Source organism: Colwellia sp. BRX8-7 (assembly GCF_014077275.1).
Lineage (GTDB): Bacteria > Pseudomonadota > Gammaproteobacteria > Enterobacterales > Alteromonadaceae > Colwellia_A.
On the sequence record NZ_JACGVP010000007.1, the window covers coordinates 1 to 115,343 of the forward strand.

General features: G+C 37.5%; 99 protein-coding genes, 5 tRNA genes and 1 pseudogene. 43 read left to right on the forward strand and 62 right to left on the reverse strand.

The window, feature by feature from the left end; all coding sequences use genetic code 11:
* Positions 1–123: pseudogene (locus H4J57_RS20020) on the reverse strand (transposase); the annotation flags it as partial.
* Between the two features lie 280 nt (positions 124–403).
* Here H4J57_RS20020 and H4J57_RS08285 point away from each other — a divergent pair.
* Positions 404–1,180 (forward strand): hypothetical protein, encoded by a 777-nt coding sequence (locus tag H4J57_RS08285; RefSeq protein ID WP_182242493.1) that lies wholly within the window; start codon positions 404–406, stop codon positions 1,178–1,180.
* 459 nt (positions 1,181–1,639) lie between these two features.
* Here the strand turns inward: H4J57_RS08285 and H4J57_RS08290 are convergent, their stop codons facing one another.
* A complete protein-coding gene (locus tag H4J57_RS08290; protein ID WP_182242494.1) occupies positions 1,640–2,806 on the reverse strand; it encodes a methyl-accepting chemotaxis protein in 1,167 nt (388 codons plus the stop codon).
* A 662-nt stretch (positions 2,807–3,468) separates the two neighbouring features.
* Between H4J57_RS08290 and can the strand changes: the two genes are divergently transcribed.
* The 5 genes from can (at position 3,469) to H4J57_RS08315 (ending at position 7,817) form a co-directional block, all read left to right on the forward strand.
* A complete protein-coding gene (gene can / locus H4J57_RS08295) occupies positions 3,469–4,068 on the forward strand; it encodes a carbonate dehydratase (protein ID WP_070376043.1) in 600 nt (199 codons plus the stop codon).
* A gap of 3 nt (positions 4,069–4,071) precedes the next feature.
* Complete coding sequence (cobA, locus tag H4J57_RS08300) at positions 4,072–4,878, forward strand: uroporphyrinogen-III C-methyltransferase (RefSeq protein WP_182242495.1); 807 nt, start codon at positions 4,072–4,074, stop codon at positions 4,876–4,878.
* 126 nt (positions 4,879–5,004) lie between these two features.
* Positions 5,005–5,568, forward strand: a complete 564-nt coding sequence (locus H4J57_RS08305; RefSeq protein ID WP_182242496.1) for a PH domain-containing protein — start codon at positions 5,005–5,007, stop codon at positions 5,566–5,568.
* A complete protein-coding gene (locus tag H4J57_RS08310; RefSeq protein ID WP_259366824.1) occupies positions 5,561–7,159 on the forward strand; it encodes a PH domain-containing protein in 1,599 nt (532 codons plus the stop codon). Before H4J57_RS08305 ends, H4J57_RS08310 begins: the two co-directional genes overlap by 8 nt.
* Before the next feature lie 7 nt (positions 7,160–7,166).
* Positions 7,167–7,817, forward strand: coding sequence for a sulfotransferase (locus tag H4J57_RS08315; RefSeq protein WP_182242498.1), 651 nt, complete (start codon positions 7,167–7,169; stop codon positions 7,815–7,817).
* Positions 7,818–7,869: 52 nt separating this feature from the next.
* Here H4J57_RS08315 and H4J57_RS08320 read toward each other — a convergent pair whose 3' ends face one another.
* On the reverse strand, positions 7,870–8,241 hold the full coding sequence (locus H4J57_RS08320) for a DUF2750 domain-containing protein (protein ID WP_070376038.1): 372 nt from the start codon (positions 8,239–8,241) through the stop codon (positions 7,870–7,872).
* Between the two features lie 157 nt (positions 8,242–8,398).
* Here H4J57_RS08320 and H4J57_RS08325 point away from each other — a divergent pair, with 157 nt between their 5' ends.
* Entirely contained in the window at positions 8,399–9,580 is a 1,182-nt protein-coding gene (locus H4J57_RS08325) for an HD-GYP domain-containing protein (RefSeq protein ID WP_182231392.1), read from the forward strand.
* A 321-nt stretch (positions 9,581–9,901) separates the two neighbouring features.
* Here H4J57_RS08325 and secF read toward each other — a convergent pair whose 3' ends face one another.
* The 5 genes from secF to queA form a co-directional block, all read right to left on the reverse strand.
* Positions 9,902–10,849: a protein translocase subunit SecF gene (gene secF, locus H4J57_RS08330; protein ID WP_070376037.1), complete on the reverse strand. Its 948-nt coding sequence runs from the start codon at positions 10,847–10,849 to the stop codon at positions 9,902–9,904.
* A gap of 13 nt (positions 10,850–10,862) precedes the next feature.
* Complete coding sequence (gene secD, locus H4J57_RS08335) at positions 10,863–12,710, reverse strand: protein translocase subunit SecD (protein WP_182218315.1); 1,848 nt, start codon at positions 12,708–12,710, stop codon at positions 10,863–10,865.
* Positions 12,711–12,812: 102 nt separating this feature from the next.
* Complete coding sequence (gene yajC, locus H4J57_RS08340) at positions 12,813–13,148, reverse strand: preprotein translocase subunit YajC (RefSeq protein WP_182171028.1); 336 nt, start codon at positions 13,146–13,148, stop codon at positions 12,813–12,815.
* Between the two features lie 58 nt (positions 13,149–13,206).
* Positions 13,207–14,322 (reverse strand): tRNA guanosine(34) transglycosylase Tgt, encoded by a 1,116-nt coding sequence (gene tgt, locus H4J57_RS08345; protein WP_182171367.1) that lies wholly within the window; start codon positions 14,320–14,322, stop codon positions 13,207–13,209.
* 126 nt (positions 14,323–14,448) lie between these two features.
* Positions 14,449–15,501 (reverse strand): tRNA preQ1(34) S-adenosylmethionine ribosyltransferase-isomerase QueA, encoded by a 1,053-nt coding sequence (queA, locus tag H4J57_RS08350; protein WP_182242499.1) that lies wholly within the window; start codon positions 15,499–15,501, stop codon positions 14,449–14,451.
* Between the two features lie 238 nt (positions 15,502–15,739).
* Between queA and aceK the strand changes: the two genes are divergently transcribed.
* The 5 genes from aceK to rimI all read left to right on the forward strand — a co-directional run bounded on the left by aceK (position 15,740) and on the right by rimI (position 22,014).
* On the forward strand, positions 15,740–17,473 hold the full coding sequence (gene aceK / locus H4J57_RS08355) for a bifunctional isocitrate dehydrogenase kinase/phosphatase (protein WP_182218311.1): 1,734 nt from the start codon (positions 15,740–15,742) through the stop codon (positions 17,471–17,473).
* Between the two features lie 152 nt (positions 17,474–17,625).
* A tRNA-Trp gene (locus H4J57_RS08360) sits at positions 17,626–17,702 on the forward strand.
* 196 nt (positions 17,703–17,898) lie between these two features.
* Positions 17,899–21,060 (forward strand): EAL domain-containing protein, encoded by a 3,162-nt coding sequence (locus H4J57_RS08365; protein WP_182242500.1) that lies wholly within the window; start codon positions 17,899–17,901, stop codon positions 21,058–21,060.
* 152 nt (positions 21,061–21,212) lie between these two features.
* Positions 21,213–21,563, forward strand: coding sequence for a DNA polymerase III subunit psi (locus H4J57_RS08370; protein WP_182242501.1), 351 nt, complete (start codon positions 21,213–21,215; stop codon positions 21,561–21,563).
* Position 21,564: 1 nt separating this feature from the next.
* Positions 21,565–22,014 (forward strand): ribosomal protein S18-alanine N-acetyltransferase, encoded by a 450-nt coding sequence (gene rimI, locus H4J57_RS08375; RefSeq protein WP_182242502.1) that lies wholly within the window; start codon positions 21,565–21,567, stop codon positions 22,012–22,014.
* A 198-nt stretch (positions 22,015–22,212) separates the two neighbouring features.
* Here rimI and H4J57_RS08380 read toward each other — a convergent pair whose 3' ends face one another.
* The 6 genes from H4J57_RS08380 to napF are packed head-to-tail and all read right to left on the reverse strand — an operon-like array spanning position 22,213 to position 26,816.
* Complete coding sequence (locus H4J57_RS08380; protein WP_182217601.1) at positions 22,213–22,803, reverse strand: NapC/NirT family cytochrome c; 591 nt, start codon at positions 22,801–22,803, stop codon at positions 22,213–22,215.
* Positions 22,804–22,839: 36 nt separating this feature from the next.
* Positions 22,840–23,298, reverse strand: a complete 459-nt coding sequence (locus H4J57_RS08385) for a nitrate reductase cytochrome c-type subunit (protein WP_182231024.1) — start codon at positions 23,296–23,298, stop codon at positions 22,840–22,842.
* Positions 23,299–23,339: 41 nt separating this feature from the next.
* A complete protein-coding gene (gene napA / locus H4J57_RS08390; RefSeq protein ID WP_182242503.1) occupies positions 23,340–25,835 on the reverse strand; it encodes a nitrate reductase catalytic subunit NapA in 2,496 nt (831 codons plus the stop codon).
* On the reverse strand, positions 25,832–26,137 hold the full coding sequence (locus H4J57_RS08395) for a chaperone NapD (protein ID WP_182242504.1): 306 nt from the start codon (positions 26,135–26,137) through the stop codon (positions 25,832–25,834). The genes napA and H4J57_RS08395 overlap by 4 nt, the downstream gene beginning before the upstream one ends.
* A gap of 2 nt (positions 26,138–26,139) precedes the next feature.
* On the reverse strand, positions 26,140–26,280 hold the full coding sequence (locus H4J57_RS08400) for a TIGR02808 family protein (RefSeq protein ID WP_070376027.1): 141 nt from the start codon (positions 26,278–26,280) through the stop codon (positions 26,140–26,142).
* Complete coding sequence (napF, locus tag H4J57_RS08405) at positions 26,277–26,816, reverse strand: ferredoxin-type protein NapF (RefSeq protein WP_182242505.1); 540 nt, start codon at positions 26,814–26,816, stop codon at positions 26,277–26,279. The genes H4J57_RS08400 and napF overlap by 4 nt, the downstream gene beginning before the upstream one ends.
* Before the next feature lie 421 nt (positions 26,817–27,237).
* On the opposite strand from napF, the gene prfC reads away from it, so the two are divergent.
* From prfC to H4J57_RS08425, 4 genes are all read left to right on the forward strand, one after another.
* On the forward strand, positions 27,238–28,821 hold the full coding sequence (gene prfC / locus H4J57_RS08410; protein WP_070376025.1) for a peptide chain release factor 3: 1,584 nt from the start codon (positions 27,238–27,240) through the stop codon (positions 28,819–28,821).
* A gap of 164 nt (positions 28,822–28,985) precedes the next feature.
* Entirely contained in the window at positions 28,986–30,740 is a 1,755-nt protein-coding gene (gene argS, locus H4J57_RS08415) for an arginine--tRNA ligase (protein ID WP_182242506.1), read from the forward strand.
* Positions 30,741–30,849: 109 nt separating this feature from the next.
* Positions 30,850–31,989, forward strand: a complete 1,140-nt coding sequence (locus H4J57_RS08420; RefSeq protein ID WP_182242507.1) for an HDOD domain-containing protein — start codon at positions 30,850–30,852, stop codon at positions 31,987–31,989.
* A gap of 75 nt (positions 31,990–32,064) precedes the next feature.
* A complete protein-coding gene (locus H4J57_RS08425; RefSeq protein WP_182242508.1) occupies positions 32,065–32,883 on the forward strand; it encodes a TatD family hydrolase in 819 nt (272 codons plus the stop codon).
* Between the two features lie 34 nt (positions 32,884–32,917).
* Here the strand turns inward: H4J57_RS08425 and H4J57_RS08430 are convergent, their stop codons facing one another.
* Positions 32,918–33,550: an AhpA/YtjB family protein gene (locus tag H4J57_RS08430; protein WP_182217587.1), complete on the reverse strand. Its 633-nt coding sequence runs from the start codon at positions 33,548–33,550 to the stop codon at positions 32,918–32,920.
* A 105-nt stretch (positions 33,551–33,655) separates the two neighbouring features.
* Here H4J57_RS08430 and serB point away from each other — a divergent pair, with 105 nt between their 5' ends.
* Positions 33,656–34,714 carry a phosphoserine phosphatase SerB gene (serB, locus tag H4J57_RS08435; RefSeq protein WP_310733711.1) on the forward strand — a complete coding sequence of 353 codons (1,059 nt, stop codon included), beginning with the start codon at positions 33,656–33,658 and terminating at the stop codon, positions 34,712–34,714.
* A 6-nt stretch (positions 34,715–34,720) separates the two neighbouring features.
* On the opposite strand, the gene H4J57_RS08440 is transcribed toward serB, so the two are convergent.
* The 12 genes from H4J57_RS08440 to H4J57_RS08495 all read right to left on the reverse strand — a co-directional run bounded on the left by H4J57_RS08440 (position 34,721) and on the right by H4J57_RS08495 (position 48,133).
* A complete protein-coding gene (locus tag H4J57_RS08440) occupies positions 34,721–37,189 on the reverse strand; it encodes a PilZ domain-containing protein (RefSeq protein WP_182242509.1) in 2,469 nt (822 codons plus the stop codon).
* A gap of 476 nt (positions 37,190–37,665) precedes the next feature.
* Complete coding sequence (locus H4J57_RS08445) at positions 37,666–37,824, reverse strand: hypothetical protein (RefSeq protein WP_182242510.1); 159 nt, start codon at positions 37,822–37,824, stop codon at positions 37,666–37,668.
* A gap of 396 nt (positions 37,825–38,220) precedes the next feature.
* Positions 38,221–38,442, reverse strand: a complete 222-nt coding sequence (gene nqrM, locus H4J57_RS08450; RefSeq protein ID WP_070376020.1) for a (Na+)-NQR maturation NqrM — start codon at positions 38,440–38,442, stop codon at positions 38,221–38,223.
* Positions 38,443–38,504: 62 nt separating this feature from the next.
* A complete protein-coding gene (locus H4J57_RS08455; RefSeq protein WP_182222704.1) occupies positions 38,505–39,539 on the reverse strand; it encodes an FAD:protein FMN transferase in 1,035 nt (344 codons plus the stop codon).
* 231 nt (positions 39,540–39,770) lie between these two features.
* Positions 39,771–40,994: an NADH:ubiquinone reductase (Na(+)-transporting) subunit F gene (gene nqrF / locus H4J57_RS08460; RefSeq protein ID WP_070376018.1), complete on the reverse strand. Its 1,224-nt coding sequence runs from the start codon at positions 40,992–40,994 to the stop codon at positions 39,771–39,773.
* Positions 40,995–41,066: 72 nt separating this feature from the next.
* On the reverse strand, positions 41,067–41,690 hold the full coding sequence (gene nqrE / locus H4J57_RS08465) for an NADH:ubiquinone reductase (Na(+)-transporting) subunit E (protein WP_182175777.1): 624 nt from the start codon (positions 41,688–41,690) through the stop codon (positions 41,067–41,069).
* Between the two features lie 4 nt (positions 41,691–41,694).
* A complete protein-coding gene (locus H4J57_RS08470) occupies positions 41,695–42,318 on the reverse strand; it encodes an NADH:ubiquinone reductase (Na(+)-transporting) subunit D (protein WP_146800034.1) in 624 nt (207 codons plus the stop codon).
* The gene (locus H4J57_RS08475) at positions 42,318–43,100 is read right to left on the reverse strand and encodes a Na(+)-translocating NADH-quinone reductase subunit C (protein ID WP_182242511.1); all 783 of its coding nucleotides are present in this window, start codon (positions 43,098–43,100) and stop codon (positions 42,318–42,320) included. The genes H4J57_RS08470 and H4J57_RS08475 overlap by 1 nt, the downstream gene beginning before the upstream one ends.
* Positions 43,093–44,304 (reverse strand): NADH:ubiquinone reductase (Na(+)-transporting) subunit B, encoded by a 1,212-nt coding sequence (locus H4J57_RS08480; RefSeq protein ID WP_182217581.1) that lies wholly within the window; start codon positions 44,302–44,304, stop codon positions 43,093–43,095. Before H4J57_RS08480 ends, H4J57_RS08475 begins: the two co-directional genes overlap by 8 nt.
* A 2-nt stretch (positions 44,305–44,306) precedes the next feature.
* A complete protein-coding gene (locus H4J57_RS08485) occupies positions 44,307–45,644 on the reverse strand; it encodes a Na(+)-translocating NADH-quinone reductase subunit A (protein ID WP_182217580.1) in 1,338 nt (445 codons plus the stop codon).
* Between the two features lie 387 nt (positions 45,645–46,031).
* Positions 46,032–47,222: an enoyl-ACP reductase FabV gene (fabV, locus tag H4J57_RS08490; RefSeq protein ID WP_182217578.1), complete on the reverse strand. Its 1,191-nt coding sequence runs from the start codon at positions 47,220–47,222 to the stop codon at positions 46,032–46,034.
* Positions 47,223–47,809: 587 nt separating this feature from the next.
* Positions 47,810–48,133, reverse strand: coding sequence for a BolA/IbaG family iron-sulfur metabolism protein (locus tag H4J57_RS08495; RefSeq protein ID WP_182217577.1), 324 nt, complete (start codon positions 48,131–48,133; stop codon positions 47,810–47,812).
* A 253-nt stretch (positions 48,134–48,386) separates the two neighbouring features.
* On the opposite strand from H4J57_RS08495, the gene H4J57_RS08500 reads away from it, so the two are divergent.
* The 6 genes from H4J57_RS08500 to H4J57_RS08525 all read left to right on the forward strand — a co-directional run bounded on the left by H4J57_RS08500 (position 48,387) and on the right by H4J57_RS08525 (position 52,911).
* Positions 48,387–49,538 (forward strand): methyltransferase, encoded by a 1,152-nt coding sequence (locus H4J57_RS08500; RefSeq protein WP_182242512.1) that lies wholly within the window; start codon positions 48,387–48,389, stop codon positions 49,536–49,538.
* 16 nt (positions 49,539–49,554) lie between these two features.
* A complete protein-coding gene (locus H4J57_RS08505; RefSeq protein WP_182217573.1) occupies positions 49,555–50,151 on the forward strand; it encodes a YajG family lipoprotein in 597 nt (198 codons plus the stop codon).
* A gap of 33 nt (positions 50,152–50,184) precedes the next feature.
* The gene (locus tag H4J57_RS08510) at positions 50,185–50,766 is read left to right on the forward strand and encodes a peptidylprolyl isomerase (RefSeq protein ID WP_182242513.1); all 582 of its coding nucleotides are present in this window, start codon (positions 50,185–50,187) and stop codon (positions 50,764–50,766) included.
* 260 nt (positions 50,767–51,026) lie between these two features.
* A complete protein-coding gene (locus H4J57_RS08515; protein WP_182217569.1) occupies positions 51,027–51,356 on the forward strand; it encodes a hypothetical protein in 330 nt (109 codons plus the stop codon).
* Positions 51,357–51,466: 110 nt separating this feature from the next.
* A complete protein-coding gene (locus tag H4J57_RS08520) occupies positions 51,467–52,741 on the forward strand; it encodes an AmpG family muropeptide MFS transporter (protein ID WP_182217568.1) in 1,275 nt (424 codons plus the stop codon).
* Entirely contained in the window at positions 52,738–52,911 is a 174-nt protein-coding gene (locus H4J57_RS08525; RefSeq protein ID WP_170246384.1) for a hypothetical protein, read from the forward strand. The genes H4J57_RS08520 and H4J57_RS08525 overlap by 4 nt, the downstream gene beginning before the upstream one ends.
* Positions 52,912–53,610: 699 nt before the next feature.
* Here H4J57_RS08525 and H4J57_RS08530 read toward each other — a convergent pair.
* The gene (locus H4J57_RS08530; protein ID WP_182217566.1) at positions 53,611–54,159 is read right to left on the reverse strand and encodes a YkvA family protein; all 549 of its coding nucleotides are present in this window, start codon (positions 54,157–54,159) and stop codon (positions 53,611–53,613) included.
* A gap of 243 nt (positions 54,160–54,402) precedes the next feature.
* Between H4J57_RS08530 and H4J57_RS08535 the strand changes: the two genes are divergently transcribed.
* Positions 54,403–55,707, forward strand: a complete 1,305-nt coding sequence (locus tag H4J57_RS08535; RefSeq protein WP_182242514.1) for a DUF3667 domain-containing protein — start codon at positions 54,403–54,405, stop codon at positions 55,705–55,707.
* A gap of 631 nt (positions 55,708–56,338) precedes the next feature.
* Here the strand turns inward: H4J57_RS08535 and lysS are convergent.
* From lysS to dsbC, 4 genes are all read right to left on the reverse strand, one after another.
* The gene (gene lysS, locus H4J57_RS08540; protein ID WP_182242515.1) at positions 56,339–57,889 is read right to left on the reverse strand and encodes a lysine--tRNA ligase; all 1,551 of its coding nucleotides are present in this window, start codon (positions 57,887–57,889) and stop codon (positions 56,339–56,341) included.
* A 63-nt stretch (positions 57,890–57,952) separates the two neighbouring features.
* A protein-coding gene (gene prfB / locus H4J57_RS08545) for a peptide chain release factor 2 (protein WP_182221813.1) occupies positions 57,953–59,051 on the reverse strand; the annotation gives its coding sequence in 2 pieces (ribosomal slippage) (positions 57,953–58,975 and positions 58,977–59,051; 1,098 coding nt in all).
* A 151-nt stretch (positions 59,052–59,202) separates the two neighbouring features.
* On the reverse strand, positions 59,203–60,948 hold the full coding sequence (recJ, locus tag H4J57_RS08550; protein WP_182216881.1) for a single-stranded-DNA-specific exonuclease RecJ: 1,746 nt from the start codon (positions 60,946–60,948) through the stop codon (positions 59,203–59,205).
* A 100-nt stretch (positions 60,949–61,048) separates the two neighbouring features.
* Entirely contained in the window at positions 61,049–61,858 is an 810-nt protein-coding gene (dsbC, locus tag H4J57_RS08555; RefSeq protein WP_182221815.1) for a bifunctional protein-disulfide isomerase/oxidoreductase DsbC, read from the reverse strand.
* Between the two features lie 296 nt (positions 61,859–62,154).
* Between dsbC and fldB the strand changes: the two genes are divergently transcribed.
* The 4 genes from fldB to H4J57_RS08575 all read left to right on the forward strand — a co-directional run bounded on the left by fldB (position 62,155) and on the right by H4J57_RS08575 (position 68,277).
* Positions 62,155–62,703, forward strand: a complete 549-nt coding sequence (fldB, locus tag H4J57_RS08560; protein WP_182216882.1) for a flavodoxin FldB — start codon at positions 62,155–62,157, stop codon at positions 62,701–62,703.
* Positions 62,704–62,793: 90 nt separating this feature from the next.
* Positions 62,794–64,035: an ATP-dependent RNA helicase SrmB gene (srmB, locus tag H4J57_RS08565; protein ID WP_070376001.1), complete on the forward strand. Its 1,242-nt coding sequence runs from the start codon at positions 62,794–62,796 to the stop codon at positions 64,033–64,035.
* Positions 64,036–64,219: 184 nt separating this feature from the next.
* Positions 64,220–65,281 carry a FecR family protein gene (locus H4J57_RS08570; protein ID WP_182242516.1) on the forward strand — a complete coding sequence of 354 codons (1,062 nt, stop codon included), beginning with the start codon at positions 64,220–64,222 and terminating at the stop codon, positions 65,279–65,281.
* Between the two features lie 107 nt (positions 65,282–65,388).
* Entirely contained in the window at positions 65,389–68,277 is a 2,889-nt protein-coding gene (locus H4J57_RS08575; protein WP_259366825.1) for a TonB-dependent receptor, read from the forward strand.
* 17 nt (positions 68,278–68,294) lie between these two features.
* Here the strand turns inward: H4J57_RS08575 and H4J57_RS08580 are convergent, their stop codons facing one another.
* Both H4J57_RS08580 and H4J57_RS08585 read right to left on the reverse strand, forming a co-directional pair.
* Positions 68,295–68,762, reverse strand: coding sequence for an LPP20 family lipoprotein (locus H4J57_RS08580; protein ID WP_070375999.1), 468 nt, complete (start codon positions 68,760–68,762; stop codon positions 68,295–68,297).
* 39 nt (positions 68,763–68,801) lie between these two features.
* Entirely contained in the window at positions 68,802–69,458 is a 657-nt protein-coding gene (locus H4J57_RS08585; protein ID WP_070375998.1) for a FlgO family outer membrane protein, read from the reverse strand.
* A 195-nt stretch (positions 69,459–69,653) separates the two neighbouring features.
* Between H4J57_RS08585 and H4J57_RS08590 the strand changes: the two genes are divergently transcribed.
* Positions 69,654–70,817, forward strand: a complete 1,164-nt coding sequence (locus H4J57_RS08590) for a flagella assembly protein FlgT (RefSeq protein ID WP_182216887.1) — start codon at positions 69,654–69,656, stop codon at positions 70,815–70,817.
* Between the two features lie 70 nt (positions 70,818–70,887).
* On the opposite strand, the gene arsJ is transcribed toward H4J57_RS08590, so the two are convergent.
* From arsJ to H4J57_RS08630, 8 genes are all read right to left on the reverse strand, one after another.
* A complete protein-coding gene (gene arsJ / locus H4J57_RS08595; RefSeq protein WP_182242518.1) occupies positions 70,888–72,129 on the reverse strand; it encodes an organoarsenical effux MFS transporter ArsJ in 1,242 nt (413 codons plus the stop codon).
* Between the two features lie 130 nt (positions 72,130–72,259).
* On the reverse strand, positions 72,260–73,285 hold the full coding sequence (locus tag H4J57_RS08600; protein ID WP_182216890.1) for an ArsJ-associated glyceraldehyde-3-phosphate dehydrogenase: 1,026 nt from the start codon (positions 73,283–73,285) through the stop codon (positions 72,260–72,262).
* A 22-nt stretch (positions 73,286–73,307) separates the two neighbouring features.
* Entirely contained in the window at positions 73,308–73,664 is a 357-nt protein-coding gene (locus H4J57_RS08605; protein WP_182216891.1) for a metalloregulator ArsR/SmtB family transcription factor, read from the reverse strand.
* Positions 73,665–73,879: 215 nt separating this feature from the next.
* A complete protein-coding gene (gene parE, locus H4J57_RS08610) occupies positions 73,880–75,766 on the reverse strand; it encodes a DNA topoisomerase IV subunit B (RefSeq protein WP_182175801.1) in 1,887 nt (628 codons plus the stop codon).
* Between the two features lie 57 nt (positions 75,767–75,823).
* Positions 75,824–76,423 carry a YqiA/YcfP family alpha/beta fold hydrolase gene (locus H4J57_RS08615; protein WP_182242519.1) on the reverse strand — a complete coding sequence of 200 codons (600 nt, stop codon included), beginning with the start codon at positions 76,421–76,423 and terminating at the stop codon, positions 75,824–75,826.
* 1 nt (position 76,424) lies between these two features.
* On the reverse strand, positions 76,425–77,186 hold the full coding sequence (locus H4J57_RS08620; RefSeq protein ID WP_220465937.1) for a metallophosphoesterase: 762 nt from the start codon (positions 77,184–77,186) through the stop codon (positions 76,425–76,427).
* A gap of 5 nt (positions 77,187–77,191) precedes the next feature.
* The gene (locus H4J57_RS08625) at positions 77,192–77,686 is read right to left on the reverse strand and encodes a DUF1249 domain-containing protein (RefSeq protein WP_182242520.1); all 495 of its coding nucleotides are present in this window, start codon (positions 77,684–77,686) and stop codon (positions 77,192–77,194) included.
* Positions 77,687–78,325 carry an NUDIX domain-containing protein gene (locus H4J57_RS08630; protein WP_182242521.1) on the reverse strand — a complete coding sequence of 213 codons (639 nt, stop codon included), beginning with the start codon at positions 78,323–78,325 and terminating at the stop codon, positions 77,687–77,689.
* Positions 78,326–78,520: 195 nt separating this feature from the next.
* Here H4J57_RS08630 and tolC point away from each other — a divergent pair, with 195 nt between their 5' ends.
* The gene (gene tolC, locus H4J57_RS08635) at positions 78,521–79,882 is read left to right on the forward strand and encodes an outer membrane channel protein TolC (protein ID WP_182242522.1); all 1,362 of its coding nucleotides are present in this window, start codon (positions 78,521–78,523) and stop codon (positions 79,880–79,882) included.
* 106 nt (positions 79,883–79,988) lie between these two features.
* Here tolC and H4J57_RS08640 read toward each other — a convergent pair whose 3' ends face one another.
* Entirely contained in the window at positions 79,989–80,831 is an 843-nt protein-coding gene (locus H4J57_RS08640) for an HDOD domain-containing protein (RefSeq protein WP_182242523.1), read from the reverse strand.
* A 264-nt stretch (positions 80,832–81,095) separates the two neighbouring features.
* Here H4J57_RS08640 and yegQ point away from each other — a divergent pair, with 264 nt between their 5' ends.
* Both yegQ and H4J57_RS08650 read left to right on the forward strand, forming a co-directional pair.
* On the forward strand, positions 81,096–82,496 hold the full coding sequence (yegQ, locus tag H4J57_RS08645) for a tRNA 5-hydroxyuridine modification protein YegQ (protein ID WP_182242524.1): 1,401 nt from the start codon (positions 81,096–81,098) through the stop codon (positions 82,494–82,496).
* 7 nt (positions 82,497–82,503) lie between these two features.
* Positions 82,504–82,749, forward strand: a complete 246-nt coding sequence (locus H4J57_RS08650) for a YfhL family 4Fe-4S dicluster ferredoxin (RefSeq protein ID WP_182242525.1) — start codon at positions 82,504–82,506, stop codon at positions 82,747–82,749.
* A 58-nt stretch (positions 82,750–82,807) separates the two neighbouring features.
* Here the strand turns inward: H4J57_RS08650 and H4J57_RS08655 are convergent, their stop codons facing one another.
* From H4J57_RS08655 to rppH, 4 genes are all read right to left on the reverse strand, one after another.
* A complete protein-coding gene (locus H4J57_RS08655) occupies positions 82,808–83,641 on the reverse strand; it encodes a thymidylate synthase (protein ID WP_182216905.1) in 834 nt (277 codons plus the stop codon).
* Positions 83,642–83,689: 48 nt separating this feature from the next.
* Positions 83,690–84,511, reverse strand: coding sequence for a sulfite exporter TauE/SafE family protein (locus H4J57_RS08660; RefSeq protein WP_182242526.1), 822 nt, complete (start codon positions 84,509–84,511; stop codon positions 83,690–83,692).
* Positions 84,512–84,547: 36 nt separating this feature from the next.
* Positions 84,548–86,824, reverse strand: a complete 2,277-nt coding sequence (ptsP, locus tag H4J57_RS08665; protein ID WP_182242527.1) for a phosphoenolpyruvate--protein phosphotransferase — start codon at positions 86,822–86,824, stop codon at positions 84,548–84,550.
* Between the two features lie 113 nt (positions 86,825–86,937).
* Complete coding sequence (gene rppH, locus H4J57_RS08670) at positions 86,938–87,444, reverse strand: RNA pyrophosphohydrolase (RefSeq protein ID WP_182216909.1); 507 nt, start codon at positions 87,442–87,444, stop codon at positions 86,938–86,940.
* 161 nt (positions 87,445–87,605) lie between these two features.
* Between rppH and mutH the strand changes: the two genes are divergently transcribed.
* A complete protein-coding gene (gene mutH / locus H4J57_RS08675; protein ID WP_310733713.1) occupies positions 87,606–88,274 on the forward strand; it encodes a DNA mismatch repair endonuclease MutH in 669 nt (222 codons plus the stop codon).
* 385 nt (positions 88,275–88,659) lie between these two features.
* On the opposite strand, the gene H4J57_RS08680 is transcribed toward mutH, so the two are convergent.
* The 7 genes from H4J57_RS08680 to H4J57_RS08710 form a co-directional block, all read right to left on the reverse strand.
* Positions 88,660–88,736 (reverse strand) — tRNA-Arg (locus tag H4J57_RS08680).
* A gap of 178 nt (positions 88,737–88,914) precedes the next feature.
* Positions 88,915–88,991 (reverse strand) — tRNA-Arg (locus tag H4J57_RS08685).
* A 94-nt stretch (positions 88,992–89,085) separates the two neighbouring features.
* Positions 89,086–89,162 (reverse strand) — tRNA-Arg (locus H4J57_RS08690).
* Positions 89,163–89,252: 90 nt separating this feature from the next.
* Positions 89,253–89,344 (reverse strand) — tRNA-Ser (locus tag H4J57_RS08695).
* Positions 89,345–89,687: 343 nt separating this feature from the next.
* Positions 89,688–89,897, reverse strand: a complete 210-nt coding sequence (csrA, locus tag H4J57_RS08700) for a carbon storage regulator CsrA (RefSeq protein WP_070375981.1) — start codon at positions 89,895–89,897, stop codon at positions 89,688–89,690.
* Positions 89,898–90,309: 412 nt separating this feature from the next.
* Positions 90,310–92,934 carry an alanine--tRNA ligase gene (gene alaS / locus H4J57_RS08705; protein ID WP_182242528.1) on the reverse strand — a complete coding sequence of 875 codons (2,625 nt, stop codon included), beginning with the start codon at positions 92,932–92,934 and terminating at the stop codon, positions 90,310–90,312.
* A gap of 44 nt (positions 92,935–92,978) precedes the next feature.
* On the reverse strand, positions 92,979–93,425 hold the full coding sequence (locus tag H4J57_RS08710; RefSeq protein WP_182242529.1) for a regulatory protein RecX: 447 nt from the start codon (positions 93,423–93,425) through the stop codon (positions 92,979–92,981).
* A 191-nt stretch (positions 93,426–93,616) separates the two neighbouring features.
* Here H4J57_RS08710 and H4J57_RS08715 point away from each other — a divergent pair, with 191 nt between their 5' ends.
* The 3 genes from H4J57_RS08715 (at position 93,617) to H4J57_RS08725 (ending at position 103,984) form a co-directional block, all read left to right on the forward strand.
* Positions 93,617–97,138 (forward strand): BACON domain-containing protein, encoded by a 3,522-nt coding sequence (locus H4J57_RS08715; RefSeq protein WP_182242530.1) that lies wholly within the window; start codon positions 93,617–93,619, stop codon positions 97,136–97,138.
* Between the two features lie 275 nt (positions 97,139–97,413).
* Entirely contained in the window at positions 97,414–99,573 is a 2,160-nt protein-coding gene (locus H4J57_RS08720; RefSeq protein ID WP_182221826.1) for a M3 family metallopeptidase, read from the forward strand.
* Positions 99,574–99,928: 355 nt separating this feature from the next.
* Complete coding sequence (locus H4J57_RS08725; RefSeq protein WP_182242531.1) at positions 99,929–103,984, forward strand: hybrid sensor histidine kinase/response regulator; 4,056 nt, start codon at positions 99,929–99,931, stop codon at positions 103,982–103,984.
* Positions 103,985–104,132: 148 nt separating this feature from the next.
* Here the strand turns inward: H4J57_RS08725 and H4J57_RS08730 are convergent, their stop codons facing one another.
* From H4J57_RS08730 to H4J57_RS08745, 4 genes are all read right to left on the reverse strand, one after another.
* Positions 104,133–104,570, reverse strand: a complete 438-nt coding sequence (locus tag H4J57_RS08730; RefSeq protein WP_070375975.1) for a DUF3010 family protein — start codon at positions 104,568–104,570, stop codon at positions 104,133–104,135.
* Positions 104,571–104,653: 83 nt separating this feature from the next.
* The gene (locus H4J57_RS08735) at positions 104,654–105,415 is read right to left on the reverse strand and encodes a tRNA-uridine aminocarboxypropyltransferase (RefSeq protein ID WP_182221828.1); all 762 of its coding nucleotides are present in this window, start codon (positions 105,413–105,415) and stop codon (positions 104,654–104,656) included.
* A 116-nt stretch (positions 105,416–105,531) separates the two neighbouring features.
* Positions 105,532–106,542 carry a UDP-glucose 4-epimerase GalE gene (galE, locus tag H4J57_RS08740; protein ID WP_182242532.1) on the reverse strand — a complete coding sequence of 337 codons (1,011 nt, stop codon included), beginning with the start codon at positions 106,540–106,542 and terminating at the stop codon, positions 105,532–105,534.
* Between the two features lie 379 nt (positions 106,543–106,921).
* Positions 106,922–107,590, reverse strand: a complete 669-nt coding sequence (locus H4J57_RS08745) for a GntR family transcriptional regulator (protein ID WP_070375969.1) — start codon at positions 107,588–107,590, stop codon at positions 106,922–106,924.
* Positions 107,591–107,993: 403 nt separating this feature from the next.
* Between H4J57_RS08745 and H4J57_RS08750 the strand changes: the two genes are divergently transcribed.
* From H4J57_RS08750 to H4J57_RS08760, 3 genes are all read left to right on the forward strand, one after another.
* Entirely contained in the window at positions 107,994–108,131 is a 138-nt protein-coding gene (locus H4J57_RS08750) for a hypothetical protein (protein WP_182242533.1), read from the forward strand.
* Between the two features lie 317 nt (positions 108,132–108,448).
* Positions 108,449–109,261, forward strand: coding sequence for a PEP-CTERM sorting domain-containing protein (locus tag H4J57_RS08755; protein ID WP_182242534.1), 813 nt, complete (start codon positions 108,449–108,451; stop codon positions 109,259–109,261).
* Positions 109,262–109,263: 2 nt separating this feature from the next.
* Positions 109,264–109,728 carry a hypothetical protein gene (locus H4J57_RS08760; protein ID WP_182242535.1) on the forward strand — a complete coding sequence of 155 codons (465 nt, stop codon included), beginning with the start codon at positions 109,264–109,266 and terminating at the stop codon, positions 109,726–109,728.
* A 145-nt stretch (positions 109,729–109,873) separates the two neighbouring features.
* Here the strand turns inward: H4J57_RS08760 and H4J57_RS08765 are convergent, their stop codons facing one another.
* The gene (locus tag H4J57_RS08765; RefSeq protein WP_259366826.1) at positions 109,874–110,806 is read right to left on the reverse strand and encodes a PA2778 family cysteine peptidase; all 933 of its coding nucleotides are present in this window, start codon (positions 110,804–110,806) and stop codon (positions 109,874–109,876) included.
* 52 nt (positions 110,807–110,858) lie between these two features.
* A complete protein-coding gene (locus H4J57_RS08770; protein ID WP_182216513.1) occupies positions 110,859–111,236 on the reverse strand; it encodes a PA2779 family protein in 378 nt (125 codons plus the stop codon).
* 277 nt (positions 111,237–111,513) lie between these two features.
* Here H4J57_RS08770 and H4J57_RS08775 point away from each other — a divergent pair, with 277 nt between their 5' ends.
* From H4J57_RS08775 to H4J57_RS08790, 4 genes are read left to right on the forward strand one after another with little or no spacing between them, the layout of a single operon-like run.
* The gene (locus tag H4J57_RS08775) at positions 111,514–112,251 is read left to right on the forward strand and encodes a DUF1538 domain-containing protein (RefSeq protein WP_182216512.1); all 738 of its coding nucleotides are present in this window, start codon (positions 111,514–111,516) and stop codon (positions 112,249–112,251) included.
* On the forward strand, positions 112,251–113,117 hold the full coding sequence (locus H4J57_RS08780) for a DUF1538 domain-containing protein (protein WP_182216510.1): 867 nt from the start codon (positions 112,251–112,253) through the stop codon (positions 113,115–113,117). Before H4J57_RS08775 ends, H4J57_RS08780 begins: the two co-directional genes overlap by 1 nt.
* Positions 113,118–113,121: 4 nt before the next feature.
* Positions 113,122–113,472 (forward strand): P-II family nitrogen regulator, encoded by a 351-nt coding sequence (locus tag H4J57_RS08785; protein ID WP_070375962.1) that lies wholly within the window; start codon positions 113,122–113,124, stop codon positions 113,470–113,472.
* Positions 113,469–113,864, forward strand: a complete 396-nt coding sequence (locus H4J57_RS08790) for a CBS domain-containing protein (RefSeq protein ID WP_182242537.1) — start codon at positions 113,469–113,471, stop codon at positions 113,862–113,864. The genes H4J57_RS08785 and H4J57_RS08790 overlap by 4 nt, the downstream gene beginning before the upstream one ends.
* A 30-nt stretch (positions 113,865–113,894) precedes the next feature.
* Here H4J57_RS08790 and H4J57_RS08795 read toward each other — a convergent pair whose 3' ends face one another.
* Both H4J57_RS08795 and H4J57_RS08800 read right to left on the reverse strand, forming a co-directional pair.
* Positions 113,895–114,263 carry a hypothetical protein gene (locus tag H4J57_RS08795; protein WP_182242538.1) on the reverse strand — a complete coding sequence of 123 codons (369 nt, stop codon included), beginning with the start codon at positions 114,261–114,263 and terminating at the stop codon, positions 113,895–113,897.
* Between the two features lie 174 nt (positions 114,264–114,437).
* On the reverse strand, positions 114,438–115,331 hold the full coding sequence (locus H4J57_RS08800; RefSeq protein ID WP_182242539.1) for a hydrogen peroxide-inducible genes activator: 894 nt from the start codon (positions 115,329–115,331) through the stop codon (positions 114,438–114,440).
* Positions 115,332–115,343 lie beyond the last annotated feature (12 nt).

The following is a 115,343-nucleotide window of genomic DNA, read 5'->3' on the forward strand; positions in this document are numbered from 1 at the left end:
CTCATAACTGACACCGGTTTCTTTATCAACACCACATAAAAAGGCTTTTCGAACGGTTTGACTGCAAATATGATAATACGGCGTATCAGATAAACTAATTTGTTGTGAACGAGGCTTGGGCATAATAATCACCACACTTAACAGGGGTGATTTAAGTCTAGTTTATTGTTGAAAAAACAAACAAGTTATTATGGGTGGCTTAATAATATTATTCGAAAGAAAAAAAGTTGACTAAAATAATCGACATAAAGTAAGATTACTTGGCAACTCATTAATACTAAAAGGATTTATCATTAAAATATCTCATTTAATCTTCCTGTCATCCGTTTTATTATCAGTACCAGCTTTCGCAGAGTCAGAAAAAAAAACAATTAAACATGAATTACAATACGGTGTTATCAATTTGGCTAGTCTTTCATTTATAGATGGAGATTGGTCTGAATTTCCGATTGTCGGTGCCCGTTATAAATACTATTTTTCTCCTGTTGCCGATAATGAACAGCCTTACGATTTGCAATCCCATTTAGGTAGGAACAGTTGGTTAAAAGTTGATTTGAATGCTCTTAACTCTAATCCTAACTTAGCTGGCAAGTTATATTTTAGTCAACGTTGGAGTTTAGAAGCAGATTTTAGCTACCAACACAAAACACATAAAGACAGTTATACTGACCGTAATGGGGCATTAAAGACGAGCAAATATCAAGAAGATGAATTACTCACTGACCTTGTTCTGAACTATGCGGTTAGCCAACAATTGACGTTAGGGATTGGTATCCATAACTACTCTGAAAATAGTGAATATACGGATATCATTGATGATTATGTCGAATCCAATAACTCTCAATATGACAGCGATACTTTAATTGCTATTAAAGCTAGATATACAAGCATTAATGGAGGGAAAGGTTTGGACATTGCTTCTTCAATTTCGCATAACGAAGAACGAATTACGGCAAAAGTATTTACCACCTTTTACATTGCTAAACATAACGCTTATAAAGCTGGTGTAGTTTATTCTGATTTTTCTGATGACTGGAATAATGAGACCTTACTCACTATTTCATTGGCACATCACTATTGGTTTTCACACACAACTGCGATTAAATACGGTATATCATGGATAAGAGTTGATGGTAATAATTTCGGCTTGTTAGATATAAATGGAACTTGGCGCTTTTAGCGCTACCACATTATTTAGTCTCTAAAATTGAAATATTAACGACTGTAATGAGCTTTAAGCGGACTTAGAAATTAATGAATGACTAACTATAATGTACATAAAATGATTATTAGTATTGCTGGCTAAATATCAGAGGTTTTCACTAAAATGCAATTTCTAAAAAACAAGATAATCTGTTTATCACCTATTAAAAGTCAACTGTCGTATATGATGCCAATATCAAACATTATACTACGTCTGTGGAGCTTCACTCGGTATCGACATACACGAAAGTAATAATGCCATGATGCCATTGAATGGTCTTGCTGCTATAGGCATCGTCACACCTTATGATGATATACAAGGATGTACTTATGATGTTTCGCAAAAATCATCACCGTTTATCCTGAACATAAAAAAGCCCATGTTTAAATGGGCTTATGATAAAACGTTACTCTCTGTGCTTTTACATGCTAGTTTCTAAACACAAATCCTATTTAGGGTCGTAGCAACATCAACAGATACTTTTTGCTGTTGCTCTGCATGCTGGGCAACAGAACTTAAGCCATTAGTGATATCTCGACTCAAAGAGGCAACTTCAGCCATATTGGTATTAACCGCTGCAGTTGATTGCTGTTGCTGTTCAGTGCCACTAGCAATTTGAGAGGTTAAGGCATTAACCTCTTTAAAGACTCGACCTATTTGCTCTAACGCTTCAACCACTTCGGCTGAATGCGTTAAACTGTCTTGCGTCAATGCTTGACCACGCGAAATCGCCGTTACAGCATTCGTTGATTTCTCTTGCAGACCTTCAACCATTGAATGAATTTCAACCGTTGCTTCTTGTGTTCTATGCGCAAGTGCTCTTACTTCATCGGCAACAACTGCGAAACCGCGACCTTGCTCACCTGCTCGCGCTGCTTCTATCGCTGCATTTAATGCGAGTAAGTTTGTTTGGTCGGCAATGCCACGAATAACATCCAGAACAGAACCGATATTTGAACACTCTGTTTGCAGTAGCGCTAAGTCTGTCGCCATTTCGGTAACTTCTTTAGAAAAAGCTTCAATGGTTTGCTGACTGGTATTTGAAGAAGTTGTCCCTTGCGATAAAATGTCAATAACTTGATTAGTCGTCTCACTTACCTGTGAAGCACTCTCTGAAAGTATACTAGACGTTGACGCGACTTCATCAATAGAGTGAGCCATAAGTTCTATTTGACGGGCAGAATCATCAACGGCTCTCACTGAATCAGTCATTTGTGTGGCCAGTAAAAATGACCCCTCTTTTAACGATTCAGACTCGGTTCGCAATTCAGCAAGCACATCGGATAAGTCTCCAATAAAAGCACTAAGCTCATTGGTGACTTGAGCGAGTTCATCATTACCTTCATCAACTAATGGGCCAGGAGGCGCCTGCTTGGTACTCACCACAAGCGTTAAGTAATGAAGTAACTTTGTTAATCGAGACGACAGCTGACTTTGAGTAAATATATAACCTGATATTAATTGGGCAACCACTAATAGAGACAATATACCGATAACAGACGACTTACTTAACTCATCTGTAAATAGCAAAATAAATAATACAGCTAATAATCCAAAAACAGCAGTCGGTATAAGTAATTTCACGCTTAAGCGAGTAAACATAGAGTATCCATGATGTTAGTTTAAAAAAAATAGCTGAGATTAAAGCTACTTGTCTTTATTTCCTTATAAATTACCTATTATTTAGCAGTTTTGCTAATAATATTTACTAATTTATACCATTCGACAAAAATCAGCTGTTATTTTAACGATACCAAGTAACAATTGATTGTCGAACATTCAACGTTAACCGCCAGCACTTATAATATAATGATAGGTGCTGGCGGATAAATAAAAAGAGAAAGACAATAAATAGTTTAGCTAAAATCAAAGCCAAACTTTATTTTTATTGGGACATAAACCATTTAATTTTCCCTTTATAACGTCATGATTAAAAGTCTTAGCTATTTGCTTTGCTTAAATTCACCTAAATCGCCCTTTTTTAGCTAATAGATAAGTTGATTTCTTCTTAGTCAGCACACCAAACTCAGCTACTTTGATTGTTTTTCTTTTTAGTACAACTGCTTTAGTTTTTGTATTGCTAAAATTGTCGCTCACATAAGGTTGAGATGACTCTGCCTAGTTAAGTTTTCATAATATCGGCAGTTATGGCTAAGTGCCCAACTAAATGGATATACATCATAAATAATTGATATCACATTTATCTTTCACTTTTTGGTGTATTCTCATAAAATCAATGAATAGATTATTTAACAAGGCATTCCGTGACTTCAATTCAACATTTGTTCGACAATAATCAGCAGTGGGCTGAAAAGATAAAAAAAGCAGACCCCGATTTTTTTAAACGCTTGTCAGAACAACAAAAACCGGAATATTTATGGATAGGTTGCTCTGACTCAAGAGTACCAGCCAATGAATTGCTCGGTATGTCACCAGGCGAAGTGTTTGTTCATCGTAATATTGCTAATCAAGTTATCCATACCGATTTAAATTGCCTTTCTGTTATTCAATTTGCTGTAGAAAACCTAAAAGTTAAACATATAATAGTATGTGGTCACTATGGCTGTGGCGGTATTACAGCATCAATTGATAATAAGCGTCATGGGCTAATCGATAATTGGTTAGGGCATATTAAAGATGTTTATCGTTTTCACAAAGAGCGGCTTGATGCCGTTGAAGACCAGCAAACAAAGGTCAACTTACTTTGTGAACTCAATGTGATTGAGCAGGTAGCCAATGTTTGTCATACCACCACATTAGTCAGTGCCTGGAATGCCAATCAAGATGTCACCGTACACGGCTTTGTCTATAATATACACGACGGTATTTTGAAGAACTTAAACGTTTCTTCTAATGGTAAATAATCAATGACCTTAATAATGCCTGACTCACCTAACAGTAAACAACCTTTTGCTTGTGGCGAAGTCGCTTTAGTTGGCGCGGGTCCTGGCGATCCTGATTTATTAACCTTACAAGCTTTTCGTTTTATTAAACAAGCTGAAGTCGCCATTTATGACCGATTAGTAAGTGCTGAAATATTAGCGTTATTACCCGAAAATTGTCAGCGAATTTATGTCGGCAAAAAACAAGCAGAACACAGAGTCCCCCAAGAAAAAATTAATCAGTTATTAGTTGATTATGCTAAACAAAACAAAAAAGTTTTACGCTTAAAAGGCGGCGATCCTTTTGTTTTTGGTCGAGGTGGTGAAGAGGCACAATATACCTTAAAAAATGGTATCGCTTGTCATATTGTACCAGGAATGACCGCGGCCTCTGCTTGCACTAGCTATGTAGGTATCCCTTTAACGCATAGACAAGTCGCACAAAGTTGCACATTTATTACTGGTAACGTCCAAGACAATGGTGAATTATCACTGCCATGGCACACGCTTAACGATAATAAACAAACCGTTGTCTTTTATATGGGGATCAAAAGCTTACCCATTATCAGTGATCAACTAATCAAGGCGGGTCGTAAAGCTTCAACACCCGCAGCATTGATTTATAAAGGAACAAATCCAGAACAACAAGTTTACCGTGGTTCGTTAGCGGGATTGAACCACTTAGTTGAATTACATGATATAAAACCACCAACATTAGTCATTATTGGTGATGTTATTAACACATTTGATGAGAAGCGCTTGATGAATTTAGGTTATTTATCACCCGAATAATACTAAACACCTAAGAAAGCCAAGCTCCACACTGCGCGAATATTAACCATATCATTCGGTTTATTTTAAGAATTATAATAACAATTACCCACACTTTTGATAATAAAAATAATAGGAATAGCGATAATGCAGGGCACCGAGAATATCCCAGGAACGGTTAACTTTTCAAACACAGATATAACGAGTAACGATTTACCAAGATTAGACTCATTAAAATTTGAAATGTTATCGCCGCTTTATGCAAAAAGTAACCGCTATATCTCCTTATTTCTCACCCTGTTTATTATAAGTATTTTATTTATCGTTCAGCTACAACACTTTATTACCTTAACTACTGCAGTAAGTAACTTTCTAAGTTATGTTATTTGGATAATAGCACTGGTTGGCTTTATGAGTACCCTTTACACTATAGTTGCTGATAAAAGAAAGTTTTACGCGCTTCGCCAACAAGATCTTAGTTATCAAAGTGGCGTTATTTTTCTCAAAACTGTTAGCCAACCCATGCTACGTATTCAACATGTAGAGCTAAAGCGTGGTCCTATTGATCGAAAAATAGGTTTGGCTAAACTGCAAGTTTTCAGCGCTGGTGGTGCACTGCACACTTTTGAAATCCCAGGTTTACCGTTAGAGAAAGCAGAGAGCATTCGCCAATTTATTCTTGATCACAAAGATGTTAACCATCATGGATAAATCAACACCGACGCTAGAGAGTGACGGAGAAGTAACAATTCCCCCTCTTGGCTCGAAACAAAACACCAAAGACTGGCAGCGTATATCACCTATCGCTATTATTTATTTTTTAGCAAAATTTGTGATGGGATTTTTAAGTAATATCGTCGTTTTTTTACCCGCATTATATTTAGGTTACGATAATTTTATTGCACATCCCCATTTGTGGCTACCAATAGGTTTAGCCATACTCGCCATTATTATGATCTCGACCTTTTTAAGTTTCTACTTCTTTCAGTATCGATTATATCAGGATCATATTGAAATACGCTCTGGCGTAATTTCAAAGAAATACGTTAATTTACCCTTTGCTAAAATTCAAAACGTAAAACTAGAGCAGCCGTTGTATTATCGACTATTTGGTTTTACCTGTCTTCAGCTTGATACTGCAGGCTCCGCCATGCAAGAAGCTAAAGTCGTCGCTTTAAAAGTAGACTTTGCCGAGCAACTTAAAGTAGAAATTTTAGCTCAACATAAAATAGCAAGTTCGACAGTCGCCGATGCCAAAACCGAAACAGTTAATGACTTAGCATCAAAGGATCAAAACAACGAAACTATTTTAAACACACGCAGTATTACAGACCTTATTATTCATGGCTTAACTAACAACAGAATCTGGATTTTCCTCGGTGGCTTAGCACCATTTTTTGATGATTTTGGTCGCTATATTGTTGAATTTTTTAATGGCTTAGGTATCGACCTTGAAAAATTCTTAACGTTTGCTGATAAACCCATGTGGCAAGTTGGTTTATACGCACTGACCTTAACTTTTATTATTTTATTACCTTTTACCTTATTTTCTATCGCCGGTTCTATTATTACTTTTTACCAGTTCACCTTAAGTAAAGTCGACGATCGTTATATTCGCCGAAGTGGTCTGTTAACCAAGTATGAAGTGATCATGCGGTTATCCCGCCTGCAAATGGTAGTTCGTCAACAAGATTGGCTTGATGTGATACTCAAACGAATTAACCTTAAATTTGAGCAAAGCAATAGTGCTTTAAATCAGTATCAAGCGAGTGCAGAAAATAATCGTATTATTGTTCCATCAATTAATCCTAGCGAATGTTTGGCGTTGGTTAACAACGTATACCCAACTAATAAAATGATGACTGTTGATTATCAAAGAATTAGTAAACGCTTTCTTTTGCGTAATCTTGGCTATATTCTCACTCCGATATTTATTTCACTGTTAGTCTTTTTCATCACTGTTGATAAAACTAATTTATTAATGGCTATAATTCCGGGTTATTTATTTGTTGGTTTGTTAATTTTTATGCGTTGGTTTCGTTGGGGCTATGCTAAAGATGAAGATTTTATTTATATCCGTAAAGGTTATTTTGGCGTCGACTATTACTGTTTTCCTATTTTTAAAACTCAACAAGTTCAGTTTAAACAAAGTTGGTTTCAAAAACGCCACCAACTCAGTTCAGTAAGCATAGTATTAGCGGCAGGCGCTCAAGATATTCCTTTTATCAAACAAGAGTTTGCCTACCAATTACTTGATAATGCACTTTACCAAGTAGAAAGTAGCCGCAAATCTTGGATGTAACTAAGAGATGAACAGCACTAAAATATTCATTATCGGCTTACCTCGCACCGGCACCACCAGTATTTGTGCCGCTATGCTTGAACTCGGCTATACCGTCGCACACACAGCTTATACGCAAAAAACTTTTGATCATGCAAAAGTGATCGCCGATACGCCCATTTTTGCTGATTTTAAACGTCTAGATACATTTTACCCTAACAGTAAATTTATCTATTTGTCCCGTGAGTCACAAAAATGGTTACCGTCGATTAAGCAATTACTTCAACGAATGTATATCAATCTCACCCGAGATGATGGTGGTTTTAATACGATCATTAAACGCTGTTACCAGAGTACATTTTCACCTTTTACGTCAGATAATATTGAAGATGATAATTTTTTATCATTATGCTACCAGCGGCATAAGAGTGAGGTTGGGCAATATTTTATTGCTCGCCCACAAGACTTACTCACTATAGATGTTAGCGAGTCAGACAGTTATCAGAAATTACTCAACTTTTTATCTTTAGCGCAAGGAAATGAGTCGGCAAGCTTTGAGCGGCTCAATACGGGTGGCAAAGTGACCGCCTGGAAAGATTTAATCAATAAAAATAAAATAGCGTCGACCAAGAATGGTCGAATAAGTTTACTAACTTATTTAGATGTATCAGGCGAATAACAACAGCACGTTGAGCTCTATAATAAAGTCAACATACTGCTTTTTCTAAACGTTACAAAGCTTCAATTTCAGCGAGTGCTTGACTAAACTCGGCTAAATCTAACTCAACATATGTATTATCATCTGTATCACTAGTTTCTTCTTGCCAATTAATACCAACAATAACGCCGTCTTCACTAAGGTCTTCTAACCAAAATTCCAACCAGTCACTTAAAGTTATTTTAGTCGGTACATATTCCTGCCATTCATCAACACAATGTTTCTGAGCGAGTTCTTGGCTTGACCATAATGGCATAACTTCAGTGTTTTCAAAATTAATAGAGTCAAGTACCACCCAATCTTCTGCTGACTTTTCTTGCAGTGCCCAGAACGATTGATTGTTTTTAACGTCGACTAAAAAGGTGCTTAAGATTGTTGAATTCATGATTATTGGTATCAATTAATTAATGAGCAGTCTTTAATTATCTCACACCATCTCATTTGCTAATATAACAATTTATTGTAAAAGTATAAAAAATAAGCAAGTATGAATGAATATGGAACAATAATAATAAAAATACTATATGACTGAAGAAGTTAGATTGAAGACATTAAGCATTGATGAATTAGAAATTGGTATGTTCGTTACCACCGTAATGCTTAAACACAGCAAAACAAAAGTAAAAAACCAAGGCAGAGTTAACTCTCAAAGCACAATAATGTCTTTAAAAAAACAAGGCGTTACTCAAGTTATTATCAAACTTGAGTCTGATAAGGAACAAAATAAAAATTTAACAGCTAAAGAAGAGAAATTATCAACTGCAGAGTCAGTGACTTTACCTTGCTCATTAAATGAAGAATTTTCACGTTCGTGTGAAATCTATGATGATAGTAATAAAAAAATTCAAGATTTATTCAACCAAGCGAAAAGTCAAAAAAATCTATCACCACAGGCAATCAGTTTGCTCGCGTCAGAGATAACCAATTCGGTTATTCGTAATCAATATGCCATAACTATTTTAACGCGTATTCGCCATCATTCTACCTATCAATGGGAGCATGCCACTAACTGCGCCATCTTAGTCTGTGGCTTTGCACTTTTCCTTGGCTTAAATAAAGAAACCGCTGAAAAAATGGCATTAGGCGCTTTATTACATGATATTGGTGTTGCAAAAATACCCAAAGGGATCATTGAAAAACCAGATAAACTAACAATTAATGAAATGGATATTGTTAAAAAACACCTTGCATGGGGACATCAGCTTTGTAAAAAAGATGGCTTTAATGATCCTATTATTATGGATATGTTGATTAATCACCATGAACGATTAGATGGTTCTGGCTACCCTAGGGGTTTAAAAAAAGAAAAACTTTCTAAACTTGCTCGTATTACTGCAATTATTGATGTTTATGACGCTGTAACAGGTGATAAAGCTTATAAAAAAGGTCAACAACCCATTAACGCGTTACGTTATTTATTAGCAGAAAAAGGCAAGTTTGATCAGCAACTTGTTCAACAGTTTATTAAATATTTAGGTGTCCATCCGGTGGGCTCACTGGTTAAACTATCAAATGATAAAATAGCCATTGTAGTTGAAGGCAACAGAGCTGACCCGCTAAAACCTAAAGTAAAAATTTTTTATAGCTTAAAACTCCAAAATTATATTAATTCAAAAGATTGCGACCTTTCACTTGTCGCTATTACCATCGTTGGCTCGGCCCGAGCTGAAGACTATAATATTAACATTGCTAAAGTGATACACGACATTGCCAATAAAGCCTAACATACCTTAAATGTCCTTTTTTAGGCAAAAAAAAGCCGCGTAAGTTACGCGGCATAAAAACATTTGTAAGGGAATAACAAAAGTTTGGTAAGAGCATCGCCCTTAAGAACTAGAGTAATTATACTAATAAACTATTTAATGTAAATACCATACACTAATAAAATTGAAAATTAGCACAATTTTATTTCAAATATCATCTTAATAGTTATTAATAAGCCCTTTTAAACGGTGCTAATCAGTTAATCTTCTTGATAAGACAATAAAAAGCCGAGTAAGAATACTCGGCTTTTAGTTAACAACTTTTATTATCTGATTGATACGTTAAGGCGTCATCTCTTCTTGATCTGCGCCTTCTTTATCAATCACTTCTGGTATCAAGTCTTCTTTAGAAATACCAAAAGCGAGTGCAACTGAGCTTGCTACATAAATAGATGAATAAGTACCAACAAAGACCCCAAACAATAACGCGGTTGCGAAACCATGAATAAGCTCACCACCTCTAAAAAACAGTGCAGCTAATACTAATAACGTGGTTATTGACGTTATAAAAGTACGACTTAAGGTTTGTGTTAACGAAATATTGATAATATCTGCTGGCCCGCCTTCACGTAATTTACGAAAGTTTTCACGAATACGGTCAGATACAACAATCGTATCATTGAGTGAGTAACCTATAACCGCCAATATCGCTGCAAGCACCGTCAGGTCAAACTCAAGTTTTAATACCGAGAACAAGCCTAGTGTTAACAATACATCATGAAATAAAGCAAACACCGAACCTAAAGCGAAACGCCATTCAAAGCGGAATGCTACGTAAACGAGAATACAAATTAGCGCAGTTAACATCGCTAATCCGCCCTGCTCTGCTAATTCATCGCCGACGCTGCCACCCACAAATTCAATACGGCGCATTTCCATGGTTTGCCCTGTGCCTTCTTGTAAGGCACTAAGTACTTCATTACCGAGCATTTCAACGTTTAAACCTTCGCGCTCTGCTAAACGAATAACCACATCACGGCTAGTACCATATAACTGCACAACCGCATCTGGATAGCCATTACTGTCCATTACCGCACGAATTTTGTTTAAATCGGCCGCTTTTTCAAAACCCACCTCAATTAATGTTCCACCCGTAAAATCTAAGCCGAAGTTTAATTTATTGGTCATTAAAGAAAATACAGAAGCAAGCATCAATAAAACACTAAACATCAATGCTCCCTTGCGGTAACTCATAAAGGCGACAGTTTCTTTTAATTGTAAAATTTGCATAAATATCTACGCCCTATATTGAAAGTTTGTCGAGACGTTTTCCGCCCCAAACAGCATTAACTACGGTTCGTGTACCAACAACCGCTGTAAACATTGAGGTAAGAATACCGATAGATAACGTTATCGCAAAACCCTTAATCGGACCTGTACCAACAGCATACAAAATAAGTGCCGCAATAAGCGTGGTAATATTGGCATCAATAATGGTTGAAAATGCTGCCTCATATCCTTGGTGAATAGATTGTTGAATCGACTTACCTTCACGTATTTCTTCTCGTATACGTTCGAATATAAGTACGTTGGCATCTACTGCCATACCAACTGTTAGTACAATACCTGCCATACCGGGTAACGTTAATGTTGCCCCAGGAATTAACGACATCACCCCAACAATTAAGATTAAGTTAGCACCAAGCGCTAGATTTGCTACCACACCAAAAGCACGGTAATAAATAATCATAAAAATAAACACTAAGCCAAAGCCCATTAAAATAGCTTCAAAACCAAGCCTAACATTTTCAGCACCTAATGTAGGTCCAACCGTTCGCTCTTCAACAATTTGAATCGGTGCTACAAGCGCTCCAGCACGTAACAATAGTGCTAAATTATGTGCTTCACTTTGGCTACCCGCACCAGTAATGCGGAAGGTTTTACCTAAACGTGCTTGAATGGTTGCTACTGAGATAACTTCTTCTATTTTTTCAAAAATAGTATTCCCTTCAGCATCTTTACGGTCAGTGGGTTTATATTCAATAAATACCGTCGCCATTGGCTTACCGATATTACTTTTAGTCCCATTGGACATTTTTCCGCCGCCGGCAGAATCAAGCGAAATATTTACTTGTGGACGGCTATACTCGTCAAAGCTTGAGCCTGCATCAACAATATGATCACCGGTTAGCATCACACGTTTTTTCAATAAAACAGGTTTGCCGTCACGTTCATATAATAACTTAGAGCTCGCTGGCACTCGGCCATTGAGTGCAGCACTTAAATCGCCGTCGGTATCAACGAGCCTAAATTCGATAGTTGCCGTTGCATTTAAAATTTCTTTTGCTTTAGCTGTATCTTGCACGCCGGGTAATTCAATGATGATGTGTTTTTTACCTTGGCGTTGCACAAGCGGCTCAGAGACACCCAATTCATTAACACGATTACGAATAATGGTAATGTTTTGTTGCAAGGCATATTCGCGAACTTCTTTAATTTTTTCATCGGTCATTTTTGCAGACAAGGTTAAATTATCCGCATTTTCTGACATTAAAAAGTCACGGTAGCGTTTTTTCAAAAAGTCATGGGCTGTAGTTAAGTCTTCCGCATTACGAAACTGAACATTGATGGAGTCGTTCGATTTTTTGACACTGCGGTAACGAATTTTTTCGCCACGTAAATCGGTACGAAAGTCATCGACTAAGGCGTCTTGCGCTTTAACTATCGCTTCACTCATGTTCACTTCCATTAGAAAGCTAACACCACCACTTAAATCTAAACCTAACTTCATCGGTGTACCACCAACACTTGCTAACCATGCAGGTGTTGCCGGCGTAAGATTTAACGCCACCGAAAATTTATCGCCTAAACTTTCCTCAAGCAAATCACGGGCACGAAGTTGTTGCTCGGTATCACTAAAACGGACAAGTAATTGGCCATTTTCAAGCACAATACTTGAGAATGAAATATTATCTGCAGTCAAATCGCTCTTTACGCTATCAAGCGTTGCAGCATTGGCTTCAACGCCACGTAAACCTGAAACCTGCACGGCAGGGTCTTCAGGGTATAAATTAGGTAAAGCATATAAAGCACCAAAAGCGACTATAAATAGCACCATCAGTGTTTTCCATAAGGGGTATTTGTTTAGCACAAGTTCATCCTTTTTATTAACGTTCTTTTAAATCATTGCAGGTTAGTCATAATGCTAAACTTGTTTAGCAAGAAGCCAAGCAAATAACTAACCCACTACGAATTACAATGACTTCATTGTGCCTTTAGGTAATACCGCATTGATTGCTGCTTTTTGAAGAACAACTTCAGTACCTTCAGCAACACTTACTACGATATAATCTTTTTCGTCTGAAACTTTCACAATTTTACCGACGATGCCGCCTTGTGTTAAAACTTCATCACCCTTTGATAATGCTGACATTAGGCCTTTATGCTCTTTTACACGCTTAGCTTGTGGGCGGTAAATCATAAAGTAAAAAACTAAACCAAAAACGGCTAGCATGATCAACATTGATGTGCCATCGGCACCTGCTGGTGCGCCGGTTGCTGCGTGTGCTTCACTGATAAATAAACTCATAATTTCCTCTGATTTTTATTGTTAATAAATGGATAATTCTTTTAATTTGTGTAAATAGCTATTTTAGTTCTGGAACGGGTAATCCGCGTAACGCATAAAACTCGCTCACGAAGTCGTCTAACTTACCTTGCTCTATAGCCGCACGCAATCCTTTCATAACACGTTGATAAAAATGTAAGTTATGTAAGGTATTTAATTGTGAGCCTAGAATTTCATTACACTTATCTAAATGATGCAAATAAGCGCGTGAATAATTTTTACAGGTATAACAGTCACATTCGCTGTCTAATGGCCCTGTATCTGTTTTGTGGCTGGCATTACGGATTTTAATAACGCCGTTAGTCACAAATAGATGACCATTTCGGGCATTACGTGTTGGCATAACACAATCAAACATATCAATACCACGACGCACACCTTCAACCAAGTCCTCAGGCTTTCCAACACCCATAAGATATCGGGGTTTATTCTCAGGGATCAAGGGGGTGGTGTGATCAAGAATGCGGATCATATCTTCTTTGGGCTCACCTACTGATAAACCACCGATCGCATAACCATCAAACTCGATGTCTTTTAAACCTTTAACAGAAACTTCACGTAAGTCTTCATACATGCCGCCTTGTACAATACCAAACAAAGCTGATTGATTATCGCCATGAGCAACTTTAGAACGCTGTGCCCAGCGTAGTGATAATTCCATCGAACTTTTTGATTCTTCATGTGATGCAGGATATGGCGTACACTCATCAAAAATCATCACAACATCGGCATCTAAACTGCGCTGAACTTCCATTGAACGTTCAGGGGTTAGCATTATTTTATCACCGTTAATAGGAGAACTAAACTTAACCCCTTCTTCGGTAATCTTACGCATTTTACCTAAACTGAACACCTGAAAACCACCAGAGTCAGTAAGAATTGGTTTTTGCCAATTAATAAAATTATGTAAACCGCCAAACTGTTCAACAATTTCAGTACCAGGACGTAGCATAAGATGAAAAGTGTTGCCTAGAATAATTTCAGCGCCTGTTGCCTCAACATCTTCCATTTTCATGCCTTTAACCGTGCCATAAGTCCCTACTGGCATAAACGCTGGCGTTTCTACTGTGCCACGATCAAACGTTAAACGGCCTCGACGTGCTTTACCGTCAGTATTGATTAATTGATACTTCATCTTGCTTTTTACTGGTTTAGTCACTGGTGCTACTGTTTTATCTGTCATATAGACTTTCTCCAAACCCTCTAGCGAAACAGGCTAGCGGTTGTTTATTATAAATTATTAAACGCTTTGTACGTCATCTTAAATATTGTAATCTTTTTTCGTTAAAAACATCGCATCGCCATAACTGAAAAAACGATATTTTTCATGCACTGCATGTTGATATGCAGACATCATGTGTTCGTAACCCGAGAAGGCGCTAACGAGCATTAACAGTGTTGACTCTGATAAATGAAAATTAGTGATTAAGGCATCAATCACTTGAAATTCATATCCTGGGGTAATAAAGATATCAGTGTCACCATAAAAAGCGCTAAGCGGTAAAGCTTTATCTTTAGCCACCTTAGCGGCACTTTCTATAGAACGTACCGATGTTGTACCAACTGCGATAACGCGACCGCCATTCGCTTTTGTAAAGGCTATCTGTTGAACAACTTCGTCAGATACTTCAACATACTCAGCATGCATAATATGGTCGGCTATTTCATCGACTTTTACTGGCTGAAAAGTACCCGCGCCAACGTGTAAGGTAATAAAAGCCAGATCGACACCCTTAGCTTTTATTTTTTCTAATAAATTTTCATCAAAATGTAAACCTGCGGTAGGTGCAGCAACCGCACCAGGTTTTTCATTATAAACAGTTTGATATCTTTCACGATCGCTGTCTTCATCAGGACGGTCTATGTAAGGAGGTAATGGCATATGGCCAATTTCTTCAAGCACAGATAAAACTGATTGTTCACCCTGTATTTCTAATTCAAATAGAGCACCATGGCGACCAAGCATAGTCGCAGAGACTTTGCCTTCTAAAATAAGTTTGTTACCCACTTTTGGTGACTTACTGGCACGAATATGAGCAAGAAAACGTTTTTCGTCGAGGATCCTTTCAACCAAAACTTCAATTTTACCACCACTTTCTTTTTGTCCAAACATACGTGCGGGTATTACGCGGGTATTATTGAAGATAAGTAGATCACCAGCATTAAGTTGTTCAATAATATCGGTAAATCCAAGATCAAGGATTTCACCACTATTACCGTTAACAGACATTAAACGACTTGAGGTACGATCCGCTTTCGGATATCGGGCAATAAGTTCTTCGGGTAAATCAAAAGAAAAGTCAGCTACGCGCATGTAAATACCAATTAGAATATCTATTTTAAGAGAATAAAAAACGCGTAATTTTAGTGTTCAGCGCCAACAATAGCAAGTAATAACGCCGATACAGTGGCAATAAAGGGTCAAGAGACCTTAAATATAAAACAGCTCTGTATTTACCTTGTTTATAATCATCATATTGGAAACTTTATCTCCCCTTTTTGACAATTTACCGTATGCTGAGATTATCGATAAATTTATAGTTGAAAATATCATGAACAATATTGCTTTTGCTCTCGCTAAAACCATCCTGAATGGCTTTGAGCGACATATCTATCTTTTTAGTGAAATTACTCAATCCGCAAAAAAACGCTTTGAACTCTGCCAATGGCAAGCGGTTCAAGATGCAGCAAAAAGTAGAACAGACTTTTATGATAAACGTGTTGAAGAAACACTTGAGACCATTAAAAAAGATTTTTTTGTCTCGAATCTTGACGAGCTTTTATGGCAAAACGTTAAGGTAAGTTACGTCGATTTATTAAAAGAACACCATCAACCAGAGCTAGCAGAGAGTTTTTATAACTCTATCTTTTGTCATTTATTTGAACGTAAGTACTACCACAATGCTTTTATTTTTGTAAAAAGTACCGTTGAAAAAATAGAAAACATTGCCAGTCCGGTTATATACACGCGCTATTTGCCAAGTGAGTTAGGCCTAGAGCAAACTATTGCGGCTATTATGAATAATGCCAACTTCAACATTCCCTTTGTTAACTTAGAAAGAGACATGAAAAGTCTTATAAAGTCTTTTCGCGTTCAAGCACATAAAACACGATATAAACTTAGCGAATTGAAGTTCGATATTCTTGATTTTATATTCTATCGTAACAAAGGGGCTTATATTATTGGTCGCGTTATTTCTCCTGGCGGTGAAACACCTTTTATTGTCCCTATTGTTAATAATGAAAAAGAAGGAAAAGCAGCAGGATTATACATAGATGCTTTGTTAACCGAAGGGGCAAATATGGCGGTAGTTTTCGGTTTTGCCCGCGCTTACTTTTTTGTCGACTGTCAGCACCCTTTTGCTTTAGTGCAATTTTTAAAACGCTTAATTCCTCATAAAACCTTAGCCGATTTATATTCAGCCATTGGTTTTCATAAACAAGGTAAAACACAGTTTTATCGCGATTTTCTCAATCACCTCGACGCAAGTGATGACAAATTTGAATTAGCTGCAGGTATTAAAGGTATGGTGATGTCAGTATTTACCTTACCCTCTTACCCTTATGTTTTTAAAATTATAAAAGATAAATTTGCCCCGAGTAAGACCATGACTAAGCAAGAAGTTAAAGGGAAATATCGCTTAGTTAAATTACATGACCGAGTTGGACGAATGGCTGACACCATGGAATACTCTGAAGTTGCTTTTCCCAAAGACCGTTTTAGTGAAGAATTATTAACAGAGCTGCTCAATGTTGCTCAATCTATTATTCGTTTTGAAGATGAATTAATTATCATCAAACATTTATATATTGAGCGTCGTATGACACCGCTCAATTTATATTTAGCTAAAGCGAGTGATGAGGAAATTGAAGAAGCAATGTATGGCTATGGCAGCGCGATCAAACAGTTAATTGCTGCCAATATTTTCCCCGGCGACATGTTACTCAAAAACTTTGGCGTAACCCGACACGGACGAGTCATATTTTACGATTATGATGAAATAACCTATATGGATGAAGTTAACTTTAGGGTGAAACCAGAAGCCATTACCGAGGAACAAATTTATGCAGCAGAACCTTGGTACTCGGTAGCACCTGGCGACATGTTTCCAGAGGAAATTGCGACTTTTGCGTTGGCAAATAAGAAATACCGCAATGCTTTTTTATTACATCATGCCGATTTGTTAGAAGCCAGTTTTTGGCAACAATGCCAAAAAAGTGTGGCTACGGGTAAATTTGAAGATGTATTCCCCTACCCAGAGGCACTACGTTTTTGTAATAATTAATATTGTATCTGTGATTGTTTGCTTTACCTGACAATAATTGAGTTTAAAACAAACGCAATGTTGTTATTTTAAGCAAACAGTCATTTATTTCATTTTTTTTGACTTTAGCGCTTTACCTTTGCTATTGCTTGCGTATAATTCGAATCCGTTGCAGGGGTGTAGTTCCAATTGGTAGAACAGCGGTCTCCAAAACCGACGGTTGGGAGTTCGAATCTCTCCACCCCTGCCAATTATTTTCTTAGCTATTTCTAGCTAAGATCAATAGTATTATCTTTATAAATCATCGTAAACCTAATAGTTACTCTGTCATATCTAAATAAGAGCGGTCGTTATATTTATTAAAGTATAATTTATATTTAGGTGAAGAAATAAAAATATAACCTATAATATATTTATTGCTTCTAATAATATCTGACTGGAATAATTTGACACTTTTTAGTACTGTGCCCCAAATAAAATCACCCTCTTTATTATTTTCTTTATATTTTATAATATTTAGCGCTGTTGCCACAGAAATAACCAGTGAAGTAAATTTAGATACCGATTATCAGTCTATCCGTAATAATACGTCGATTTCATTTCAAGAAAAAGAAAATAGCTATACTAAACTGCTTGAACAAGTAACGCCGTTTGAAAACAAGCGCTTTGAAGCACTAATTATTAATCAGTTGCATTACAATGCTATCTTACAAGGAGATACTGTTAATGCTCAACGATGGCTAGATCGCTTTAAAAAAAACCTTAATCAAATCATTTCAAAAAAATCCTTACTCGCGTTAAATCTTCTATCAAAAAAAAATCAGCTGCTTGAGTTACAAAATGATCAACAACATCTGCCAGCATTAAAGATTTCCTTGGCGTTATTTAATCAGATGAACAACGTAATAATAAAAAAAAATAACAGTATTTTAAATGATGATGTCTACCTGACCAACCGAGATGTTGCTGAAATTAATAATTTAACTGGTATTTCGTATTTCTCAATTGGCGACTATGACCAAGCACAACAGTATTTTATTACTAGTTTGCGTTTATATGAAGACTTGCAGGCTTTACAAGGTGTCGCGGCGGCGCTTAATAATTTATCCCTAATTAGCTGGGCACAAAAAGATTTTCATGCTGCCTTAAAATATTTAGAGAGACCTATAGAGATATCACAACAGCTTAACGACAGTGCGCTTTATATCATTAACATTTCAAATCAAGGTATTTATTATACCGAGCTCAAACAGTATGAGAATGCAATCGTATCCTATAAAAAAGCGATTAATCACCCTGACAGTAAATATTTTCCTAAAGAGACATTAGGCGCCATTATTGGTCTCGCCGATGCCTACATTACAATTAATGAATTAACATTAGCAAAAAAGCAATTAGAAGAAGCGTTGCAATTAACTGCAGCAACTAAGAATAAAAAATCACAAATTAGTGCGGAAGGCTTTATTGGCGATATTTATCTACTGCAGGGAGAGCCTCTTCGAGCTTTAGCCATTTATAATCGCGCATTACTTTACTATCAAGAGACCAAACTTCAACAACTTGAAGCAGAGACTTATAAACGCATCAGCAAAGCTTATCAAGCGCAGAAAAAATGGCAACAAGCCTTTAATTTTTATGAAAAACATATCCTGTTAATTAATAAACTTAATGACGAAGCACAGCAAAAATCAATCAGGGTCCTACAAAATCAATATAAAGCAGAAGTAAAACAGAAAAAGATCAACTTATTACAAGCTGAAAATCAATTACAAACATTAGAGCTACAGTCAGCAAAAAATCAAAGTGTTGTGACCATTGTTATTAGTCTATTTTCCTTAATCATTTTATTACTTACGGTAAATCGTCATTATATACGAAAAGAAAAAGTACGTTTAACACGCCACAATAATGAAATCAGAGCCAATGAAGAACAGTTGATGTTATTGTCTATTGCTTTTAAGAATACAGCTGATGCAGTATGGATAACCAATAAAAACTTCGAAATTGAAGTAGTAAACAATGCTTACGTGACACACACCCACAAGCATAAGTCTGAAGTAATAGGTCAAAAGGTAGTTTTTGCAGAAATAAATGGCCAGCCTGCTGATTTATCTGAAAAATTGCGCGCTCAGGCTATGGTGCATGGTAGTTGGTTAGGAGAGCTTTTTGATCAAAAATCTACCGGTGAAATTTATAGTTTAGAATTAGAGATTGAAGCGATAACAAACGATAATAATGAAATTATCCATTATCTTGGTGTTTTTAGAGACATTACTGAAAAAGTAAAAATACAACAGCAATTAAGTAAGCTTGCTACCCACGATGATTTAACCGAATTGCCTAATAGAACCCTATTGCATGAATTGATTGTCCAATCTTCTTTGAACTCTCAGCGCTCTCAAAAGTCACCAACCGTACTATTACTTGATGTAAATAGTTTCAAAAAAATTAATGACACTTATGGCCATAGTGCCGGTGATGAAGTTATCCGTGAAATTGCCGATCGTTTAAGTACGGTATTATACCCAAAAGACGTTATTGCACGTATTAATGGTGCTGAATTTTGTATTTTAGTTGAGCTTTCTGACCCTAATTATGGCGCTATCGCTGTTGCACGGAAAATACTGTCTTGTTTTGACACTGCATATATATTTGATGACCACCAGTTGCCTGTTACCGCAAGCATTGGCATTACTCGATACCCTGAAGATGCTGATGTTCCTCAGGAGCTATTAAGAAAAGCAGCGTTGGCAATCTTTGATATTAAAGCTCAAAAAAAGAATAATTATCAATTTTTTGAACAGCGCATGAACAGTGAAGTTGCAGAACAATTAGCGCAAGAACAAAGGCTACTCACAGCAATAAAAAATGAGAGCTTTGAATTTTATTATCAACCCTTTGTTGATACTAAATCTGGCTTAATTTCAGGTGCAGAGGCCTTAATCCGGTGGGTTGAAGCGGACGGTAATATTATTTACCCTGACAGTTTTATTCCCTTTTCTGAAAAGCTTGGTCTAATAGACCAACTTGATAAAATCGCAATAAATAAGGTCTTCGCTCAAGTTGCTTTATGGCAAAAACAAGCGTTAGACTTTGGACCTATTGCCATTAATTTATCAGCAAAAATGTTTTCTGATTCAGCAGCCCTTATTGCACTTTTAAAAGCGAAACTAAACCAATATGGCATCTCTCCCGCCAGGATAAAAATTGAAATTACTGAAGGCATGTTACTGGATAAAATAGATATCGCTATTTTAACCATGCAACAGCTTAAGGCACTTGGCTTTAAGCTTTCATTAGATGATTTTGGTACAGGTTTTTCTTCTTTAAGTTACTTAAAACAATTTCCTATCGACATTCTCAAGATTGACCGTTCGTTTATTATGGGAATGCATGAATCTTCAATCGATCAAAGTATTGTTCGCTCTATTATTAACTTAGCTAATAATTTAAATTTAAGTGTTATCGCAGAAGGCGTGGAATTAAGTGAGCATTTAGCGTTTCTCCAACAATTAAACTGTCAGGAGTATCAAGGTTATTATTTCAGTAAAGCCATTAGTTTTAAAGAGTTAGAGCAACTAGTCATGACTCAAATCAAAACGCTATAAAGTATAATGGCTTTATCTTTTAATTTGCGATTAATTGAGAGTCACAGGATTAATACACCACCAATAATAACGGGTATATTTGGTATTAAGTGAAAATTCTGTCATTATGTGCTTCTTACTTACGCTATGCTTTATCGCCTTAATTTATGACCATGACTAAAAGACAGTTTTCGCACTTGCAGGCTATTGGTATTGAACTTTGGCAGTTAAAAAATAGCGAAAAAACGAACAATAGCGACCACCCTCTTTATCTAGACATTGAACTTGCTACATTAGTTGATACTCATATATTTACCGACATCCTGCATTCTTTAGGTTGCTCTATTGGTGAAGTAAGTTGCAATAATAATGCCTTATCGATAGGTTTATTAACCTGGCAATTTAGTGAACAGACTGATATATCACTAACAAAGCATCACTTGGTTACCCCGTCGATTAACGTTTTGAAAAATTCTCCGCTATTAAAACAAACACTTTGGCAAAAACTACAAGAAATTCAATAACATGACCTTTATCTATCATAAAATATCAAGTAACGACGTAGACTTATTAATCCCTATAGAGAATGCTTGTCACTCTCACCCATGGAGTGAAAAAACCTTTAACAGCTGTATTGGCGCGCGATATTTTGGTCATTACTTACAAGTGGATAATGAGTTAGTGGGGTTTTATATTGGCGAGCATGTCGCTGGTGAAGCAACGTTAATGGATGTTTGTGTATTACCAACACTGCAGGGCAAGGGTTATGGTAAAGCATTACTAGAACACTTTTTTATGCAATCAAAACAACTTAACAATACAGTTATTTGGTTAGAAGTTCGAGCAAAAAACATCAGTGCTCAAATGATGTATATCAATAGTGGTTTTATTGAAACTGGCAGAAGAACAGGTTACTACCCAAGTGCCTCTGGTTTCGGTTATGAAGACGCTATAGTCATGAAAAAAGTGCTCTAATACCTAATAAAGCAGGCATAAATGAGATTCCAGTTAATAGGGTTCAGTAAAAAAGCAGCTTCAACAATAAGAGCGACAAGAGTTAAAACCATCATACACGAAACAAAATAAAGCCTCTTTAATCATGACAATTAAAGAGGCTTTTACATATCACGGTTTCACGAATAAGCGTTTAAGCTATTCACACAAGTAAATAAACTACCAATTTTCAACACCTTTCATGTCTGGTAATTCATGGGCGATACCCTTATGACAATCTATACAGGTTTTTTCGCCAGAAGCCAGTGCACTTGAGTGCATTTTAACACTGCGATTACCTTGTTCTGAAAAGTCCATGTACTCAAAGTTATGGCAATTACGACATTCCAGTGAATCATTCTCTTTCATGCGTTTCCATTCACGTTCTGCCAATTCACGGCGATGATCTTGAAACTTTTCTCTTGTGTCGATCAAGCCAGTAAGCATACCCCAAACTTCTTTACTCGCCGCAATTTTACGAACGATTTTATGAGTCCATTTTTTGGGAACATGGCAGTCAGGACAAGTAGCACGAACGCCAGAACGGTTAGAGTAATGAATAGTTTCTTTGTATTCTTCATAAACATTATCTTCCATTTCATGACAACTAATGCAGAACTCTTCGGTATTGGTCACTTCAAGGGCGGTATTAAATCCCCCCCAAAAGATAACACCGCCAGCAAAGCCGATAGCTAAAATAAACCATAAGGCGGCACTGCTTGGCGACTTTAAATACGAAAGTAAGCTTTTTATTTTTGATTTTTTGGTCATGTTAATCCCCTAAATTACGTTTAGATAAACCATTATTTAATCATTACCTAACGATTCAACGGGTTTAAAAAGATTATCAACTAACTCAGGTGCATCAGCTTGTGTAACATGGCATTGAGAACAAAAGTAGCGACGCGGAGAAACATCTGACAGTGTTTTACCGTCACGTGTTTCAAAGTGCGTTAAACTTATTTTGGTTGCGCCGGTTTCTCTCGCATATTTCCAACCATGACAAGTTAAACACTTATTACTGTCTTTATTGACCCGATAACCACGTGTTTGATGAGGCACAACAGGTGGTTGATGCACATAATTACGCTGAATAGGGTTTTTATCTTTAATGACACGTTTAAGCGCTTCTGCACTTTTGGTTTCATTAATTTTAGCTATGCCACGAATAGTCTCTAAACCGCCTGACGTTACTTCTTGATAAGCTTGTACGCTTAATGCCATGGCTAAACTGGCTGTTATCATTATTATTGATAATATTTTCATTTTTTACCTCTACCCGGTAGATTAAGTAAATTTAATTAGTGCTAAACAGTGACTTTTCTCACTTTTACCGCACATTTTTTGAAGTCAGTTTGTTTAGACAAAGGATCGGTAGCATCTAGGGTTAACTTATTAACCAATTGTTTTGCATCAAACCAAGGCATAAAAACTAAACCTTTCGGGGGTCTATTACGGCCACGAGTTTCAACACGAGATTTTACTTCACCTCGACGAGATTCAATCAGCACCTCATCACCACGGCGTAAACCTCTTGCTTTAGCATCGTCAGGGTGAATAAATAACACCGCATCAGGAAATGCTTTATGAAGTTCAGGTACACGCGCAGTCATAGAGCCTGAATGCCAATGTTCAAGAACACGACCGGTACTCAGCCATAAGTCGAATTCTTCATCGGGTGACTCTGCTGCTGGTTCGTAAGGTAAGGCAAATATATTGGCTTTTTTATCTTTATGGCCATAAAACTGCACTTCACTGCCTTTCTCTACATAAGGGTCGTGCCCCTCACGAAAACGCCACTTAGTTTCTTTACCATTAACAACCGGCCATCTAAGGCCACGCTCTTCGTGATAGCGATCAAAGGGGGCTAAATCATGACCATGTCCTCGGCCAAAGGTCGCATATTCTTCAAATAAACCTTTTTGAATATAGAAACCAAAATAATCACCTTCAAAGTTAGTATCACCTTTGGATTCACTCATTGGGAATTTATCTACGTTACCGTTTGCATAAAGCACGTCAAACATAGTTTTGCCACGGTATTCAGGATTCTTGGCAAGTAATTCTTCAGGCCATACTTCTTCAATTTTAAAACGTTTAGAAAATTCAACTATTTGCCATAAATCTGAACGCGCTTCACCTGGCGCATTCACTTGTTGATGCCAAAACTGTGTACGGCGCTCTGCATTGCCGTACGCTCCCTCTTTTTCTACCCACATAGCAGTAGGTAAAATCAAATCAGCCGCCTGTGCCGTTACCGTTGGGTAAGGGTCTGAAACGACGATGAAATTTTCTGGATTACGATAGCCAGGGATCCCTTCTTCATTAATATTTGGTCCGGCTTGCATGTTGTTATTACACATAACCCAATACGCATTTAATTCACCGTCTTTAAGCATACGATTTTGCAGAACTGCATGATAACCAGGTTTTGGTGGGATAGTACCTTCAGGTAATTTCCATATTTTTTCAGCTATCGCTCTATGCTTAGGATTTTTAACAACGAGATCGGCAGGTAATCTATGTGAGAAAGTTCCTACTTCACGCGCGGTTCCACAGGCTGACGGCTGTCCGGTTAATGAAAACGGGCTGTTACCCGGTTCAGATATTTTACCCGTTAATAAATGCACGTTGTACATGAGGTTATTTGCCCAAACACCACGAGTATGTTGATTGAAACCCATCGTCCAAAACGAAGTCACTTTAACTTTAGGATCCGCATAAAGTTTAGCCAGCGTTAATAATTTATCTTCAGAAACACCCGAAAGTTTTGATGTATATTCAATACTATAAGTGCTAACAAATTTAGAAAAGTCATCGAAGCTCATCGGTTTAGATGCGCCACTGTCAGGATTTTTAGCCGCTTTTTGTAATGGATGAGTAGGACGTAAACCATAACCAATATCAGTAACACCTTCACGAATATTGACATGCTTTTTCATGAAATCTTCGTTAACGGCGTTATTTTGAATAATATAATTAGCAATAAAGTTTAATATCGCTAAATCTGTTTGTGGTGTAAAAATCATACCGTTATCAGCAAGTTCAAAACTTCGATGCTTATACGTTGATAATACGTTTACTTTTACATGAGGATGACTTAAACGACGGTCAGCTAAACGCGACCATAAAATAGGATGCATTTCCGCCATATTAGAACCCCAAAGGACAAAGGCATCGGCGTGCTCTAAATCATCATAACAACCCATAGGTTCGTCGATACCAAAGGTACGCATAAAACCACCCACAGCTGACGCCATACAATGACGAGCATTAGGATCAAGGTTGTTGGTTAAAAAGCCCGCTTTCATTAGTTTTGAAGCAGCATAACCTTCCCAAACAGTCCACTGACCCGAACCAAACATACCAACAGAGGTCGGGCCTTTTTTCTTTAAAGCGGCTTTAAATTTTTCAGCCATAACATCAAAGGCAGTATCCCAGCTTACCGGTGTAAACTCACCTTCTTTGGCATAAACACCATCTTTCATCCGTAATAACGGTTGAGTTAATCGGTCTTTCCCGTACATAATTTTGGATAAAAAGTAACCTTTAATACAGTTAAGACCTTTGTTAACTTCTGCTTGAGGGTCACCTTGAGTCGCCACCACTTTTCCTTCTTGTGTTCCAACAAGCACACTACAACCTGTGCCACAAAAACGACAAGGGGCTTTATCCCATTTAATGGTGGTATCTGACGATTTAGTCAGCAAGTTTGAAGCTGAAGATGGCACGGCGATACCTGCGGCGACAGCTGTTGCTGCAATGGCGTTCGCTTTTATAAAATCACGTCTTGTTAATGTCATACCTTTATCCCCTGATGTTGTGGTAGCCCATAATCATTATGATGAAAAATCAATGATGAAGAGATCACACCCGGTAAATTACTCATATCTGTAATGGTGTTAATAAGGCCTTTGCCTTTTTCACCTCTGTTTAAATCATTTTCTTCTATGGTAACCACCATAGAGCCGTTATCAGCAATCTCATGCACTTCAGCGCCAGGAAATCCGCCCAGTTCTTCGGCCACTTTGGCGGTATTATTTGGCTGAGCAACAAAAAGCACACCAGCAATATTAATAGGTTTTTCTTCTAGTAGATTGATCACGATTATTCCCCAGCAGGCTTAATACCTAACATTTTTAAAAGTGCGATAGCGACTAAAGCGGTACCGGCAAAACCAGCTAAAAAAATAACAGGCATCGATGAATATCCTAAGATATTCCAAATCATTTGTTCAAGAGCGCTCATATAACTCTCCTATTAGTATGTGTGGGTTGCTCACCCACAGAATTTTTTGGTGTTAATTCAATAGATGATTGCGGGCAAATAGAAACACAGGCCCCACAATTTGTGCAGTCACTAAGTTTTATCTGGGGTTGTGGTACTGATGAATTTATATATTTAAAAGATATAGCTTCTGTCTCACAGCTATCTTGACAACTTTGGCAAAACACATCGTTAACCGCTAAGCAATCGCCCTTTATGGAGATATCTAAATCCCAAGCATTAATTTCTGGAGCAAGTGCACGCTCGGCAAAAAGTGGCTGCTGACAATTTTCAACGCACGCTTGACAAAAAGTACACTCTCCTTTTAAAAAGTTAACTTCAGGGAAACCGCCATCACCTTTTTGAATGATATTTTCAGGACAAGACGTTAAACAGTCACCACATTGTGTGCAGCCATCAATAAAAGTGGCTTCATTGAGCACCCAAGGCAATCTGATTGCCGGAGCGGTTGTTAATTTTTTTGCTTTAAAAAAGTTTCTTCTAGCTAAATCAACCATGCTATCTCGTTATTTTTACATCATATTTCAGACTTTCTACCCAAGCGTAATTTATCTTATACTCGAAAGTGAGATATTGATTTTGATCAAGACTTTCAAATAATATGACTATTAATCTCTTTATTAAATTCAGAAAAAGCCAGGGTGTATTGAATTTATTATTGAATCTCAACCTTAAAAATAACCAATCAAATAATTATTATCTGCACGATCACTTGCCACTTAATCAAATAACAAAATAAAAAGTGTTAATGTCTAGGATTCTTGCTAAAAATAATCATTTAAAGACAGTCCCCTAATGCGGCTATTTATATTTATGGTACAATGCGCGCAAAATTTAGGATTGTTCATATGTCCTTTCAGTATTTAAAAAAAGCATTTTATGTGCATCAGCATGTACACCAAAGAGAACTTTTAAAACATGACAACGCTACAGGCTAATGAAGTCAATCTAAGACGTACTTTCGCAATTATCTCTCATCCTGATGCGGGTAAAACCACCATCACTGAAAAAGTATTACTTTTTGGTCAGGCTTTACAACGAGCCGGCACGGTAAAAGGTAAGAAATCAGGCCAGCATGCAAAGTCTGACTGGATGGAAATGGAGAAAGAGCGTGGTATTTCTATCACGACCTCTGTAATGCAATTTCCTTATAACGGTTGTTTAGTTAATTTACTGGACACACCTGGTCACGAGGACTTTTCAGAAGATACCTACAGAACACTCACCGCGGTTGATTCATGTTTGATGGTTATCGACGTAGCTAAAGGTGTTGAGGCACGAACAGTTAAGTTAATGGAAGTAACGCGTTTACGTGATACGCCCATCATTACTTTTATGAATAAAATGGATCGTGATGTTCGTGACCCAATGGAAGTTATGGATGAAGTGGAAGATGTGCTGAAAATAAAATGTGCCCCTATTACTTGGCCGATTGGTATGGGTAAAGAATTTAAAGGTGTCTATAACATTTTAACTGACGAAATATTTTTATATAAGTCAGGACTTGGCCATATGATCCAAGAAGAAAGAATTATCAAAGGGCTTGATAACCCAGAGTTAGATAAGGTCATTGGAACTTATGCTGACGATTTACGTGAAGAATTAGAACTGGTTGCGGGTGCATCACATGAATTTAATTTGGAAGAGTTTTTAAAAGGTGAACTAACGCCAGTATTCTTTGGTACGGCTTTAGGTAATTTTGGTGTTGACCATATGCTTAATGGTTTAACTAAATGGGCACCAAAACCTTTACCTCGTTTAACTGATGTTAGAGAAGTAACAGCTCAAGAAGAAAAATTCACTGGCTTTGTTTTTAAAATTCAAGCGAACATGGATCCAAAACACCGTGACCGTATTGCTTTTATGCGTATTTGCTCAGGTAAATACGAAAAAGGCATGAAAATGCGTCAAGTACGTATTAACAAAGATGTAAAAATTGCCGATGCCGTAACGTTTATGGCTGGAGACCGTGCACATGTAGAAGAAGCATACGCCGGCGATATTATCGGTTTACATAACCACGGTAGTATTCAAATTGGTGATACCTTTACTTCAGGCGAAATGATGAAATTTAGTGGTATTCCAAACTTTGCCCCTGAAATGTTTCGTCGTATTCGTTTACGCGATCCATTAAAAGCTAAACAATTACAAAAAGGTTTAATACAACTTTCAGAAGAAGGTGCTGTGCAAGTATTCAGACCTTTCAACTCAAACGAGATGATAGTTGGCGCGGTCGGTGTATTGCAGTTTGAAGTCGTTGTACAACGTTTAAAAACTGAATATAAAGTTGACGCTATATACGAACCGATAAGTGTAGCAACTGCGCGCTGGTGTACTTGTGATAATGAAAGAACACTAGAGCAATTTAGCAAAAAAGCTTATGACAATTTAGCACTAGATGGCGGTAATAACTTAACGTATATTGCTCCAACTATGGTGAATTTGAATTTGGCACAAGAGCGTCATCCTGACATTCAGTTCCACAAGACCCGAGAACACTAAACTTTTCTGCGTAGTAGGTATTTTACCCGCGTTGTTCGATACTTTTTATTGGCTTATTTAGTAAACTAAACTCACCAATAAAAAGTAACAAACGCTTTGCTAAAATGCCATATACTTGCAAAAAATGAGCAAATAATTTCTATTAAAAGAAAACAGAGATCAAAATGAATATTAAGCAATTACTAAGTGAAAAAGTATCTGCGGCCATGGTTTTGGCTGGATTGCCTGAAGGCACTAACCCAGCGGTAAGCCTGTCAAGTCGCCCTAATTTTGGTGACTACCAAGCAAATGGTGTTATGGGTGCAGCTAAAAAACTGAAAATGAACCCACGCGAATTAGCGACCACCGTTGTTAACCACTTAGATTTAGCTGGTATTGCTGACCATATAGAATTAGCCGGACCGGGGTTTATTAATATTCATTTAGACAAATCATGGTTAGCCGCTCAACTCGCTAAAATGACTGATGATGAAAAATTAGGTGTAACCCAGCGTGGTGCCACTGAAGAAGACAAAAAACAAACGGTTATCGTTGATTATTCAGCGCCAAACCTTGCCAAAGAAATGCATGTTGGCCACTTGCGTTCAACCATTATCGGTGATGCAGTAGTACGTGCATTAGAGTTTCGTGGTGACAAAGTCATCCGCCAGAATCACATGGGTGACTGGGGCACACAATTTGGCATGTTATTGGCGCATTTAAGCGACAAACTCAATGCCAACGAAGTTGCTGAAACTGCACTTTCTGATTTAGAAAACTTTTACCGCGAAGCGAAAGTACGTTTTGATAACGAAGAAGGCTTTGCTGACCGTGCTCGTGATTATGTGGTAAAACTGCAAGGTGGCGACAAAGATTGCTTAGTCTTATGGAAATTATTCATTGATATATCTATTGCCCACAGTGAAGATATTTATCAAAAACTTAATGTTACCCTAACCCGCGACGATATCATGGGCGAAAGTGCGTATAACGAAGATTTACCCAAGGTTGTTGATGAATTAATGACTAAGGGTATTGCTGAAGTTAGCGAAGGCGCAAAAGTGGTTTTCATTAATGAAATGGCGAATAAAGACGGTGATGCCCCCGTTTTTATCATCCAAAAAACCGGTGGTGGCTATTTATACGCGACCACAGATTTATCTGCTTGTCGCTACCGTAGCGATGAACTAAAAGCTGACCGTATCATTATTTTTACCGATGCCCGTCAAAGCTTACATTTTAAACAAGTAGAAATTGTAGCGCGTAAAGCAGGGTTACTGCCAGAACATGTTGGTTATGATCATTGCCCGTTTGGTATGATGATGGGTGACGATGGTAAGCCATTTAAAACAAGAACTGGCGGTACTATAAAATTAGCAGAATTACTTGATGAAGCCATTGTTCGTGCAAAAGCGGTCATTAAAGAAAAAAATCCAGATTATCCTGAAGATAAACTAAATGAAATTGCAGTAAAAGTAGGTATTGGCGCGGTTAAATTTGCTGATTTATCTAAGAATAGAACCAGCGACTATATTTTTAACTGGAAAACCATGTTGAGTTTTGAAGGCGCTACGGCTCCTTACTTGCAGTATGCTTATTCACGTGTTCAAAGTATTTTCAGCAAGGCAAAAATTGAACAAGTAAACTTTAGCGCTGATATCACCATTATTGAACCACAAGAAAAAGCCTTAGCGTTAAAATTACTCCAGCTCGAAGAAGTGCTAGATGCGGTCATTAGCGAATCTATGCCTAACCTTTTGTGTAATTATTTATATGAGTTAGCGAGTTTATACATGAGTTTCTACGAAGCTTGCCCTATCCTCAAAGAGGGTATTGACCAAGATGTAAAACAGTCTCGCTTAGCACTTTGTTTAAGTATCTCGAAAACCTTAAAACAAGGCTTAGATATTCTTGGCATTGACGTTATGGAACGCATGTAGTCTGCATAAAAGCACATATGGCATTAGCCCTTGTTTACTCAAGGGTCAATGCCAAAAAATTGAAATAGTTTCAGCATAGAGCAAGTATTAAGGTAGGAAGTGTCAATAAATGAAAGTGCTAATCGTTGATAATACAGACCAAAAACTCTTGCCATTAAAGCAGGCATTTTATAATGGTCCTTGCCAAACCGCTTATGTTGATAACGGCAAACATGCCCTGAAAGCCTTAAAGAAATATAAATTTGACGCTATTATTAGCGTATTGGATTTAGGACAAATAAGTGGCTTAGATCTTCTTAAAGCCATAGCACTTAAACACCCTGCTATGATACGAATAGCAATTACTAATGATAACATTGCACAGAGCCAGCTTAATGGTCAAGCCGCTAATAATTGCCATTACACTTACGCACTGCCGCTTAACGTTGAAAATATTCATCAAACCATCACAGCCCTTGGCGATGATAATAAAGCGATCACCAAAGATCATATTATCAAGGCAGTTGCCAAAGTTAAAACATTACCAAGCCCACCCAAAGTCTATTTACAACTCAATGCAATTTTAGAAGAAAGTAATACCGATTCAGGAAAAATATCAGAGATAATTTCTCAAGACCCAGCATTAGCCGCTAAAGTATTGCAGTTTTCCAATAGTTCCTTTATGAACCAAGGCAAGCCAATCAACGACATTAGCGAAGCAATAACACGTATGGGACTAGAAACACTCTGCTGTATTGTTATGACGGCTGAACTTTTTTCTTATGAACCCGACATTGCTGACTTTTCATTGATCAAAGAACAACTACACTGTTTATCAACGGCCCGCTTGGCCGCTTCAATGGTGAAAGTGGAACTTAAGCGAGATGCTCTACTTGCGGGTTTATTGCACGACATTGGTAAAATTGTACTATTTGAGATGGACCCAACACTTACAAAAACATATTTTGAATATCGGCTTAAAAATGCCAACAATAATGCCTTAGAGCAAAAAATATTTGGCACAGATCATAACCATGTTGGTGGCTATCTCCTGCACCTGTGGAGCTTTTCTTATCATTTAATTGAGGCGGTAGTTATGCATCATCAGCCGGAGAAGCTCTTAAAAAAATCATTTGGTATCGCACAAGCCGTTTATCTAGCCGATATATTATTAAGAGAGCAACAACCCGAGCCAAAATTTATCGAGCATTTTAAATTAGAAAATGTGCTTGGCGCTTTGGAAAAAAGAGCAGCAAAGCTAAGGCAGTAATCACCAAGCTAAACTTTAGATAAGCTATAATTTCACACATCCATTATTTACACTTCAAGTAAAGCCGATTAATTTATGAAATTTACCGATAGCCACTGTCATTTAGATTTCAAAGCTTTTACCCATAAAGGTAGTGCTTCAGCAAATTTACTGCTTGAGCAATGTGCAAAAGAAAGTATTCATCAAATTATTGTTCCTGCGGTTAGACCAGATAACTGGCAAAATGTTTTAGCCTTAGCCCATCATAATAAAAACCAACCTTTGAGTGATTGCAATGTTTTTGCCTGCTTAGGTATTCATCCTTGGTTTTTAGAGGGATTAGCGCAAAAAAATCTCGATGACTTAGCGCAAAAAATATTAGAGAATAAAACGCAAATAATTGCAATTGGCGAAACTGGGCTTGATGGCGTTATCGCAAAGCAGCAAGATAATATTAACCAACAAATGTTATTTTTTGAATTCCAACTTAACCTTGCACAACAGCATCAACTGCCGATTATTGTTCATCACCGGCGCACGCACAACGAAACGATCACACTGTTAAAACAAATAAAAGTTTCCCGAGGAGGTATTATTCATGCTTTTTCAGGAAGCTACCAGCAGGCTTGCCAATATATAGATTTGGGATTTAAGTTAGGCATCGGTGGCACAATCACCTACCCTAGAGCGGAGAAAACAATAAAAGCCATTAAGCGCTTACCTTTGAGTAGCCTAGTATTAGAAACAGATGCACCTTCGATGCCGCTAAATGGTTTTCAAGGCGAAGATAACTCACCTCTGCGTGTTATTGATGTTTTTGAAAGATTAGCCGAATTGCGCCAAGAGAGCAAAGAAGAAATAGCCGAAAAAATTGAAGATAATATTTCAACCCTCTTTCAGTTGGCTCAGCGATGAAACGGATTAACTAGCTCCATCAAATGATGCCTACTTAAGTCAGCCTTTTATCTTTATCGACTAATCTAAACCCCTGACGACTAAACCGGTTGAGACCTCTGGTAAGCAGAAAGCCAACGACGCCAGCGATTATCATCATTAAACGTAACAGCGTAAACTGTTGATCATTATTTTTTAATAACTTAGTGGTTAAATAGTTTTTGTCTAGGGTTAAACGAACGTAGCCAATTAATCTTTCTTTACGGATTTCACTAACGAAAGGCACGGCGAATTCACTCTTATTTAATTTATATTCAGACAGCCCAAAAAGAGCTTTGACACTTTTTGCATTTTGACTGCTAATAATTAATTGCCCTGATAAATCATAGAGATGAATTTCTTTTATTACCTCAGCCAGTTGCAATTCATCAACGTAGTTTTGCAGTAATTGTCGACTCTCTTTCGTGTTAACTTCGGTGATTAATACAGATAAACCTGCTGAAGCTTGTTGCAAATACTGCTGACCAACATCATAAAAATGTTGATCGATAGTTTGCTTATTTTGTGTCTGGCTGTATATCCATAGATTCATTAGCACGACAATAAAGACAATCGCTATAGCTAATTGCATAATTTTATTATAAATGGATGATAATTTAGGGTATAAAGGCTGTTCTATTTGTGTCATAAGCACTACAAATGTATAAAATTTATCATTACGTTCATTTTTATACTATAGCATTATTCATTGAAAATAATCGCTAAAACTAACATTCACATAAAAGGCGGTACTGTGTCCATTGCTATTAAACGTTTTTCCCTTGAGCATATTCAACAACTTACTTTGGCTGAGTTTATTTCTTCAACAACATCAGAAAAATGTTTACCTTGCTTTACCACTTTCGAAGGTAGTGACTGGTGCGTTGATCAGCGCCTTACCCAACAACAATGTGGTCAAACGTGTTTAGCCGAGAAGATACACGCTAAAACAGCCTTAGAGCTTGTAGTTTTCAGTGAAATTAGTCTTAGTATGCTCAGTAATTTAATCAGTCAATGCCAACTATCAATTTGGGCGGTAAATGCTATCAATCTAAGGAATAATCTTACTAGTTATCGCTTTAGCGTTAGTTGTGCAAACTTAAAAACTGCAAGAGAAAGCTTAGTCAACTTTACCCTCAGCAATAAAATCGAAGCCGCACTGATTGAAAACGCGCCAAAATTATCAGAACCAGGTATTTTGGTTATGGATATGGACTCCACGACCATAGAGATTGAATGTATCGATGAAATCGCAATACTTGCAGGTGTTGGAGAACAAGTGGCAGCCGTTACTGAACTTGCTATGCTTGGTGAACTTGATTTCGCACAAAGCTTGCATCAACGGGTCGCCACCTTAAAAGGTTCCTCAGAAAACATCTTGGCTGAGGTTGCTAAGAATATCCCGTTAATGGCTGGTTTAGAGATACTTGTTAGTACATTAAAATCCCATGGTTGGAAAGTTGCGATTGCCTCAGGTGGCTTTACTTACTTTGCCGATCACTTAAAAGGTTTACTGTCACTTGATGCCGCCCACGCTAATACCTTAGAAATTATTGATGGCAAGTTAACGGGTAAAGTTTTAGGGGATGTTGTTGATGCACAGGCAAAAGCAGATTGTTTAGTCGCTTTACAAAAGAAATATCACTTAGCTAAGGAGCAAACCGTCGCTATGGGTGATGGTGCCAATGATTTAGTCATGATGGCCGCTGCACATTTGGGCGTAGCATTTCATGCTAAGCCACTAGTTTTAGCAAAGGCAGACACTGCCATTAATGCCGATGGTCTTGATTGTCTTTTACATTGGCTTGCGTAGGGCCCTTTAAATAACGTTACTTAATAGCTCATGACGAACTAAAGTTTCTTGAGTAATATCAAGAAACTGCATAACGCCAGCAACACTCCAAATATCTTGCTCTATTTGTTTACCACGGTGAATAGCATAGGAACTTATGTAGCTTAATTCTGGATTAAGATGGTCCATATCGGGGTCATCTGTTCGAGATAATCTAACCTGTACGCAAAAGAATAAACCACGATTTAATGCCCGCGATATAAACATTCGCTGCAACATCGGCGACTCTAATTCGCTTGATGTTTTGGTCGTAACCGCTTGATCAATGATTTCATTATCTAAATTTACAGCAATATATAATGTTTCAAGCACCGGAGTATCATCGGTTTGCATTTTCTTCAATGGTAAGGTTAAGGTACTAGTTGCTTGTAAATTATTGAGTAATGGGTATAGGTTATACTGTGATGGCGAATCACTTAACTGTTTCATAACCGGCAATAACTTATCTTTAACAGTACCACAAACGATAGCTTCTAACTTATAGCGACTGCCACTGGTTTGTACCATTAATGTCGGAATAGTTAAACTTCTACTGTAAATATTTCTTAATGCCTTAGCGAGGCCAGGTATCATTAAGGCATATTCATCTGGCGTTAACTTGTCACGATTTTTTGTAATTAATGCTTTAAAAAATGCTCTTCCCATGTGTTGATGCTTTTCAACATAAACCCGTAAGTTAAGTATGTTTTTCTTTTTATTAACTCGCATAACTTCATAAGGCAAACCTTTTAAATCAAAGGCAGAGGTAATTTTTTGCAAGCCAGGAAAAGTTAAATAGACAACGTCTCCTTTGTTTAATACCGAGGGTTTATCAAGTTCTAGTTTTAAACCTAAAATGGAAAAATCATGCGATTTACCTGAGCAACGAACACCTGCAATTTCAAGTTCAACAGGAGTAACATATTTAAATCTTGACTCTTGTCGTTGATTTTTATAATTAATGCCCACTTCATCCATCAATAGCGGTGATGTAAGTCGTTTATGACCAAAGTTTTTTAACCGAATTGTATCAATGTTTTCAAATGATAGTTGTTGATACTGCTTAGTTGATGCTGGGTTGGTTACATCACTAGCGACCACGATACTTTGCAGATTATGAAGGGTTTCTATTGCATCACTAGGGATAGGGAGATTTAAGTATTCATTCTTTTTTGTTAGCGTATTCGATAACGTTAACGGCGAATGCGCTTTATCAATATCAACGTCCATAATCGATAGTTGAGTAATAGCAAAGCTCGGCTTTGACGCAGCAAATCCTAAAAATTGTACCTTAAAATCACTATCATTATTTAATTGCTCCACATCTGCCGTATAAAAAAATGATTTACCTTGGCTTTTGTGCACGAAACTATAGACTAATAATGACTTACCTAAAGCATGGGCTTTTCTCATTCTGAGCAAGCGTTCAGGTGTTATCAGACAGTATAAGGTTGAGTGGCGATTTTCATCTTGCCAATATTGAAAAGTGGCTTGGTTATTATGACAGGTGAGCGCGTATCTAGGTAAAAGATCGCCTTTGTTATCTTCTACAAAAATCGGTAATTCATTTAATTTAGGTAAACTATATTGCTCAAAGCTACGTGATTGAATAGCATGAATAGTATTGTCTAGGTTAACTTTATAACGACGTTTATTGCCTTGGATGAAGCCCTGAAGAAAAGTTTGAAAACCGTCAACGCGTTTATCTTTCGAGTAAACTCTCTGACAGCCAATTAACTGAGTTTTATCAATTTTTTGTATGTTTTTAACTTCAAATTGAAAACTTTTTTCTTTACCAAATTGAAATTCGTCTTCGAGACCTCGAAACCGAATACTTATATGTTGTCCAACCGTAATTGTATTTTTGAAATTAAAGCGAAACTTACACCCTTCAACACTGATATCTGAACTCGTACACTCGTATTCATTTTTATCGTTTTCAAGCAGTATGTCTAAGGTAATAGCAAAATTCATTCGCTCTTCACTACGATTATGATACGGACCAAAAGTAAACAAACTTGCTGGGTACTGCGTTTTTTCAAAGGTCTTACTGACTTTAGTCGTCTCAACTTGTACCGGTTTACCCATGTTACTTTTTTCTTTTTGATATATAACCCGAAAGTTATTTTCAGTGTTCATTACTGCTTCGTAAACACCAAAAGTATATCCCTGATAAAAACCTATATTTTCTTGATAAACTTTAATCGCAATATCATCAAGATAGTGAACGCGTCCATCATGCTCAAAAGATCGACATTCACCATCAACATGACCACGCAAATCGATTAAACGCGTACATGCAACAGCTAAACGCTTGAGCTCCATTTTAAGCAAAAAGCGCTCTGTTTTCGGGATATGTTGAGTCATCGCAGAAAAATTTGTTTCAAAATCGTTCTTTAAAACCTTCCCACGAAACTGTTCAATTATCTTTTGGTACTTTAAAAAATCTGTAGTCATATCTGCTTTAATTTCTTTTAGTAACACTTGTGATATGCAATGAATTGAAAGAAATAATCATTTACTTTCTATGTAGTAAATCTACTATAAATTAATTTGTAATGAAATAACATCAGTAAGAAATATCATTAAAAATAATGTGTTATCTAGATAATAGCTTATATAAAAATAATAAAGCAAAAATTATGCCCAGTAAGGGAAGTGGTTATGAAAAAATAAACTAACATCTATAAGTATAGTTAGTAGGATCCAGTGTATACGCGGGCTTGAACAGTAAATCAACGATTTAGGATACAAGAATAGAGGTGAATTTAATTTGGCTAGGTAAGCCGAACACAATAACAATTTTCCGTATTTATCACAAAAAATCGGCAAGAATTAAAAAGTACAAACATTTGACACTATCGCGCCTAGTAAGAGAAGACGATTTTTATCTAAGTCGCCTAATTCTATCCTATGATGATTAAGCGATGGTATTAAACAGTTCGCTGTAAATTTATAATAACAATAACGCGCATAGACACATCTGCGGACTTCAATGATTTACCACTTTTCAACAATCTTGCACTTAGTGTTACACCCATCATAATCGCGACTAAGTAATAACTAAGCACTTCTTTAAGACGTTTACACATGCTAGCTATCACCTAAATTACGCAGTGATTTAACCTATATAGTAATGCTCATCTAAGTTTATAGTTGAGTACTGCAAAAGCGCTCATCACCCCGGGTAACAATGACTTAGAAGATGAATATTCAGGTAAGCTTTGTCGATACTTGTAGTCGTTTATTAACTGCGCATACCTGCAAGTATGCTATCGAGCTTGTTAATCATATAATTTTTAATCGTAGGCGAAATGTAGCATTGGAGGGGATGGTAATTCTTATTATGAATAAGTTAAGTGTGGCTTAGCAAGTTATTGGTGTTGTAAATTAATAACCAATTTTATTAAAATCATTAGTGTTAAACAGTATCCACAGTTAGCAGATACTGATTATGTTTCTCAAGCTAAAATAAAAGTGTTACTCAGCTAGATAATTTTAATATCAATCATTTGCTCTTTAGCCGCAGCAATACGTTCGCGCTCTTGGCGTTTCTCACAAGGGTTATCGCAATTACACGACTTATCAATACCCACTGTCGCTAATCCGCCGCAACTGCCTGCTAATGACTTTTGTTGAAAGATATAGCCAACCGACATAGCAACAACAACTACAAGGAAAAAACCTAAAGTGATCATAAATATCATCATAAACTAACCTACTTATTTTCTTTATCTATTAAGATGAATAAACAGTAACTCGCTTTAACCAGTTACTTTAAATACTGCATGAATTTTACCGTGCTTTGCTCAACAAAGCCATGCTCTGTCTTAGCAATAATGTAAGCAGCTATACCATTTTTCTCGGCAAAGTCGATGGCTTTTACTTCACCCATAACCATCATCGCGGTAGACAGACCGTCTGCGGTCATAGAAGACGGATGAATGACCGTTACTGAGACTAACTTATGATTGATGGGTTTGCCCGTCGCTGGATCAATAATATGTGAAAAACGTTGACCATCTTTGGCTTGGTGATAATTACGGTAATCGCCTGATGTTGCCACTGCATTGTCTTTTGGAATGATCACTTGATAAACAGAGCGATGCTCACCACTTGCATCCTGAATAGGCTTCTCTATCGCGACATGCCAAAGTTCACCGGTGTGTTTAAAACCTTTTAAACGCATTTCTCCACCAATTTCTATTAGGTAATTATTAATGCCTTTTTCTTCTAAATATTCTGCGACTAAATCGACCCCATAACCTTTGGCAATGGTTGATAAATCAACATAAAGGCTAGGCGTTTTTTTAGAAAGTTTATTCCCGTCTAACACCAGCTTTGACAAACCTATTTGTTGGCGCGCTAACAGTAAATCCTCCGCCGTTGGTATAGTATTTGGACGATATTCTGGGCCAAATCCCCAAAGGTTGACTAAAGGCCCGACAGTAATATCAAGATTGCCTTCACTTAATTGCCCCAAGCGAATCGCTTCTTTAATAACGCGTTGTAACCCAACAGATATTGCAACAGGCGTAAGTGATGTCGATGTGTTAAATCGTGATAATTCAGAGTCAACGATATAGGTCGACATTTCTTGATTTAATTGCACCAATAGTGCATCAATGCCTGTATGGACTTGTTTAGTATCAATCGCATTATTCTCGATGACCACTTTAATATTATACGTAGTCCCCATAGTACGACCTTGCAACAAGACTTCTTGCTTACTTAAATCACTACTTGGAAAGCAACCGGCAAAAAACACCAGCATAAAACTGATCATCAATACTTTTACTTTAATCATTTTGATACCTATAAATTTATTATTTAGGTAAAACGTCTAGGGAAAACGTCTTATATAAATAATAAAAGACGACCAAAGTCGTCTTTTATTTGAAGCTTTCATTCATTGAGTAAATGTTTAATTTAAACCCTGTATATTGCCTTTAGTTCGAGAAGGCTGCGCGGAGTTGACGTTAGTCAATGAGCACAGCCGACGACGAAATAAAGCCAATAGGCAAGTTAAAATAAACGATTAGCCGCCGAAGTCATCTAGCATGATGTTCTCGTCTTCTACGCCTAAATCTTTAAGCATATGAATAACAGCAGCATTCATCATTGGAGGACCACACATGTAGTACTCACAATCTTCTGGTGCTTCATGATCTTTTAAGTAGTTTTCATAAAGTACATTATGAATAAAACCTGTCATGCCTTCCCAGTTATCTTCAGCTTGTGGGTCTGATAACGCAACATGCCATTTGAAGTTATCATTATCAGCGGCTAAACCATTGTAATCATCTTCATAGAACATTTCACGTTTAGAGCGAGCACCATACCAGAACGACATTTTACGTTTAGATTGTAAACGTTTAAGTTGATCAAAGATGTGCGAACGCATTGGCGCCATACCAGCACCACCACCGATAAACACCATTTCATTATCTGTTTCTTTAGCAAAAAACTCACCAAACGGACCAGAAATAGTGACTTTATCGCCAGGCTTAAGGCTAAATATATATGATGACATTTTACCTGCTGGTAAATGTAAACGTCCTGGAGGAGGCGTAGCAATACGCACGTTAAGCATAATAATGCCTTCTTCCTCTGGATAATTAGCCATTGAGTAAGCACGTAACGTTGGTTCATTAACTTTTGATTCAACATCAAAAAAGCCAAAATGGTTCCAATCGCCTTTGTACTGATCATCAATATCAAAATCACTATATTTCACATGATGAGCTGGAGCTTCTATCTGTATATAACCACCGGCTTTAAACGGAACAGATTCCCCATTGGGTATTTGAAGTTTAAGTTCTTTAATGAAAGTTGCTTGGTTATCATTAGAGATAACTTCACATTCCCATTGTTGAACACCGAAGATTTCATCTTCTACTTCAATAACCATGTCTTGCTTAACAGCAACCTGACAGGCTAAACGACAACCTGTTTTAGCTTCACGCTTAGTGATATGACCCGTTTCAGTTGGTAAAATATCGCCACCACCTGAATGTACGTCAACACGACATTGACCACAAGTACCACCACCACCACAAGCAGAAGGAATAAAAATCCCTTGATCTGCTAAAGCGCCAAGAAGCTTGCCACCAGCAGCGGTTACTACTGATTTATTTGGGTCACCATTTATACTAATTGTTACGTCACCTGAAGAGACTAACTTAGATTTAGCAAACAAAATAACTAAAACTAATGCTAGCACTATCGCGGTAAACATCGATATGCCGAGAATGATTTCCATCGACTTTTCCTTAAATTATCTAGGGCCTAAGTTCAAATTATTTTGGTAATAAGTGACTTAGACCGATATTTTTTAAAGTGAAATACCACCAAAAGAAAGAAAGCCAAAAGCCATCAATCCAGCGGAGATAAACGTGATACCTAAACCTTTCAAACCGTCTGGTACGTCAGAATATTTCATCTTTTCACGTATGGCAGCCAATAGTACAATAGCTAACATCCAACCAACACCAGAGCCAATGCCGTAAACAACACTTTCACCCAAAGTTAAGTTTTTCGCTACCATGAAAGAAACCGCACCAAAAATTGCACAGTTAACAGTGATTAAAGGTAAAAATATACCTAAGGCTTGATACAAAGCAGGAAAATATTTATCTAAAATCATTTCCAAAATTTGTACTAAAGCAGCAATAACACCGATAAAGGTAATAAATGATAAAAAGCTTAAATCAATTGAATCTTTCTGTTCAGTAATTCCCATCATGCTGTCTAAAGCACCTGGCGCTAAAATAGCTTGATAAATAATTTGGTTAGCTGGAACAGCTAAACCTAATACCACCACAACCGCAACACCCAGACCAATGGCTGTACTTACTTTCTTAGACACAGCTAAGAAAGTACACATACCCAAGAAGAAGCTTAACGCCATATTCTCAATAAATATGGTTTTAATAAAAATACTTAAATAATGTTCCATGGGGCTAATCCTTCTCTACTTGTTCTGGTTTCCACTGGCGTACAGCCCAGATGATTAAACCAATAATGAAGAATGAACTAAATGGTAAGACTAATAAGCCATTACCTTGGTACCAACCATCGTTTTGAACTAATTTAAACACTTCAATACCAAAGATCTCACCAAAACCAAATAATTCACGGAAAAAAGCAACAATCATCAAAACTGCGCCGTAACCTAAACCGTTACCAATACCATCTAAAAAGCTAACACCCGGCTTTTCTTTCATAGCAAAGGCCTCTGCACGGCCCATTACAATACAGTTAGTAATGATCAAACCAATGAAAACTGACAACTCTTTCGACAACTGATAAGAGAAGGCTTTTAATACTTGGTCAACCACAATTACTAATGACGCTATAATCGCCATTTGCACAATAATACGCACACTTGATGGAATATGATTACGCACAAGTGAGATAAAAAAGTTAGAAAAGCCAGTAACTAGCATTACCGCTATGGTCATAACCAAAGCGTTTGCCATTGAACTGGTTACCGCTAGAGCAGAACAAACACCTAGTACCTGTAAAGCGATAGGGTTGTTATCTACAATAGGTCCAAATAGTACTTTTTTAGTATCTGAAGACATTAGTTCATCTCTCCTTCGCTAGCAACACTGCGGTATTTAGTAATAAAAGGTCCATAACCTTGCTCACCTAACCAAAAATGTAAGGTGTTTTGCACGCCATTACTGGTTAATGTAGCGCCTGACAATGCGTCAACGCCGTGAACATCACCGGCTTTAGCACCACCTTTAATCACTTTAATAGCCACTTCATCGCTATCATTGTAAATTTTCTTACCTGGCCATAAAGCTTTCCACTTAGGGTTAAGTACTTCAGCGCCTAAACCCGGAGTTTCCTTTAAGTCAGAATAAATAAGACTACGAACGGTATTTAAATCTGGCGCTAAACCAATATAACCGTACATTAAGTCCCACAGCCCTGAACCAACAATAGGTAAAACTAAAGTATTTAGCTGACCTTGCTCGTTATTAACTAAGTAAACAACAGCGCGGTTAGCACGGCGATTAATACCTGCGGTATCGTTAGTAAGCTTTGAGCTTTTAGCAGCATTACGAGCGTCTGCACGTTCGTCAAATATATCGGTGTTACCTTCAATAATTTCCCCTGAATCTAGGTCAATCATTTTAGCAACAACATACTTGTTGTAAGTACCAACAATATCAGTACCTGCTTTTTCTAATAAGCCGGAAGCTTCAAGAATTTTAGTTTGCTTATCAAGTAGTTTATTAGCTTGTTGTAACGGTTTTAAGCTAATCGCAGCAACAGAGACTAACGCAGCACAAACCAGACAAACTAAAAACACAAAGCCGATTGTTTTAATTGGAGTTTCTTTATTACTAGACATTACGAGCGAGCCTCCGTTTGATATTCCCTTGAACAACAAAATAGTCGAAAAGAGGGGCGAATAAATTAGCGAATAAAATAGCTAACATAATTCCTTCAGGGTATGCCGGGTTAACTACACGTATGAGTACAACCATTACACCAACTAATGCACCAAACCAGTATTTACCCGTATTAGTAAAAGACATAGTGACAGGGTCAGTAGCCATAAACATCATACCAAAAGCAAAACCACCTGTGACTAAATGCCAGTACCATGGCATAGCAAACATTGCGTTAGTATCGCTACCAATACTGTTAAACAGTAATGAAGTGAACACCATTCCGGCGAAAACACTTAAAACAATACGCCACGAAGCAATACCTTTATACAGAATGTATGCACCACCTAGGAAAATAGCAGCTGTTGATACTTCACCCATAGAACCTGGGATAAAGCCCAAGAATGCATTCCACCAGTTAGTATTGATTGCAAAATCAACCGATCCTGGAATGGCTGCTGCTGCTGCACTTAATGGTGTCGCACCTGAGTAACCATCAATAGCAACCCAAACAGCATCACCTGATAATTCACCTGGATAAGCAAAAAACAGAAATGCACGACCCGCTAGCGCAGGGTTCAAGAAGTTTTTACCTGTACCACCAAAGATTTCTTTAGCAATAACAATACCGAAAGTAATACCAATAGCAACTTGCCATAATGGAATTGTTGCAGGTAAGATCAAGGCAAACAAGATTGAACTAACAAAGAAACCTTCGTTAACTTCATGCTTGCGTACTGAAGCAAAGAGAACTTCCCAAAAGCCACCAACAATAAAGGTAGTCGCATAAATAGGTAAGAAGAACATTGCTCCATAAAGCATCATACCGAAGACACTCGAGTCAGCAGATAAGCTACCTCCAAGGAATTCGAACAAGCCTACTTGCCAAGTATCAGGTAAAGCATAACCAGCAGCTAAAGCATCAGCTGCTTGAAAACCAATGTTGTACATACCAAAAAACATAGCAGGAAAAACAGCTAACCATACCGTTATCATGATGCGTTTTAAGTCAATGCTGTCACGAACGTGAGTAGCACCTTTGTTCACTTGACCAGGAGTAAATAAACCGGTGGCTACAGCTTCATACAAAGCGTACCACGTTTCTAGCTTACCGCCTTTTTCAAATTGCGGTTCAATATCTTCAATAAACTTTTTCAAGCCCATGTCTAACCTTCCTTCTCTATTGTGGTTAGGCATTCACGAAGAATAACGCCGTAATCTGTTTTGCCAGGGCAAACAAATGTACATAAGGCTAAATCTTCTTCATCAAGCTCTAAAGCACCAAGTTGCTGCGCGCTGTCGGTATCACCGGCACATAAATCACGCAATAACATTGTTGGGAGAATATCTAATGGCATCACACGTTCAAAGTTACCAATTGGCACCATGGCACGAGGACTACCGTTAGTTGTAGTGGTCATATTGAATAATTTCTTTGGGAAGAAATGAGACATATATGCACGTGTTACCGAGAATTTATTAGGTCCAGGATACATGTAACCAATAAACTCTTTTTCGCGACCTTCTAAAATCAACGAAATTTGCACATGGTAGCGACCTAAATAAGCGTGAACACCTTTTGCTTTTGCTCCTGAAAGTAAAGAGCCCGATATAATACGTAATTCACCGTCGGCAAATTCACCAGCGATTAATTCGTCAGTATTTGCACCTAAAATAGTACGCACTAAACGAGGGTTTTTAGCAGCAGGACCAGCAAGTGAAATAATACGGGTGTTATTTAACTCACCAGTAGTAAATAACTGTCCAAAAGCAATCACGTCTTGATAGCCTAAGTTCCACGAAGACTTCTCTGCACTAACCGGCTTTAAAAAGTGCATGTGTGTGCCAACTAATCCAGCAGGATGTTTTCCTGCAAATTCGTTAACTTGCACATTAGCTTCGACGGGAATATTAGCACCCGGCGCTTTACTAACAAACACTTCACCACTCGTTAGACGAGTAAGTATTGTTAAGCCATTTTTAAAGGCTTCACTTTGTTCATTAATAATCACTTCAGGGTTAGCGGCTAGCGGATTAGTATCCATTGCACTAACAAAAATGGCGGTTGGCGTTGAATCAACGGCAGGAACTTTACTAAATGGACGTGTACGCAATGCTGTCCACAAACCTGAATTAACAAGGTTATCAACAACATCTTGACGTTTTATTGAGTTAAGTTCATTCGCTGTGTATGAAGGAAATGTAATTTGCTCATCGCCGTCAATTTTAATAACGACTGATTGCAAAACACGTTTTTCACCACGGTTGATTTCTTTAACAACACCGGCAGCATGAGCTGTGAATTTAACGCCAGGGTTCTTTTTATCTTCAAAAAGAATCTGACCTTTTTTAACACGATCATCCACTTTAACAAACATGGTTGGTCGCATACCCACAAACTCTTCACCTAATGCTGCAACGGTTTTGATGGCGTTGCCATCATGGATTACCTGCTGGGGAGAACCAACGACAGGAACATCCAGACCTTTTTTTATTGTAATCATAAACACATGCACTACTTTTGATGGGAGTATCAAAACCAATCATCTACTTACCTAAACAAACTATTTTACGATGACTTGTAATCAATATTATTTAGGTAAAGCAAATTATCGATTTCAGTGTATTTCAGTAAGTACTTCTTTCTTGGCAACAAAGGAAGTTGCTTTAGAATAAAAAAGACCCACTGGCTCTAAGTTAAAATTTCTAGCGCGATTTTAACACAAAAACTCTAAGGCTATCTACGATCTCAGTTACTTAAATTACAAATTAGTTGAATATTATTGATTTCGCTCATTTATCAGCCAAAAATTTTGTCAGACCTAAAAAAACCGACATTTTATGTCGGCTTTTTATTATTGATGCTAATCGTAAATAATGAAAGTTAATCGTTATAAAAGATGCTTAATTTCTGCCATTGTATCGACATCAGCTTCGTAATCAACACCTGCAACACTAAAGCCAAATAACTTTAAAAACTCTTGATGATAGCCAACATAGTCAGTTAACTCATCAATATTATCAGAATCAACGGTATTCCAAATGTCTGTCACGCGTTTTTGAACGCTATCTTCAAGCTCTTTATGATTTTGACGGTAACGATTTTTATCATCTAAGCGAGGTGTTTCACTGTAGATGTTATCAACAAATAGGTTCTGAATTTGTTCGATACACCCTTCATAAGTGCCATCTGCCTTCATCACCTTAAACATTGCTGAAATATAAAGTGGCATGATAGGTATTGCTGAACTCGCCTGCGTAACGACCGCATTTAATGAGGTAACATGGGCTTCGCCCTTAAGGTTAGCAGTAGCTTTGTTAATTGCCGATGCAGCACGGTCTAAATCTTCTTTCGCTTTACCTATGGTCGCTTTTCCGTATATTGGCCAAGTTAATTCTTTACCAATATAGGTATAAGCTACTGATTTAAATCCTTCTGAAAGAACGCCAGCCTCATTCAATGCCTTAATCCATAGTTCCCAGTCAGCGCCTCCCATTACATCAATGGTACCTTGTATCTCAGCTTCATTTGCTGCTTCAACAGAAATTTCATCAATAACACGCTTTGAGGTGTTTAGGTTTTTAGTGGTTACACTTTGACCAATAGGTTTAAGCGTCGATGAATAAACTTCACCGGTATCTGGATCAGTTCGACGAGGCGAAGCAAGTGAGTAAACGATTAGATCAATTTCACCTAATTCAGCTTTAATGGTTTCAATAGCCTTTGCTTTAATTTCATGTGAAAACGCATCACCATTAATATTTTTAGACCAAAGCCCCTCTTGTTCAGCAGCCTTTTGAAACGCCGAAGTATTGTACCAACCTGCACTGGCTGTTTTCTTTTCAGTGGGCGGTTTCTCAAAGAAAATACCTAATGTTTTAGCATTATTACCAAATGCGGCGGTTATACGTGACGATAAGCCATAACCAGTAGATGAACCAATAACCAAAACATTTTTTGGCTTGGCATTAGCCTGTTGATGAGATTTTACATAAGAAATCTGCTCATTGACATGAGCTTCACAGCCCGCTGGGTGTGCATTTGTACAAATAAAACCACGAATTTTAGGTTTAATAACCATAAGAAGACCTTTTAATTAATACTATTTTTATCGCCAAACGACTCGGCAATTTAGTAATTATTCAATATTTATTGCGACATAAATTTAAAAATTGTCGCATAGTTTACGCTACTAAAAAGAATACGAGGTATGACCAGTAAACATTTACCTCAAAATAAAGGATTAAAGCCGCTAGCTATTTTAATAAAAAACATCTGCCTAAACACGGCCATCAGCTTTTAACGTATAAACAGCGCCTAACATAATGACCCTAGCATGGAAGTACAATGCAAAATCTTGTACCGCATCCCAGCAACATTAAAGTTAAATCGCAACACCACAATGAGCAAAGTAAATCACACCATCAGTCATAATAATCCTGAAATGATTGTTTCGAGTTATCGGTGACCCATCAATAACCTTGTTAGCTAAATTAACCCATTAAGTGACATAGCTGTTGCCAAATATTATTCATTTTACATAGATAATGATAAGAGTAAATAACAGGTATTTCACGAAAAGTGAATACAATTATGAGGGTAGAATAAATTAGGGGTAAAATTACGAATCATGGTTAGCTAGCGTTTTACCCAATTTATTTGCAAAAGTTACGCTGTTTTTTTACCACCACCTAAGCATTTAGGCGACAAAGGGGTATTATCTGCATAATACTTGTCCCACTCATCTTTGGTATAAGTATGAAGCGCTAACGCATGTATTTTTTCGGCAAGCTCTGTTGAAAGTAACGAATTAATGGCTCGGTGACGTTTAATTAAGCGCTCTCCGATAAAGTCGTCGGTAACAATAATCACTTTAAAATGAGATTCACTGCCCGGTGCAACATTATGCTGATGGCTTTCATTAATAACATCGAGATGTATTGGAGAAAATGCGGAAAGAAGTTTTTGTTCTATTACAGCTTCAATGGTCATTATTAAATCCCTGATGTGTTTTTCTGTAGTGGAGTAATTTTAGTTTGTTACAGACAATATGCCATCAGTCTGGATGGCTATAGTCGTTTCATTGGCATTAATGGTGAGTAAACAGTTGCCATTATTGATAAAAAAAAATTCATTTATTTATAAAATAGTTTTTAAGCGCCCAAGGCAACTATCACTGGCTCAATTCCCTATATTTTGTCACAATAGCTGACATTCTTCTAGGTGAAAATCGAACCTCTTTATTATGATCAGCCCTTTTATTGTTAACGCAGATGGCGTTTATGACAAGAACCTTTTTTTAGATCGCTACCCCGTTGGTCAAGTTAACCGTGCACTAGTTGCTTGGGATTCAGCCGACGAGTATTTAATTAATTATGTTAATGAGCAAAGTTTAGCGGATAGCCAGCACAACTTACTAATTTTCAATGATAGCTTTGGCGCTATTACTGCTAACTTTACTCAGTCAAATGTGACTACGGTTTCCGATTCTTGGATAAGCCACCAAGGGTTAAAATATAATATTGAGCAAAACGGTTTGTCGCTTGACAATATTAGCCAAATAACAAGTTTGGATGACCTACCCGATAATATTACCGTGGTGTTGTACAAGATACCTAAAAGTAAGTCATTAATGATCGATCAACTTTTATCGATTAAAGCTAAATATAATCAAGAACTTATTTTTATTGCTAGCGATAAAGCCAAAGATATCCATAGCTCGACGTTAAAATTATTTGAAAAATATTTAGGGACAACAAAAACGTCTTTAGCGGTAAAGAAAGCACGTTTAGTATTCTCTCAACTTGATAACCAGCAAGTTTTATCTTCACCTTTTCCAACAGTTTGGCCGTTAGAAGATAGCGCTTTTATTATCAGTAATCATTCAGGGGTTTATGCTCGTGAAAAACTTGATATTGGTGCTCGCCACTTTATTAAGCACCTTCCTGAAGTCAAAGCAGGTAGTCGTGTTATTGACTTAGGCTGCGGCAATGGTGTGATTGGTTTAGCCGTACTGGCAGAGCAACCCCAGGCATTAGTTACTTTTGTTGATGAATCTTATATGGCTGTTGATTCTGCAAAGACTAATATCAGTAAAAACTTACCAGAGCAACTCGAACAGTGTCAGTTCATGATAAATGACTGCTTAGCCGACATGGAGCCTAATAGTGTTGATTTGATTTTGTGTAACCCTCCTTTTCACCAGCAAAATGCAACCACAGACCATATCGCTTGGCAGATGTTTCGCGATAGCCATAGAGCATTAAAGAACGGTGGTGAGTTACGCATTATTGGTAATCGGCAACTCGGATACCATATTAAACTTAAACGACTTTTTGGTAATGAAAAACTCATTGCCAGCAATGATAAATTTGTCACGCTTTCATCAATAAAATAATGGAGTTAATCAGATCATGAAAAATATATTCATTAACAATAAAATTAAAACATTAGCCGCAACAACTTTACTGCTTGTACTGACGGCTTGTGCCAACAAACCCACTTACGTAGTTATTGCTCCAGATTTAAGCATAAATAATGGTGCATCTAGCCAAAGTGCTTATCAAAATAAACAAGCGAGTTTAACGGTCACTGATTTGCGAAGTGCCCAGCATGTTGTGCAAGTATTAAGAAAAGATGAAGCAGCAGAGGTTTATTCTAGTCAGCAACCATTAAACCGTATTGTTGAGGAAGCGTTAGCCGCTGAATTTAAAAAACAGGGCTTAGACATTAACGCTCAAGCGGGTAATGCAATTGAAATAATTATTGATAATGGCTTGAGCAGCGTGCAACAAGAAATGATGAAATATCAAGTTAACAATGAACTTGTGATCCGCGTAACTGTTAACAATGGCTCACAAACGTTGAGCAACACCTTTAAAGTTCGCGGAACTAGTGAAGGCCCATTGGGCGCAGATATTGCGGTATTAGAGCGAGACTTTAGTCAACAACTTACTCAGTTATTATCTCAAGTTATTAATAATATTGAAATTCAGCGTTTTATAAAGTAATTTTTAACAGCTCCTTTAAAAGAAGAAATGATAATGAAAGGTTTATTTTTTTTACTTATATTTTTATCTGGCACTGTATCAGCGAATAATATTGCCATTGATCCTAATAACTTATTTCCAAAAGTGAAATTAGAAACATCAAAAGGAGTCATCATTGTTGAATTAGACCGCATTCGTGCGCCATTAACTGTTGATAATTTTTTAATGTATGTGGTTAAAGGTGAATACAACAATACGATTTTTCATCGTATTGTCTCAGACTTTATCGTACAAGGCGGTGGCTATGATGAGGACTTCAATTTTAAAAAAGTCACTGAAAATATTGTTAATGAATCAGGTAATGGTTTAAAAAATGAACGTGGCACTATTGCTATGGCAAAAGAAAATCGCCCACACACCGCAAATCGTCAATTCTTTTTTAATATGGCTGACAATAAAAGTTTAGATCCAGGCCGTCGCTGGGGATATACCGTATTTGGCGCCATTATTGAAGGTCAGGCAGTTGTTGATGCTATGAATTTAGCTAAAACACACTATAGCGATGCGATGGGCTGGGACGATGTGCCCGTAGAACCTATTACCTTAATTAAAGCCACTTTATTACCAGAAGAATAAATTTATCCAATAAAATTTCAGCTGTAAATTATAGTCAGGAGGCAATATTTCTGACTATAATAATGCCATAATAAACATTCTTTTTTGTACGTTCTTACAATTAAATGAAAATTAAATTGCCTACACCTTTGACAAACTGTTTTTAATCTACGATATATAAGGTAGTAAATAAACAATAACAACTATTTTCACCATTTCAATAAAGTGGTAGCTACTTTCCTACTCGAATGATTTAAATACGAAAGTGAACTGAGGGTGCCATGATAATTGAGCCGTTTATCAACGAAAAAACACAACAAATAGCTTACTATATTAAAGCTGTGATTAACCAATCATTGCATTATACCGAACTCGACACATTCATCCTTGATACCATGGAGGAATGGACATTGCTCAAGGTAAATGATGAAATGCCGAGTAGTGCAAAAGAGCGCGTTTTTTGGCACTTAGTCCATGAGATGAGTTTACATGGAGCACAATCACTGAGCCATGACTTGTATTTTAAAAGTGAAATAACGACCTGTTTAGATTTCTTCACAGGTACTGGCAGTTATCCTATTGACTGTATTGGCTGGCGTCCGTTACCTTAGGCTAACGTTAGTAAAATCCTCGACACTTGCTCACAGAACTCAAGAATAAACTTCTGTTTTCAATAACATTTTGATAGCCTATGCCTACTAAGATTTTTGTAGGCAATTGCATGACCACTCAACAAACATTCAAAGAAGCTATTCTCAATAAAAGAATGTTGATTTGTATCTTCACCGGATTCACTTCGGGCTTGCCGTTATTTATTTTATATCAACTGGTACCTGGTTGGTTAAGATCAGAAGGAGTAAGTCTAGTTGAGATAGGTTTATTCTCATTAATTGGCATTCCTTATGTTTGGAAGTTTATTTGGTCTCCATTGATGGACAGGTATTCTTTTCCGATGCTAGGTCGACGTCGAAGCTGGATGTTCGCTACGCAAGTTTTATTACTCTTCTCAATCGCTGGTTTTGGTTTTATAGACCCTACTATAAATATTTGGTCTGTCGCTTATCTAGCCGCTGCTGTTGCTTTTTTTAGTGCAAGCCAAGATATTGTTCTTGATGCTTATCGCAGGGAGTTATTGCAAGAACACGAACTGGGCTTAGGTAATTCTATCCATGTACAGGCTTACCGTCTATCTGGCTTAGTGCCGGGCTCGTTAGCTTTTATATTGGCTGACCATATCAGCTGGCAGTCAGTTTTTCTTATTGTTGCTGCGTTTATGCTCATCGGTATTTTACTGACCTTATGTATTAAAGAGAGTAAAAGCGAACATCTTGCTCCTAAAACATTACATGATGCTGTTGTATTGCCTTTTAGAGATTTTATTTCACGAAAAGGTTTTAAAAGTGCCTTACAAATTCTCATTTTTTTATTTTTATACAAATTAGGCGACAGTATGGCTACAGCCCTGCAAACTCCCTTTTTTATAGACTTAGGCTTTACTAAAACAGAAATTGGTGTGGTTGCTAAAACAGCGTCGCTTATTGCGATGACTATCGGGCTTGCTGTTGGCGGCATTGTAATGATAAAGCTCAGTATAAATAAGGCATTATGGTTGTTTGGCTTTGTGCAAATCATCAGCATATTAGGCTTTGCCGCTTTAGCAGAAATAGGTCATAATACTTACGCTCTAGCTTTTGCGATGGGCTTTGAATACTTAGGTGTTGGTTTAGGTACTGCTGCATTTACTGCCTTTATAGCAAGAACAACCAACCCCGCTTTTGCTGCAACGCAATTTGCACTCTTTACGGCGCTAACCGCTTTGCCTCGGACCTTTGCCAATGCAACAACTGGCCTTATTGTAGAGCAAATAGGTTGGACATCGTTCTACTTTCTTTGTACTTTCCTCGCGATCCCAGGAATGCTTATGTTATTTAAAGTTGCTCCTTGGAGCGAAAAAGTCCCTTTCGAAACAAAAAATAAAACCGAGGAATTAATATGATTAAACTGTTCTTTCTACTCCCTATTATCATGTGCCTTTTTTGGTGGCGATATCTAGATGCTAAAGGCTTTAGTGTAAAAGAAGGTGTGAAAGGTTTTGCTTATATTATTGCTTTAAATACCGTACTCATTGGATTTTTAGTGGTAATGATATACGTTACTCACGGATGACGACTGCTGATATCCTGATACCAAATCCATCGTTATGAGACCACCTCAGTCAACCAGATACCGCCTCAGTCATCCTAATAACACCTCTGTCATCCTGATAACAACTCCGTCATCCTGATACCACATCCGTCATCCTGATACCACATCCGTCATCCTGAACTTGTTTCAGGATCTCGTCGTTGACCACACAAAAAGCAGATACTGAAATAAATTCAGCATGACGGCAAAGGGATAAACCTCAGTCATTCTGATAACACCTCCGTTGTCCTTCATCCTGATACCACACCCGTCATCCTGAACTTGTTTCAGGATCTCATCGTTGACAACACAAAAGCAGATACTGAAATAAATTCAGTATGACGGTAAAGGGATAAGCCTCAGTCATTCTGATACCCCCTCCTTCATCCTGATACCACATCCGTCATCCTGAACTTGTTTCAGGATCTCGTCGTTAACAACACAAAAAGCAGATACTGAAATAAATTCAGCATGACGGTAAAGGGATAAGCCTCAGTCATTCTGATAACACCTCAGTCATTCTGATAACACCTCCGTCATCCTTATGACGTGTCCGTCGTCATCCTGATACCACATCCGTTATCCTGAACTTGTTTCAGGATCTCCTCATAAAAAACACATAAAAAAAGCTTACTCAAAAAATGAGTAAGCTTTTAGAATTCAATGTTTTTAAAGTAGTGTTTAAAAAACTGAACGAAATGATGAGCGACCGCTACGACGAGTAGAGCGTCGGTTTCTCATACGACTATGAAGTTCGCGACGTTTAGAATCTAGCCACTCTTCACGAGTCACTGTAGCATCACCACTACGACCTTCTTCTCGGCTACGATAAGCACAAAACTCTAGAAACGCTTCAATATCGTCTTTCAGTTCTTCGGCAACTAATTCAATCATGATAGCGTCGTCTAAAAAGCCTAATACAGGAATATGGTCAGGTACTAAATCTTCTGGATCACTAAAATAAGCCAATGCACTTAGCACATCACTGCGCTCTTCTGCTGGAATTTTCCATTCAGAGTCTTCTATCATCGCCACTAAAGTTTCTAGTTTTTTAATGCGCTCGCTGACAAATTCTGGAACACTTCCTTTAATATCTTGGCTAATACTCTTAGCGTTACTTAAAATAACTGCTTCACTAAGTTTTGCAGCTCCTGATTGTGCTTTACGCATTACATCACGGAAGTGGTCTAAGTCTGACTCTGTTAATTCAAATTTAACTTCAAACGCCATTATAATTCTCCTGTATTTGGCTTTTCTATTACTACACTTTGTTTATTATTTACTTTTTTGCATAATAGTAAACATAGTACATTCAACCCTATTTTTCTTATTAGAGTAAATTTAGCAGATAGTTATACAAACAGCACGCAGTTAACTCAATTAATTTGTAAATATTTATAACTTTTCATTCACACTTTTATAAACATAATGCTATGATTTTGTTCTATTGTTTGTATTTATTCTGAAACTTTTATGCAAAATACCGAGTTAGTTAAAAAAAATAGTGATCTTGATATCACGCCATCAGTCTCTGAACAGCCTGATACCATGAGAAGTTCAGCAAATAACAATTGTGATAATTGTCATCAGCCACTCAACGGTCCTTTTTGTGGTCAGTGTGGTCAACATGCAGAATCAACATTGAAATATTTTTGGGTGGTGATATTACACCTTCTTGATGATATTTTTAGTTTTGATTCTCGTGCCGCCCGAACTATATTGCCATTAGTTGCTCGTCCTGGTTTTTTAACTAATGAGTATATTGCGGGAAAACGCGTGCATTACGTGCCTCCGCTGCGTCTGTACCTTTTTGTGAGTATTGTCTTTTTTATTACCTTAAAATTTTTTGTGCTCTCAGACAGTAATACTCTTCTCGCGGTAAGCGACAATCAGACATCAATCACTCAAATCAAAGATCAGCTTGTTTTACTTGAAAAAAACAAGCTTAAAGCCATTGATGGCTCACCAGATAATACCGTTGATTTGTCAGAAACAACAAAAAGTATCGCAAAATTTGAAACCTATTTAACCGATATTAATAAAGATTACAGTATTGAAAAAAATAAACGGTTAATTGATATGACCAAAACACTTGTCGATTTAGAATTAAGACAATTTAAAGATGGACAAGCACTTAGCGGGAATAAAAAAGAACGTTATGATTTATTAACCTCAAATATTGCAAAATTTAAAAATGGTGAGGAACTAGATAATGTAGAAAAAACTTCTACGACCATAGGCAATAATGCCGATGGTACCTTGTCTTTTGATTTTTTAAGTGACGAGAATAATAAAAGCCTTAATGTGTTTACAAAGTCTTTGATCAAGAAAGCAGAAAATGCCTTCCGCTCTGATGCAACGCCACTAGTGCAAGAAGTTATTGGAAAATTACCGCAATTAATGTTTGTTTTACTACCTCTTTTTGCTGTTTTATTAAAAATAATGTTTATATTTTCCAAACGACTGTATATGGAACATTTAACGGTTGCCTTGCACAGCCATAGTTTTATTTTCTTTACTATATTGTTGGTAGAGTTACTAGATGTGTTTGCTGGCTATAGTGAAACAGTCCTCCCTGTACTTACTGGCTCGATTGAATTTGCCAGTAAAGCCTTATTAATTTGGATCCCGATATATTTATTTATCATGCAAAAGCGCGTCTATAAACAGGGTTATTTTTTGACCTTTATCAAATATTCGTTTATCGGCACCGCCTATATGATACTTATTGGCTTCACAGGTGTAATTGCCTTCGTTTGGGGCTTAACAGATATTTAACTAACAGTTTCAGTTACCCTGCCCTGATATAAGCCCGTTATGCTGATCTGGATTCCGTCAACCAGATACCGTATCCGTCGTCATCCTGATATCACCTCCGTCATCCTGAAAACTCACCCGTCATCCTGAACTTGTTTCAGGATCTCGTCGTTAACAACACAAAAACAGATACTGAAATAAATTCAGCATGACGATAAAGGGATAAGCATCCGTCATCCTGAACTTGTTTCAGGATCTCGTCGTTAACAACACAAAAAGCAGATACTGAAATAAATTCAGCATGACGGTAAAGGGATAACTAGACACTGTTAGTCTGAACCCTGGCTATTATTTTGATTCTAACTTCATCATCCTAAAACCATCTCCGTCATCCTGATACCACCTCCGTCATCCTGAACTTGTTTCAGGATCTCGTCGTTAACAACACAAAAGCAGATACTGAAATAAATTCAGCATGACGGTAAAGGGATAACTAGACAAAGTTCAACTAAGCGCAACCTGGTATTTTGATATTAGCTTCATCAACCAGATAACACCTTCGTTCTTTCTAAACAGAAAAGCCGGATAAGTGATTAACTTATCCGGCTTTTATAAATTTAAAGAACGCTTCTAAAAGCGTTCTTTATAAAGGTTACTCAGCTAAAGGACGCATATGAGGGAACAAAATAACATCTTTGATCGTTGGTGAGTCAGTAAACAACATCACTAAACGGTCAATACCAATACCTTCACCCGCAGTTGGCGGTAAACCATATTCAAGCGCTTGAATATAGTCTTCATCATAATGCATCGCTTCATCGTCACCAGCATCTTTGCCTTCAACTTGGTTACGGAAACGTGCTGCTTGGTCTTCTGCGTCATTAAGCTCAGAGAAACCATTCGCTAATTCACGTCCACCAACGAAAAATTCAAAACGGTCAGTAATAAATGGGTTGTCATCATTACGACGTGCTAATGGTGAAACTTCCCAAGGGTACTCTGTAATGAAAGTAGGTTGATCAAGCATATGCTCAGCAACTTCTTCAAATATTTCACAAATGTATTTACCTGGGCCCCATACTTTTGATGCTTCAGTTTCTTTAACACCAACAGTTTTGGCCATAGTTTTAAGTGCGTCGAAGTTTGCTTCTGGATTACGTAAAATGTTTTCGTCTAGGTCGTTACCGTATAATAAAATAGCATCAACCATAGATAAGCGCGTAAACGATTTTCCAAAGTCATAAAATTTCTCTTCCACGACTTCGCCATCACTATTTTTAACTGTGTTACGAATAACAGAGCTACCTAGTACGTTTTCAGCAAGAGTACGTAACATATCTTCAGTGATATTCATTAAATCAATGTAATCGGCATAAGCTTGATAGAATTCAATCATAGTGAATTCTGGGTTATGACGTGAAGATAAGCCTTCGTTACGGAAGTTACGGTTAATTTCAAATACTTTTTCAAAACCACCAACGACTAAGCGCTTCAAATAAAGCTCAGGGGCAATACGCATATACATTTGAATGTCTAAGGCATTATGAAAAGTTTCAAAAGGTTTAGCCGTTGCGCCACCGGGAATAGTTTGTAGCATTGGCGTTTCAACTTCCATAAAACCACGAACAGTTAAAAACTGACGAATACCTTCAACAATTTTTGAACGTATAAGGAAAGTATTACGCGTTTCTTCATTGATGATTAAATCAACATAGCGTTGACGATACTTAGTTTCAACATCAGATAAACCGTGGAATTTTTCAGGTAACGGACGCAATGACTTAGTGAGTAATTGATATTCGTCCATATTGACATATAAATCGCCTTTACCAGACATATGCATAGTGCCGGTAACACCGATAATATCGCCGATATCTAAAGTGCCCCAACGCTCTTTAATATCTTTTTGCACTGTTTTATGTGCATAAGCTTGGATGCGACCAGACATATCTTGTAGTACCAAAAATGGCCCACGCTTAGCCATAACTCGACCAGCAATACTATAGGTTGCGGTTTCAGCTTCAAGTGTTTCTTTATCTTTCTCACCATGCTCAGCTTGTAAATCAGCAGCGTAGTGTTTTCGGTCAAACTTGTTTGGGTGGCCATTAGCCGGACAGTTTTCACGAATTTTCGCTAATTTACCGCGACGTTCGGCGATTAATTTGTTTTCATCTTGCTGATTTACTTGTGCTTGGTCGGTCATTTTTTTTCTCGTTAACTTTTTAAGTTTTGATTGTCGAACCTTGCCACGCAAGGCTCTTCTACTTTATAAACCAGATTTTAGGCTGGCTTCTAAAAATTTGTCTAAATCGCCATCTAAAACTGCTTGGGTATTTCGATTTTCAACGCCTGTGCGTAAATCTTTAATTCGGCTGTCGTCTAAAACGTATGAGCGTATTTGACTACCCCAGCCAATGTCAGATTTACCATCTTCTAATTCTTGCTTGCCTTCATTTTTCTTTTGCATTTCCATTTCAAAGAGCTTAGCTTTTAACAACTTCATCGCCGTTGCACGGTTCTTATGTTGGGAGCGGTCAGCTTGACAAGCGACAACAGCGCCCGTTGGAACATGGGTAATACGAATAGCTGAATCAGTTTTATTAACATGTTGACCACCAGCGCCCGAGGCACGAAAGGTATCAATACGTAAATCAGCAGGATTAATATCGATTTCAATATTATCGTCAATCTCAGGATAAATAAATGCCGAAGCAAATGAGGTATGACGACGACCACTGGAATCAAATGGTGATTTTCTTACTAAGCGATGAACACCTGTTTCTGTACGTAACCAGCCATAAGCGTATTCACCGGTATACTTAATCGTACACCCTTTAATACCGGCAACATCACCGTCAGTCACTTCAATCGCTTCTGTTTTATAACCGTGTGCTTCACCCCAACGCAAATACATACGCATTAACATTTCAGCCCAGTCTTGTGCTTCAGTGCCACCAGAGCCCGATTGAATATCTAAATAACAGCTATTTTCGTCATGTTCACCAGAAAACATCCGGCGAAATTCTAATTTTTCTAAACTTTTTTCTAGCGCTTGAATTTCATCGTTCGCATCGTTAAAGGTTTCTTCGTCGTCTTCTTCTAGAGCAAGTTCAACTAAACCTTCAACGTCTTCACAGCCTCGATCCATTTCATCAATGGTTTCAACGATGGCTTCAAGAGAAGAGCGCTCTTTACCGAGTGCTTGTGCTCGTTCAGGATCATTCCAAACTTCAGGTGACTCTAATTCACGCACCACTTCAACCAAACGTTCTGATCTTTGGTCGTAGTCAAAGATACCCCCGAAGCATATCTGTACGCTCGCGGATGTCTTTAATCTTGTTTAATACCGGGTTAGCTTCAATCATAGTTTATAATTTTACATCGCAAATTTGGCGTCAAGATGCACGCCCGAAAGAATAAAATAAAATAGTCGCGCATTATAGCGTAATTTCATCGCTAAATAAACGATTTAACTGACTAAACTGGCTGAAAATAAAGCAATGAATCGCCAGGCTTTTATTCAAGGTATTCCACAATAAATTGCACACTTTGCTTGCCACGAAATTCATTAATATCGAGACGATAAGCAAGGTGGACTTGTTGAGTTTGATGGTCAGGCCAACGGCTTAAGTCAACATTAAAAGCGATAGCATCAAAAACTTGCCCCGCTTTTTCAACAACCAGTTTCAGATGTTTCTGACCGACAATACGTTGCTGAACCAGCTTAAATTTATCGTCAAATAAAGGTTCGATAAAGTTTTGTCCCCAAGGGCCAGAATCACGTAATAGCTGAGCAAAAGATAAGGTCATTTCATTGGTGGGTAGTTCGCCATCGGAGGCGAGGGTACCTTTGAGATCGTCACTGCTTAACCAAAGCTCGGCATATTGATTTAATAAGCGCTGAAATTCTTCAAAGTTTTCTTCTGCTATTGATAAGCCAGCTGCCATGGCGTGGCCACCAAATTTAATAATGATATTTGGGTGCTGCGTGTCAATATGTTCCAGTAAATCTCTAATATGTAAACCAGGAATAGAGCGTGCGGAACCTTTAATTTCACTGGTTTTTCCTGTTTTCTCAAGAGAAAGGTCATCACTCGTGCCAGCAAAAACAATACTGGGTCGGTGATACTTTTCTTTTAAACGACCAGCAACAATACCGATAACCCCTTGATGCCAATCTTTTTGAAACAAAGAAATCGCGTGCGGTAAGTTATCATCAGAAAAATTTAAGCTTTTCAGCACTTGTTCTGCTTCTTGCTGCATGCCCTGCTCGATTTCTCGGCGCGACTTATTCAAATCATCAAGATCAGCAGCCATTACTCGAGCAGAAGCAAGGTCTTTGGCAAGCAAACAATTAATACCGTACGACATATCGTCTAAACGCCCTGCGGCATTTATTCTTGGACCCAAAGCAAAACCAAAATCACTAGCAACTATCTTTTTCTGATCTTTACCGGCTATTTCGAGCAACGCTTGAATGCCTGGGCGCGTAACTCCCGCACGAATTCTTTTCAAGCCTTGTTCAACCAAAATTCGATTATTGTTGTCAAGAGAAACAACATCGGCTACGGTCCCCAAGGCAACTAAGTCAAGGAGTTGAGCAATATTAGGCTCTGCTATTTTTTTGTCAACGAACCAGTTCTTCTCACGTAAATATTTACGCATTGCCATCATAAAATAAAAAGCAACACCAACACCCGCCAGCGCTTTACTGGCGAAGTCACAGCCAACTTGGTTTGGATTAATAATAGCGTCGGCATCAGGTAGTGTCATGCCCGGTAAGTGATGGTCGGTAACAATAACACCTAATCCTAAAGACTTGGCTTTAGCGACGCCGGCAACACAACTAATACCATTATCAACGGTTATTAATAGCTCAGCGCCTTGCTTAGCAGCTATTTCGACAATTTCAGGTGTTAAACCATAACCATATATAAATCGATTAGGTACTAGGAATTGATAATTATCACAGCCAAACAAACGTAAAGCTTCCATCATTAATGCAGTGCTAGTCGCACCATCTGCATCAAAATCCCCAATAATGGCAATGTTTTTATTCGCGACTAAGCCTTCATATAAAACCTCACAGCCTTGATTAATCCCTTTTAAACTTTCAATGGCACAGAGTTGGCTGACATTAAGTTCGAGTTCAATTGCCTTATCAATACCGCGGCTGGCATATATCTGCTTAATAAGTGGATGAAGATGATTGGGAAGATGGTTATCTTCAACTTTGACACGGCGTACTATTTGCTTTTGCATAAGGAGAGTTTCTGATGATTAATTCAAAGAGGTTAAGAGAGCAAAATGGCAGGCTATTTGGCCTGCCACTTAGGTTAAATCATTAACAAACGATTATAATTTATCCTGCCGCTTTCATCTGTTCAATTATAGCAACAAGCGCATCCGGTTCTTGATAGCCAGGTAACATCATACCGTTTTCTAAAATAACAGCCGGTGTGCCACTAACCCCAACTTGACGGCCAAAATCAAACTCATCTTCAATGGGTTTATCACATATACGTTGTGCAACATTTGAACCCATTTTAGCTTTTGTTAACGCATCTGCTGGATTTTCGTGACACCAAATAGAGCGTAAATCTTTAAAGCCTTGAGAATATTGACCCGAACGGTCTTTCACACCTGAACGAGGGTAAGCTAAATAACGTACCGTGATACCTTTTTCATTATATTCATCCATTTGTTCATGCATCTTACGGCAGTAGCCACAAGTGATATCGGTGAATACGGTAACAACATGCTTTTCATTTTTTGCTGGATAGACAATCATCGCATCAGCAAACTTGTCCAAACCATCAAGTCGAACTTGCGCTAAACTTGCTTCTGAATAATTGACAACCTTGCCGCCTAAACCATAAAGTTTACCTTGAATGAAAAATTGACCATCGGCACTCGCATAGAATAAACCTTGGTTAGTGATAAGTTCAACTAAACCAGGCATAGCTGATGGTTTAACAGCATCAATTTCTAGGCCTAACATTAAACTAAGCTTTGCTTTTAATTGAACCGCATCGAATTCGGTAGGATTATTGATGGTAGATGTGGTGGTTGAGGCGCTACTTGCAACCACAGTCGGCTGCTCTACAGCAAACACTAAACCAGCAACACCGATACAAACCGCCGTAAGGGCAAGGGAAATTTTCTTAAACATTAATGACTTCCTAAAAGTAGAACTAACAATCGGTAATCTCAGTGATTACACAAGATTAATTGAGCTATATAACATGACCGTTTCTTAGTGAGTAAAATTACAGGGAATTGAAATAAAATGCAATAAACCTAGTCATATCACTCTATTAATAAGTGTAAACAGCCACTTTATAACGATATATATATTTTACTGCCTTGATATAAACTATCTGTTAAACTCTCGCAAAAATAGTGACCCTAATGTTAATCGGTCAATATCTTACTTCTAAGCTCAAAAAAGATGCTAAAGGCTACCTCATGAAAATTGGTTTATTTTACGGTTCTACCACTTGTTATACTGAAATGGCGGCGGAGAAAATTCAACAATATTTTGCTGACAAAGCAAAGTTCAAGACAGAGTTCGACGTTGAATTGTTTAATATCAAAGAGACACCACTAAGTAAGATTGACGATTTCGATCTGGTTATCATGGGTATTTCTACTTGGGATTATGGTCAAATTCAAGAAGATTGGGAGGGCCACTGGGATGATATCGCGACTTTAGATTTATCAGGAAAAATTATCGCCCTTTATGGCATGGGTGACCAAATTGGTTATACCGAGTGGTTTCAAGATGCGCTGGGCATGTTGCATGAACAAGTCATCGCCCAAGATGGTTTTGTTATTGGTTTTTGGCCCAACCAAGGTTATGAGTTTGAAGCCTCTAAAGCGCTCACCGAAGATAATAGTCAATTTGTCGGTTTGGCATTAGATGAAGACAATCAATACGAACAAAGTGATGAACGTATTGCATTGTGGTGTCAACAAATTCAAAGAGAAATAGCTGAGATTATTGAAAGTGAATAAAAACTAAAAATAAATAGCTTTAGCTTTAGCTAAATAGCCTGTTTCGCTTTATAATTCACGGCAATATTATCCTGACCGAAATTATACTTTATGTTTGAGCAATTTGACCTAGATTCAGCACTACTAGGCGGCATTACAAATGCTGGCTATAAAAAACCAACATCTATTCAAGAGTTGGTTTTACCTGTCGCCATGACAGGTAAAGATGTTTTAGCTTCAGCGCCAACGGGCACAGGTAAAACAGCTGCTTTTATATTACCTATCGCTCAACATCTGCTAGATTACCCGCGTAAAAGCCCAGGTTTTCCTCGGGTACTTATTTTGTCACCAACGCGCGAGCTTGCTATTCAAACCAGTGAGCAATGTACACAATTAACTGAATTAACTGATATTAAAACTGGGTTGATCACTGGTGGTGTTAGTTATGACAGCCATAAAGATGTCTTAACTAAGAACACCGATATTCTAGTTGCTACGCCAGGCCGTCTACTTGAATATCTTGAATCAGAACAATTTGAAGCCCGCGACATTGAAATTCTTGTACTTGATGAAGCTGACCGTATGCTTGATATGGGTTTCTCTGATGCGATTAACCGTATTGTTGGTGAAGCTCGCTGGCGTAAGCAAACCATGCTTTTCTCAGCAACCCTCGAAGGTGCGGGTGTTTTACGTTTTTCAAAAGAAGTACTTAACGAGCCAGTATTTTTAGAGTCTCACCCATCACGAAAAGAAAAAGCCAAAATTCACCAATGGCTTCACTTAGCAGATGACAAAGAACATAAATTTAAATTATTAATCAACTTGTTAAAACAAGAAGGCTTTGAACGCACGGTTGTTTTTGCAAACAAACGTGAAACGGTCCAGCATTTGTCAGGAAAACTCTACGCTGAAGAAATCCCCTGTGCTTGGCTTGAAGGTAAAATGCCACAAGACAAACGTAATCATGCCATTAATCGTTTACGCTCAGGTATGGTAAAAGTATTGGTTGCTACTGATGTTGCTGCTCGTGGTTTAGATATTGATGACATTACTCATGTTATTAACTTTGATATGCCACGCAAAGCAGATATTTATTTACATCGTATTGGTCGTACAGGCAGAGCGGGTAATAAAGGTACGGCTATCTCTTTAGTTGAAGCACACGATATGCCTGTCATTGCCAAGATTGAACGTTACATGGACGAGCGTTTATCACGTCGAAATATTGAAGGCTTAAAACCACAATATAAAGAGTCTAAAGTTGCCTTGAAAAAACCTAAGATCAAAATTAGTAAATCACAGAAAAAAGCTAAGGCGAAAAAACAAGCAAAACGTGCAAACAAAAAGAAATAAAGGTAGAGTAGAAAATATAGGAGGGTTTTCTAGTTTTGAAAGCCCTGATTATCATATTGATTTGTTAGGTAAAGTAAGTTTTACTTGATAATAAAAAACCGTTTGCTATTACGCTAGGATGCACGGCATGGTCGAATAAATATATCGATGTTTGCGTGAATCGAATGAAGACAAAATATTTATTATGGCTAAAATACAATATAATAATGAAATAGAAGTGCAGGCCAAATATTGGCTATCTCGCATTGAACAAGGATTGTCGCAACAAGAGCGACAAGCTTTTGTTGCTTGGGTTAATCAAGAAAACAATCATCACTTAGCCCTTCATAAGTACTCACCTTCGACCAAAATTTCTAAGTTACTTGCCGAGTTTAATGGTTTATTTCCTTTAGAAAAAAAACACTCTCCTCACTCTAAAAAATTATTCATGCAATTATCAATGGCTGCCAGTGTTATTTTCTTTGGTATCATCACCAGTGAGTTTTTTTTAAATAAACCTATATTTTCGTTTTTTCAATCAACGTCATCTGAAGTTATTTATGATCAATTTTCAACAAAAATAGGCGAGCATAAAAAAGTGACCTTACCCGATGGTTCAAATGTCGAGTTAAACACTGATAGTTTACTCACTATTAGCTTCAGTGAAGAACATCGTCAATTAAATTTGATCAAAGGCGAAGCCTCTTTTGAAGTCGCAAAAGATAAATTACGCCCCTTTAGTGTTACGTCTGGGCAACAATCATTTACCGCTTTAGGCACCATTTTTAATGTACAAAAAAGCGATAATAATCAGTTAGAGTTAATTGTTACCGAAGGGCGAGTATTAATCGCTGATTCGAATGAAACGTTACCGGCATTAACGAAAAAAATAGCCAGTACGGTTCAATTTCCACAAAAAAATAGCATTATAGTTGCAGGTGAAAAATCGACTATAATCAACAAAATTCAATCACCGACAAATAAAATTTCATCACTCACTTTATCTCAGGAACTTTCCTGGAAAAAAGGCATACTTATTTTTGATGGTGAATCACTGGCCACTGCACTTGATGAAATTAGTCGCTATACCGATGTTAAATTTACCATCAAAGATAAAGCGCTTGCCCAAATGAAAGTGTCCGGTTATTTTAAGTCAGACGATGTTGGTACTTTATTAGATTCAATTAGCTATAATTTCGACCTAAAATATACCAAGACAAGTCACAACACTGTAGTTATCACCAAAGCAACTGACGCCATAATTTAATGGTCAACGCCTCAAATAGGCTATAGATAAGTACAATGAATAAAAATTATAAATAGAAGGTGAGCTTTCTGTATTCAACGATCACAATCAAAGCACTAGTTGACACCTTGCTAAACTATTTATTTAAAGAAAGAAAAAAACAGCAACACCGTGCTGTTTTAACAAAACAATTGACACATTTTTTTTGTTCATTCTTTATTATTTTTCCATTATCTTTTAGTTTAACCACTCAAGCTAAAGTACAAGCTATTGCACCCAATATAACGCACTTTACTGTCGCCGCTCAATCCGTTGATCAAGCATTAATTAAACTTGCCCAGCAGGCCGATCAAACCATTATATTTTCTTATGATTTAACCCGAAGTTTTAACAGTAATGCCATAGAGGGTTATTACTCAGTTTCTTTGGCTTTGAGGAAGCTCCTTAAAAACACGGGGCTTCATGCAGAAATAAATAATAAAGGCCAATGGTCGATAAAGCAGAAAAATAACGTTACAGCGCAGAGCAAATCTAAACAAGTAATTAAGACCACAGAAAAAGTCAAAGCCATTGAAAAAATAGTTATTGTTGGTAGTCATATTAATGGCAGAACCGTAAAAGAGTTACCTGTTCCTGTTGATATTATATCTGCTGACACTCTGCGTAATAGTGGCCAGACTAACCTTGGTCAAATATTGCAAGCACTAGTACCTTCTTTTAATTTTTCTCGTTCAGCAATAAGTGATGGCAGTGACGTATTACAGCCAGCAACATTGCGTGGTTTAGGACCGGATCAGACACTGATTTTATTAAATGGTAAGCGTCGTCATCAAGCGAGTTTAATTCATATTAATAGCTCTGTTGGCCGAGGTACAGCTGGTACAGATATGAACGCCATTCCAGTAAGAGCCATTAAACGTATTGAAATTTTACGTGATGGTGCAGCCGCACAATATGGCTCGGATGCCATAGCGGGTGTTATTAATATTGTGCTAAACGATAGTAGTGAGCAAGCGACCTTAACAACATCAGCAGGTGCTTATCAGCAAGGCGATGGTCAAGATTATCAGCTATCTTATACGCAAGGTTTACCGCTGGGTGATGACGGCTTTATTAATGCCACATTAAGTTTAGTCGACCATCAAAGTACCAACCGCTCAGGTTTACATGGTGCCTGCCAATTTGGCCAGTGCATTCAATTGGACAATGGTCATTGGCAAACCGATGATCCTCGAGAGTTATCCGCTAACCGAGCAACATTTCGTATTGGCGACCCTTCGTATCAACAACTTTCTTTTGCCGCAAACAGTACATTTGAACTGAATAACGGGCAACTTTATGGCTTTTTAACCTATTCACATCGAGAAAACCAATCTGCCGCATTTTTTCGTCACAGCGCGAATAACAATGAAAACCCACTATTAAGCGATGGTCAAGCAACGATTCCTCAGGGTTATTTACCCAAAATAGATTCAGATATAAAAGATATGTCATACAATTTTGGCTATAAAGTGGCTTTCGATAATGACAGCGCCATTGATATTTCATATACCTATGGCAAGAACCAAATAGACTATACGACTAAAGATTCACTTAATGCTTCTTACGCTAACTATCTATTACAAACCAGTGACTTAACAGTAGATGAATTACGTGCTCAATTACCAAAGTCTGCTTTTGCTTACGGGCTATCCTTGTCACTTGAGACAGTAAATTTACTTTTTAGCCAAGACTATGAAAATTATTCACTCGCGTTAGGCGCAGAGTTTCGCCAAGAAATATACCAAATAATACCAGGTAACCCCTACAGCTTTCAGGATTATGATACCGACAATGATCAAGCATTGTTTGACCAAGATGCCGCTGGTGGTATTCAAGGTTTTCCGGGGGTTGCACCTGAACTTGCGGTTAACGAGAGCCGTGATGTTGTTTCACTTTTTGCGGAGTCTGTGACCCAAATCAATGACTTTATCGAGCTCAGTGCGGCCATTCGTTATGATGATTATGATATATTTGGTAACAGCACCAATACAAAACTTGCGGTGCATTGGCAAGCACACCAGCAACTTATTTTGCGCGGAGCCTATAGCACAGGTTTTCGTGCACCTTCTATGCAGCAAATGTATTTCAATAATATCAGTACACAGTTTATTGTTGACGAAAGTGGCTCATTGTTGAGTGAGGAAGTGGAAACATTCAGAAATGATAGTACTTTGACCACTCGACTCGGGGTGCCTTCTTTAAAAGAAGAAGAATCTGACAACCTCAGTGTTGGCTTTATCTACAGCCCTACTGAGAATGTAGATATTAGCTTTGATTTTTATCAGATTGATATTGATAATCGTATTGTCATTAGTAGTAAATTGGGTATGGGAATATCACCTCTACTCGACCAAGCTTTTACTGAGGAGTCTGTTACCAAAGGACAGTTTTTCTTAAATGGTGCAGATACCGCAACTCAAGGCACTGATATTGTTGCTACTTGGCAGACTCAAGCTTTTGCTGGAGATATTAACTTCACCTTAGCGGCAAACTTTACCAATACAGAGGTAACCAAGTTATTTACACCTGATCACAGCACACTGCATACCATTAGCGTTGAAGAAATTTTTTCACAGCAAGATATTTCTATCATTGAAGAGTGGCAACCACGCAATAAAGTAAGTGTAAACACCCTTTATAAAAACCAGCACTGGACCATCAATATATTGTTCAATCACTATGGTAAATATACGATAACCGATGGTGGTAAACAAACTTATGGCGCAGAGCTATTAACTGATATTAGCGTTAGCCATCAAATGTCAAAAAATCTTGCGGTCACTGTGGGTAGTCATAATTTATTTGATGTTATGCCTGACAAAAATCGTATAGGAAACTCTCGAGGAGGCACGATTGAAGATCAACAAGGTAATATCATTGTTGATAGCACAGGTGTATTCAAATATTCACGCCGATCAGCTCCTTTCGGTTTTAACGGCGCATATTTTTATGCAAGTCTGCAATATGATTTTTAAGGGTGTGCTGTTAACACTTAATAATAGGTAACCGCTTTAATTTCACGTTTGGGTGAAGAAGCTAAATAAATATTATAAACATCTTCAAAGTCTAAACTTAACTCTGTGGTGTAACTGTCGCCAACAGGATAGCTTTTAATCACTTTAGCTGCGCGGATGACACCTTGAACTGACGCTGACACTTCATTTTTACCCATTATCAGTTGTGACATGGTCATTTCACCATTTATTTTTTGCCCATAAACTTGTTCTGCAAGTTCTGCATAAGCGGCAAGCTTTGAGGCATTAATCGCCATCAACATACGCTGCGTTTCATGTTGTGAGTTTTGCAAACTTATCGGCGCTTGGCCAATAGCATGTAACACAGGGAAGGTTTCAGGCTTAACACTTTGCCATTGTACGTGTTTGTCATAAACACTAGAACAGCTGGCAAGTAACAAAGCTAAACTACCAGCGGTTAATATATTAAGAATAATTTTTTTCATCATAAATACCAAAAGTTAGTCCTACATCAATATAAAAAACTAATTAACAATTTTAATTGAACGTTCGTCTTCTGCTAACATAACGCTGTTTCGAATGATTAATCCATCTTTTATCCGAACACTTTCATCTTGATTAATCTGTTCACCAATTACCCAGCTTGGGATAAAAGATTGTGCCGTGGCAACAACAACACGTGATTGCATACCAATCATCCGAGCATTAATCATCACACCATTTTCTTGTTCCATCATGGTACCGGTTACAACATAGTCAATAATCTGCCGCTCTGGCAGCTCTTTCCAGTCGCGACTAAAAACATAATCACCTTGAGCAGTGACACGAATATGTCCCGTCGTTTTAAAATCAATAACAACTAAACCATGGCGCTGTAATTCATGAACAAAGTTCTCTGATATTTGATTACCCAGCCAATTAGTTGACTCAAGGTTTTCTAATTCGACAAAAGAAGCTACCGCGATAGGTGTTTTAGGGTTTACAAAAGAGCTGCTTTCAAGCATCTGATAAGTAAGCCCTTTAACAACATCTGCTATCGCATGTCGAGGTAGATTGAAACTGTCAATTTCACCTCGTACTTCTTGCTTTGATTTATAAAAATTATCTTCATCACTCATCATATTCATTGATGAACACGACATCAACGTTGGAATAAATAATGGAATAAGCCACTTTTTCATTGAGCTCCCCTTGATCGCTCTGAAAGCGAATAATCAGTTTTGCAGTAATATCGATAAACGACATCAAATAGTTTCTAATATAAATAAAGCACAAATCGCGCCAATCTATAAAGTTACTTGCGTATTAAAATAAGTGGGCATAGAAACTGCATATTCGACAGTAGATATTAAACCTTTTTTACTGACGGACTTCATATGCGCTTATTTATATCAGCTCTACTTTTATTTTTTATCACTCATTCTGCTGATGCCCAGTGGTATGAAGCTCAGGGAAAGTCAGTAATAATGCAGGGCAATGCCGAACGAGCAAAAACATTAGCCATAGAGAATGCATTAAAAAAAGCCTTACTCGTTGCCGGAGCTTCCGTATCGAGTGTGCAAAAAACGGTTAACGGATTATTGACACAAAATGAAATAAATATTCGCGCCAGTGGTACCGTAAATTCTTTTGAGCTGGTTGATGAAAATTATGAGGGCAATTTGGTCACCGTAACCATTCGTGCTGACATCTTCCCACAAAGTAAACAGTGCTTCTCTTCTGATTATCGAAAGTCTTTATTAATTACCCGTAGTAACTTAATGCATAGAGAGCAAGCGAGTATCGGTAAAATTTATGCTCTTGATAATAAATTGATGGCTAAGCTTGCTTATAAAATTAACAACCAAGGTATTTATCTCGACACCCGATTGTTATTAAAAGAGAAGTCTCAGTTCTCAAGATTAAATAACAGCTTACAAGTTGAAGCAATAAAAAATCTCACCATGTCGTTAGCTAATATCAGCGATACTCAGTATGTCATGTATTCTGAAATTAATGACATTAGCTTTGCACAAGCCTCAACCAACGGTTGGCAGTTCTGGCAAGAAGATGTTTTTAACCGTCAGTTTAGTGTCAGCCTATATATTTACAACGGTACTAATGGTGAATCTGTCTTCACTAAGCAGTACCGTAGTTCTGCCCCATGGGAATTTGGCAAACGTCAGCAAGTTGATGTTCATAGCGAAGTATTTTGGCAAAGCCAATACGGAATGGCCATTGAAAAAGTGTTAGGGGATATGATCATTGATATCGACGAAAATATGATGTGTCAACCTACTCGTGGCAAGGTAGTGCAAATAGCCGGTAATTCGTTAACGATTAATTTAGGTAAAAGGCATGGCGTAAAAGTTGGTGATGAGTTTTCTCTATTACACTTAAATAATATCATTACTGACTCAGGAAAAACCTATGCCGGTTTTAACGTTAGCCCTTACACAGTAAAAATAACCCAAGTGTCTCAGCAAAGCGCACAGGCAATGACTACTGACGGGCAATTACTGGGTAACATCCAATTAAATGATTTAGCGGTGCGTTACTAACTTCATAGCTATATAGAATGTTAACGTTACCAGCATGCTGGTAACGTTAACCTTGTCACTGTTTTGCGCCTTATTCGTTTGACAGAGTAATACGTTTAATCAATAAGGCTGAAAGTCCAGCAAACAAAGCGGAAATGATTAAACAGGTAATTAAGTTAGTAAATTGATAAATAACACCTGACATAACAGTCCCTAATAACCTTCCCAGGGCATTAGCCATATAATAAAAGCCAACATCCATAGAAACGCCATCTTCTTTCGCCATGGCTACAATCACATAGCTATGTAGCGCAGAATTAATAGCAAAAACAGCCCCAAAAATAAATAAGCCTGCAATAATAATGATTTCAGTACTGATGTTGAGCTTGGTCGCATAAAACATCAACAGTGCTAACAACAAGGTAACACCAGATAAAATCATCCCCCAAGTAAATAACAAATGACCCTTGATATTATGTTGGTTATTTTTAATAAAAAATTTAGGTGTTGAGCCTTGAACAATACCATAAGCGATAATCCATAACGCCATAAATATCCCAACATTAGTATGTTGCCAACCTAAATTACTGACCAAATATATCGGTAATCCGACAACAAACCAAATATCCCTAGCAGCAAATAAAAATAAGCGCGCGCCCGCCAAATAATTTAATGATGAGTGATTTGAGAATATCTCTTTAAATTTAACTTTGTGCTTTGCCTTACCTAAATCACCTTGCAATAATAACAGACTAAGCACAAAAACAATCGCTAGCACACTCGCCATTATTAGCATGGCTACTGAAAATCCCACGGTACTTAGTAACCAGGCACCTAGGAAAAAACCGATACCCTTTAAGGCGTTTTTTGATCCTGTAAGATAAGCAACCCAACGGAAAAGAACAGCGTGATCTTGGTTGTTATTGCTCGTTGGTACCAACGTTTTAATACTGCTTTTAGCGCTCATCTTATTAAGATCTTTAGCTATACCCGACAGCGCTTGTGCCAACATAACCCAGATAACGGTTAAGTATTGTTCAGGAACTGTTAGCATTAATAAAGCAAAAACTTGACTGAACAGACCAATATTCATGGTTTTATTCAAACCAATTTTTGCTCCTAACCACCCGCCAACTAGGTTGGTTATCACGCCAAAAACTTCATAAAATAGAAATAACATCGCAATGGCAAGCGGGGAATAACCTAGATGATGAAAATGTAATAATACCAGCATACGCAAAGCACCATCGGTTAAGGTGAAAAACCAATAGTTAGCGGTAATTAATAGGTACTGTTTTACCGCACTAGGCAGTGCAGTTATTCTGTTTAACATAAAGGTACCAATGATGGTATTTTCGATTGATGTTGGCGTATGCTAATAAATAATCAAGAGTATTAAACATTAGCGTAACGCCAAGATATTATTCTTTTAAAAACGCAGTCTATGTCGATATTCTCAAAGACTAGTCCTTAATATCAGATCGTCCAACTAACAACATTAACTCTGCAGCTCGATTGGCATAACCCCATTCGTTGTCATACCACAAATACATTTTCAATTGGGTGTCATTAACAACCATGGTTGATAGCGCATCAACAATACATGAACGTGGATCCGTTTTATAATCAACAGAGACCAAAGGACGCTCTTCATAGCCAAGTATATCTTTTAGGTCTCCTTGTGCCGCCGTAGACATCAATTGATTAATTTCTTCAACTGTTACGGCTCTATTTAGCTCAAATACACAGTCAGTAATTGAGGCATTCGCTAACGGAACTCGCACGGCATGACCATTTAATTTTCCCTTTAGCTCAGGAAAAATATGGGTAATAGCGGTTGCAGACCCGGTAGTCGTTGGAATTAAACTTTGGCCACAAGCTCGCGCTCGACGTAAATCTTTATGAGGCGCATCAAGGATAGTTTGCGTATTGGTGATATCATGGATAGTCGTCATACTGCCGTGTTTTATGCCAACACTGTCTTGGAGAACTTTAACCACTGGCGCTAAACAATTAGTGGTACAAGAAGCAGCAGTGACAATTTTATGCTGTGCTTTGTTATAAAGGTGATGATTAACGCCCATGACAATATTTAAGGCGCCCTCTTCTTTTACGGGTGCTGTAACCATAACCCGTTTAACACCTTGTGCTAAATAAGCGCTTAATAGTTTGGTCGTTTTCATCACTCCAGAAGCTTCTACAACAACATCACATTGTGACCAGTCAGTTTCAGCTATGGTTAAATTATGACTAATATTAATGTGATGTTCACCATCTTCATCACAGACGATCATTTGGTTATTGTCGACTTGTGCATCAAATTTCCAACGACCATGAATAGAGTCAAAATTCAGTAAGTGTGCTAATGTTTTAGCATCACCTGCGGGATCATTAATTTGAATAAACTCTATTTCTGGCCATTGCCATGCCGCACGTAAAACTAAACGTCCGATGCGGCCAAAGCCATTAATTCCTACTTTAATTGTCATGATTTATTCCTATTTATTAAGGTTATTCGCAACATGTTTGCTGTCTGCTCGGACGATTGCCCATATCAATAAGGTTTGTTACACATGCGGTTAAATATGCTTGATTGTTAAGACTTGATAACTCGATGACTTCTTTTTGCCAAAATGGCATTGCATCAACGAGACTATAAAAAACCCAGCGTCCTACTTTTCGTTCACTGAGAATATGATGTAATTTAAGTTGGGCAATATGACGTGATATTTTAGGTTGAGATAAAGACAAAGCGGCCGTTAATTCACAGACACACAGTTCCTTTTCCATTTGTATAAGTAAAATTATTTTTAGCCGAGTATCATCAGCTAAATTTTTAAAAAATTGAACCACCCTATCATTATTCATAACTGGCACCGCATTAATTCGAAAGCTTATTTGGAACATACATAAAATAACAATACACATTTAACATATGTTTTTTCATATATATGGAAAAACATATGTTATTTCATATTGAGAGAGTATGCAAATAACCTTTTTAAATAAAAACAGTTGTTAGATAAAAGCGCAAAAAAAAGCATGAGTTAACTCATGCTTTGGTGTTAAGAAACTAAATATGGTTAAATTTCGACCATGTCACCTTTACTTTGCAGCCATGTTTTTCTATCTGGGCTACGTTTTTTTGACAGTAGCATATCCATTAACTCCATCGTTTCAGAGTGCTCATCTACCGTTAATTGCACTAAACGACGTGTATTTGGATCCATAGTCGTTTCGCGTAGTTGCAGAGGGTTCATTTCACCCAGACCTTTAAAACGTTGTACATTAACTTTACCACGTTTTTTCTCAGCTTCTATTCGATCTAAAACACCGTCTTTTTCGGCTTCATCTAAGGCATAGAAAACTTCTTTACCGACATCGATACGATAAAGTGGTGGCATAGCCACATAAACATGGCCACGTTGCACTAAAGGTAAAAAGTGTTGCATGAATAAAGCACATAATAACGTTGCGATATGAAGACCATCGGAATCGGCATCGGCAAGAATACAAATTTTACCGTAGCGTAATTCTGATAAATCATCACTATCTGGATCTATGCCTAATGCCACTGAAATATCATGGACCTCTTGTGAAGCCAGTATTTGTCCGGAATCGACTTCCCAGGTATTTAAAATTTTACCTCTAAGCGGCATAATTGCTTGAAACTCACGGTCTCTCGCTTGTTTAGCACTACCTCCCGCCGAGTCTCCCTCCACTAAAAACAATTCTGTTCGGGCAATATCTTGACTGCCACAATCAGTTAATTTCCCGGGTAAAGCAGGTCCTTGAGTAATTTTTTTACGAATAATTTTTTTACTGGCACGCAAGCGTCGCTGAGCATTTGAAATACAAAATTCAGCAAGGTTTTCTGCGATTTCAGTGTGTTCATTTAACCATAAACTAAAAGAATCTTTTACCACACCGGTAACGAAAGCGGCGCATTGTCGAGAAGATAAACGTTCTTTAGTTTGTCCTGCAAATTGTGGTTCTTGCATTTTCACCGATAAAATATATGAACATTTGTCCCATATATCATCTGGCGTTAATTTTACACCGCGAGGAATGAGGTTTCTAAATTCACAAAATTCGCGCATTGACTCCAATAAGCCTTGGCGTAAACCATTGACGTGTGTACCACCTTGGATGGTTGGAATTAAATTGACATAACTCTCTCCAATGCCCTCTCCACCTTCAGAGAGCCAAGTTACGGCCCAATCAGCGGCTTCATGCGAAGAAGAAAAAGTCCCAACAAAAGGGTCTTCAGGTAAACAAATACAGCTTTTAAGAGAATCTTTCAGGTAGTCGACTAAACCATCTTCGTAATACCATTGATATTTTTTATCTTCATTCTTGTCATGAAACTTGATGGTCAAGCCTGGACATAAAACAGCTTTCGCTTTTAATAAATGTACTAAGCGACGCACTGAAAAATTTGCTGAGTCAAAATATTTAGGATCAGGCCAAAACTTTACGCGTGAACCGGTATTTCTTCGGCCAACCGTACCGGTTTCATGTAACTCTTCAACTTTTTCACCATGCTCAAAAGCCATTTCATACACTTTACTGTCACGGCGAACTGAAACATCAACTCGGGTAGAAAGTGCGTTAACCACAGAAATGCCAACACCATGCAAACCACCAGAAAATTGATAATTTTTATTAGAAAATTTACCACCGGCATGAAGTTTACAGAAAATAAGCTCAACACCTGAGACACCTTCTTCGGGATGAATATCGGTTGGCATGCCTCGACCATCATCAATAATTTCCAGTGATTGGTCTTTATCGAGCACAACGGTGATATTTTGCGCATGCCCAGCCAAAGCCTCATCAACCGAGTTATCAATAACTTCTTGGCCTAAATGGTTAGGGCGAGAAGTATCTGTGTACATACCTGGACGATGTCGTACTGGGTCTAAACCACTGAGGACTTCAATGGAGTCTGAATTATATTGTTCGCTCATTTAACTATTCTAATAATGATTATGATTAAAAAATGTTTTAATACCTATCGGTCTACTTTATTGACTCGTTGGGTATAAATTAAAAAACATCGCAATTTTAGGTAACACTTTCGAGTAATCAATAAAGCTGTGATCCCCGCCTTGCTGGACAATTATTTGGCAGTCACAATATTTATCGACAGCTTTTTGATAATCTAACACTTCATCGCCTGTTTGTACCATGACCAAGTAATTATTTTTCGAAATAAATTGTTGTTCAAGGCTTTTTAATGACTCAATAAAATGCTTTTCAATGTAATAAACTTCCTGCGTGTAAGGATTAGTTTGTTCACCTAAATAATCGACTAATAATTCAAAGGGCTTTACCGCCGGATTAATTAATACGGCTTTGCCTTGATATTTCTCTGATAAATACGTTGAAAAATAGCCACCTAGTGATGAACCAATAAAATACCAAATATTTTCTCTATCGTTTTTTGAGTCTATTAGTGTCGTTAATTGCTTGATAACAGCCGTTGGTGATGAAGCTAACTGAGGGCTAAAAAATGAGACTTCGGGAAAATGTTCATTAAAGTAATGTTTTGTCAGTTGCGCTTTCATCGATTGTGGTGATGAATTAAAACCATGTATATATAAAATATTAATCTGTTTAGACATTTTATTCCTTTGTTAAAAAGTAGCTGTCTGACTTTATTTTTCCATCAGTAAATAGCGAAAAAACACGATAGCCTGGCCCTTGTCCATTTGAAGCACCAGCGCTTTTATTGGTGTCAAATTGAATCGATGTAGCCGGACAGGTAAATAAGGGAATGGCTGGTGATTGGTCTGAATACAAGGTTAATGCTTGATGCACATGACCACAGGTAATAGCTTTGATACTCGAAAACTTATTAATCGTTTGCCAAAACTCTGCTTGATTTTCTAAACCGTGTTGATCAATAAAATAACCAACATCTAATGGGTGATGATGCATCATCACTAATTGATGTTTTTTATCATCAACGATTGACTCAAATGCAGATAAATCGCTTGGTGTTACCAGACCTTTCGGTGTTTCACTTTTACTGTTAAGTAAAACAATTTGCCAATATTTATCATTAAAGACTTTTTCACGATTGAAAGGAGGAACAGATAAATATTTATCCAATAACTCGAGTTCATCATGATTCCCCGCCAAATAATAAAAAGGTATCGCTATGTCACTTTCAACAACAGCTTGCACAAAAAGTTGATAAGACTTTTCACTATGGTCTTGAGTTATATCACCGGTGAATACAATAGCATCGACTAAATGCTGATTTTTAATGTCGTCTAAAACACTGACTAAATTATGGTAAACATTAGCACCATGATGCAAACCATCTGTTTGAGAAAACAAATGGCAGTCGCTTATTTGCGCAATTTTAAAAATAGAAGACAAAAGGATTACTCAAAAAGTGATAAGTTGACTTGGCCTAACTTTAAACAAAGTTGCAGCCATTCTTTAAGAAACTGATTAATTTGCTCTTTTTCATCAGGTAAATGCATTTTACTATTAGGATAATCGTAACGAGGTTTAACTTGTTTGATGTCTTGATTACTGATCACCTCAGCCATTCGAGCATCATGATATAAACGGATAATCATTTTGGGACGTAAAATGTGGTCAAATACCGTTTTATTATTGTTATCTTCTCCAGTAACGACTGCTTTTGTCTTAGGCAGTTCTTGGCGAATACTCACCAAGCTGGTGTAGCGAGTAATTTCGAGTATTGTTATCTTGTAAGATAAAAAATCAGAAATAAAAAAACACCGCTCATCACCAACCGCTTCTTCATCGTTATGACTGGCCAATAAGCGAACTAAAAACATATAGTTAACTTCACAAAGATTCATTAAGGTTGATAATCTTGGCTGATATTTTTTACTTTGCTGTATCATTTACGAAGACCATTTCTGCTGTAGTTGATGAAAGTTATTCTGTAGCCATTGTAACCCAATTATTGTTGCTGCATTGGTGATTTTTCCATTTTCTAACAACGACATGGCTTGTTCTCTTGACATGACATGCAACAAAATATCTTCACTTTCAGTTTCTAAACCGTGCACCCCTGAGACATTTTTGCTATCTATATTAGCAACATATAAATGTATAACTTCGCTCATACCACCAGGACTTGAAAAATACTCCAGCACTTTATCGAGTTGATTAGCATTTAACGTTAAGTCGGCTTCTTCTTTAGCTTCTCGAATAGCAACATCAATAGGCGATTCATCTTGACCAAACATACCGGCGACAAACTCCAATAGCCATGGCGTGTCTCCTTGACCAATAGCGCCAACTCGAAATTGTTCGATTAACACAACACGATCAGAGGTCGAATCATAAGGAATAACGACTACCGCATGACCACGTTCAAAAACTTCGCGCGTTAATACTTTACTTTCGCCACCATCAAATAATCGATGGCTAAGTTGATACTCATCCATTTTAAAAACACCTTGGTAGCAGGTTTTTTGTTGATAAATGGTGACGTCTTTATTTGAAAACTTAGATGGTTTTGTATTTTTGTTAGGCATTGAGCGGCTTTATTTCCCATATAAAAAATTTAAATAAATGAAGATATTATAATAAAGCGACCACTAGCATAAAACATTTTGTTACACTAGAATGCATTCGCAAACATTTATTATATTTAGCTAATTCAAAAATCAAGATACGATAGTATCATAACAATATAGCGTACATGGCACACTCAAAGGAATAGCTCACTCATGAAAAAAACAATTACGGCACTCATCATTGGTTTGGTTTGTGTAACTAATACTACGTTAGTTAACGCTGAAGATTTATTGAGCGTTTATCAACAAGCACAAAAAAATGATCCTACCGTATTGAGATCAAAGGCTTTATTTAACGCATCAAAAGAAGGCATAGATCAAGCCAGAGCTGTTTTATTACCAGAGATTAGTGCTTCAGCTAGCTATACAAAAAGTAAAGATGAATTTATTCCAACATCGGATGATGGGCAATCATCAAATAGAACATTGACCAATAAATCTGATACTTTGCGCTATGGCTTGAGTTTAAGTATGCCATTATACAATCATAGTACATGGTTAAGATTAGATAATGCTAAAAAAGCCGCGCACCGCAGTGATGTTTCTTATCAAGCAGCAAAACAAGAGTTGATTGTTAGAGTAACGACCGCTTATTTCGATGTTTTGAGTGCTAAAGACGATTTAGATTTTGCTAAAGCAGAAAAAGCGGCTATTGAGCGTCAATTAGAACAGACAAAACAACGTTACTCTGTTGGTCTAAAAGCAGTAACAGACGTGCATGAAGCACAGTCGCAATACGATAATGCCGTTACTTCTGAAATTCGCGCTGAAAACAGTGTTTACACTGCAGAAGAAGCGTTAAGGGTAATTACCAATGTGTATCCAAGAGACTTAAGTGTTTTAAACACTGAACGTTTCAGTACCTCACGCCCTATACCTGACAGTGCAAATGAATGGCAACAAACAGCAGAAGCAAAAAATTTAGATTTAATTAGCCAAAAAATAGCGGTTGATGTTGCTAAAGAAAATATTAATATCGCAAGATCTGGTCATTATCCAACATTAAGTTTATCGGGCAGTTATGGTGCTAGAGATCAAGATAACGAAGTAAACAATGCCACTTTTGAAAACCCTGCTTTAGATAGTCAGTCTATCGGCATAACGTTAAACGTACCTATTTATTCTGGTGGCGCTACGTCAAGTGCTGTTCGCGAAGCACAGAGCAACTATGTTGCTGCCAGCCAAGATTTAGAGTTAACTTATCGTAATGTTGTTCGTAATACACGTAATGCTTACAACACCGTTATTGCTGCTGTTTCGGCAATCAAAGCCCTTGAGCAATCTGTTGTTAGTGCTGATAGTGCATTAAAAGCAACGGAAGCTGGTTTTGAAGTAGGAACTCGTACTATTGTTGATGTGTTAGATAGCACGCGTAATTTATATAACGCAAAACGTAACTTATCATCAACTCGCTATAATTATGTACAATCAATTTTATCGTTAAAACGTGCGGCAGGTACAATCAGTGAGCAAGACTTAATCAACATCAATCAAGGGTTAAGTGCCGCTAAGTAAGCTTATTAAACTTCCTTTGTGAAGTATTAATTGTAGGTTTAAAAGTTATAGATATAAAAAAACCCTGATATTTCAGGGTTTTTTATTGTCTACAACTTTATTGTTATTAACTAAACATAGTTTTTACATCAGTAACCATCTGTTGAAATTCTTCACTTTTCATAAAGTCCACGTCAGGTAAAATACCTTTATTCACATAGCTTTTTAATAACACTTCACAGGTTGATACATTCTTGAAAATACCGTTGTGAATAGCACCTGCACGAATGAAGTCCAAATAATGAGTTTCAGCAGGTAATACCGTTAAATCACTCCAACTGGTTACTAAGGTGACAAATTCATCTGAGAATCCCCACGCTTTAGTCACTTCTCCACCAATATCCGCAGCTAACTTAGCAATAGCTTGCTGTAAAAAAGTCGGGTTAGCGAAAACATCAGGATGATTTTCAGCTTCAGTTAAAATGGGTAAAACACCTATATTATGAACCAGTGCCGCCAATGTTAAGGTGTCTAACGTTAATGATGTGTGTTTATGGTCTTGGATATAAAAAGTCATTAAACTGATGGCAACTGCGGCTACATCGACGGTTTTTTTCCATGACTTTTTCAAATACATTGAAACTATTTCATTTTTTGAAACAAATACTTGCTCTAACGCCATCGCTGTTGCGATACTTTTGATTTGGCGCAAACCAATGCGAGTTACAGCCTGGTTGACTGTTTCAACTTTAACAGAACGTCCTAAAATAACGCTATTCGCTACTTTCAACATACCCAAAGATAAAGCAGGGTCATGACCGATAATATCACTCATTTGTTTTAAGTTAATGTTTGGGTCATCCGCCGCTTGGCGCACTTTCAGTGCTACTTCTGGCAAGGTTGGAAGTACAAGCGCATCTTGTTTAATTTTTTCTACTAAAATTGTATAAAGGGCATTTTCAGTTCCCATAGTCTCACCTTAATTATTATTATCATTTGTCAATTGTATTACATTAAAAAGTAGCACAGTTTTTTGCTTATATTATTATTTTAGGTCAAATATTAGTAAATTTTTCAATACTGTATCTTTATTAGACAAATGCTCAAATATTTAAAATTCTAGTTTTTAATCACTTAATATGATTTTCATCAAAGAACCGCCTGATAAGCTGTTTACCTATGACAAACGATGTTTTTATAATACCGCTAATATAAATCATCTATGTTGTTCATTATGCTAAAACCTGAATTATTATCGCCTGCTGGAACCTTAAAAAATATGCGTTATGCTTTTGCTTACGGAGCTGATGCTGTGTACGCAGGGCAACCCCGTTACTCTTTACGGGTGAGAAATAATGAATTCAATTTAGAGAATCTTAAAATTGGTATTAATGAAGCTCATTCCCTAGGTAAAAAGTTTTACTTAGTCAATAATATTGCTGCACATAACAGTAAATTAACAACGTTTATTAAAGATATTACGCCCGTTATAGCAATGCAGCCCGATGCCCTGATCATGTCTGATCCCGGCCTTATCATGATGGTACGGGAAAAATTCCCTGATATGCCAATTCATCTATCTGTGCAAGCTAATGCGGTTAATTGGGCAACCGTAAAGTTTTGGTATCAACAAGGTGTTGAGCGCGTTATTTTATCACGTGAATTATCGCTTGATGAAATTGAAGAGATTCGTTTTCGATGCCCTGAAATGGAATTAGAAGTTTTTGTTCATGGTGCTTTATGCATGGCATATTCTGGTCGTTGCTTGTTGTCTGGTTACATTAATAAACGCGACCCAAATCAAGGAACATGTACAAATGCTTGTCGTTGGAAATATGATAGCCACCAAGCAAAAGAAAACGAAACCGGTGATATAATAGCGGTACAGCCAGACATTAAAGTAAAACCAGAACTATTTATCCCTGATTCAGCTAAAATCATTATTCCAGAGCAACAACCAATTGAGGATATTATTTTATTGCAAGAGCAAGGTCGACCCGGTGAATATATGCCAGCATTTGAAGATGAGCACGGTACTTATATAATGAATTCAAAGGATTTACGTGCCGTTGAACATGTAGAACGTTTAATAAAAATAGGCGTGCATTCATTAAAAATTGAAGGTCGAACTAAATCATTTTATTACTGTGCTCGAACAGCACAAATTTATGGCCAAGCTATTTCTGATGCTTTAAGTAATAAACCTTTTAATCAAAATTTAAATACCGATTTAGAACATCTTGCTCACCGAGGTTATACCCAAGGTTTCTTAAAACGTCACCGCCATAGTGACACACAAAATTCTGATTACGGTTATTCAAAAAGTGATACTCAGCAATTTGTTGGTGAAATATTAGGCCGCAACGAAATAACAGGTTTAGTAGAAATAGAAGTAAAAAATAAATTTCTAGTCGGTGACCGTTTAGAGTTAATGACACCGCTAGGTAATACATCTTTTGTTTTATCTCATATGGAGAACGCCAAAGGTGAAGTTATTATTGACGCAAAAGGGTCCGGTCATAAAGTATCAATTTCGTTAGTAAGCGAGCACGATTTAACTTTTGGTATTATTATGCGCTACCTTAATGAAGGTGGCACAACACGCCAACCGTTTACACAAAATCAAGTAGCGTAATAGGGCCATGGCACTGATTATAGAAGATGCATGTATTAACTGTGATATGTGTGATCTAGAATGTCCTAATGAGGCCATTGCATTGGGTAGCATGATTTATGAAATTGACGTGGATAAATGTACTGAATGTGTTGGCCATTATGACAAGCCGACTTGTATTAGCGTTTGTCCTATTAATTGTATCAAAAAAGATCCAAAGCATAATGAAAATGAGCAAACGTTATTAGCTAAATTTATCGCTATGCATGGTTAACAGCACCTACTACGACTGAAACAATAACGTGCAATTGCTCAGTCGATTAAGTTTGTATTTAGACAGATATAGCGGCTTTTATATGAGCGTGGCATTGATAATTCACTAATTCAAAGTCTTCAAAAGTAAAATCAAAAATACTTTTTATCTCAGGATTAATTTTCATAGTTGGCAAAGGTAGCGGAGTGCGACTTAGTTGTTCATCAACTTGTTCCATATGGTTTGAGTATAAATGAGCATCTCCGAAAGTATGAACAAAATCACCTAGCTCTAAATCACAGACTTGGGCGATCATCATGGTAAATAGTGCATAACTTGCAATATTAAAGGGTACACCTAGAAAGATGTCGGCACTGCGTTGATATAATTGACACGACAGCTTGCCATTGAGTACATAGAATTGAAAAAGCGTATGGCACGGGGGTAATGCTTGCTTGCCCTGTGCAGCATTCTCTGCAGGGCTTATGGATGTATCAGGTAATAATGCCGGATTCCAAGCGGTAATAATATGACGTCGTGAATCTGGGTTATTTTTTAAATCATCAATCAATTGTGTAAGTTGATCAATTGTTTCGCCATTGGCTGATGGCCAATTACGCCACTGTACTCCATATACAGGCCCTAGTTCGCCCGACTCTGTTGCCCAAGCATCCCAAATTTTAACGCCATTCTCACTTAAGTAAGCAATATTAGACTCACCTTTAATAAACCATAATAATTCATGAATAATTGATTTTAGATGACATTTTTTAGTGGTGACCAGTGGAAAGCCTTTTGCTAAGTCAAAACGCATTTGATAACCAAAAATACTTTTGGTGCCTGTACCTGTGCGGTCTGATTTTTGTACGCCGTTATCACGAACATGTCGCATGAGATCTAAATATTCTTTCACTGTCTTTCCTTCTCTAAAAAATTTTAATTTTAAACAAACGCTATTGTACTAACTTAATATCATTTTAACTGCTACTAGCATCAAAAATATCGCAAATGCTTTCTTGATAGTACCGACCGGTAACTTACTCGCCGCTTTAACACCTATTGGAGCAAAAAGAGAAGACGTAATAATGATACCAAGCAAGGCAGGTAAATAAACATAGCCTAAGCTATATTTGGGTAAGTTCTCTTCTCCCCAACCAGCAATCACATAGCCGCTAACACCAAATATGGCCACAACCATACCACTGACCGTGGCAACACCAATACATTGGCGTAAAGGAACTTTAAAGTAACTTAATACCGGGACTAGAATAGCACCACCAGCAATGCCCATTAGACTTGCTAAAATACCAGTAAAAAAGCCAATACCTTTAACAATGATATTTTTGGGTAGTTTTTCATCATCGTTGTGATTAATTAATTTATTTTTCTTCGCTCGGTTTATAGCAATAAACATATAAGACGAAAGTAAAAAAACAGCAATAGCAAAAGTATTTTTTAGTGCAACAACAGAAAGCATATCAGCAATAAATCCGCCAAGTAACGATCCTAATGCAATCGCCATCATGAGTTGCTTAGCAAGTGGCCAAGGTATATTGCTATTACGGTGATGAGCTAATGCCGCGGAAAGTGAAGTAACAACAATAGTGGCTAACGAGGTCGCAAGCGCCATTGGCATAACTAAGTTCGGTTCAATCCCTAGCTGCGGTAATAAATACACCAAAGCGGGTACAATTATCAACCCGCCACCTATGCCTAAAAGACCAGCAGAGAAACCGACCACTGAGCCGAGTAACACGCAAATTAGAAAGATACTTAATAACATTGTTTACTGCTTTTTAAGTTAAATTAACCGGATACATTACCTACCGGCACGTACAAAACTACTTAAACCGAATTGTTCAAGTTGTTCATTTAAATAACTGTGTACTTGTTTGGATGTTGAAAGGGTTAACACATGTGCCAACATCATTTTTACTTGATGAAAATCAACATGGCGGATCACCCATTTAATTTTTGCGATATTATGCGCGTTCATACTCAATTTGTCATATCCCATCGCTAATAATAATAAAGCGCCTGCTGGTTCACTGGCTAGCTCGCCGCATAGGCTCAAGGGTACCAATGAGCGAGCTGATTGTTCTGCAATATGGTTAAGCGCTCTTAAAACAGCTGGATGATATGAATTATATAACGCTGATACGCGGGCATTATTTCGGTCAACTGCTAATAAATATTGAGTTAAATCATTACTGCCCACCGAAAAGAAATCAACTTTACTGGCTAATTCAGGCAATTGATAAATAATACCTGGCACCTCGATCATTATACCAACTTTTGGACGAGTGAGCTTTTCTTCACCGATAAAATCAAGTTCACCAGACAGTTCATAATAAGCTTGATTGATTAAACGAGTTGCTTCGTCTACCTCTAAAGTACTTGAAATCATCGGCAACATAATTTCTAAATTATTTAAGCCAACATTCGCTCGCAACATTGCTCGTACTTGTAAGAGAAAAATTTCAGGATGATCAAGTGTAATACGAATACCACGCCAACCAAGAAATGGATTATCTTCATTTATCGGAAAATAAGGTAACGACTTGTCACCACCAACATCTAAGGTACGCATAGTTACAGGTTGATCAGGAAAAGCACTTAATACTTGACGATAAAGTTCAGTTTGCTCTGACTCAGAGGGAAAGCAGCTGCGGTTCATAAAAGGAATTTCAGTACGATACAAACCGATCCCTACAGCACCTGAATTTTTTGAATATTCAAACCCTGATGAAAGCCCAGCATTAAGTTGCAACTCAATGGTTTGACCATCTTTGGTAATAGCAGGCAATTGCGCTACTTTTTTAACCTTATCGGCGAGTAATATCTCTTGAGTGATTAAGTGTTGATATTCACGTTGTAAGGCTTCATTAGGCTGAACAAAAAGCTCACCACTAAAGCCATCTACAATACAGTTCTTCTGGTGTAATCGACTAAGCGAAATTTTCTCAATACCCATTACCGCTGGCACACCTAGTGCTCTTGCTAAAATAGCAGCATGAGAATTATTGGAGCCCTGAAGCGAGACTACACCTTTTAAGCCTTGGTGCTGGTATTGTGCAAGCATAGCTGCCGTTACTTCTTCAGCAACTAGTATAAATTCTCGTGGAAGTTGTTGCTCTTTTATATTTAGTTTTTTTAAGTTAAGTAATAATCGATTACCTAAATCGCGTATATCACTGGCCCTTTCACGCAAATAACGGTCATCTAAGGCTTCAAACTGAATAATATAGCTATCAATGATTTGTTTTAAAGCACTTTCAGCAGTCCAACCTGATATTATTTTCTGGGTAACTTCTTTAGTAATATTTGCATTATTTAATAATTGCTTATACATATCGAAAATATCTAAAGTACTCTCCGCAATAATCCCTTGTAACTTACTGGCCATGAAATCAAAATCTATGCGTGTTTTCGCCACGGCTTCTTCAAAAAATTGTAACTCTAGCGTTGGGGTTTTAGTTCGTTGTAAAGAAACAGAAGCTAAACTTACCGCTGGATACACAACAAACATTTCACCAATCATTACCCCTGAGGAGCCAGCAACACCCTGTAATGCTTTAGTCCAATGACTATTAGCATCTTGCTCTGTGATTAACACATTAGCTTCAGCATTGGCCAATGAAGTAGCTAATTGGGCTGATAAGGTAACTAAGAATGCTTCTTCATTTTCGGTAAAATGCCTAGCCTCTTTTTGTTGAATCGCCAGTATGCCCAGCACTTTTCGTCGATGAATAATGGGGGTCCCCAGAAAGGCATTTAATTCGTCTTCCTCAACTTCAGGGGCATGAATAAATTGAGGATGGTTTTGCGCATTAGCAATGTTAAGTGGTTCTTCTCGCTGGCCAACTAAACCGACTAAGCCTTCAGTAAAACCGATGGTTGTTTGACCTAATGAACCTTCTGCCAAACCGTCAGAGGCAACCAATAAAAAATGTTGTCTGAGGTGGTCAGCAAGATAAATTGAACAACAGTCAGTATTCATCGTTTCTTTTATTTGTTCCACCATACGATGTAATGCACTGTCGAGTTCAGCGTTTTGGCTAAATTCTAGAACAATTCTCCGTAGGATAGTTAACATACGGCTCCTTAAATAAAAATGCCCGTTCACTTTAAGATATAGGGTCATCTTTAAGTGATACGGGTATATTATACATTTTTGTTTTGTCGTATAAAACTGCTACATAATAATAATCAACTACGACGTTTACGGTTTTGATGGCGATAAGAAGGCATAGACGCCTGAGCAAATTCCTTCATCACTTTACGGTAAACTTCACGTTTAAAAGACACTACCTGACGCACTGGGTACCAGTAACTTACCCAACGCCAATCATCAAACTCTGGATGATCAGAGTGAAGTAAATCAACCGCAGACTCTTCTGAAGTTAGCTTAAGTAAAAACCATTTCTGTTTTTGCCCAATACAAACAGGTTTACTTTCATGCCTAATTAAACGTTTTGGTAATTTATATCTCAACCAGTGTTTGGTCGAAGCAACAATACTGACATGTTCCGGTTTTAATCCCACTTCTTCGTGTAATTCTCGGTACATGGTTTCTTCTGCTGTTTCTCCCTCATCAACCCCCCCTTGTGGATATTGCCACGAGTGTTGACCATAACGCCTAGCCCAAAATACTTGTCCTCTATCATTGATTATGACTATGCCGACATTAGCTCTATAGCCTTCGGCATCTATCAAAGGAATTCCCAATAACTTTCATAAAATATATCTTGATTCTTCCATAATATGGGCTTGCGGGCAATTAATTAATTTTTTATTTTATCTAGACATAGCGTCAAAAGTTATGAATCTTTATACTGAGTAAAGAAAAGTCACGACTAAAGAGTTTACTCATTAAAATTAATATCCCTACTAACGAAGATGATTTACTAAAAAGAGCGCAAGCGCTTGCTGGACTTAATTTAGCTGAAATAGCTGAAGAAGCAGGCGTAGTAGTCCCTGAGAATTTAACCAGAGAAAAAGGTTGGATAGGTCTTTTACTTGAACAGGTCCTTGGCGCTAGTGCGGGGTCAAAACCTGAACCTGACTTTCCACATTTAGGTATTGAATTAAAATCGTTACCCATTACAATGCAAGGCAAACCTTTAGAGACAACATTTGTATGTGTTGCACCTTTGACCGGCTTAGTGGGGGCTAGTTGGAAAACCAGCCATATACGTAACAAAATGGCGCGTGTTTTATGGGTACCGGTAATTTCTGAACGACATATACCAATAGGTGAGCGTATAGTTGGCACCCCTTTTATTTGGTCCCCGTCTTATGAAGAAGAGCAATTACTTGCCCTAGACTGGCAAGAGCTTACCGATATGATTGTATTAGGTGAAGTAGAAAACATCTCAGGAAAACATGGCCAAGTGTTACAACTTCGCCCAAAAGCGGCCAATAGCCAAGCTAAAACACAAGCCTTTAATAAACACGGCGAGCCCTTTCGAACACTGCCTCGTGGCTTTTATTTAAAAACATCTTTTACACACATGTTATTACGTAATCATTTGCGTATTGATTAAGCACAGCCCCTTTATTAGCAGATGTTTACAATAACCAACAAAACGGCTCAGTTTACTAGTAAATATGGCGGTGCTAGCAGGCGAATAACCTGTGATCGGAAGCGGTTAGTTTCGTAGCGACTCTTATATAATCGATCTCTCCAGCAGGTTCGATAAACTATCACTTTACTTTAGACGAAAAAAAACCAATCCGAAGATTGGTTTTTTTCTGCTTTTCAGCAAATGTGGTGGGCGCGGCAGGAATCGAACCTGCGATCGGAAGCGGTTAGTTTCGTAGCTGCTATTATATGCTCGATCTCTCCAGCAGGTTCGATACACTATCACTTTACTTTAGACGAAAAAAAACCAATCCGAAGATTGGTTTATTTCTGCTTTTCAGCAAATGTGGTGGGCGCGGCAGGAGTCGAACCTGCGACCGCCTGGTTCGTAGCCAGGTACTCTATCCAGCTGAGCTACGCGCCCACATTAAACTTTATTTACTATCTTGTTCAAAGATAACACCCATTATTTTTATAAGCCTTGGCATTTGCTTAACAACTCAAAATACCTCCTAAGGATGATACTTGAGTTTTTAACTGCTATATTCCAGAAGAAAAAAAACCAATCCGAAGATTGGTTTATTCCAGCTTTACAGCAAATGTGGTGGGCGCGGCAGGAGTCGAACCTGCGACCGCCTGGTTCGTAGCCAGGTACTCTATCCAGCTGAGCTACGCGCCCACATTAAACCTTATTTAATATCTCGTTTGAAGATAATATCTATTAATTTTATAAGCTATGATATTTGCTTAGTCCACATTTCAATAAAGAAAAGTGGTGGGCGCGGCAGGAGTCGAACCTGCGACCGCCTGGTTCGTAGCCAGGTACTCTATCCAGCTGAGCTACGCGCCCTCACATGAACTATTTTTTATATCTTAGTCTAAAGATAGCAAATTGCTTTGCATTTATTACTTTTACCGCAGTTACCTTTAATAAAAGTAATGGCGGAGAGCGAGAGATTCGAACTCTCGAACGGATTTAAAGCCGTTACTCCCTTAGCAGGGGAGCTCCTTCGGCCACTCGGACAGCTCTCCATTTTTACTTCTTTACTGTTGAGTTCTAATACGTACTTTGAAATACATCTTAGAAAAAAACTCTCTATCAGGCTAGTAGCCAGATACTCCTTTAACAGGTGAGCGTCTTCAACCAATCGGTCACATCTCCAGTGGGTGCGAATACTAATGGATCGAGAAAATAAGTCAACAATATTTTCTATTTTTCTGTACTTTTAAATCTGTTTGCCGAGATTTCAACCAACAAGGCTATTTTTCAAGCTCAAAAAGATTATTGTCACTAAATTAATGCTAAAAAAATTAATATTAGTCATTAAAAAAGTCGGCAATTGCCGACTTTTTTTAATGAAGGTGTTCAACAAAGCTAAAATTTATTACCTGTTTCGGCTTCGCTACTGTCACTTCCTGTTTTTTCTGCTTGTATGCGCATGTAAATTTCTTCACGGTGAACAGATATTTCTTTTGGCGCATTTACGCCAATACGAACCTGATTACCCTTTACACCTAAAACAGTGACGGTAACTTCGTCACCAATCATTAACGTTTCACCAACCCTACGAGTTAAAATTAACATCCTAAATATCCTTTATGTTTAAAAGCCAGTCCACTAAAAAATTATAAGCTAGTAATAAATTTAGTTTAATTTTGGTAAAAGTACATAATAAAAATTAAAAACTTTGTAAAAAATAGTTACTTAAGTTCACTAAGACCCAGTTTTACCACTATTTACAAAGATTTTATTACCACGAGTGATAATCAGTTATTAACTTTGCACTTATAACCAATATTGGCATTCTAGCAAGCTTATTCAAGCAATAAAGTTATTTTTTGGAAATAATTATAACTATTTGTTATTATTAATATTGTAGTTGACGTATGTTAACTCTGCATTAACCGCTAAGTAACCTAATTTACTATTTAAAAGATTTACCCACAAAAAAGGAGCTAAAACGCTCCTTAATGAAATATATTAGCTTACTATAATATTACGATAACTGGTCAATTAACCATGCTTTCGCTGTGTCTAATGCCATGGGTAAATTCTCTGGCTTGTTGCCACCAGCTTGTGCCATATCTGGACGCCCACCTCCTTTGCCACCGACATGCTGTGCTGCAGCATTAACTAAATCACCAGCTTTTACCTGTCCAGTGAGATCTTTAGTTACACCAGCGATCAAACCTACTTTTCCATCTGATGCTGTGCCTAATAAAATAATCCCTGAGCCTATTTTATTCTTGAGTTCATCCATCATGCCGCGAAGCGCTTTAGACTCGGTACCTGCTAAATCTGCAATAAGTACCTTCACACCATTAACATCTACAGCCTCACTGATTAAATCAGAACCGGCTTGAGCCGCTACTTGCTGCTTTAGGATTTGAATTTCTTTTTCGAGTTGCTTACCACGACTAATTAATTGCTCAACTTTTCCTGGCATACTCGCCACATCAGATTTAACCATTGAGGCAACTAAGCTTAGATTTGAACCTTGCTGCTCAGTAAAAGCAAGTGCACACTCACCCGAAACAGCTTCTATGCGACGAACACCTGCAGCTATGCCTGATTCTGACACTATTTTAACAAAGCCAATATCGCCAGTACGCTCAACATGAACACCACCACAAAGCTCGGTAGAAAAACCACCTAAAGTAACCACTCGTACTTCATCGTCGTATTTCTCACCAAATAAAGCCATAGCGCCTCTTTCTTTAGCTTCGTCTATCTGCATTAAGTTGGTTTCACGAGACAAGTTATTACGTATTTCTTGGTTAACTAGACGTTCAACAGTTTGCAACTCTTGCGCGGTAACTCCTTCAAAGTGAGAGAAGTCAAAGCGTAACTTTTCAGCATCACATAACGAACCTTTTTGCGTAACATGTTCACCCAAGACGCTACGTAAAGCGGCATGAAGAAGGTGAGTAGCCGTGTGGTTTTTAACGATAGCTGCGCGTCGCTCAGTATTTATTTCTGCTTTTACTAGGCGATTTAAGCCAATATTTACGCGAGCAATTCCTTTATGAGCAAAGGCATTACCCATTTTAGTGGTGTCATGTACTTCAAATATACCGTCATCAATATGAAGAAGGCCTTGGTCTCCTGCTTGACCGCCCGACTCCGCATAAAAAGGTGTTTTGTCCAAAATAACAATGCCCTGCTCGCCTGCTTTTAATTCAGCAACCGACGCTTCGTTATTGAATAATTCAACAATCGTTGCGGAGAATTCATTACGGGTATAACCTTTAAACTGCGTGTTGTGATCAGATTTAAGCTGGTCGTTATAGTTAGAACCAAACTGACTTGCTTGCTGAGCACGTTCGCGTTGAAGTCCCATAGCAATGTCAAAACCATTGTGGTCGACTTTTAATTGACGTTCTCGGGCAATATCTGCCGTTAAATCGGCAGGAAAACCATAGGTGTCATAAAGTTTAAAGGTATCGTCACCTGAAATAGTGTCGCCTTTAAGATTCGCTAAAATATCTTCAAGTAAGATCATGCCACGATCTAGGGTGCGGCCAAATTGCTCTTCTTCGATACGTAATATTTTTTCAATAACCGCTTGTTGGCTAATAAGCTCAGGGTAGGCTTCACCCATTTGCTTACCTAATGAAACAACTAGTCGATGAAAGAAGTGTGATTTTGCTTCTAATTTATGACCGTGGCGTACGGCACGTCGAATAATACGACGTAATACATAGCCACGACCTTCGTTTGAAGGCATAACACCATCGGCTATTAGGAAGCTACATGAGCGAATATGATCGGCAATTACACGCAAAGACTTATGTTCTAAATCATTGCACTGTAACAATTCAGCAGTATCTTTAATTAAGCCTTGAAAAATATCAATTTCATAATTGCTATGCACGCCTTGCATTATCGCTGAAATACGTTCTAAGCCCATACCTGTATCAACAGAAGGCTTTGGCAAGTTTTCCATAGTACCGTCAGCATGACGGTTGTACTGCATGAAGACTAAGTTCCAAATTTCAATAAAACGATCACCATCTTCATCTGGTGAGCCTGGAGGTCCACCAAAAATATTTTCACCATGATCATAGAATATTTCAGAACAAGGTCCACATGGCCCCGTATCACCCATTGACCAAAAGTTGTCTGACTCGTACTTTTTACTGGGTGACTTATCACCGATACGAATAATTTTATCTACCGGAATACCTATTTCGTCACGCCAAAAAGCGAAGGCTTCTTCGTCACTGTCATAAACAGTCACTAATAGCTTTTCTTTAGGTAAGGCTAATTTGACGGTTAAAAATTCCCAGGCAAAACGTATAGCGTCTTCTTTAAAGTAATCACCAAAACTAAAGTTACCTAACATTTCAAAGAAAGTATGATGGCGCGCCGTGTAGCCAACGTTCTCTAGATCGTTATGTTTACCACCCGCACGAACACAACGTTGCGACGAGGTTGCACGGGTATAACTTCTGCTCTCTGCCCCTAAAAAAACGTCCTTAAAAGGAACCATACCAGCATTGGTAAATAATAACGTCGCGTCATTACCTGGAACTAATGAACTACTTGGAACAATTTGATGTTGCTTCGAAGCATAAAAGTCTAAAAAAGTCTGTCGTAATTGTGCACTAGTTTTAATCATGGGAATGTTCACTCTCTGAAAAGTTAATTCTTGAATTTATTCGTTTAATCGCTATAAGTATATTTAATCAATATCATGATTTCATCCGAAGAGAAACCTCGAGACTGCATAAATCGAATGCGTTTTAATTTATCTTTTTGGTCTTTAATTGTACTTTCGCCAAAGCGTTTATTATACGCAAGCTCGGCTTGAAGATACCAATCAATTTGCTGATTTTTACTCAGTTCAACTATAATAGTATCGCAAACACCTTTTTGTTCCAATTCATTGCTAATATAAAGCCAACCATAACCTTTATTAAGGCGGCTACCAAACAAAGATTCGGCAAAACGTTGGTCACTCAGATAGTTTTTTTTAATTAGAAATTCAAGGACTGGCGTAATTTCATCTTCACTGTGTTGACGAAATTTGAGCTTTTGCATTAACTCTTCATAAGAATGCTCGCGACGAGAGAGGATACCTACCGAACAATGTAAGATAGCTTTGTTCAATGATTCATCACCTTTAAAGACGTTTTACCGCTTATTTTACCTTTAAATTAACGGATAATTATAGTGTTCAATTATTTAAATTTTAGATAAATAATAAGTTTTTACTTTGAGTGAATAATCACGCAGAATAAGTTGTTATAAAAGTAAGCGTAAAGTTTGCAGATAAACAGCAAAATAAAACAGGGATCTGTATGAAGGTATGTTTTAAGAACCTCAGTCAAATGTTCACCATTTTTTGTATAACATTATTGCTTTCTGCCTGTGGTGGTTCTAATGATAAATCAAAAAATTACGCCATTAACGCTGATGTTTCAACGATTAGCTTTAGCAATGAGATAATTACTGAGTTTGACGATTCAATAACCGTTAATGTTACTTTTGCTGGCGACGGTTTATTAGTGGGTTATGCCCCTGACTCCCAACCCGTGGGCTGGCTAGCCTTTAGAACTGAAAACCTAACCAGTAATTCTGCCACTGTTCATATTGATTTAACCCAAGCAGACCAAATTAATTTAGGTGAATACGCCACAAAGCTGCGTTTTTCAACGGGCGAACTCTCTGATAATGGCGCAACCCTAGTGCATCATGACATCAACGTTTCATTACTTATTTGGCAAGCAAATATAGATACTGAGCTGGTCAGTTTTCGTGGCACCTTTGGTGATGTCAGCATTCCTAGCCAAACAATCGCTATCACCAGTGAAAGTAATAACTGGCAGTTAAGCAGTGATATTGACTGGATAACTTTTGACATATCTTCGGGCTCAGGTGATGCAACGGTCACCGTTACCCCCAATATTAGCAGTTTTACTGCCGCGCAGTTAGCAAGCGGAAATATTATGCTCACCGAAACAACAACGGGTGATACTAAGCTTATCCCTGTAGAAGTTGGTTTAGATAATCAATATTTGTATGCCAACCAAGCCAGCTTGGCTTTTACGTCAACCGCGAATATTTCAGTGCTTGAGCAAACCATCAAAGTCAGTACCAACAGCAGCGCTGAAATAAATTGGCAAGCAAGTTCCGCCTCAACCTGGTTAACCTTAACAAAACTCGACAATGACTTTCTTAAGGTTGCTGTTGATGTGAATGCCATGCCGGTAGCGGCGATAAGTCAAACTGAAATAACCCTCAATGCCATTGAAAATGAAGTTGTTATTGGGCATGTTCTGCCGGTATCATTATTTCAAAGTACTGAGCAAACAGAAACTAAAGTCATCACGGACATAGCCGCAAATATCGATACCGTGATAGCAGCACCTAACATGCCCTACTTTTATGTTGGCTCAGAAAACAACTTACTTGTTTATCAACAATATAGTGGTGAATTAATTGCAACCATCGCTATCGCTCCTGATAACACCCTACTTGAGCAATTTATTGTTCATCCTGACGGTAGTAAATTACTAGCAAAAGCGCTTGAAGTTGTTATCAATGAAGACGAGACCACCACTGAAGTTGTTCATCGTTATAATATCAATTTAAGCGATTATAGTTTTACTGAAATTGCATCACCAACCATAGAGTTTGAACCTAGCCGTTACGTACAATTTTCTGGCCGATACTTTATTGTCACACAAACACTTGAATACGCAGATGAAGAGTTACAACGTTTATTTTGGGATCGTGAAAATATATTTTTCACGGCAACCATTGACCAAGCCAGTGAAACAGAAGCTTTATATGCACTAGACTTTCAAACGGCAACCTTAAATCGCTATAACGCAAAAATTAATGACTTTAGTCAAGATAAAATCATTACGAGCTTAACCCATGAATATAAACCAGAACGGTTAGCTGAAGCCGATAGTATTTCAAGCTTTGTCGTTAATGATAACGAAACGGCGCTTTATCTTATTAGCCCAACAAGTGAACACATTAGCTTTGATGGCACCGCTTTTACAGATATGGGATTACTCAACCAAGCAGACGGTGCAACGACGTTATTTGTTGAAAAGTCGAATAACAATTTTGCCCATTATCTTCGTTTTGTTCCCGCTAGCGGCTTCGTTGTGAATGTTTACAACCAAGCATCAGCACTGACTGCTACCATTGAAACTCAGGGACAACAGCCCACCAGCATTGATATTTCATCTGATAATAAACGCTTGTTAGTGAACGCGGTAAATAGTACTCAAATAGAAATGGTAACTTTAGCGCAGTTTGATGTGTCGGCATCTCAGTTGTCCTTTAATACTACCTTAGGCAATACCAGCGTTGCTAGCCAGGAATTGACTATTTCAGGCGTGAGTGATTCATGGCAAGCAACAACAGATGTTTCATGGTTATCTTTGACTCAAACAACAACGCAAGAGAGTAAAACGCTTGTTATTTCCATTGATTCAAATGAGATCATCGGTTGGGGTTTATTTACCGGTATCATTACTATTACCGACCCAGAGACGGGTATCAATGTACAAGTAGTGATTGAGTTAGCGGTTGATGAAATAAGGTTATTCAGTAACGCTTCAGCACTAACCTTTACTTCACAAGCGGACAAGTCAACGCTCAGTCATACGGTAGATATTGTCACCAATAAATCCAGTGCGGTAGCTTGGCAAGCACAAAGTAATGTTAATTGGTTAACGTTAACGGCTGATACCGTTAATAATACCCTAGCGATCGACGCCGATCCAAGCAAAATAACGACTAATGGTTTGTACTATGGCGAAATCACCTTAGCACCGGTCAATAGTTCTGAAAGCGTCAAAGGTACAATAAAAGTCAGCTTTGAAAAAGGCGATTTTGACACAACAAGCATCAGTGAAATTGTTATCACTGATATTACACCTAATACCTCAGCTGTCGTATTAGACCCACTGCGTCCTAATATTTATATCGGCCAAGGTGATGTGATAAAAGTGTTTAATATTATTACTGGCGCTGCAATAACAACGATTAATTCACCGCTTGGCGGTGTTGATTTAACCGACTTGGTTATTCACCCTGATGGCTCACTCTTGTTAGCTTCAAATAGTGAAAACTACAACGATGAAAATGGGCAGCCACAAACGCGTATTAATCATTATCAAATAAACCTTAACGATTTCAGTATTAACTTACTGCCAGCTGCTGACATAGATCTACAATTTAGGCCTAAAACTATCGCGATGATCGCCGGTAAAGCCATTGTTATCAGTCAAGCGTTAGAATATGCAAACTTAGCCTTAGCGGTGCAGTTCTGGGATAGAGAAAATACTTTCAACTCCCCCATTATCTATGACGTTCCGGCAAGCAATCATGTTATTGCTTATAACGCTAACACCTCAGCATTGCTACAATATACCTTAGCGTACAATGCCTTTACTGCTGAAAGTGTTCAACAAATTGCCAGTAATGAAAATATTAACAGCGCTTATAGTGGCGTTTTATCAAATATAGTCACCAGTAGTCGTGGTGCAGACCTTTATACAGCGAGCACCACTTCAGAGTGGACAACTTTTGATGGTACAAGTTTTACTGACCAAGGCGTTTTACGAGCGAGTATACGAACGGTTAACGTAGCCATTGACTCGGCTAATAATAGTTATTTCTATCGTTTCGATAGTAGTGGCGTTTTTATTCTCAGTAAATATGATGAAAACCAACAAGCCTTATTTACCGTCGGATATACTGCTGGTTCTGTTGACAGTTATATATCGCCAAACTACCAGCGAATTATTCACTACAATTCGACTGCAAATAGTTTAGTACTTGATTATATTCCTGATTAAGCTCAGCTACATATTGCACTTATGTAATCCCGTGCTCGCACGGGATTTTTATTTCCACTAAAGCCTACTTATTTATCTTATTCTGTATTTTACAAAAATAATCAAGGTAAAAGCTGACAACTTAACAATTCAGCTTTTTTAACCGGTTACTCACCGTTTTTAAACGTGCTGCATCTTGTAGCTTGGCCGAGTGCAACATAGAATAAATTCATTAGCTTTGTCTATACGATATTAACAAAGTCATTTAATTGTCTAACATTTAATAAAGGTCATTTATGAAAAAGCGCTTACTCGCCCCGCTTGCTATTGCTATCGCATTAGCCGGTTGTCAGTCGTACGACGATAACAAGAATCAAACCAAAGAAAGTCAGCAAAAAATTAAAAAAGCTGAACATATAAATCCATTGTTCAGTGCATTTACTACGCCACACGGCATCCCCCCTTTTGATCAAATTAAAAAAAGTGATTACTTACCCGCATTTGAGCAAGCTATTAGTGAAAATAAAATAGAAATTTCCACTATTGCCAATGCCACTAACACAGCAACATTTGCAAATACCATTGAAGCGATGGAAAAGTCAGGTGACTTTCTTAACCGCGTCAGTAATGTATTTTACGGTTTAACCGGTTCAATGTCTGACGAAGAAATGCGTAATATTGCCAAAGCAGTATCACCACAATTATCAGCGCTAAATGACGACATTAATCTTAATGCAAAATTGTTTGCTCGGGTAAAAACAGTTTATGACAAAAAAGATCAACTGAATTTACAAGTAAACGAATTAACCTTACTTGAGAAAACCTACAAAGGTTTTGTCCGTGGTGGTGCTAATTTATCAGATGCTGACAAAGTAAAATTACGCCAATTTAATACGCAATTGAGTGAATTAAGCTTAAAATTTGGCGAAAATTTATTACACGAAACGAACAGCTTTGAAATGGTTATTGATAACAAGGCTGATCTAAACGGTTTACCTGATGATATTATTGCCGCCGCGGCTGTTACGGCAAGCGATAGAGGCCATGAGGGTAAATGGGTATTCACCACTCATCGTCCTAGCAAAAATCCCTTTCTAACCTATGCAACTAACCGTAAATTACGGGAAACCTTATATAAAGGTTACACCATGCGCGGTAACAATGACGATGAGTTTGATAACAAGAGTATTGCTGCAGAAACAGCCAGCTTACGTTACCAAAAGGCACAGTTATTAGGTTATAAAACTCACGCACATTTTGTCCTTGAAAATGCGACGGCTAAAACACCTGAAAACGTATTTGGTTTATTAAATCAAGTATGGCCAGCTGCTTTAGCGAGAGCAAAAGAAGAGTCAGCTGATATGCAAAAGCTGGCTAACTCACAAGGCACTAAAATTGAAATAGAAGCCTGGGATTGGTGGTACTACGCTGAGAAAATTCGTAAAGCTCGCTACGATATAGATGCAGCAGAAACTAAGCCATATTTCTCGCTAGAAGGTACTTTACAGGGAATATTTTTCACCGCAGAGAAATTATGGGGCGTAACCTTCAAAGAACGCAACGACTTACCTAAATACCATGAAGATGTACGTACCTTTGAAGTCTTTGATAAAGACGGCAGCTATGTTGGTATTTATATGACTGACCATTACGTGCGCGAAAGTAAACGTGGTGGTGCTTGGATGAGCAGCTTCCGTAAACAACATCGTATGTATGGTGAAGAAGTTACCCCTATTATCTACAACGTATTAAATTATCCACGCCCGGTAGGTGATACGCCAACATTATTAACTTTTGATCAAGCGTCAACTTTATTTCATGAATTCGGTCATGCAATTCAGGGCTTGTTGTCTAACGGTTATTACCGCTCACAAACAGGTACTGCTTTACCACGTGACTATGTTGAATATCCTTCACAAGTCATGGAAAATTGGATGACTGAACCAGAAGTATTAGCAAACTTTGCTAAGCACTATAAAACAGGTGAAGTTATTCCAATGGCATTAGTTGATAAAATTCAAGCTTCAGGTAAATTTAATCAAGGTTTTGGTACCACTGAATACCTTGGTGCAGCTTTACTTGACATGAGTTGGCATTCTTTAGAAACAGCAGAGCTGCAAGATGCTGCCGTATTTGAGAAAAAGGTCTTATCAGAAATTGGCTTAATTAAAGAGATATCACCTCGTTATAGAACAGGTTACTTTTCTCATATATTCTCTGGCGGTTATTCATCAGGTTATTATGGCTACATTTGGTCAAATATCTATGATGCAGATACATGGTTAGCGTTTAAAGAAAATGGCATATTCGATGAGAAAACTGCAGATTTATACCGTAAGCATATCTTAGAGCCCGGTGGTAGTGAAGATCCCACCATAATGTACCGTCGTTTTAGAGGCCAAGACCCTAAAGTTCAACCTTTGCTTGACCGTCGTGGTTTAACAACAACTAAATAACGTTAACCCTAATATTATTAATATCCGTTATTTAAGACTCCGTCATGCTGATACTAGATTTATATGAGTCTCAGCATGACGATTTAGAGCTGAAAAAGATATTAACTGACATAGCGTTTTATGGTAATAAAAAAGCTAAGTGCTTATATTTACATGCTGATTTTATATCCAATAAAGTCCTCTTCAGCAGAATAACGTCCAGCTTTAAAAATTTTTAATAAAAGTTTATTTGTATTGTTTATAACCTAATAATGTAATAATAATATTCTTTCATCGCCATATAGCTCACTAAAGTTAACCCCCAATTATGAAGTTAAAATCTGCTGTATTACTCATATTGAAAGGTTTTGTAAAAATGAGTATTATTTTCAACAACCGTAAAATAAAGCCTTCGCTGTTTTTATTTTTGCTGATACTTTTCCCTTCCTGCGTTTCATTCGCTGCAGTGCAATCAACTCGGTTTGAGCGTCTATCTATTGAAGATGGCCTACCACAAAGTGATGTAAATCAAATACTACAAGACAGACAAGGCTTCATATGGGCAGGAACTTCCAACGGGTTAGCACGTTATGACGGCTATACGTTTAAAGTATTTAAGCATAGTGGTAAAAATCAGAACTCACTAACAGGCAATGTGATTCGAACTATATTTGAAGATAAAAGTGCTAACCTATGGATAGGTACAGAATTTGGACTTAATCACTTTAATCCGAGAACTGAACAGTTTAGACACTTTCGTTACAATGCTAATAAGCCAAATAGCTTAAGCCATGATGTTGTCAATGCAATAACTCAAGACCGCTTAGGCAATATCTGGATAGGTACTCGGGGCGGACTTAATCGTTTTGATCCAAAAACAGGGCAGTTTACTCATTATAAATATAATATAAATAATCCAAAGAGTTTAAGCCATAATAATGTCTGGGCAATATTAGAGGATAATAACGGCGAAATTTGGGTTGGCACTCATGCTGGTCTTAGTCGCTTTAATGCAAAAACCGAGAATTTTACTCATTACTTTCACAGTGCTAACGACCCCAATAGCATAATTCAAGGACCAGTTTGGTCAATAATTACCGATAGACAAAATAATCTTTGGATGATTACTGAAAACGGCTTAAATCGATTTAGTCTGCAAACTGAGCAATTTACTCATTACCGCCATGAGGCTAATAATGCTAATAGTTTAAGCGATGGAATAGTTTTCACGTTAGCGGCTGATAAAAACGGCAACCTTTGGATTGGGACAAGTTTAGGATTGAATAGACTAAACCTTGAAACTGAGGCTTTCACCTATTACCGTCATGAAGAGGCTAATATAAATAGCTTAGGCTCTGGTGGTGTTATGGCTATTTTAGAGGACAGAGAAGGTAATATTTGGTCAGGGACTAACAAAGCGGGTCTTAGCCGCTTCAATCCAAAAATAGAACAGTTTGGACATTACCGTCGAGATATCCTTACCCCCGGGAGCTTAAGTAGTAATTGGGTTGCTGCGATCGTTGAAGACCCGCAAAGCAACCTTTGGGTGGGGGTTGATTCAGAAGGTATTAATCGCTTTAATAAAAAAACTCAGCAGTTTGAGCATTATAGTATAAATAAAACTAACCCAGAAAATATAAGTAATAACGGGGTTAACGCAATAACTAAAGATCACCAAGGCAATATTTGGTTTAGCACTAGGAGTGCATTAAATAAATTCACCCTCAAAACGGAAGTATTCAGTAATTATTGGCATAACTTGGATGATTCAGACAGTTTAGGTAGCAGAGGTATCCAAGCGATAACTGAAGACAGCCAAAATAACCTTTGGATAGGTACTACTAATGGTCTAGATTATTTTCTCCCTAAAACTGAAAAATTTAGGACCTATCAGCATAGTGAAGTTAATTTAAACAGTTTGAGCCATAACCATGTTTTAGCAATAACTGAAGATAACCAAAAAAACCTTTGGGTGGCTACTGCTGAGGGCCTTAATTATTTCAATCCGAAGACTGAAGTATTTACTCATTATCGTCATGATATGACTCAACCAAGCACTTTAAGTCATAATTATATTAGCTCAATAGCTTTAGATGACGAGGGTAACCTTTGGGTAGGCACCATGAATGGCTTAAACCTTATGGATATGACGTCAGGGGAGTTTGTACGTTTTACCGAAGAGGATGGATTACCTGATAGCACCATTTATGCAATAGAGATTGATGATCAAGGTTATTTATGGATAAGTACCAATCAAGGCTTATCTCAATTTAACCCCAAGTCTAAAACGTTTAAAAATTATGATGTTGCCGATGGCTTACAAAGTAATGAATTTAATGCTGGCGCTTCTTATAAGAGTGACAGTGGCGAATTGTTTTTTGGCGGCATTAATGGTTTTAATCGATTTTTTCCTAATAAGCTAATGCAGGATAACAATAAACCTGTGGTCGTTTTCACCGAAATGCTATTGTTGAATCAATCAGTCTCTATCGATGCCAATAAAGAACACGATAAAAATAAGGCAAAACCAGAAGATGGTACATTTTTTTTGGAGCAAGGGATCCATGCAACATCAGCAATCACTTTAAGCCACAAAGAAAATTTAGTGGCGTTTGAGTTTAGTGCTTTACATTTTTCTGCCCCAAAAAAAAATCAATATGCATACAAGCTTGAAGGTTTTGATGACCATTGGATAATGACCGATTATAAAAATCGCCGAGCAACGTACACAAATCTATCTGGTGGTGAATACTTACTAAGAGTAAAAGCAAGCAACCCTGATGGTATTTGGAATGAAGAAGGTGTTTCACTTAAAATAACCGTGCAACCACCGTTCTGGAACTCTTGGTGGGCATATACCTTATATTTCATCTCATCTTTGCTCATATTAGTCTTTTTTATTAGGGCTCATCAAAAAAAAGCAATTTTTGAACGTGACCTTATTAAGCAATTAGAGCATCAAGTTTCCACACAAACGGCTTCAATCAAACAAGAATCGAAAAAGGTTATTAAAGCGAATGAAGTTAAATCTCAATTCTTAGCGAATATGAGCCATGAGATAAGAACACCTTTAACCTCTATTATTGGCCAAACTGAAGCGATATTACATGGTGATATTGATAACAGTGCTGACAGCATAAAAGTTATATATAATAATAGCTTGCACTTGCTGAGCTTATTGAATGATACCCTAGATTTAAGCAAAATAGAGGCAAATAAATTTGAATTAGAAATAACGGCCTTAGATCTGATACAAATACTTGTCGACATTAAAAATATTTTCTCAGAACAAGCTAAATCTAAAGGCTTAAATTTTACCATATACCATACTTTGCCCTCCCCTTTTATGATCAATATTGATGGCTTTCGTTTAAAGCAAATTCTTATTAACCTTTGTTCAAATGCCATTAAGTTTACTGAAAAAGGAGATGTTGCTATTGAAATATACGCGCAACATTATAATCATATCAACGAATTAACCTTCAAAATACGTGATACAGGCATAGGTATCAGTGATGAACAATTAAGAAGAGTGTTTGACGCCTTTACACAAGCAGATACCAGCATTAGTCGGCGCTTTGGTGGCTCAGGTTTAGGGTTAAATTTATCTGAAAAATTAGCAGACTTCATGGGGGGAATAATCGATGTTGAAAGTGAGATAGGTCAAGGCAGTATTTTTACCTTGATATTACCGTTCACTCCCACCAGTTCAACTGAGATTGTAAAAGAATTCGAAGTAACAAAGAAGACCTTCAGTGGCGCTATTTTATTGGCTGAAGACCATGATGATAATAGGCATTTAATGAGCAGGCTACTGACCGGACTAGGTTTTGAGGTTTATACTGCGACAAACGGCTACGAAGTAATAGCGTCTTACTTTAAAAATAAACCTGATTTAATCTTACTTGATATTCAGATGCCAAAAATGGATGGTATAGAAGCGATAAAAATTCTAAGAGCTAGATCTTGTGAAGTACCGATTATTGCATTAACGGCAAATACCTTAGCCAAAGATCTAGAACAATATTTAGCGCTAGGGTTTAATGGATTTCAAGCTAAGCCTTTTGAGCGACAAAACTTTATCAATACCATCGCTAAGTATTTTGAACAGCCTATCAAAACCAACTACGAAGACAATAGCTCGCTAACTAATAGCAACATTGATATATCTGATTTGGTTGCTAAATTTGAAGTGGGTTTAATTGCAGAACATAAAAACTTCATATTGTTGAACCAAACGAATGATAATGATGCACTTGCTAAGCAAGCACATAAACTAGCTGGAGCCGCACAAATGTTTGGTTATAGCAACATAACACGAGTCGCAATGAGCTTAGAGTCCAATATTAAGAAAAAAAATTCTGCCGCTATTAAATCTAGCACCCATGAGCTTATTGCGGCGTTATTAACGGTTATTAACAAAAGTGACTGATAACGTTTCTCATCATTTTATCTGTTAGCACATTTGAAGCATATTAATCTGGCGATTAGCACCACATCCTACTGTTCGTCGTAAACGTAAAAACCCCAGTAAGTGCAAACTTACTGGGGTTTTTATCAGCTTCAACCAAAAGAAACACTTACTTCATGTAAGGGTCACTTTCAAAAAAAGCAAAAACGGTATCAAAGGCAGGTTCTTGATATTGCTTCAAGCCGGTATCACGAAAATCAATATCTATTTGACTTCTTACCAGGGTTTTCTTAACAAAACTACCCGCAATAATTTCTACTTGTAGTTCTTTTATAAGTTGAATACACGCTTCTAATTTAAAGCCGATCGGTCCACCAGAAAATTTACCTTTTAAAGCACGACCACGGATAACAACTTTATCAACGTGATAGTCTTCCATCAATTTAGCAAAGGTAAATTGGAAGTGTTGTACTGCTTCGGAATCACCTGCATCTACTAAAGATATTTTTTGCACGCGTGTTTGCGGAATATCATACAAACCGTTTTCACGTGACATAATACAAATAATTGCATCATTACCTTTTAATTCAACACCACATATTCTCATAACTTACCCTCATTAAATTCGCGGTCGCATTATATACCGAAACAGTGAATACCGAAACAGTTAATGACATTAGTTGTATTACCCTATAGTGTTGCTTTTAATTTAATCCCCTTTTGCTTAGTAAAATCAAGATAATCTTCTAAGGCTTTGGGGTTACCTTTATTTTTCTGGCAAACACTTTTTTGATATTGATAACTAAACATATCAAACCATTGATCCAATAATTGTCCATTGACCGGTTCTTTTGCCATTGTTAACATTTTTGCCGCGACTTCTGCGGTAGCAAATTGATAGTTTTCTTCGGCAATGCGTATTTGATAGCGAGAGGTGTTAGCCGCTTCGTCAAGTAAGTGTGGGTCAAAAGCAGCAATGGGGAATTGGTTCAAGTAAGGACTTTTACGAAACATTTTTTTCGCTTCACGCCAGCAACCATCCAACATAACAAAGAGTGGTCTTTTACCTGAAGGTATGGTCATTTCATTACAAAAAACCTCACGTTCAGCCTGTGCATACTGTTGAGGAAAAACAACATAAGGTTGCCATTGCTCGTCGTTTAAAATGGCTAACATTTCTTTATTTTCTTTAGTTCTTGACCAAAGAAATGCAAAGGTATCTGGCACGACATCAGCAATTAACTTGCCTGTATTACTTGGTTTTAGTACTTCTGTGTCATACATCAATAATAAAAAACCGGCATTACTGGTAGATTTTGGCGAATATGAACAAATACAATGGGGTTTTGCTAGACGACATAAGTCACAACGTACAACACGTTGCCCACGAGACTTGTAAGTCGTCGTGCTCAGACTCATACGATAATGATGAAGTTTATGTACAGCGTGCATAAGTGTAATTAAGACCAATTCTAACATAAAAAAATAGCGGCAATTAAGGCCGCTACTTTAGTGATTTTTAGTTTGATGTGCAATGCTTAAAATTGCGGTTTACTGAATAAATTAACTTACTCAAACCCATTGGGGTTTTGTGACTGCCAGCGCCAAGTATCAGCAATCATAGTATTTAAATTACGTGTTGCTTGCCAGCCTAATAGGCTGTTTGCTAATGATGCATCAGCGTAAACAGTGCCAATATCACCCGCGCGGCGCGGTACAACTTTATAAGCGATGTTTTGACCACTAATTTGTTCAAAAGTATTCACTATTTCTAATACCGACGTACCATTTCCCGTACCAATATTAATGGCTTTACAGCCTTGTATTTTTGTTAAACTCTCTAACGCTTTAACATGACCAATCGCTAAATCTACCACATGAATATAATCACGAACACCGGTGCCGTCTGGCGTGTCGTAATCATCTCCAAAGACTTGTAGTTGAGGTAAACGTCCTACAGCTACTTGGGCAACATAAGGTAATAAATTATTAGGAATACCATTAGGATTTTCACCAATAGTCCCTGATTCATGTGCGCCAATCGGGTTAAAATAACGCAGACATGCGATTGACCATTCGCTATCACTTTTCGCTAAATCAAACAGCACATGTTCTACCATTAATTTAGTTTGCCCATAAGGGTTAGTCGCAGAAGTTGGCATAGTTTCATCTAATGGAGATGGGTTATTCTCACCGTAGACAGTTGCAGATGAGCTAAAAACTAAATTTTTAACGCCATGTTTAGCCATCACCTGAAATAAAGTAACAGAGCCTGAGACATTATTTTGATAATAACTCAGTGGAATTTCGTTTGATTCACCAACCGCTTTTAAGCCAGCAAAGTGCACAACTGCTTCGATATTATATTGCTCAAAAACAGCATCGAGCGCTGCTTCATCGCAAATATCAGCTTTAATAAAGGTTACTGTTTTCCCGGTAATCGCTTTAACGCGATCAAGGACTAAGGTAGATGAATTTGATAAGTTATCAACGATAACAATATCTTTATCTAATTTAAGTAACTCTACCACGGTATGACTACCGATATATCCAGTACCGCCGGTGATTAATAAACTCATTTTTAGTCCTTGTTTAAATAGATCCGAGATCTTAAAGCCGTCATATTGATACTGAAATTCATTCAGGATGACGATGGGAAAGTGATACTTTATTTAATCACTGTGTTATGAGTGATATTCTGACACTGTCGCGATAAACTTACTAAGGATTTTTTGGATAATTAAATGTCTACCGTGTCTGCTCGACTGTTAACCTTAGCCTCAATGCTCAATGCTCAATGCTCAATGCTCAATATTATCAGGCTAAATTCTACGCAAAAATATTATAAGTGATTTAATACATCCCAAATAAACATAGTAGCCGTTATGTTTTACTATCCAACAATATAAAGTACAGACAAGACTTTGCCGCTACTTTATTGGTTAGGCTGAATTAACATTATCCTTCTGCGAGCTCTCTTGCACAAAGGAACGCTTTTATTTCATCACGAGAACCCAAAATATGCTGTTTTAACAAAGCAACAGACTTTTCAATATTACCGGCTTTACATAAAGCGAGTAATTCATTGTGTTCAGATTCTGCTTTTGAAATACCCCCTGCCCATAATAAATGCATGCGAATATAACGGTCTGCATTTTTATTTAAGGTGTTTACTAAGTCTTGTGTTTGCGGACGATTTGCCCCTGAGTATAAACAGTTATGGTAATCAGAGTTCAATTCGCTCCAGGTATTAGCCGCATTTTCTTTACCAAGCGCTTTGTCTAATTTTCCAAGAAGTTCTGTCGCTTCATCAAGTTTTTCAACCGTAAGACGAGGGATTGATGACGCCAACAAATCAGCTTCCAACATAGCACGTAGTTCAAATAATTCATCAACTTGACTAGCATTTAGCTCGGTAGCTGTAGCGCCTTTATGCGGTTCAAAAGCAACTAAACCTTCAGCTTCTAATTGTAGTAACGCTTCACGTACCGGAATTCGACTAACATTTAACTCTTCGGCTAATGCCGCTTGCCGTAAAGGTTGTCCTGCTTGAATTTCGCCACTGAGGATCTTCTCTCTAAGGGTTTCAACAACTAACTGAGTTCGGGTTTTATAAACAATGGTCATAAAGTACTTCTCTTGCAAGTGTGCTGACATTATAAGGGTTTATTAGCTAAAAAAAAGCGACTAACAAATATTAGCCGCTTATTGTTGTTATCAATGAAAGTTATAACTTCAAACCTACCGACTTAATAATCTAGTTAGTGACTCATAGGGCTGATTTTAATAACCAATGATTGGGGGAGGAGTTGATTTGCATTCCCAATAGTGATTACGACCATTTAATTAGCGCTAAACGCATGGCTTACCTTGTTTTTTTTATGAATACACTTCAACTTCTGTTGGTACCTTATTGTCAATTAAATGATGATTTCATAGACAACCGCTAAATCATTTTTACGCGACATTAAAGTATTTCACTTGCAACAAGATTGGTCTTTAAGTTGGCCTCTAATTAGGGATAAATTCTATGAATTATTATTATCTGCTCTTTAAAGTAGCACTTGCTGAAATCACCCATTTTAAAAGCCGTTTACTTGTCTTTGAAAAGAGCTCAGCTAGCACTATTAAGTGTCAATTTACCCATAACCCTTTTAATGACAAATAAAATAAAGACTAGCCAGCTAGTTAAAAATTCTTTAAGTAACACAACTATTACAGGGCATTAATCGACGTATAAAGTTATTAACATCAACACCCTTTTATGACGAAGAAAACGATGGAGATTACAATACAACACTGGGACTTGGCATTTTTATGCGTTAAAATAACGCAATATTATATTAAACAATAACATCACCAATAAGATAGCGATAACTACAACTTGGTCGTATTATACAACGAACTACAATCATTTTTTAATTGATTTTAAGCTCCATAGAGTAATTTTTTTCATATATAACTTGGCAAACACAAAGGCTTACCATGCAAAACCACCAAATAATAAAAAAAAGAATATTCACTTTACTGTTATTGGTTACTGCAATGGCATTATTTATGCCAAAATCTGCAGCAACCACGATCATTTTAGACTTCACGACTATCGACTCTACTGATATGTATGGCGCCAAGACTAATGCTTTTGATGAATCTATCTATGGCTTTAGTAACATGGGCTTAAATGACGTTATTAACAATATATCGTCGGCGATCAGCAATGACTTCTTTGGCTATAGCTATGCTGGTTTATCGGCTGGCAAAGAGCTAAATATTAATTTCGAAGTTGGCGTAATAGGTTCAGGCCCAAGCAATGGCGATAGTCAATTCTCGTATTTTCAATTCGGTAACGTAACCAGTGGAGAGTCATATTTAGGTCATGCCTGCCCAGGATGTGCTTTAACATCGTATGGGCAAGGGAAGGTTATTGGTTCAATTTTTACCAATAATATAGCAACATACTTAGCCAGCTATGCCGCTAATAATACACAACTGATTAACCTGATAGCCGGTACAGCATCACATGAAATTGGCCATTCTCTTTCCTTATCACATCCAACGAACAAAGAACTTAATCCCGGTGAGTCGGATTATGGTTTGATGGCAACAGGTGCTTCACCAACGTCTATGCCAAACAACCAACGAGTACTAGACCGTGCCTTCTCTAATAGAAATTTCGATACTTTAATAACGAGAGTAGGTCTTCGAGATGTTCAAATCGCCGCTATTCCAGAACCAAGCACTATTTTGTTATTGTTAACTGCCTTGCTTATGCTTGTTGTAAAAAGAAAAAAATATTAGTGGTGACTTTTATTTTATTAAAAAATAGCTCTATAGTACAAAAAAAAATAGTCTTTTATACTAAGCTACGTACGTGTTTACTTTTTTTATTTATGCTACTAAATTCGTTTGTCGCTCATGGCGATCAAATATTTTTAAGCTCGCAAGCGCTTATTAAAACTTCTGATGTCGCCGTAACAGGAAAGCTAATACTTAAACAAAATATAACACTTACAAACAAACAAGTTATTCGTGTGGGTGCTATTTATATCGAACAGGTATTTAAAGGACTGCCAACTAGTCAACAGAGTATTTTAATAGAACTCCCACCTTTCACAGCTAATGGAATGTTAAAGAGTACTGATGTTGTTTTAGAGATAGGTAATGAAGGTCTCTGGTTATTAAAAAAGCACACTAATGGTCTTTATCGAATAGAAAGGCCAGACGCCTTATTACCAAAAGAAAAAGCAACCATACTATTTAAGTGATCCCCATTAGTCCCCCCCTACTTGGATTGGCACTAGCGTGAACTAATACTGAGCGGTACTAACACTAAGGGGGAAACTTGTTATTAATAGGTCTCCTTGACCGCATAGTATTAATTTTAAAAGGTTCATGAAAAAGCTAAACTCATTAATGCAGTGAAACAGATGACATCGAACATTGTGCTGTTTCTTTACTTTGATAAATAACTTGTTGGCTATCAATAATGTTTGCGTCTTTCGGTGCGAGTATTAAGGCTTGTTCAATCGTTTGTTTTGCCAATTGGTTACAGCCTATCGCATTTAATGCATAAGCATAATTATTGAGGTAAGCAGACTCTTGTGTTGCTAATTTATAGCCTTGTTGATACCAAAAATTTGCTTGTTTAACATCGTGGCTTAAAAAGTAATTACCCAATAAAAAATAAGGTAGCCAATAATCTGGCCATTGCTTGGTTGCTTGGGTAAGCGCTGTTATGCCCGCTGAGCTTTTCCCTACTGAAATTAAATCTTGGGCTGCGCGCGTATAAATGAATGGCTTCAAATACTGACTGGCTTTAGTCGGGGGGAGCGCAGCTAAAAGCCAATATTTACCTCTAGCCCATGTTCTTTCAAAAACACTAAACTCAGCAACTCTATTAGCAAGGTCACCCGAATGCAGGGTAATAAGTTGTTTTTTTAAGTCATAACCGGTAACCACAGCATAATGCCACATCGGATACCAAGGCGTTGAGACATTTTGCAAAACAACAACAGGTATATCTTCGCTAACTAACGACAATAACTGAGCTAAATTACCTTCTTGTGCGTAAGCAACAAAACCAGCTTGACGAGCAGAAGCAACCATCTCAATTTGAAAGCTACCCTTTAACTTTGGAACAAATAACTCAGCCGCTAAGCTTTGTTGATCTTTTTCCACCCCATAATAATTAAAAACTTCAGACAACGTTGCAGGACCACAAAAAAAATCTTGCTGGGGGAAGAAAGGTACGTTGTTAATTTGATGTTTAGCCTTAATGTCAGGCGGTGAAGCCAAGAGTGCCTTGCTTTGCGGTGGCGTTGCACAGCCATTAGCTAAAAACAAAAAGCTGACCAATAGGCCAGCTTTACAAAAGGTATAATTTAACACCTATAATTTAATTTATGGGTCTAATGAATGAATAAACATCAGTTATACCCATTACATCCAAAACAGCTAAAACCACTAGCACAGTGACTATAGTACCAACGACTCCGCTAGCAGCAGGCATATCGTTTAGGGTTGAATTAAAAGTATTGAGTTCTTGTTGTGTCATATTAGCCACTCGAGTTCGAGCATCGGCAACATTAACCCCCAAAGAAACTAACTTTTCTTGAACTTCTGCACCATCAAGTAAGCTTAAAACTTGTTGGGTGTTATACAAACTTTGCTGCTGTTGAATAACATTGCTTGAAGGGATAACTGCGCCAAAAGCATTTGAGATGCTAAACAACACAGTAAATATTGCACAGGATACTATTGATATTTTTTTCATGTTATTGCTCGCTTAATGATTAATAGTGATACTTGTAAAATAAGGCTAACGACTAAGCGTTAATTACTTTAGCCAGTCACAAACCGTTATATATCAAGGTATGACTCTAGCACAGATAATTGAAAACCCTAACAATGTTAGGCGACATCTTGATTTTATATAAGGTTAATCCGTTGTGCTTAGCTTAAATTTAAATAAAACAATTAGTTTGATTCAGCACAAAGTAATACTTTTCACATTTTATATAATACCCTAAACCTACTAAAACACTATTCTTATGAATCAACAGCTTATCGTTTTTTTAAAAGCATTACTCGGTAGTTGCAAAGACTTACTGCCAATAATTTTAGTGATCGCTTTTTTTCAATTTGCTGTTCTCCAACAACCCATGCCAAATATTGGTGATATTTTAGTAGGTTTAGCATTAGTTGTGCTCGGCCTGACTTTTTTTATTTATGGCCTAGAAATGGGACTATTTCCCATTGGCGAATCTATGGCACAAGCCTTTGCAAAAAAAGGCAGCATTAGTTGGTTACTTACCTTCGCTTTTTGCCTGGGCTTTGGCACCACCGTTGCCGAGCCTTCATTAATTGCTGTAGCCAAAGAAGCAGCAAGTGTGGCCGCCTCTGGTGGCATTATAAAAGATACTTTAGCCGCACAAATTTCCTATGCAAATGGACTGCGTTTTACTGTTGCATTTGCCGTAGGGCTTGCCATTGTGATTGGTGTATTACGTATTATACGTGGCTGGCCAATTCAATACCTCATCTTGGGAGGCTATGTACTTGTAGTGATGATGACAATGATTGCTCCAAGTTGGATAATCGGTATTGCTTACGATTCAGGTGGCGTGACTACATCAACCATTACCGTTCCCTTAGTCACTGCACTGGGCGTTGGTTTAGCTTCGGCAATCAAAGGTAGAAACCCGATGACCGATGGTTTTGGCTTAATCGCTTTAGCTTCATTAACCCCGATGGTTTTTGTGATGATTTACGGCATGGTGATCAATTAATGGCTTTACTTTTTGAGTTTTTAATTACCTTAAAAAATACCATTATTGACGTACTGCCAATACTGTCAATTATTTTAGGTTTCCAACTATTAGTGATCCGCAAACCCATTCCACATATTAAACAAGTCGGCTTTGGTTTTATTTATGTATTAATTGGTTTAGCTTTATTTTTACTGGGTCTAGAAAAAGCCTTATTTCCATTAGGTAAAATGATGGCAACACAATTAACAGCGCCAGAATTTATCCATACTGGCGAACAGGTATTAACTCGCATTCATTGGTCAGATTACTTCTGGGTATATATTTTTGCAGCTGCAATAGGTTTTAGCACTACAATTGCTGAGCCGTCATTGATTGCTGTAGCAATAAAGGCAGAAGAAGTTTCTGGTGGAGCCATAAAGGCCAATAGTTTACGAATATCTGTGGCGATTGGTGTTGCTATCGGTATCGCCCTTGGTAGTTATCGTATCGTGGTTGGTCATCCTATTCATTACTATATTATCTCTGGTTATATCGTTGTCGTTATTCAAACTTTTTTTTGTCCTAAGCTAATTGTGCCTCTGGCTTACGACTCTGGCGGTGTAACCACGTCAACAGTCACAGTCCCTTTAGTTGCCGCTTTAGGCTTAGGTTTAGCCAGTACCATTCCAGGACGTAGTCCACTGATTGATGGTTTTGGCTTAATCGCTTTTGCCAGTTTATTTCCTATTATTGCTGTAATGGCTTATGCACAATTAACCCAAGCAAAAGCCCAACAAATCGAACGAAAAAGTGAAAACAGAAAACGAATTAATATTAATAAACGCAGCTTAAGAAAAAAACAAGAGCCCTCAAAAAGCTCAAGACAAGATAAATTAAACAGGTGATCACATGCAATTCAAACTAATTGTCGCATTTGTTGACGACGGTGTAACAGACGAAGTTATGAAAGGCGCCAGAATGGCTGGAGCCACTGGCGCAACGATAATAAATAATGCTAGAGGTGAAGGTATTAAACGCCAAAGAACCTTTTTTGGTATGCAACTTGAGACACAAAGAGACGTATTACTTTTTGTCGTTGAAGAACATTTATCTAGAAAAATTCTAGAACGGATCAGTAAAATCGCAGGGTTTGACCAAGACCCGGGTAAAGGTATTGCGATTCAACTAAATGTCGAAGATGCTGTTGGCGTAGCTCATCAAGTAGAACGCTTAAAAGGTAAAGTTGAGGAAGAACTATGATCCATAAATTAGTACAAGTTAAAGATGCAATGACCACTGATAACTATCAATTTGCTGATGGCATGATGACTGTTGCTGAAGGTATTAAATTAGCAAAAAAGCATAATGTTAATGCCTTAATTATCAATAAGCGTAATCCTCAAGATGAATACGGTTTAGTGATGCTTGCTGATATTGCGAAAGAGGTCTTAGCAAAAGACCGTTCGCCCGACCGGGTAAACTTATATGAAATAATGGCAAAACCTATCTTAAGTGTTGACCCAAATATGGATGTAAGATATTGCGCTCGGTTATTTGAACGCTTTAGCATTCACTTAGCCCCCGTTGTTGCAGACAATGAAATTGTTGGCATGGTTGATTACATTAATATGGTTTTTAGCCAGATAGAATAGCACCCCTGTTATAAAGTCTAAGGTGATGCTTTAGGCTTTATTATGAGTAAAACATCTTGGCGTTTTAAAAGAAAAATAAGCGGTGATAAAAAATACGCCCATAACAATTAATGTGCCGGTGTCTCCCTGATAAGGTGTAATAACATTAAAGTAAAATAAAGCATTCTCTAATAAGCTAACACCCACACCGATAATAAATAAAATATAGCCACTAGACTGCCCTTTTGCTCCGATAAGTTTGGCCAACAAATAGCCTAACACAGGTATAAAAGACCAAATAAAGAAGACCACTATTGAAAATATAATGGCTGACAAAGCAAGACTTTGCTGTGATAGAACATTAATAACCGAGTAAAGTTTAACCAAACAATAGCCAATATATAAATACAAAAATAACATCTACAACTTCCTAAAATAACGATAACCCAACTATAATAACAAGCAGTATAAAAATTAACTTATGCTAGAACAAACAAAGACCACTTAACTATAATTAACTAGCAAATAATGCTTTAGCTATTGTTCAATAAATCGTTACCGTGAGCTGAGTTATCGATTAGTTAGTTTGATTAATTAAATTAATAAGTCAGTTATCACAGCTGACAATTGATTATATAAAACATTTCTCATTGACGTTTTTCGCCATAACACACCAATTTCTCGATAATAATCTTGATCTAATGGTGCAATGGTTAACCCCTCATTTTCCCCAATATTTTTCTTTACCGCCATCTCAGGCAAAAAAGTAAAACCTTGATGAAAAGCGGTCATCTGTACCAATGTTGACAAGCTTGACGCAGAAAAAGAATGAATACGCGATTTATCAGCAAGTTTACATGCCGACAAGGCATGCTCAGTAAGGCAATGTTCTGATGATAATAAGAAAATACTCTGTTCTGGTAAATGTTTATAACTGTCTGTTTGTTGAAAGGTCTCTACTAGCCTTTTATTACCTGCCATAAAAAACCTGTCTTTACCTACTAATCGACAATGAAAGTTGTTTACTGCTATTGGCAACGCTAGAATCAACAAATCTATTTCACCATTACTAAGCATCTTCATTAAGTTTTCAGTAGTATCTTCACGTAAAAACAAGGCTAAATCAGGAAGTTTACTTTGGCAGGCGCGTACAAAATCGGTTAATAGGAATGGCGCAATCGTTGGAATACAACCAATACGTACGGTGCCGGTATACTCACTACCTTGTTGTTTTGCAAAGCTGACTAATTCGTTGGCCGAGACTAATAACTGTCGGGATTTTTCAACAACTTCAATGCCCTGAGTAGTAAATATAAAAGATTTGTTGTCACGTTCAATTAATTGACAATTTAGCTGTTCTTCTAATTTTAGAATAGCGCTGCTTAAGGTTGACTGACTAACAAAGCATGCACTAGCTGCTCGATGAAAATTTTGTTCTTGGTAAAGCGCAATTAAATAGCGTAAATGTTTAAGATTCGGTAAAAACATAAGGCAAAGTCC

Bases quoted from the DNA above. Each gene is read 5' to 3' on its own strand.
- H4J57_RS08290 (WP_182242494.1), bottom strand. From the start codon at position 2,806: ATGTTTACTCGCTTAAGCGTGAAATTACTTATACCGACTGCTGTTTTT.
- cobA (WP_182242495.1), top strand. From the start codon at position 4,072: ATGACCTTAATAATGCCTGACTCACCTAACAGTAAACAACCTTTTGCT.
- H4J57_RS08305 (WP_182242496.1), top strand. From the start codon at position 5,005: ATGCAGGGCACCGAGAATATCCCAGGAACGGTTAACTTTTCAAACACA.
- H4J57_RS08310 (WP_259366824.1), top strand. From the start codon at position 5,561: ATGGATAAATCAACACCGACGCTAGAGAGTGACGGAGAAGTAACAATT.
- H4J57_RS08315 (WP_182242498.1), top strand. From the start codon at position 7,167: ATGAACAGCACTAAAATATTCATTATCGGCTTACCTCGCACCGGCACC.
- H4J57_RS08320 (WP_070376038.1), bottom strand. From the start codon at position 8,241: ATGAATTCAACAATCTTAAGCACCTTTTTAGTCGACGTTAAAAACAAT.
- secF (WP_070376037.1), bottom strand. From the start codon at position 10,849: ATGCAAATTTTACAATTAAAAGAAACTGTCGCCTTTATGAGTTACCGC.
- yajC (WP_182171028.1), bottom strand. From the start codon at position 13,148: ATGAGTTTATTTATCAGTGAAGCACACGCAGCAACCGGCGCACCAGCA.
- tgt (WP_182171367.1), bottom strand. From the start codon at position 14,322: ATGAAGTATCAATTAATCAATACTGACGGTAAAGCACGTCGAGGCCGT.
- queA (WP_182242499.1), bottom strand. From the start codon at position 15,501: ATGCGCGTAGCTGACTTTTCTTTTGATTTACCCGAAGAACTTATTGCC.
- aceK (WP_182218311.1), top strand. From the start codon at position 15,740: ATGAACAATATTGCTTTTGCTCTCGCTAAAACCATCCTGAATGGCTTT.
- H4J57_RS08370 (WP_182242501.1), top strand. From the start codon at position 21,213: ATGACTAAAAGACAGTTTTCGCACTTGCAGGCTATTGGTATTGAACTT.
- rimI (WP_182242502.1), top strand. From the start codon at position 21,565: ATGACCTTTATCTATCATAAAATATCAAGTAACGACGTAGACTTATTA.
- H4J57_RS08380 (WP_182217601.1), bottom strand. From the start codon at position 22,803: ATGACCAAAAAATCAAAAATAAAAAGCTTACTTTCGTATTTAAAGTCG.
- H4J57_RS08385 (WP_182231024.1), bottom strand. From the start codon at position 23,298: ATGAAAATATTATCAATAATAATGATAACAGCCAGTTTAGCCATGGCA.
- napA (WP_182242503.1), bottom strand. From the start codon at position 25,835: ATGACATTAACAAGACGTGATTTTATAAAAGCGAACGCCATTGCAGCA.
- H4J57_RS08400 (WP_070376027.1), bottom strand. From the start codon at position 26,280: ATGAGCGCTCTTGAACAAATGATTTGGAATATCTTAGGATATTCATCG.
- napF (WP_182242505.1), bottom strand. From the start codon at position 26,816: ATGGTTGATTTAGCTAGAAGAAACTTTTTTAAAGCAAAAAAATTAACA.
- prfC (WP_070376025.1), top strand. From the start codon at position 27,238: ATGACAACGCTACAGGCTAATGAAGTCAATCTAAGACGTACTTTCGCA.
- argS (WP_182242506.1), top strand. From the start codon at position 28,986: ATGAATATTAAGCAATTACTAAGTGAAAAAGTATCTGCGGCCATGGTT.
- H4J57_RS08420 (WP_182242507.1), top strand. From the start codon at position 30,850: ATGAAAGTGCTAATCGTTGATAATACAGACCAAAAACTCTTGCCATTA.
- H4J57_RS08425 (WP_182242508.1), top strand. From the start codon at position 32,065: ATGAAATTTACCGATAGCCACTGTCATTTAGATTTCAAAGCTTTTACC.
- H4J57_RS08430 (WP_182217587.1), bottom strand. From the start codon at position 33,550: ATGACACAAATAGAACAGCCTTTATACCCTAAATTATCATCCATTTAT.
- H4J57_RS08440 (WP_182242509.1), bottom strand. From the start codon at position 37,189: ATGACTACAGATTTTTTAAAGTACCAAAAGATAATTGAACAGTTTCGT.
- H4J57_RS08445 (WP_182242510.1), bottom strand. From the start codon at position 37,824: ATGTGTAAACGTCTTAAAGAAGTGCTTAGTTATTACTTAGTCGCGATT.
- nqrM (WP_070376020.1), bottom strand. From the start codon at position 38,442: ATGATGATATTTATGATCACTTTAGGTTTTTTCCTTGTAGTTGTTGTT.
- H4J57_RS08455 (WP_182222704.1), bottom strand. From the start codon at position 39,539: ATGATTAAAGTAAAAGTATTGATGATCAGTTTTATGCTGGTGTTTTTT.
- nqrF (WP_070376018.1), bottom strand. From the start codon at position 40,994: ATGGAAATCATTCTCGGCATATCGATGTTTACCGCGATAGTGCTAGCA.
- nqrE (WP_182175777.1), bottom strand. From the start codon at position 41,690: ATGGAACATTATTTAAGTATTTTTATTAAAACCATATTTATTGAGAAT.
- H4J57_RS08470 (WP_146800034.1), bottom strand. From the start codon at position 42,318: ATGTCTTCAGATACTAAAAAAGTACTATTTGGACCTATTGTAGATAAC.
- H4J57_RS08475 (WP_182242511.1), bottom strand. From the start codon at position 43,100: ATGTCTAGTAATAAAGAAACTCCAATTAAAACAATCGGCTTTGTGTTT.
- H4J57_RS08480 (WP_182217581.1), bottom strand. From the start codon at position 44,304: ATGGGCTTGAAAAAGTTTATTGAAGATATTGAACCGCAATTTGAAAAA.
- H4J57_RS08485 (WP_182217580.1), bottom strand. From the start codon at position 45,644: ATGATTACAATAAAAAAAGGTCTGGATGTTCCTGTCGTTGGTTCTCCC.
- fabV (WP_182217578.1), bottom strand. From the start codon at position 47,222: ATGGTTATTAAACCTAAAATTCGTGGTTTTATTTGTACAAATGCACAC.
- H4J57_RS08495 (WP_182217577.1), bottom strand. From the start codon at position 48,133: ATGACCATTGAAGCTGTAATAGAACAAAAACTTCTTTCCGCATTTTCT.
- H4J57_RS08500 (WP_182242512.1), top strand. From the start codon at position 48,387: ATGATCAGCCCTTTTATTGTTAACGCAGATGGCGTTTATGACAAGAAC.
- H4J57_RS08505 (WP_182217573.1), top strand. From the start codon at position 49,555: ATGAAAAATATATTCATTAACAATAAAATTAAAACATTAGCCGCAACA.
- H4J57_RS08510 (WP_182242513.1), top strand. From the start codon at position 50,185: ATGAAAGGTTTATTTTTTTTACTTATATTTTTATCTGGCACTGTATCA.
- H4J57_RS08515 (WP_182217569.1), top strand. From the start codon at position 51,027: ATGATAATTGAGCCGTTTATCAACGAAAAAACACAACAAATAGCTTAC.
- H4J57_RS08520 (WP_182217568.1), top strand. From the start codon at position 51,467: ATGACCACTCAACAAACATTCAAAGAAGCTATTCTCAATAAAAGAATG.
- H4J57_RS08525 (WP_170246384.1), top strand. From the start codon at position 52,738: ATGATTAAACTGTTCTTTCTACTCCCTATTATCATGTGCCTTTTTTGG.
- H4J57_RS08530 (WP_182217566.1), bottom strand. From the start codon at position 54,159: ATGGCGTTTGAAGTTAAATTTGAATTAACAGAGTCAGACTTAGACCAC.
- H4J57_RS08535 (WP_182242514.1), top strand. From the start codon at position 54,403: ATGCAAAATACCGAGTTAGTTAAAAAAAATAGTGATCTTGATATCACG.
- lysS (WP_182242515.1), bottom strand. From the start codon at position 57,889: ATGACCGACCAAGCACAAGTAAATCAGCAAGATGAAAACAAATTAATC.
- recJ (WP_182216881.1), bottom strand. From the start codon at position 60,948: ATGCAAAAGCAAATAGTACGCCGTGTCAAAGTTGAAGATAACCATCTT.
- dsbC (WP_182221815.1), bottom strand. From the start codon at position 61,858: ATGTTTAAGAAAATTTCCCTTGCCCTTACGGCGGTTTGTATCGGTGTT.
- fldB (WP_182216882.1), top strand. From the start codon at position 62,155: ATGAAAATTGGTTTATTTTACGGTTCTACCACTTGTTATACTGAAATG.
- srmB (WP_070376001.1), top strand. From the start codon at position 62,794: ATGTTTGAGCAATTTGACCTAGATTCAGCACTACTAGGCGGCATTACA.
- H4J57_RS08570 (WP_182242516.1), top strand. From the start codon at position 64,220: ATGGCTAAAATACAATATAATAATGAAATAGAAGTGCAGGCCAAATAT.
- H4J57_RS08580 (WP_070375999.1), bottom strand. From the start codon at position 68,762: ATGAAAAAAATTATTCTTAATATATTAACCGCTGGTAGTTTAGCTTTG.
- H4J57_RS08585 (WP_070375998.1), bottom strand. From the start codon at position 69,458: ATGAAAAAGTGGCTTATTCCATTATTTATTCCAACGTTGATGTCGTGT.
- H4J57_RS08590 (WP_182216887.1), top strand. From the start codon at position 69,654: ATGCGCTTATTTATATCAGCTCTACTTTTATTTTTTATCACTCATTCT.
- arsJ (WP_182242518.1), bottom strand. From the start codon at position 72,129: ATGTTAAACAGAATAACTGCACTGCCTAGTGCGGTAAAACAGTACCTA.
- H4J57_RS08600 (WP_182216890.1), bottom strand. From the start codon at position 73,285: ATGACAATTAAAGTAGGAATTAATGGCTTTGGCCGCATCGGACGTTTA.
- H4J57_RS08605 (WP_182216891.1), bottom strand. From the start codon at position 73,664: ATGAATAATGATAGGGTGGTTCAATTTTTTAAAAATTTAGCTGATGAT.
- parE (WP_182175801.1), bottom strand. From the start codon at position 75,766: ATGAGCGAACAATATAATTCAGACTCCATTGAAGTCCTCAGTGGTTTA.
- H4J57_RS08615 (WP_182242519.1), bottom strand. From the start codon at position 76,423: ATGTCTAAACAGATTAATATTTTATATATACATGGTTTTAATTCATCA.
- H4J57_RS08625 (WP_182242520.1), bottom strand. From the start codon at position 77,686: ATGATACAGCAAAGTAAAAAATATCAGCCAAGATTATCAACCTTAATG.
- H4J57_RS08630 (WP_182242521.1), bottom strand. From the start codon at position 78,325: ATGCCTAACAAAAATACAAAACCATCTAAGTTTTCAAATAAAGACGTC.
- tolC (WP_182242522.1), top strand. From the start codon at position 78,521: ATGAAAAAAACAATTACGGCACTCATCATTGGTTTGGTTTGTGTAACT.
- H4J57_RS08640 (WP_182242523.1), bottom strand. From the start codon at position 80,831: ATGGGAACTGAAAATGCCCTTTATACAATTTTAGTAGAAAAAATTAAA.
- yegQ (WP_182242524.1), top strand. From the start codon at position 81,096: ATGCTAAAACCTGAATTATTATCGCCTGCTGGAACCTTAAAAAATATG.
- H4J57_RS08650 (WP_182242525.1), top strand. From the start codon at position 82,504: ATGGCACTGATTATAGAAGATGCATGTATTAACTGTGATATGTGTGAT.
- H4J57_RS08660 (WP_182242526.1), bottom strand. From the start codon at position 84,511: ATGTTATTAAGTATCTTTCTAATTTGCGTGTTACTCGGCTCAGTGGTC.
- ptsP (WP_182242527.1), bottom strand. From the start codon at position 86,824: ATGTTAACTATCCTACGGAGAATTGTTCTAGAATTTAGCCAAAACGCT.
- csrA (WP_070375981.1), bottom strand. From the start codon at position 89,897: ATGTTAATTTTAACTCGTAGGGTTGGTGAAACGTTAATGATTGGTGAC.
- alaS (WP_182242528.1), bottom strand. From the start codon at position 92,934: ATGATTAAAACTAGTGCACAATTACGACAGACTTTTTTAGACTTTTAT.
- H4J57_RS08715 (WP_182242530.1), top strand. From the start codon at position 93,617: ATGAAGGTATGTTTTAAGAACCTCAGTCAAATGTTCACCATTTTTTGT.
- H4J57_RS08720 (WP_182221826.1), top strand. From the start codon at position 97,414: ATGAAAAAGCGCTTACTCGCCCCGCTTGCTATTGCTATCGCATTAGCC.
- H4J57_RS08725 (WP_182242531.1), top strand. From the start codon at position 99,929: ATGAGTATTATTTTCAACAACCGTAAAATAAAGCCTTCGCTGTTTTTA.
- H4J57_RS08730 (WP_070375975.1), bottom strand. From the start codon at position 104,570: ATGAGAATATGTGGTGTTGAATTAAAAGGTAATGATGCAATTATTTGT.
- H4J57_RS08735 (WP_182221828.1), bottom strand. From the start codon at position 105,415: ATGCACGCTGTACATAAACTTCATCATTATCGTATGAGTCTGAGCACG.
- galE (WP_182242532.1), bottom strand. From the start codon at position 106,542: ATGAGTTTATTAATCACCGGCGGTACTGGATATATCGGTAGTCATACC.
- H4J57_RS08745 (WP_070375969.1), bottom strand. From the start codon at position 107,590: ATGACCATTGTTTATAAAACCCGAACTCAGTTAGTTGTTGAAACCCTT.
- H4J57_RS08750 (WP_182242533.1), top strand. From the start codon at position 107,994: ATGAATTATTATTATCTGCTCTTTAAAGTAGCACTTGCTGAAATCACC.
- H4J57_RS08755 (WP_182242534.1), top strand. From the start codon at position 108,449: ATGCAAAACCACCAAATAATAAAAAAAAGAATATTCACTTTACTGTTA.
- H4J57_RS08770 (WP_182216513.1), bottom strand. From the start codon at position 111,236: ATGAAAAAAATATCAATAGTATCCTGTGCAATATTTACTGTGTTGTTT.
- H4J57_RS08775 (WP_182216512.1), top strand. From the start codon at position 111,514: ATGAATCAACAGCTTATCGTTTTTTTAAAAGCATTACTCGGTAGTTGC.
- H4J57_RS08780 (WP_182216510.1), top strand. From the start codon at position 112,251: ATGGCTTTACTTTTTGAGTTTTTAATTACCTTAAAAAATACCATTATT.
- H4J57_RS08785 (WP_070375962.1), top strand. From the start codon at position 113,122: ATGCAATTCAAACTAATTGTCGCATTTGTTGACGACGGTGTAACAGAC.
- H4J57_RS08790 (WP_182242537.1), top strand. From the start codon at position 113,469: ATGATCCATAAATTAGTACAAGTTAAAGATGCAATGACCACTGATAAC.
- H4J57_RS08795 (WP_182242538.1), bottom strand. From the start codon at position 114,263: ATGTTATTTTTGTATTTATATATTGGCTATTGTTTGGTTAAACTTTAC.
- H4J57_RS08800 (WP_182242539.1), bottom strand. From the start codon at position 115,331: ATGTTTTTACCGAATCTTAAACATTTACGCTATTTAATTGCGCTTTAC.